The sequence below is a fragment of the Algoriphagus mannitolivorans DSM 15301 genome, from assembly GCF_000429425.1.
Classification (GTDB): Bacteria; Bacteroidota; Bacteroidia; order Cytophagales; family Cyclobacteriaceae; genus Algoriphagus; species Algoriphagus mannitolivorans.
In genome coordinates, this window is the sequence record NZ_AUBV01000005.1 from 114,052 (window position 1) to 229,394 (window position 115,343).

A 115,343-nucleotide genomic window follows, 5' to 3' on the forward strand; every position below is an offset into this window, starting at 1 on the left:
CTCGAGTTTGAAATCGACCGCAGGGAGATTCGCGAGGGGCTGTGCGGTATGGCAGTGGGTACGAGCAATCCCTTCCTCTCTGCATAAAAAGCCAACTTTAGCAATAAGGTTGGCTTTTTCATTATGGTTTGAATTTTAAAATAGCATGAAGGGGTGAGAACCCTCGGGTTTGAAATCGACCGCAGGGAGATTCCCGAGGGGCTGCGTGGCATGCAAGTCGGTACGAGCCATTGGCTCAGGATAAAACCTGAATTGCCAACAAGGCCGGACCTTTAGTTTTTAAATCGAAAAGCACCATCAGGAATAAAGGAGCTCCCTTTTTACCGATTAGTTTGATAGGTGAGTGCCTTCTCATAAGGAGGCTGAGATATTTTTATATGTATATCCGCTTTCTAACCAGTAAGCCATACACTATGAATAAAATCCCGGTTGAAGTTCAGTTTTAGCCAGCTTCGGACTTCGGTCTTCCGATCGGCCAACCAAAGGAATTTTGGATTGTGGTGCAAATGCGGATAATCATAAATTTTTAAAATTTAAAGCTGTTCTTCTATGCTTCCTTCAAGAAGAAAAAACTGAAATATCAAATAAGACTATATATATTATATCGTGTGAAAGGGATCGGAGTAGTTGGGATTGGAGGAATTCAGAAGATTTATCGATCTGGTAAAAAAAATATTTTCAGGCCATGGTTTAGCTTCAAAATTTTCTTTTTTGCACCCAAGGATGGAAGTAAGCTGATTAAAGCCTGAAATTAAATTCTAAATACTGTTGATTTTCAAGTAGTTTAAGAAGTAAAGCGCCAAGAAAGGCCTAAAAAGCGGGGTATTAGGTTAAAATCAGCGGATTTTAAATTCGGCCGAACTTCAATCCATTCATGTAAAAATTGCCTTAATTTGGGTTTAAACAGGGGATTCTTTCAAAAAAGTTAAAAGGACCCATTGTTTTTTGAAATTAAAAAATGATAACTTTAAAACTCGATTTTAGTCTAGAAACCATTTAACCTTTATCAAAAGTCTATTTAAAAAACACATTATGAGAAAGTTAATCGCTTTGTTCATGCTTGCAGGTATCCTATTCGTTCCTGTTTTCGCTAACGCACAAGATGCTTCTGCAGACACCGCTGCCACTGAAGCAACCCAAGCAGTAGAAACACCTGCTGCATCTCCTACAGTAGTTGACGATGAGATCGTTGCTGAGGAGCAAAGCTTTCACCAGGTAATCAAGGAGAAGTTTATCGAAGGTGATCCAGTGTACATGACTCCAGTATTGATCTGTTTGATCTTGGGTCTTGCTATCGCTTTGGAAAGAATCATCACTTTGAACCTTTCCACTACCAACACCAAGAAACTTATCAACAAAGTAGAAGAGGCATTGGCTTCTGGAGGTATTGAAGCTGCTAAGGAAGTTACCAAAAGCACTAAAGGCCCAGTTGCTTCTATCTTCACTCAAGGTTTGATGAGATATTCTGAAGGTATCGAGATGGTTGAAAAATCCATCATCGCTTACGGTTCCGTTGAAATGGGTAGATTGGAAAAAGGTCTAGTTTGGATCTCTCTTTTCATCTCTCTTGCTCCAATGTTGGGTTTCATGGGTACTGTAATCGGTATGATCTTCGCATTCGATACGATCGAAGCTGCTGGTGACATCTCTCCATCCATCGTAGCAGGTGGTATTAAAATCGCCCTTTTGACTACTGTTGCTGGTTTGATCGTTGCGATCATCCTTCAGTTGTTCTACAACTACTTGGTAGCGAAAATTGACTCTTTGGTTAACGACATGGAAGACGCTTCTATCTCTTTGGTAGACGTGTTGGTTAAGCACAAATTGACTGGTAAGTAATTCTTGCTTCCCATTTTAATTTGTTCCAATCAATTTCCAAATTCCTAAAGATTCAATACTATGGATACTTATGATATCATGCTCTATGTGAGCTACGCATTGGTAGGATTAGGAGCAGTAGTTTCTATTCTTCTACCTTTGATTAAATCTCTTGACGATCCAAAGGCCCTGCTTAAGACAGGTCTTGGTATCGTGGCAATTTTGGTTTTGTTCTTCATTAGCTACTCAATCTCTACTAACGAAGTACTTCCAAAATTCGAAGGAGAGCCATTTAACCTTACTCCGGGAATGTCCCAGATGGTAGGTGGCTTCCTGATTACCACTTATATCTTGACTATCATTACGGTAGCAGGAATCGTAATCACAGAACTTAATAAAGCAATTAAGTAATTATGGCTAGGAAAAAAGGACGAATGAGTCAGGAAGTTAACTCAGGATCCATGGCGGATATCGCCTTCCTGCTGTTGATTTTCTTTCTCGTGACCACAACGATCGCTTCTGACAAGGGTATCTTGAATATCCTTCCTCCGAAGTTGGATCCAAACGTCCCGCCACCAGATATTAAGAAAAACGAACGTAACATCTTTAATATCCTGATCAACGCCAATGATGACCTTCTTGTAGAAGGTGATTATAGAAGAAATTCTAAAGGCCTTGATATAGAGATCAAAGAGTTCGTCTTGAACTTTGGTGCGCCAGACGAAAATGCAACTGCTTTGTTCAATTCATTGCCAGCATCCCTTCAAGCACAAGCTTTAAGAAGACCTGAATCTTCAGATCATCCAGGTGAGGCAGTAGTGTCTATCAAGACAAACAGGGGTACTAGCTATGAAGTGTTTCTAGAGGTATTCGATTTGGCTAAAAAAGCCTATTTCGATATCTACGGAGAAAGAGTTGGTCTTACAGCGGATGAATATCGTGCCCTTACCGGTGACGATGAAGCTTCTAAGGCTCTTCAAGACAAAGGAAAAGAGGGAATCCCAATGGCGATTTCTATTGCTGAACCAGATAAGATAGGAGGGAACTGATATGTCAAAGTTTAAGAAAAAAACCAGTACTCAGACCAATATTCCTACCTCAGCTTTGCCTGATATCATCTTCATGTTGTTGTTCTTCTTCATGGTGACAACGGTATTGAGAGAGCAGACAATCTTGGTTGAGCAGAAAATTCCTCAGGCAACTCAGCTTCAAAAGCTTCAAAAGAAAACCCTGATCTCCTACATGTACATTGGTAAGCCAAAGAATCCAGGACTATATGGTTCTGAGCCTAGAGTGCAAGCTAATGACGTATTGATCAGCACTCCAGATATCGTTCAGTGGGTTAACCAAGAGCGAGATCTTCTTCCAGAAGCCGACAGAGGTTTGATTACCATCTCTTTGAAAGTAGATAAAGACGTGAAAATGGGTCCTATCTCTGACGTTCAGACTGAACTTAGAAATGCGGATGCCCGACGTGTGCTTTACGCTTCCACTGGAAAGATCTATGAAGATTAATTTGATCTAATGCTTATATTGAAAGCCATCCTGAAGACAGGATGGCTTTTTTGTTGATCATCCGATGAGAATTCATTTAAGTAATAAAGCAAAAGTCCAGAATGCCTGGGCAATGTATGATTGGGCCAATTCTGTCTATAGTTTGGTCATTACATCTACCATTTTCCCTGTTTATTATAATAGCGTTACCAAAGGCTTGGATGGGTCTGATGTCGTTAAATTTTTTGGTTTTGAGATTGTCAATACAGTTCTGTATTCCTATTCGATCTCTTTCTCATTCTTGGTAATTGCTTTGATTTCTCCTTTACTCTCTGGGATAGCAGACGCCTCCGGAAAGAAACTGACCTTCATGAAGCTCTTTGCTTATTTGGGATCAGCCTCTTGTTTTGGCTTATTCTTTTTTGACGGGTCAAATCTTGAATATGGAATTCTATGCAGCATAATGGCGAGTATTGGGTATGCCGGAAGTATAGTCTTTTATAATGCGTATTTGCCGGAAATAGCCAGTGAAAAAGAATATGATTTCCTAAGCGCTAGAGGATTTGCCCTCGGATATATTGGAAGTGTGATTCTATTAGTATTTAACCTTCTGACCATCCAATATCCAGCTTGGTTTGGACTGGAGGAGGGAAGTATGCCTGCTAGGCTTTCATTTCTGATTACCGGTTTATGGTGGGCAGGCTTTTCCCAGATTCCTTTTTATCATTTGCCGAAAAATCCTTTCCAGAAGAAAATTCAAAGTCAGTTTCTATGGAAGGGCTATTTGGAAATCAAAACAGTCTATCAGCAGATTCAATTATTCCCCGTAATAAAGAGATTTCTAGCAGCCTTTTTCTTTTACTCCATGGGGGTCCAGACGGTCATGTATCTTGCCGCCTCCTTTGGAGACAAAGAGCTGGGGCTGCCAGGAGATCAATTGATTCTCACGGTTCTTATTATTCAGTTTGTTGCCATTCTCGGCAGTTATCTGTTTGCATTCATTTCCAAAAAGTTTGGCAACAGAATCAGTTTGATCATCATGGTATTGATTTGGATTGGGATCTGCATCGCGGCATATTTTGTTTACTCTGTTTTGGAATTTTATGCCTTAGCCTTTACGGTGGGGATGGTGATGGGAGGAATTCAATCTCTTTCCAGATCGACCTATTCCAAGCTTATTCCTGAGGAAAGCACCCAACACGCCTCGTTTTTCAGTTTCTTTGATGTGACCGAAAAAGTAGCCATTGTCTTGGGGACTTTCTCGTACGGCGCCATCGAGCAATTGACAGGGAGTATGCGGAATTCTGCGGTCTCCTTAGGTTTGTTTTTCCTAATCGGTCTCGGGTTTTTGATTATTCTAAGAATCTCCAAAAAGACGGTCTCTATTGAACAAGAATAATAGCCATGATAAAAATCCTCCAAGGAAATGAAGTCAGGAATTTGGATAGTACACATATTCTAAATACCGGTATTTCCAGCTTGAGCTTGATGGAAAATGCCGCTCAAGGTTTTGTGAATTGGTGGGAGTCTAAGTCATTTTCTAAATCTCTTCGTGTAGCAGTCTTTTGCGGAGCTGGAAACAATGGAGGAGATGGATTGGCCATTGCTCGTCTTTTGAATCAATTAGGATTCAATCCGGAGGTGTTTTTTTGTTTTGATTTGGGTGCCAAATTAAGTCCGGATGCCCAAGCGAATTTAGAATCCTTGCCTTCTTCCGTAGCTCAAAAACATTGGAAAGGTTTCGATGGAGCCAAGTTTGATTGCTTGATAGATGCTTTTTTGGGAGTGGGGCTAAAAGGTGATTTGAGACCGGATGCAATAGAAATCATTCAGGTTATCAATTCATTTTCAAAGAGCATTTATTCTATTGATGTTCCCAGCGGACTTCCTTCTGAAGGAATGGCGTCCAAAAATTGTGTCAAAGCTGAGGTGACAATCACTTTTGCTTTTCCTAAGCTTTCACTTCTTCTCCCTGAAAATGCCTCGATTTCGGGAGAATTAATTGTAGTGGATATCGGGATCGGGGATGAAGAATATGAAGCCTTTGATTCCCAGTTTTACTACTTGCAGGAAAAAGACATCCCTGAATATCATCGAAAGTTTTCCAGATTTTCTCACAAGGGAGATTTTGGAAAAATACTCCTGGTGGCAGGAAGTAAGGGAACGATGGGTGCAGCGATATTAAGTTCGAAAAGTGCATTGCGGACTGGTTCCGGGCTTGTTACTTGTTATGTTCCCATCGAAGAAAGATCCATTATCCAATCCGCGGTGCCGGAGGCTATGGTCTATACAGATCAGGAGCTTAGAATGGAAAAATTTGATGCCATTGGAGTGGGGCCGGGAATGGGAGTTGACCAGCATGGCTTGCTGAAAAAGATTTTGGAAGGCTATAAAGCTCCCTTGGTTTTGGATGCGGACGCCTTAACGATTCTATCGAGGGATAAAGACTTGATTCCTTTAATTCCCAAAGGAAGTATTCTGACACCTCATTTAGGGGAATTTGAAAGGCTTTTTGGAAAAATTTCGGATCCGCTGCTTCGTCTTAAGGCAGCTCGTGAATTCTGCATTAATTTCCAGTTGAACTTGTTGATCAAGGGGGCCAATTCGGTGATTTGTCTGGCTGATGGTAGGCAAATATTTAATTCCTCCGGGACGAACTATATGGCAACTGGTGGTTCGGGTGATGTGTTGACTGGGATGCTTACTTCATTTCTTGGCCAGGGATATTCTCCTGAGCAGGCCTTGGTTTGTGGAGTTTTCCAACATGGGTTGGCGGGAGAAATTGCGGGAAGCAAGAAGTTTCGCTCCACCATTGCCTCGGATATTCTTGAGGCTATTCCAATGACATTCCAAAAACTTTCAATTCTGTGAAGAATTTTGGACTGAGGTAAACTTAAATTTTTTAATGCGGGTTAAGAGTCCATAGATTTTATATGAAACCAGAAAAAGCACTTCTTTGGACTTTAGCCGCCATTAATTTTATCCATATCGTTGATTTCATGATTCTGATGCCGCTGGGGCCTCAGTTGATGAGATTGTTTGAAATTAGTCCCAGTGAATTCAGTCTATTAGTCTCCTCCTATACCTTCAGCGCAGGGATTTCCAGTTTTTTTGGAGCCTTTTTTCTGGATCGGTTTGACCGGAAAAAAATATTGCTTTGGGTTTACGTAGGCTTTACCATAGGAACTTTAGGTTGTGCTTTATCTCCCAATTATCCTATTCTCCTGGCGGCAAGAGTGATCTCGGGAGTGTTTGGAGGATTGACTTCAGCCTTGATTCTTGCCATTATCGGAGATGTGATTCCCTATGAAAAAAGAGGAAGTGCGATGGGCTTGGTGATGTCAGCTTTTTCCTTTGCCTCAGTTATGGGAGTGCCTTTGGGACTTTTTCTGGCGAGTTTATCGGACTGGCATACCCCGTTTTATATTTTGGGGGGCTTGTCTATCCTAGCTCTGGGGATGATTGTGAAGTTTATCCCCAATATTGCCGGGCATCTAAATCAGGAGATTCAGCGCCCAAGTCCCATTCAGGTAATTTCCAGAGTGACTGGCAACAGCAATCAGATGAGGGCAATCACGCTGTCCATCATGATGATGTTTGGTCAGTTTATGATCATTCCTTTTCTGAGTCCCTTCAATGTGGCTAATGTAGGTTTTTCCGAAATGCAGCTGACCTATATCTACATTGCCGGTGGAGGATTTACGATTTTCACTTCCCCTTGGGTAGGAAAGCTTTCCGATAAATATGGGAAGCTTAAAGTCTTTACCATTTTTATGGTTTTGAATCTGGTGCCTATAGGAATTATTACCCACCTGGGAGTTACGCCAATTCCTTTCGTGCTGATGATCACCACGATGTTTTTTGTGACCTCTAATGGGCGCTATGTGCCTGCTGCGGCGATTATCACCGGTACGGCAAAGCCGGAGAACAGAGGTAGTTTTCTGAGCTTCAATTCAGCTGTTCAGCAAATAGCTGCTGGCTTCGCTTCGTTAATTGCCGGATTGATAATCGGCGAGAACGAGCTCGGCCAATTGACCAATTTTAATATTGTAGGATACTTGGCCATATTTTTCAGCATCCTCTGTATTCCTTTGGCTAGAAGGGTGAAGGTGATTAGCTAAAAAAAATCCCCGTCAGAAGTGACGGGGACATTGAATATTAGAATTCTGCGTTTCCTGGAGTTCTCGGGAAGGCGATTACATCACGGATATTTCCCATTCCGGTAACGAATTGGACCATCCGCTCAAAGCCAAGTCCAAATCCGGCATGTGGGGTAGCTCCGAATCTACGGGTATCCAAATACCACCAAAGTTCATCCTCCGGGATATGCATTTCCTGCATCCTTTGGGTCAGCTTGTCCATTCTTTCCTCTCGCTGGGATCCACCGACAATTTCCCCGATTCCCGGGAAGAGGATATCCATCGCTGCTACAGTTTTTCCATCCTCATTTTGGCGCATGTAGAAGGCTTTGATGTCTTTTGGATAGTCTGTCAGGATTACCGGTTTCTTGAAATGCTTCTCTACTAGATATCTTTCGTGCTCGGACTGTAGATCAGCTCCCCAAGATTCGATCAGATATTGGAATTTCTTCTTTTTATTAGGGTTGCTGTTTCGCAGAATGTCAATGGCCTCAGTATAAGTCAGACGAACGAAGTCATTTTCTACTACGAATCTCAACTTTTCGATCAGCCCCAACTCAGATCGCTGGTCTGCCGGCTTGGTGTTTTCTTCTTCCTGAGCTCGTTGTGCTAAGAATTTAAGGTCTTCCTCGCAGTTTTCAAGCGCATAATTGATTATGTATTTCAGGAAGTCTTCTGCCAAGTTTTGGTTGTCTTCCGCATCGTAGAAGGCCATTTCAGGCTCGATCATCCAGAATTCCGCCAAGTGTCTGGTGGTATTGGAGTTTTCAGCCCGGAAAGTCGGCCCAAAGGTGTAAATCTCTGCCAAAGCCATCGCAGCCAATTCCCCTTCCAACTGTCCGGAAACAGTCAGGTTAGTCTCTCTCTCAAAGAAGTCCTGCTTGAAATCAATTTTCCCTTCCTCATTTTTAGGAGGGTTCATCAGGTCAAAGGTGGTGACTTTGAAGGTTTCTCCAGCACCTTCCGCATCAGAAGCGGTGATGATCGGGGTGTGGATATAGAAAAAGCCTTTATCGTTGAAGTATTTATGTACGGCAAAAGCTAAGGCATGCCTTACTCTGAAAACGGCTCCAAAGGTATTGGTCCGCATTCTCAGATGGGCGATTTCCCGCAAAAACTCCAAGGAGTGTTTTTTGGGTTGGAGAGGATATTTTTCCGGATCTGCTTCGCCTAAAACCTCGATGCCGACTGCATGCAATTCAGCGGTTTGGCCTGCACCTTGGGATTCTACCAAGGGCCCCCAGACTTTGATGCAGGCTCCTGTGCTGCATTTTTTCAGGATATCCTCGCTGATGACATTTGGGTCAGCAACTACCTGAAAATTGGTGATAATGGATCCGTCATTGAGGGCAATGAAGGAAACATTTTTATTGCTGCGCTTTGTACGAACCCAACCCATAAGGGTGATTTCCTGTCCGATCAATTTTTGATCTAGGATGGTCTTGATTTTGACCCGTTTGTTAAATGCCATGCTTGTTTTTTTATCGGAAAAATCTTTTTCCTGTAGAAATAAAATGGAATGCAAAAAAACGATTAAATCACCTTTTTATCAAAAAATTGGTCCTTTTTCCTAACTTTGATCAGCTGGCTTTTTCAGAAGAAAAAGCTTTTTTTAAACCCAAAAAGCAGGTTTATATTAGTACATGCAGAAGCTTAATCTTTCTCAATCTCTTTCACAAAAGCTGTCTCCACAGCAAATTCAATTCATTAAATTGCTGCAGGTGCCTACTGCTGAGCTGGATGCACGAATTGAAGAGGAGCTTGAAATCAACCCTGCCTTAGAGGAAGGAAGGGAAGAGGAGTCCGAAAAATCCCAAGATGAGGAATATGAAGATACCTACGAGGATGATTTGGGTCGGGAAGACGGCGACATCAATCTGGACGATTATCTGGATGATGAGTATAGCGGATATAAAATGCAAGGTGACGGAAACTATAATCCTGATGAAGAAGATAGAGAGATTCCGATTTCCTCCCAATCCTCGCTTCATGAGCAGCTGATTTCTCAGCTGAGTTTTTTGAAGCTCGATGATCGGCAAAAAATTATCGGGCAGCAGCTGATCGGAAGTATAGAAAACGACGGATATATCCGCCGGGATTTAGAAGCCATCATCAATGATCTGGCCTTTTCCCAGAATATCGAGACTGATATTGACGAAATGGAGGAAATCCTCCGTAAAATCCAAACCTTTGATCCGGCAGGAATTGCCGCAAGAAACCTTCAGGAATGTCTCCTAATTCAGCTGGAGCGCAAAGAGCACCCAGACGATCCTGTCGTGAAGCATGCCTTGGCCATTATTTATGAGTGCTTTGAGGAATTTACGAAGAAGCATTATTCTAAAATTCAAAAAAGACTGGATCTCTCTGAGGACGAAATCAAAGATGCTGTCAATCTGATTACAAGGCTCAATCCAAAGCCAGGAGGGATTTCTGATGGATTGGTTCGTACTCAGTACATTATTCCTGACTTTATTCTGACCAATAACAGCGGGAAGCTCGAAGTAACCCTTAATTCACGAAATGCTCCGGAATTGAGAATTTCAAGATCTTACGCGGAGATGTTTGATGCGTATGATAAAAGTGACAAGAAAGATAAAAAGCTGAAGGAGACAGTCACCTTTGTCAAGCAGAAACTAGACTCGGCTAAGTGGTTTATAGATGCCATCAAGCAGCGTCAAAATACGCTTTTGAGAACCATGGAAGCCATTTTGATGTATCAAAAAGAATTCTTTTTGGACGGAGATGAGACCAATCTGAGGCCGATGATCCTGAAAGATATCGCCGAAAAAATTGACATGGATATCTCTACAGTTTCCCGTGTAGCCAATAGCAAGGCTATTCAGACGGAATTTGGGGTTTATCCTTTGAAATACTTTTTCTCCGAAGGAATTTCTACCGATAGTGGAGAGGATGTGAGTAACCGAGAGGTGAAGTCTGTACTTCAGGCAATGGTCGACGAGGAGGATAAGAAAAGACCTCTTTCTGACGACAAGCTTGTCAAAATGCTGAATAAAAGGGGGTACAATATTGCGAGAAGAACGGTGGCGAAATACCGTGAGCAATTGCAAATCCCTGTGGCCAGATTAAGAAAGGAACTGTAGTGCTGAGAGCTTTTGCCCTAGTTTTCACGATTGTGTTTCAGCCGCTGTTGATGCCGGCTTTGGTATTTGGACTGTTGCTTTTTGCAGTTCCGGAATCCACTAGCCTTCCGGAGGAGTTCAAAACACAGATTTTCTACCTTATCGTTTTGTCCACGCTACTGATTCCTATGATTACCATCATCGGGCTCAGATTGAGTGGGATGGTGAAAAGTCTTCATCTTCCCCAAAAGCAGGACAGGTTAGTTCCTTTTATCATTACCAACATTTATTTCATCTTGACCACTTACTTTCTCTATCAAAAAAGTGAGTTGGATCCGATTCTTTGGAAAGGAATGGCGGTGATTAGCTTTTCAGTATTGGCATTGACCATCGTTACTCTTTTTTGGAAAATGTCAGCCCACATGACTGGCTTGGGAGGATTGTTAGGCGTGATTTTGATCATGAGTAAGCTGTTTCCCACTTTTAATGAGCTTTACCCCCTTTTACTTACCATTGTCCTCAGTGGGGCTGTAGCCTCTTCCCGATTGTACCTAGACGCTCATAAACCCTTGGAAGTGTATGCCGGATTCCTCTCAGGATTTTTGATCTGTTGGTTTGGGTTCTCCTGGATTTGGGCCTAAAAAAAATCCGGCTTTTGGCCGGATTCAAATCTTAAAAGACGGTGAGTGCAATTCCAAAATTAACTTGGCTGGCCTGAGTGGCGAACGGGCCTCGTCCTTTTTCCCACATGTCGTTGAGATAGAAGTTTGACCAAACATAGAATCCTGGACTTCCGGCTTTAAAGGTCAAAGCATATCTGAATTTTTCAAGGCCGTACTCCTGAGAGTGTTTCATCTTTTGGCTGCCCTTGCTGGCAGATTCGTATTTGATTTTGGTATGGGCCTCGTAGAGCATTCCAAATTTTCCACCGATACTTACTCTGAAGCTCTTGTTATAATTGTCTTTATTGAAGTGGTATCTGACTTCAAGAGGGATTTCAAAATAATTCGCCGTAAAATTATTTTTCTTCAAATCTATCGCTGTACCGTACACATCAGTCACTTTGAGGAGTTCGGCAGAATTAGCTCCGAGATCTGGATCTAGGAAAAGATTCTTGGAATCAGCAAACAGAATTTTGTCCGACCCAATCCCAAATCCTGGATTCAAAGTAAAACCAGAGTGATCACCAGCCAGAAGAATAGGGAATTGATAAGAGATATTGAAAGTTCTGGAGCCGAAGAAGTTCATGCCCAGGTCAGCAGGTCTATTGGTAAGTTGGTTAAAACCAAACTCAAAGTTTAAGTCGCTTGGGATGCTTGGGCGTCCACCAATCGGGGTCTTTGGGGCTGATTTGGTTTCCTGTGCGAGGGTTTGGTTCAAAGTGACTATGGAGAGAACCAATACGAGTAGTTTTTTCATCAAAAGAGTCTAATTACTTAGCGTGTGGGCAAAAATAAAAAAAGCAACAGGATAAACCCCTTAAATGCTCTTAATTATTCTTAAGGTATGAAAAGGGATTACGTTCATTTTTCAAAAAACTTCTGAAATGCTGTTTGGAGAAAAAATATTATTCGGTACTTTTGCAGACCCAATTGGCCTCGTAGCTCAACTGAATAGAGCACCTGATTACGGCTCAGGAGGTTTCAGGTTTGAATCCTGACGAGGTCACAAAGCTCGGTAGTCCACTACCGAGCTTTTTTATTTTCCCGCAATGGCTTTTGGAAAAGATTTCTGATGCTTTAAAAAAAGAAGAGTTGTGGGGGATTTGAATTTTTCAAGAAATGCCCCAAACTCATTGATTGTGCATTTTTGTTTTATAAAAGCGAGTTTTTGATCATATTCGAAAAATTAATATTCCTTATGCGAAAGCTGTTTTTTTTGTTTTTGATTCTCTCAGCAAGTTGTGACGAACTGATCGATATTGAGGAAATTGAGGGCCCTTGCACCATTATTTTGAAAGATGGGACGAATATCCTGACCAATGGAAATATCGAAATTCTGAAGAGTACTGGGGTGATGACCTATAGAGATGAAAAAGATAAACTTTGGTCATTAACACCGGAGGAGTACGAAAGCTATGATTGTAGTCCCAATTAACAGCTCTTATTCAGAAGTCACCTTGATATACTCATAAAAAAAGCAGCCCGAAGGCTGCTTTTCATGTTTTTAGTGTGCTGCGGCTGTTGCAGCGGGTTTGGAACCTTTTTGCCAGATAAAGAAGATGATGAACAAAACGATCAAAATTCCTGGGAAGGTGACCATTTTCATTAAAGTCTCCTGACCGGCGGCTAGTTCTAGCGCATCTCCTGAAAGGCCTGCGGCACTTTGAGAAGCTCTTGCGCTGTCAATCCATCCGCCGATGATAGGCTGGAAAATAGCGGTAGAAAACATTCCAATTCCACCGATAATTGACATTCCCAGCGCTCCGGAAAGAGGGACTCTTTGAGCTACTGATCCCACCATTACCGGCCAGAAATAGCAAACTCCGATTGCGAAGATCAATGCGGCCACATAAGCCATTGGGCCTGTTACTGTGCTGAATAGGAAGATTCCGATGGCGGCAAAGATTGAACCTCCCAGAAGAACTCCTGTTTGTCCCAAAGCTTTTACCACAGGTCCAGCGAAGAAGCGTCCAATTGCCATCACACCAGTCGTCAAGGCCAAAATCAACATTGGGCTAGCACCACTGGAAGACATGATCAGACCTACCCATTGCTGAGGTCCGAATTCGGAGATGGCAGTAAGTGCCATGCAGAAAAACAAGAAGATAAATACAGGGCTAAACATAGCCTTGATGTTGGAGCCCACTGAAGTCACTCCTTCTACGCTTGGTTTAGGGAAGGCTTTTCCAAAGAAAAGAACTGCGTATGCAATTGTAGGAATCATCATCACCCATACTTGAGCTTGCCAGGTCATTCCACCATCAGTCATGAATTTTGAAACCAAACTTCCGATCACGATGCCGCCAGGGAACCACATGTGGAAACGGTTTAACATCTTGTTCAAGGTAGTTCCACTGTACATATCTGCAATCATAGGATTACAAGCGGCTTCGGTACATCCGTTACCAAATCCAATAAACAAAGTGGAAATCAAGAGCGTGGTGTACCCACCTGCAAATATGGTCATCAGAATGCCTAGGGTATGGGTGATAAAGGCAATCCTCATGATGTTTGCAGGGCCTACTTTGTGGTAGAACAAGCCTCCAAGAATCATGGAAATTGGGAATCCAAAGAACCACATGGAGTTAATAAAGCCTAGCTGTTCTGCTGAAAGCCCGAATGAATCTCCCAGTTGGGGAAGAATCCCCGCACGGATAGAAAAGGAGAAGGCGGTGGTGATTAGCGCCAGGCAGCTTGCATTGAAGAGGGCGCCGCGGTTGATGGTTTGAGTCATAGATGAGTGCTTTTGGTTTTTGGGTTGTTTGAGATGATTTTTGAGTGGGCTCAAAATAGAAAAAAAAGTCCATTTAGCTTTCCCGTGTATAGAAAATAGTACTTCTTCTACATGATCTATTGGATGACCAAAAGTGAGGAAGTTATTTTTTCACGGTACTGGTAATCGGAATTTTGGATATAAAGCACTACTGCGTAGGTTCCTAATGGGATAAATTTCCCCCGAAATCTCCCTTCCCACTGTAGAAAAGGGATTTCGATTGGGATTTCTTCAGATTTTTCGTGGTGGATAAGTTCCCCCTGTCTGTTATAGATAAAAAGTTCGACATCGGTTATCCCCTTACTTAAAGTGACCTCAAAATTCCTGCTTGGATCTCCCAAAACCATCGCATTTGGCATGATATATCTAAATGAGCATGCATCATAGGTACTGAAAGCTTTGTAAAACTCGCAGCCGTCTTTGGTAATGACCCTCAATTGGTACTCTCCTATTTCCTTGGGATTGAATACAGGATCTTCTGACACCAGTACATCATCCAAGTACCAGAAATACTGATCAAAATCTCCAGGGTCTAAACTTGGACCGGATTTTCCTTTTGAACAAACTCCGTATTCATCCTCTAAAACAGGTAAGGTTAATAACTGGCTTTTTTCGACTTTGATAAAGTTTCTCCCGATCTCACAGCCGATTCTATTGTAAACTACAATCTCATAATTCCCTTCTTTCTCGACTGTGATTTCAAGCTGATTGTTGAATTCAGGCAGTGCTTTTCTTTCCCCTGAATCATTGAAAAAAATCCATTCAGAGGTTTTTACTTCTTCTAGGTTGGTAGAAGCCGTGATTAGTGAGGTTCCTGGTTCAGGACAAATCTTATTGGCCTCCATGTTTACATTCACTTGGAGGACTGGAGCTTTTACTGTGAAAAATATGGGTGTCTTTGGGCAAAATCCGCTTTGTAAAGGTTGTACGATCAAGGAGTAATCTCCTATCGCAGTTGAAAAGAAGAACTCATTTCTGCCTACAATTTCTCCATCAGAATTTATCCAACGGATCGAAGTTTGCTCAGGAAGGAGACCTTCTATTACAGCTTGGTAAACCTGATTGCCAAAGCAATCCTCCTCAAATAGGGAAAGATCAAAAGAAAAGTCGCTGGCTAGTTTTGCAGTAAAGGTTTGAGATTTTGGACATAATCCGGAAGAGGGATTGCTTGGGCTGGCGATGAGCTCGTAAACACCTTCTTGAGTAAGTGTAAAATAATCCCCTGAATTACTGCTTTGTTCACTTCCATCCGGAAGTTTCAACCTAAAACTCAGGTCTTGGGAAGTTTCTGGCTTTAGATTGAAAGTTTGGCAAATGGTAATTTCTTTTGGGACACTAAAACTAGCCTCTTGGATTTTGGGAATAGAAAACTCTTTGATTGGGTAGGTGCATCCGTCTATTTTTAATTCAAAAATGTAATTCCCAGCCATTAAAGGAACTGTCAATTGGTTTTCATTGGTAATCTGTCCGGTGATTACTTCCCCAATTCCCAGTGAAAGAATCCTAAACTCGGCATTCACCTTGCCTTGTTTGAAATCTAACTTTACCAAACCTGGCTCTACCCCGGATTGAGAGCACTTCTCTGGTTCGAATGTATAGTCAGGCAAGACAATATCCGGGGTGCCAGCATTTACAACAGGGGGATCCTTGGTTTCTAGATTGAACAAGGTGATAAATTCACAACCATTGGAATAGGCAGCAATGGAATAGATTTGTGGTGTTAGTGTGGTAAGGGTTTGGGTTTGTCCGGAGGAAATATTGGAGAACAATTGTCCAGTTTCAAAAACCCGTATGGAATCCAATTTGGAGAGAGCTTTGATGGAAAAAGAACCATTGTCTTCAATGCAGTTATCGGGTTTTTGAAGGAGAGAGATTTCAATTTTTGGGCTTTCTCTCACTTTAAAGGATATTTTCCTTTCCGACCTACAATCCGGGTAAGCAGGGTCAATCGCACTAAACTTCACCGTATAGTCCCCGATTTTAGAGAGATTTTCCGGCTTTAATTCCAAGGAAAATGAACTTTCGAATTTTTGGTATTGAGTTTCGCCAGGGGAAAGGAGAAACCATTCACCAGCCAAGGGAGTATCTATTCCCACCACCACTGAACTTCCCTGACAAACAGAGTTAGAAAATAGGGTCATTTTATAATCGAGGGAAGGCCCCACGTAGGTGGAGCCAAGGATGGTGCAAAACTGCTGCCCGCTGGCACCTCGTTTGAATAACTCGATTTTGTAAAACCCTTCTTTAGTGACTTCCAGTTCGTTCGACCTCCCTACGATATTGTTCCCAATATCTCTCCAAATAAATTCAAATTGATTGAATTCCGGAGTGGCTGGATCAATGGCTTGAATGAGTGTGGGCTCTTCTCCACAAAGCAAATAATCTGGAAGCAATGCCAGTTCAGGCCCTTTTTGGACAGTAATATTCTTTTTTTCCGTATAGATGATTGAGGCATTTCTCCTTACACTCAAGGAAAGACTGTAGGTGCCAATTTCATTGAAAGAAACCTTGATGGTCTCAAATTGACTTCCTCCTGTCCGGTTAAAAACTTCCTCCCCTTGTGGCCCTGTTACTTTCCAATTATACACATCCGAACTTGGGTCACCTCCTGCGCTATAGGTTCCGACTACGCCTCCAAACACAATACACAGATTCTCCGGTCCGGTCAAACTGGGATTGGCCATAGCTAAAATGGCAGGATTTGGATTAATTACTTCCCCCTTTTTCTCTCCTTGAAGAAGAAATAGTGGAAAAAGAAAAAAAATCCAAGCCAGCAACATTTCGTGTTTTCCGGATGGAAATTGACTTTTGAGCAATTGAAAGGCGGAAATTTGGGTGAAGAGGCTAGAAATAGGCCTCCTGATTCAATTCATGTTTTCCAGTTTCAAAAAATGTTCCAATAAGGGATTCCAGAATGTTTTTAGTCGTTTAATCAATCACCAGAATTGCTCCAAATCTTTCCTCCTGGATGTTTTTTTCTAGATTTCGGTAGGAGATTTTAACGGCATACGTGCCGGTAATTACTTTTTCTCCTCTATAGAATCCATCCCAATTACAAGTTGCTTCTCCTTCTTTTAAGTCAAAGTTTTTGCACCGGAAGACTTCATTCCCCCATTTGTTGAGAATCCAAACTTCCAGCTCGTCAATTAGGTAATTGGAATAAATCAGAAAGCCTTTGTCCGGATTGCCAGGCTGAATAGCATTGGGGAAAGAAACCCTCAGCTCACATTCTTCCAAGGTCTCAAAACTGGTCTCGTAAGCGCACCCTTCATTGCTATAGACGACCAGATAATAAATTCCAATCTGGTCAGGTTTGTAGATTGGGCTATTCGATACCAAGCGGTCTCCAAAATACCATTCATAGGAGGCGAAAGTTCCTGGGTTTAAGCTTGGGCCGATTCCCAGATTTGGGCAGATCTGATAGCTTTCTTCCAGAATTGGCCGAGTTTGATCTGTGCTTCGGATCACTAATGCTTCATCTCTTCCCAGTAGGCAATCAAACTCATTAAAAACCCTGACTTCATAGGTGCCTTCCTCGATTGCCAAGATTTCGACCTTATTTCTATTGCTGATCATTTCAGACTGATTATTGCTCAGGTCTGTAAACCACCATTCAATTCGCTCGACTATGTTCATGTTCGAGACAAGGCTCAAGGCGGTATTTGGCTGGTCGGGACAAAAGGTTTCGGCTTCAATGTCCACCTGAAGAGTTAATATTGGTGCCTCAATTTCAAACATTTTGGGAACTTGGTCACAGGGAAGACTATTGGCAGGATGTACATCCAGGAAATAAATTCCAGGGGTGCCGGAGCTAAAATCTATGGCAGTACCCAGCGTATCTCCAGCAGAGTTTGTCCAGAATATTTCTACATCTTCGGATAAAAGAGAGCCGATGTTTGCAGAATAATAAGATATCCCTTGACAATCTTGGGAAATGAATTCTGGATTGAATTCAATTTTTTCTGTTCGTGTTGCCTGAATGATTTTTTGTTCCGGGCATAAGACTGGGTTCGGGGATGAATCAAAGCCATAAACGACATATTCGCCATTGCTGGAAAGTTTAAAACTTTCACCTGAATTGATTGACTGAATACTTCCATCTGGATTTGTAATCTCAAATTTAAGTGGTTGACTGGATTGAGGGAAAATCAGGGTTTCCTCACAGAAGGTCACTTGGTCGGGGACTTCAAAAGAAACTCTGTCCAGATTCAAATCAATTTGTATGCTCTTTCTTCCAAGTTCACAATTTTTGTTGATCTCTGGGATAATGCTAAAAACTGCCAATTCATATACTCCTGGCTCGTCCACTTCAATCTCCAGTTGATTCTTAAATTCCGGAAGTTCTATAATCCCACCACTGGAATCAAATCTTCTCCAATTCCATGCTGTAGCTTCTTCTGGAAATTCCAAATCGGCTGTGATTATGGCCTTTGGGCCCAATTCACAAAGTTGAGTCGCGGAAAGGACAACTTCCATGGTCAAAATGGGATCCCTGACCAAAAATGGTTTTGGAGGAATGGGGCAAGCTGAACTATTGGCAGGTTGAACATCCAGTTTAAATTCACCCGTAGAAATCGGATTTAAGAATTGCCCATTACCCACTATTTCTTCTTTTTCATTGTACCAAGTGAAAATAACCGAGTTTGGATCCCTTCCCTGGATATCGGCTTGGAAGGTTCGGTTTCCTTGGCAGTCCTCTTCAATTAGAACTACTTCAAAGTCCACAGGATCCACCAGATTGACGGTGAAAAATTTTGAGACTGGACAGAATAAATCATCAGTGGGATCGCGTCCGATTATTTTGTGTTCCCCGGCTTCGGTTAGGGTGAAAGGTTCGTTGCTTGGGTTTAATTGGGATATGCCAGATGGGGAGATGACTTCATATTCCAGATTTCGATTGAGAGAGGTGGGGGTCAATTCTCCTGATTGACAGATAAAAATTTCCTCAGGGACAAAATAATCGACCAGAAGTTTACCTGGGATTTCGATTTTTTCCTCCTTAGCAAAGGAACAACTATCCTGATTAGAAAGCTCAAACACGTAGTTCCCCCCAGGCAGTGTAATCAGAAGTTCTTTTTTGTTGGAAAATGACTCTAGCGCAACTAAATCGCCCTTGTCAGTCAAAATGTTGTAATACCCATCCGATGGTCCGTTCTTTATATTAACAAGAAAACTGCCGTCAAGCCTACCATCTGTTGTACAGGTTTCACCAATTATTTCTTCAATATCATAATCCAATTCAGGAGGCAAATTTCCCAAAGGCACTACAGATGCATACGAATTGTCACAGTTTCCTAAAATTGAGATTAGGTTATAAGCTCCAGACTCTATTCCAGGGATAGTGTAAGTGTCGCCTGCTTTAAGCGGCGGGGTGGAGATATTGGTATTTTCAATGATCAAATAATCGATATCTGTCAATGCTCGTATGACAATTCCCCCATCTGCGATCTCACAACCACTCGATGGAATTGGATCCAAAAGTTCAAAATCAGGCTGAGGATTGTAGGAAATGGTTTTAGTTTTTCGAATCAGGCAATTGACCGCATCAGGATTTATCACTTCAAAAATCACCTCATAATCCCCAAAGCCTTCAATCATGTCGATAGGGTTTAGAATGATTGAACTGGCATTTGAGTTTAACAGATATTCAGTAGCACCGCCCGATTTTTTCAAAAACCATTTGCCTCGGGCAGAAGGATTGGTCGTAAAAGTCAACCCCTGATTTGAGCAGAAAGAATCAGCCAAGGACTCGATTTCAGTATTGTTTGAATCATTTACCTGAGTGGTAAAAACCGAAGAGCATTCCTTGTCTCCACTGCTATTTGGAATGAAAACGGACACCGAGTAAACTCCTGGCTGGGTAACGGTTAGCGTGTTTGAAGTCGATAAAACTGTGCCGGCAGAACTGGTCCACTCGAATTCATAATCTCCGAAAAAAGGGGCTGTAGGGGATATGGCTTGAAGGTTTAAAGGATCCGTTCCGCACAGAGAATAAGATGGGTTAAGCGTAGGCGTAGGCCTATCTTGGATTCTAACGTTAAGGGTTTGGGCAGGAAATACAATCACGCCACGCTTTACCTGCAATTCTACACGGTGTACACCCGGGTTTGAGAAAGTAAAATTTATAGATTGTAAGAGTTCTCCGCCGGTTAGTGTTTGGGAGATTTGATCTCCGGAGGGGCCGAATATTTTCCAGGTATAAACATCCGTTTCGGGAATCCCTCCTCCGGAAAATGTTCCCAATACACTCTTGCCGCCAAAGGCAAAGCATAGATTTTCCGAACCGGTTAGTTTAGGTAAATTAAAACTCCTGGGTTCGTTCAATTGCATCTTATTCCCCGCCAAATAAAACGCACTAGACCCCATTGCCAAGAATAGCAATCCTATTAATCCTAGTATAGCAGTTCGTTTTTTCACAAGATGTTAGCTCGGGAGACTCGGAAAGGGTCTGGGAATAAGGCTTCTAAGCTACCAAATTTTGCCTTCCCTAAAAAATTAAAAAGGGCTGAATTCAAGTACTCAGCCCTTTTCTATTTATCTAACGAACACCCATTCCTCTGAATTGCTCTGAGGCTCTGAAAATTCATATCCCTCATCGTGAAAGGCTTTCAGTGCCTCAGGATCGGTAATTTTGTTTTTTATAGCAAAGTTGGTCATCATGCCTCGAGCCTGCTTTGCAAAAAATCCCACAATCTGATATTTCCCGTTTTTGAACTCCTTGAAATGGATAGTAATGACTTTTGACTTGAGTGCCTTCAAGTCCACCGCCTTGAAATACTCTTGGGAGGCCAAGTTGATGATAGGCTCGCCTTCAGCAGCTAGGTTGATGGCTTTTGCGATTTTGGTTCCCCAATACTCGTAAAGATTTTTTCCCTTTTTGGTTTCAAGTCTTGTCCCCATCTCCAACCGATAAGGTTGGATTAAATCCAAGGGTTTCAGAAGTCCATACAGTCCTGAAAGAATTCTCAAATGGTTCTGGGCAAACTCAAAATCCTGGAATGAGTAATTGTCCACATCGATTTTGGTATATACATCCCCTTTGAAAGCCAAAAGAGCTTGCTTCGAGTTTTCAAAGGAAAATTCTTTTTGAAAATTCTTATAGCGTTGTTCGTTGAGCTGGGCAAGGTTTTCACTAATGTCCATCAGTTCGGCGATTTCACGGGCTGACTTTTTTTTCATCGCCTGTACCAAGGTCTTGACATCGCTGCCGAAATCCGGTTGGGTAAATTTCTGAATATGAGGGTCTGAATAATCTAAGGTTTTCGCGGGGGAAATTAGGATAAGCATACTATTGGATAATCGTAATGGCTTTGGTCTCTTTTAAGGTAATATTTTGGTCTTTGGAAGTAAACCTCACGACTACAGCATATGTTCCGTTTGGAACAAATTTTCCATTATAGGTTCCGTCCCAAGGGCAGAATGGCTGTCTAGGCTCAACGTTTTGGTGTTCACAATAGAAAATCAATTCTCCCCAGCGGTTGATAATGAAGACCTCAATGTCGTCGATATATTCATTTGCATAGAGAATGAAATTCCTGTTTGGGTCGCCCAGCACTACACCATTTGGATAAATTATCCTGAGTTGGCAATCTTCTACCACGGTGAAGGTGGCCGAATATTCACAACCTAGATTATCTGAAACGATCAATTCATATTCTCCCGGGAGGGTAGGGGTAAAGATGCCTTCAGTAGATACTTCCTCTCCGTTGAGAATCCAGGAGTAATTCGGATAATTTCCGGGATTAATGCTTCTGGTCACTCCCTCGATGGCGCAAATGGTGAAGGGCTCCAGGGGAACCACCGGAGGTATTATGGTGGATTTGAGTACGCTTCCACTGGCTCTTCCCAACTCGCAGCCAAATGCGCTTCGGAGAAGAACCTCATAAGTGCCTTCCGAACTGACTTCGACGATTGGTAGTCCGTCAAATGCCGGAATTCGGGTTTTGGTACCTCCATTCACCGCAAACCATTCTATATCCGCCACATTGGTTAAATCAGCATTGACCACCAATGTTGTGCTCGTTTGATCCACGCAGAATGGCGTCACTTCCAAATTTACCAAGACTGATTCTGCCAATATTTCAGCAGTGAAAGGAATGGCCGAACCAGGACAAAGACCTCCGGATGCGGGCTGAACTTCCAAGGTGTAGTTGCCGTCACGGCTTGGAACAAAAGTTTGCCTTCTGCCGACTATCACACCCAATTCATCTTTCCATAGAAAAATCACATCCGCAGGCGAGGCGTTGTTCAAAACGGCTTCATACCTCACTCCTGTTTGACAGTCTACAATAGGACCTGAAAGGGAGAAATTTACCGGTTGGGTAAGAGTCACCTGCATGGAGATTTCTTTGGGGCAATCGACTCCTGATGGATCAACACCTCGCATGGTATAGGTTCCACTTTGGGTTAATGTGAAGTTGCCACTTGCATCAGGATTGATAGCTGTGCCGGTGGAATTGGTGAGCGTGTAGGTTAAAGGTTTGGGTCCGGTAGGCGCAAAAGTAAAGCTCTCACAAGCGGTGACATTGGTGGGTACCGAGAACACCACCTCCAGTTTTTGGGCAATGGAGTAAACCTGAGGATCTGGAATTGAGCATCCAAACTGGTCTTGGACTTCCACCACATAATCTCCATAAGGAACTTCGACGCTAAAAGGCAATTGGTTAGGAAGTGGGCCGGTAAATACTTGTCCGTCACCTTGTCTGACAATCCGGTACTCCCCAATTTGAACCACTCCAGAAGTAAATTCAATGGTAATCAGTCCGGGACTAACTCCAGTGGCTGCACAGACCTCATCCGTGGTAGCTACAGTAAAGGTCATCAAGGATGGAGGGTTCTGATTTTCTACAGTCACTGAAAGAGTATAAAAACAACCAAAGGAATTTTCGGCCTCCACTGTATAGACGCCTGGCAAGACATTGGTCACGGGAATTACATCACCGGCAGACACATTGGAAAATACAAGGTTTAGCTCTGGCACTCTTACCTCCGCTGCGTTGGCCTGCATCTCGATATCGAAAGATCCGTCGGCTGTATTACAGTCTGTAGCTGGATTGGTCTGAGTCAATACAAATGTAGGTAGCTCATGCACGAGCAGGTCTAATTTTTTCTCCACCACACAGCCGGCCAAAATGGGGTCTTCAGTCACAAAAATAATTTCGTAAAGTCCAGGGCCAGGAAGTGTATTGACAAACAATTCTAATTCAAAGAATTCACCTAAAGAAACGCGATTTCCATCTTGATCACGCTCGAAAAACCATTCTCCGGTAATCGGTGTGTCCGGGGCAAAAGTCACAGTGACCTCTTCATAACAGACTTCGTTGGCGCTTTGATTGATTTCAAATTCAAATGCAGGCCCAACAAAAACCTCAGCAGTGGAAGGGCAGGTTTCAAAAAGTGAAGCCTCGTCCTCAGAAAGCCCTCCAGGAATTCTGTAGCTTACTTGAACTGTATAAATACTTTCCTCATCTACCTTAATTGAGTTGGAGTTTTCGTCTCCAAAAATCTGTCCCGCGGCATTGGTCCAAAGGAAATCATATAGTCCCTCAGCAGGATCATACCCATCAATGGCAGTCAGGGTTACCGGAGTGCCTGCGCAAAGCGTAACGTCTGATTCTAGGGTCAATGCTGGAGGAGCTACGACCTCTATCTCTCCCTCAAATTCTGCATAGGCAATATCAGCACATCGATCCACACGAAGTTTCACGGTATAAATTCCCGGCTCATTGAATATTTGCTCCAAGGTCTGGAATTCATCCCCAGGACCTCCGAATTCATTGAGGATGACTGTTCCGTCGTCCTTGATGATAGTCCAGAAATAGCTGTCGATATCCGGTTCTCCTCCACCTTCCAAGATAGCTTCTGCTCCTAAAACGGGGTCCAGGCAAAGCCTTGGCGGGAGTACCAATTCCGGTTCAGTGATGGAGCTGCCCGAGTTTTGGACAAAATTCGGTAATCCTAGATTTGCGGTACCTGGCATAGGTTCCACAGCATCTTGAGTAAAGGTGCTGGTGCCGGAACATCCGCTGCCTACCTGAATCTGTCCGATCCGATTATCTCCAACGACGGCAACGTAGATTTGTCCGTCTGAGGCGATTTGCAATGCTCCCAAATTCAAGTTTGCAGTACCGCTTACTTGCTTTTTGGTAGAAATGATACAAGCTTCCCGCTGCGCTCTGGTGCTTGCATTGGTAAAACAGGATGGGCAAGCCGCTGCATTAGGGTCATTTTGATCTACAGGTTTGATGATAAATTCCTCAACCCCTGGCCCACCATTCCTGTAGGAAACCAGAATTCTGTCAGATTCAGTGTTGAACTCTAGGCCGTACACATTGCCGTTGCAGCCAAGATTAAGCCGGGCATACTCGGTCATTTTTCCGGTTCTCTGGTCAAAATCGAAGATCTCTGCCTTGTTACAGCCTCCTTCTGAAATGGTAACGGCTACCTTGGTGCCATCTGGGCTGAACTTCATAGCACCTACTCCTGAGTTGAAACCGTGATTACTTCCTACTGAACTGAGGACAGGCTGCCCAATTCCATTGGCAGTGACTGGATAGGATCTGAAGGTATTATTACCCAATTCATGGAAAAGAACCCAAGTGGTGTCTCCTGAAGTTAAAGCTGCCGATTGCTCGGTAGAAGGACTGAAAAGGAAATTATTTTTAGTGACCACATTCCCCACTCCGGTTTGGTTTTCGGACTTGATGTCAACTAGTGAATAGCTCACCGTATTTGTGCCACTGGCAGAGGCTTGGGTAGTAAATAAGTAATATAGAGTGGGTTGGGAGGGTACTCCTACAGCCACTACAGATTGGCTTGCGGTATTATCTCCACCGATATCCTGCCCGTTTTGCATCAGGTCACCATTCAGATCCCAGACAGAAGAGCCATCCGTAAAGAACAACACTTGGCCTGCCTGATCCGAAATGGTAGTCGTCCCCGCAGGAATATTTTGTGGGTGTCGCTGGGCAATCGGTCTCGGTACTGGGGCATTTTCATCGTCAGGGTCTGGGTTAAAGTCCAGACCTGCACCATCACCAAAGTACCAGATATTATTAGTTTGGTCGGGGACGTCCCACATTTTTATGCGGATTTCCGCGTAGGCATAACATTGAGAACCTTGCTCACGAACAAGTACCCAATATAATCCAGGCTTACAGACTTCATTGGGCTCTTTGTTGATCCAACCTCGATCCCGTTTGTTTGACCAGAAGTATTCGTAATTGCTACCACTTCCACCAGGAGCTTCTCCACCCTGCTCACCTTCTGCTGATTGGGCCTGAAGAAAAGCCTCAATGTCAATACAGGACTCACAAATAGTGGTGTCAGAAGGAGTGAAATTTGCCTCTAGATTATTTTCGGTAAGAGGTATGGTTTTGGTGACGTTTTTAGTAGTACCGTCAGCAAATTCTACGGTCAGTTTTACAGAAATACTTGAACCCGTGGTGGCATCCTGAGGCACCAAAAAATGTTCTTGTTTGAAATCGGCAGGCAATGGGTTGCCATCAGAATCGGTCAAAGGAGGGTTAAATTCCCAATTAAACGATACTGGCTGGTAATTTTCGGGAGTAATCTCACTGGTCAACTGCACCGGGTTATTCGCGCAGGGTTCTAAAGGATCCCAAGTGAAATCTACCGTTGGCTCGATATCGGCATTTGGGGCAAAAGTGGGGAATACCTTTCCGCAAAAGTCTATTCCGCCAAAGGGATCTTCTTCAACCGTCAATGCAGTCAAATCAGGTTCATTGGGATTGGTGACTCTACCAATCAACTGTGGACCCCCTGCTACTTCTTCATAGATGTAATAAAGTTGGCCATCTGGGCCACTTTTTATATCAAAAATCTGGCTTGGAGTATTGGCTAAAGGAATCTGCTCGGGAGTACCTCCCAAATTGTTTGTTGGAATTCTGAAAAGTTGATTTCCCCTGGAATAATAAATGAAATTTCCGTCTGGGGAGAAATCTGCACCTCCAAAATCTCCTGTACCACTGGAATTGCTGATTGGGGATGGACTTCCAAAATTGCCGTTGCTGGAGTTGAAAGGCACCACCAAAATATCATCTCCTGAGTTTTGGGGGATAATTAGCAATTGACTGCTGGCTTCATCAAAAACAATTGCTTTTGGAGTAAATGGAATACCCTGAGTATCTCTTTGATTAAATGATCCTTGAGTAGCACCTAGCTCTCGGGATATCAGATTACCACCTGCAAAACTGATCAGAAAAGAAAGGGAAGCGGAGGTTTTGACAACCAAAAGGGCGCCTTGTCCGGGTCCGATTACCTGATCTTTGGTAATGACCTCTCCTAGTGGACGTTCGTTTCCAGTCGCCTGCCCAGGGGCATTCATATCCACCACAGCATACTGAAGTTGACCGCCGGGGGATAAATAAAAAATATAAAACAGCTTATTGCCATTCGGATTGTATTCCAAAAACCCGACACTGACCTGCTGATGACCTTGAAAATTTCCGTTTAGTCCAGAGCCTACGCCCTGGATTTGTTTTTGGCTATTATCGTAGACTAATTCTCCGTTGGTTTGGAATAAAGGCTGCCCAGTAATAGGGTCTATGGCAATCGCGGAGTTGTTTTGGCCCAGAATTATGCTGGATGGCAAAGTCTGGACATTGGCACTCGAACCTTTTCCAAAAGATAGGTAATTGCTGGGGCCAGTGGCACAACTTCCAAAAATCCACTCGTTCTCATTGAAACCCTGCGCATTCAGTATTCCACTACTCCCCAGGAAGAATAGTAGCAATGATTTTGTAAAAATTAAAATGATCCTTATGGAAATAGGAATGCTTTTCATAATTTTCGAACTGCTTCTAAAACAACCATTCGTTTAGAATCGTTTTAAAAGCTGACTGAATATTCAAATAAACGAACATTTCCTTGTTACGGTCTCTGCTTTGCTTGGTTTTTTTTGTGAGTGTCTGGGTTGGTATTTCTCCTGAAGTACTGGCGCAGGATCCACAGTACAGCCAATATTATGCAGCCCCACTTTATTTGAATCCCGCCATGGCTGGTGGAGAGTTGACAGGTCGGGTTGGGTTTAATTACCGAAACCAATGGCCTTCTATAGACGCTCAGTTCACAACTTTCTCTGCTTATTATGATACCTATCTCCCGGATTACAATAGCGGGATAGGCTTTCATATCATGCAGGATACTGAGGGAGCTGCCAAATTAAGATCGACTTCTATTTCAGCTATGTATTCCTACGAGTTGAAATTGGGTCAAAACTCCTATTTCCGCCCTGGGTTTCAAGCTTCCTACATCCGCAGACAAATTGGATTTTACGAAAATCTTGTTTTTGCCAATCAGATCAATCCTTCTAATCCTTGGGGAGACCTTTTGCCGGGCAATGATATCCCTGGTCTAGGCGATCCTGTAGGTCTATTGTCTCTGTCAGTGGGCGGATTGTTTTTTACTGAAAATCTCTGGGCTGGTGTAGCGGCACATCATGTCAATGAACCTAATCAGTCCTTTATCGAGGGAATTAGCCCTTTGCCGATGAAATTGTCTTTTCACGCAGGATACCGAATCGATTTGGGAGAGGGATCCATGCGAAGTGACTTTACCCACATGAGGAGACAGAGATCACTTACACCTACAATCAATTACAAGTCTCAAGGTCCTTTTGAGCAACTAGACTTAGGGGCTTACCTTTACTTAGAGCCTATTGTTTTTGGACTTTGGTATCGTGGCCTACCTTATAAGCCAGTTGAAAACCAAAGCAATCGGGACGCAATTGTCATGATGGTGGGGGTAAATCTGCTTTCCGGCTTGAACATTGGGTATAGCTTTGATTACACCGTTTCCCAATTGGGAATTCAGTCTGGTGGGGCACATGAGATTAGCCTTTCTTGGACCCTGCCTAATAGCTATCAGGGCAAACCTTTGAGAAGGGATACGATTCTCCCTTGTCCAAAATTCTAATCATCCTTTATGAGCGTTGAGAGTCTGAAATACCTTTTGGTAGGGGTGTTAGTGTTTGGGTTTTTGATCCGAAAAACTCTGAATTACCTCAATGTAAAAAATCCCTCATCCAAAATTCCTAAGACGCTTTCTGAATACCTGAGTGATGAAAAAGTTCAGGAGTCTAGGGCCTATCAAGTTGAAAATTTTCGCTTTGGATTAGTTGCAGGTACATTTTCATTTGTTCTGACCTTACTTTTTATTTCCATGGGTTGGTTTGGGGCGATCGATAATTGGCTCGAAGGATTTGATCTTGCTCCCCTAGCCCAGTCTCTGGTGTTTTTTGCCTTGATCTTCGTGGGTTCGGATGTCCTGAGTCTTCCCTTTGATTATTATTCCACTTTCGTGATCGAGGAGAAATTCGGCTTTAACAAGTCAACTGTCTCAGTTTTTTTTGGAGATAAAATCAAGGGATACTTGCTCTCTATCATCGTTGGTGGAGGTCTATTGCTGGTTTTTCTTTGGCTGATTCACCAGATGGGAAAGGACTTCTGGTGGATTTTCTGGATCGTTGCAAGCTGTTTTATGGTTTTGATCAACTTGTTTTACACGGCTTGGATTCTTCCGATATTCAACAAGCTTACTCCGCTGGAAAATGGTGAGCTAAAAGAAAAAATCTTACACTATGCCAAGTCTGTAGATTTTTCACTTGACAATATCTTTGTCATGGATGGCAGTAAACGATCGTCGAAAGCAAATGCTTTTTTCTCTGGATTGGGCAAGAGGAAAAAAGTGGTCTTGTATGACACCCTACTTGAGCAGCATCCCCCAGATGAATTGGTGGCAGTACTGGCCCATGAAATTGGCCATTATAAAAAGAGGCATATTCCTATCAGCATGTTGCTTTCTGTGTTGCAAGTAGGATTGTTGCTGTATTTATTGGCCCAAGTGATTTTCTCGGAAAATATGAGCTTGGCTTTAGGAGGTAATTCCTGGTCTGCTGAACTTAATATTATCGGATTCACCATGTTGTTTACTCCTATTTCGATGATTTTAGGGGTTGGGATGAATTGGTTTAGCCGAAAAAATGAGTTTGAAGCGGATGCTTTTGCTAAGGAAACCTTTGCGGGCAAACCGCTCGCTGAGGCTTTGAAAACGCTTTCGGTGAAGACTCTCAGCAATCTCAACCCCCATCCCTGGTATGTTTTTGTGAATTATTCGCATCCTCCCTTGATGGAAAGATTGGAGAAATTAGAGAATTGAAAGATTGTAAGATTAAAAAATCAGTAGTCTTATTCAGCCCATTTTTGATCCTAAAAAACAAGGTTTAAGTTTCAGAGGTACTAAAAATCAAAAAACCGCTGGGTACCCCAGCGGTTTTTGATTTTTTATGTCTAGCGTCTTAAATCTATTTTCTTAAGTCTAAACTCTATAAAACTCTTCCCATCCTTTACGAGGAGGCATTCCTGCTAAAAGCTGGTTGGCAAGCGGGTTGTTGGTGATTTGGCGGCTTTCTCGATCAAATTCCAGTTTGGTGCCTATCTGCTGCGCCATGACTCCTAGACAGAACACTTGGCTCAACGGGCCTGCAATCTCAAATGGACTTCGGGTTTTTTCTTCTCCCTTACAAGCCTTTAGGAAGTTGGCAAAGTGATTGGAAGGGCTTTCTGGGACTTGAGGAAGTTTGGATTCCCATTCCTTGGCTTTATCGGAAGGGATAATGGAAAGAGTACTTCCATGCGAACCACCTTTGAAAGTCAAATCCTTGCCATAAATTATTTTTCCCGGATTCAATTTGGCAGGCTGAATCTGACCGTTGCTTGGTGGCGGGATATTCGGATCTAGCTCAGATACTCCATAGCCATCCGGCACTGCAGGGATATTATCCATCCCATCGTACCAAGTGATGGTCAAAGGAGGCATTGTTCCTCTTGCCGGGAATTTAAACTCTAAGGTGGTGGACATCGGGAAGAAGAACATGTTATGTCCACTCAGTTTGGTCGGGTTGATTTCGTAAGGCAATCCCAAGTCCAAAAATTCATGGGCTGTATCGATGATATGCGCTCCCCAGTCTCCCAAAGCTCCCATTCCGAAATCATACCAGCACCTCCACTGCCCATTATGGTAATCCTTGTTGAAGCCATGAGGGCGAGCCTGACTGGTCCAGACATCCCAGTCCAAAGTAGATGGAATAGGTTCAGCGGCTGGATAGCTCTGAATCTTTGGATCCCAATCATGCCAACGTCTGCGGCTGTTCATGTGGGCGGTGATGGCCGTCACATCTTTGATGATTCCTGCCTCTTTCCAAGCTTTGAATTGGAAATAATTCCCCTCGGAATGCCCCTGATTTCCCATTTGGGTTGCAAGCTTTGGATATTTTTTAGCCGCTGCAATCATCAGGTCCACTTCTTGGAAAGTTCGTGCCATGGGCTTTTCCACATAGACATGCTTTCCTTCTTTCAAGGCCATCATGGTCACCGGAAAGTGTGAAAAATCCGGAGTGGCAATACTTACAGCTTCAAACTCACCTCCGATTTCATCAAACATCTTTCTGAAATCCTGATATTTTTTCGCTTGAGGAAACTTATTCATGACCTCTAAAGTCTGCTTGGCTCCCATATCCACATCACAAAGTGCGACGATATTACATAGCCCTGTAGCATATAGAGATTTGATTATTTCCGCTCCGCGATTCCCGATACCAATGCAGGCTAGGTTGACTTTGTCAGAGGGAGCTACGTAGCCCATGGGTTTTCCCAGAACTTCTGGGGATATCAGTGTAAAACCAGAAAGACCAAGAGCTGCAGTTGCTCCGGTTTTCAGGAAATTTCTTCGGTTAGACTTCATGTTAGGGTCTTTTGGATGTTCGTAAAGATTTTGCTTTTCGCAATTTGTCATCTCCAATCTACCCAGTAATCTTCAGTTTTTTGGATTAAAATTTTGAAAATCACGGAAACGATGCCGAAAGGCTTTTTGGAGATAAAGGACACGTGGGCAAGCAAAAATCCTTATCTTTTTCCCACCTAAATAACCTACTGTGCATGAAAGATCTCGCTGATTTTCACCGTCCGATTACCGAGCTGTTTCCCCAGCCAAAAACCGCCTCAGACTGGGATCAATACAGACTCAATCAGGAACAAATCGACTTTTTTCAGGAAAATGGCTATTTAGCCGGAATCAAATTGCTGAACGAAAAGCAAATTGAGGCGCTTAAGTCTGCACTGGATGAGGTCATGGATCCCGCACATCCTTTGCATCATCTTTTTCATGAATTTCACAGCAATGAATCCGGGGATCCGAACAAGGTTTTGTTTCATTCCCTCGGACATTGGAGAATTGCAGAGGCATTTCACGACGTAATTTGGAACCCGGCTTTTCGAATGGTGGCCTCTCAGCTGCTGGGAGATAAGGCGGTTCGATTTTGGCATGATCAGCTTTTTTGCAAGCCGGCCTATCATGGGGGAAATGTGGCCTGGCATCAAGACTACAGCTATTGGACCCGAACGGTGGAAATGCAACATTTGACCTGCTGGTGTGGGCTGGATGATGCCAACGAGGAAAACGGATGCCTACAATATGTGCCTGGTTCCCATCGCTGGGGCCTTTTGGAAAAGCCTGCCCTTGCCGGAGAAATGGATGGGCTCATGACCATGATGACCGAAGAGCAGAAAGCGAATTTCAAGCCGGTGGCTATCCCGCTAAAGGCTGGACATGCGGCATTTCACCATCCTTTGTTGGTACATGGGAGCTTTGCCAATTTTTCCCCTCGATCCCGAAAAGCTTTTGTGCTCAATGTCTTTGCCGATGGAACGGTATCAGATTCCAATGAGCCTCTTTTGGAAGGTGTGCCGGTGATTCCAAAAGGGGAAAAAATGGGAGGCAAGTTTTTCCCTCTGATATTTGATCCAGCCCAACTGGGCTCTTAACATTTTCTCCTTGTCCCTGAGTTGTAAAAAACTATTTTCAGCAAATAATCCAACCCTAATCCGATTGAAGAAATGAAATCACACCTATTGTCTTTTTTTCTTTTGCTCTGGACAATTCCTGCATTTTCCCAAGAAGGAATCACTTTTCTTCAATTTGAAGGCAAAGACGGCCCCGGAATTGGAAAGCATATTGTTCTCGTGTCAGGAGATGATGAATACCGCTCCGAAGAATCCATGCCCATGCTGGCCAAAATCCTATCCATGCGATATGGTTTCAAGACTACTGTTCTTTTCCCCATAGAACCTGCCACTGGAAACATTGTGCCTAATTATCAGAACAACATTCCCGGCTTGGAACATTTGGCTACTGCGGACTTGATGATCATGCTGATCCGTTTCCGAGAGCTTCCCGACGAGCAATCACAGCATATTGAAAATTTCCTCAAAGCGGGAAAGCCAATCATCGGTCTCCGGACTTCTACTCATGCTTTTGCCTACCAGAAAAATCCTGACTCTCCTTTTGCAAAATGGCATTGGATGAGTAAAGTGGAGAATTGGGAAAGGGGCTTCGGACAGCGAATTTTTGGAGAAACTTGGGTCAATCACCATGGTGTTCACGGCAAAGAAGGAACCCGGGCAATTCCGGATGGTTTGGATCAAATCTTGGATCACCCGGTCCTAAGAGGAGTGAAGGATGTCTGGGGCCCTTCGGATGTGTATGGAATCAAACATCTTCCCGCCGAGGCCAATGTGTTGCTCTATGGGCTAAGCACAGCCGCATTGAGTTCAGAATCTCCAATCGTGTATGAGAAATCATTAATGCCCGTAGCCTGGACCAAACCATATCAGATTGAGGGAGGAAAAGCGGGGATAGCATTTGCTTCTACGATGGGAGCTTCATTGGACTTTCAAAATGAAGACCTTCGACGGCTAGTGATCAATGCATCGTTTTGGCTTTTGGGAATGCCGGATGCCATCTCTCCGGACATGTCGATGGATATTGTAGGTGAGTACAAGCCTACCATGTTTGGGTTTGATACTTTTCGGAAGGGGATGAGGGTTTCTGATTTTAAATAAATGGTCCACTGTCCACCGTCAACAGTCGACAGAAATCTGGCAGTTGACCGTGGTCAGTGGACCGTTGACTAACAATAAACTATGAACAAAATAGGATTTAATGTGCTGGCTTGGTCAGCTGTAGTTTCAGAAGGCCTGTTCCCGATCTTGGATCGACTTAAAGAAATTGGCTACGACGGAGCGGAGTTTTTTGTCGGGCCTTGGGAGGAAAAAGCTTTTAGAGCTGTTGGAAAGCATTGCAAGGATATCGGATTGGAAGTTACTACGGTGACGGTGATGGGAGCCGATGAAAATCCTATTTCTCCGGATGTTAAAGTCCGAGAAAAGGCAAAAGAAAAACTTCGATGGGTGATTGACAGAGCTGCGGATCTTAACTCCCAAGTGCTTTGCGGGCCATTCCATTCTGCTTTTGCGACGTTCGCCTCCAGGGCACCGAAGGAGGAAGAGTACCAATGGTCTGCTGAGGTTTTGCATAGTGTGGCGGATTACGCTCAAGAGAGAGGGATTCTTTTGACTCCGGAAGCCTTGAATAGATTTGAATGCTATCTGGCCAATACCATGGAGCAGTTGGATTACCTGCTGGCCAAGGTCAATCATCCCAATGTCCAAGCCATGTTTGATACCCACCACGCCAATATGGAGGAGAAAAAATTGGGTGCTGCGATCGAAAAAATTGCTCCTAGGTTGGGGCATTTCCATATTTCTGAAAATGACCGAGGTACTCCGGGTTCGGGTCATGTGCCTTGGGATGAAACATTCTCAACCCTCAAGAAAGTAGGGTATTCCGGCTGGTTGACTATTGAAGGATTTACAAGAAATGACCCGGACTTCGCCAATTCCATCGGGGTATGGAGGAATTTCTCCGAACCTTGGGATATGGCAGAGAATGGATATAAGCTGATCGAAAGTATGGGTGAAAAATACGGGATGTAAGTTCCGTTTAAACAAAAAAGAACACCCCCGTTAATCTGATGATTAACGGGGGTGTTCTTTTTGTAAGAATTATTCTTTTGCCCCTGGACCTTTTACCACTCTTCCTGGAAGAGCTCCTGTATGTTCCCCGTCTTTGAGTACTTGGGTTCCGTTGACAAAGACATGAACCATTCCTGTGGCGTATTGCATGGGATTTTCGAAGGTGGCGTTGTCCTGAATTTTGTTAGGGTCAAAAATCGCCAAGTCCCCAAAATATCCTTCTTTCAAAGCTCCCCGCTTTTTGATTTTCAGATTGGTGGCAGGTAAGGTGGTGAGTTTGTAAATCGCTTCCTCCAAAGAAATGACTTGCTCATCCCGAACGTATTTTCCTAACAGCCTTGAAAAGTTTCCGAAAGCCCGGGGGTGTGTGCTTGACTTTAAAAACACTCCCTCATTTGCCAAGGAGCCTCCATCCGAACCAAAACTCATATAGGGTAAGGCAATCTGCTTTTTCACATTTTCCTCAGACATCAAGAAATAAACTGTCCCAACCCGGCTCCCATCCTGCACAACCAAATCCATGGCTGTTTCTTCAGGAGAAGTCTTCCTCATAGCCGCCACTTCTGCCAAGGTTTTTCCCGTCAAATATTTTAAACTGTCATTTTTGAACCCTACCAATATGATCTTGTCAAATCCTTCCACAGCCTGCATCAGGCTTTCCCATTCTGTAGTAGGAGTTCTCATTTCCTGTAAAACCTTTTTCCGAATTGCAGGGTCCTGAAGTCGTTCGGCCCATTTATCATAGCCGCCTTCTTGTACCCAAGGAGGCATGGAAGCATCCAGGCCTGTTGCACCAGCTACGTAGTTGTACATGTCTGTCGTGATCTCTAAGCCTGCGGCTCTTGCAGAGTCTATTTTGGCAACCACTTGATCATATTTCCCCCAATTGTCTCTTCCGCTCATTTTGAGGTGATAGACTTCAGCTCGGATCTTGGCTTCAGAAGCGATTCGGATCAGTTCGTCCAAACTTTCCAACAGGCGTACCCCTTCACTTCTCATGTGAGAGATGTACATTCCATCGTATTCAGCAGCTACTTTGCACAGCTCAATCAATTCCTCGGTACTTGCATAAAAAGCAGGAGCATAAATTAGGGAGGAGCCAACGCCCAATGCTCCTTCTTCCATTGCTTGGCGAACGAGGGCTTTCATCCTTTCCAATTCCTCTGGAGTAGGAGCCCTATTTGCATAGCCCAGTTCATGGATGCGAACCGTCGTGGCGCCAATAAAGGAAGCGACATTGGTTGATACCCCTTTTTGGGTTAGAAATTCCAAATACTCATTTAAAGTGGTCCAGGAAATCGGGTATTTAATATCGCCTTGGGATTTAAGCTCATCGGCTTTCATAACTTCCGTAAGAGGCCCCATGGAGTTGCCTTCCCCGAATACCTCCAGAGTCACCCCCTGGCGGATATCACTTTGTGATTTTCCATCTTCGATCAGGGATTCCACTGCCCAGCTGAGCATATTGATGAAGCCCGGAGCCACCACCAATCCAGTGGCATCGATTTCCAGGTCTCCGACTGCATTTTCCAAATTTCCAATCGCAGCAATAGTATCTGCATTGATTCCGACATCACCGATGAAAGCGGGATTCCCGGAACCATCCATGATCTGTCCATTTTTAATCAGGACATCGAATCTCTGTGGGGAAGAACAGGAGAAGATTAACAGTAAAGAAGAAAGCAAGTAGGCAAATGATTTCATAGAAATGGGGTTGTTTAAAAGACCGGGTAACTATTTTACAAATAGAGTTTGAGACTGGGATTCATTTAGAAAAACTGTTCAAGTTTCATCCTAAAACAGTCAGGGATTCGAACCCTTAAATCTTCAATTTGGGCATGATTAAATTTTACTTTTTCTCCTCTACCATCTTCCCAAAAATCGGCGCCACGCTTCCTCTCCAGCCTCCTGAATAATTGGCTGCCATGTACAGATCAAGTTCTGGAATATAAATCACTTGAGTGCCCCAGAAGCCGGAATGGCAATAGGCATCCATTCCATTGACCTTGATTCTATACATTCCCATTTGATAATCCATCCTGGCTTTTTCGGTATAGCTGACAGGTTCTAGCATTTGCTCCAAAGTTTCTGGCTGTTCAAAGATTTTTCCCTGAAAAAGAGCCTGAAAGAAATCCACCAATTCCTGAGTATTCGAGACAATCCCTCCTCCTCCAAAATAATCCATGGTAGGGCTGAAATTGTAGGTGTCCCGTCCCTGGAAATACTGATGGATTCTTAATTTATCGGTTTGAGGATCTATCCGCTCAAAGTCTGTTCGTTCCAATCCAAGTTTTTCCAATCCAAGCAATTCTTTGATTCCTCCATCCAGACTTTTCCCGGTATACTTCTCTATCAATTCTCCCAAAATCACATATCCCGTGTCCGAATAACTAAACTGCTTTCCCGGAGGGCCAATGGGTTCGCCTTTTTCTGCACACAAGCGTAGCTGTTCCGTTCGGGTCCATTCATATTCTGGGGTTTGAAGCACGATCTCAAAGAATTCAGGAGCATTGGTATGGTCAAATATCCCGGCAGAATGCCTCAGAATTTGTCTGATTGTAATTTGGTCTAAGTCATAATCCTGAGAAAGAATTTCAGCGTGCGTAGGGGAAAGATGCTTGGAAATCGGATCGTCTAGCTTTAAAACCCCCATTTCCATCAATCTGAGAATACTTGCCGCTACATAGGTTTTGGTGACGCTTGCAATTCGGAATGTCTGATTGGACTTCAAAGAGTCGCCGATTGCCAAGTTATTCAAACCCGATGCTCCAGACCATGAAAAGGATTCATCTCCCGATTGAATGGTAAATAAAATTCCCGGATTCGACTCACTTATTTCAGAGTTGAGGATGCCTTGGAAGTTTTGGGCCTCAGCTTTTTCAAAGAAAAAAATGAAAAAGACAAGACAGAGAAAAGTGGATATGGTTTTCATTGGGACAGGATCAGCTTTGGTGAATCGTTTTTTAAGGAATCAAAATACGGTCATTTTATTTCCTCTTCAGGTATCGCCATGGTATGATTTCCCAGGAGGCGGTAGCCGGAACTTGTTTTCACATAAGTCCTCATGAAATGGTAAAGGGTTGGGCTGGGGCCTCTATCCACCAAAGTATAGCCGGTAACTATGGCAGTATTTTCTAAGATCACCACTTTATGATCTCGGGAAGTTCTTCCTCTGGTAGTACTGGCCTGCCCTGATTGAATGCGTTTAGCACTGGCAACTACCTCAGGCTTGCCATTGATTAAACCCGCATGATTATGCACCCAAACGAAGTCATCTGATAATAGATTTTCCAGAAATTCCACATCGGAATCCAATAGAGCTTTTTCCCATCCTAAGTCAAGCTTTATCAAAAGCTCCTTTTCAGAAGTCTGAGCAAAACTTAAAGTGTTTATAAAAAAGACCAGTAAAATTGTACTTGTTAAGATTTTCATAGGAGGAAGGTTTTGGCCTAATAGAAAAGTAACTTTTTTCTCTGATTTTCAGAAAATAAAAGTCTGATCATGCAGGATAAAGCAGGTTGGGAAAAGTGAAGAATTAGATTAAAATTGACTTATGAAAAAGCTCTTCATCCTAACACTTTTCTTTTTGGTTCTCGGAAAAGGATATGGCCAAAATTCCCGCCCCAATATCATTTTTATCCTGACAGACGATCAGCGTTGGGATGCTCTGGGTTTTGCGGGCAATCCAATAATTCAAACGCCGGAAATGGATAGGTTGGCAAGTGAAGGCACTTATTTTGAAAATGCCTTTGTGACAACCCCGATTTGTGCGGCTAGCCGGGCAAGTATTCTGACGGGTTTGTACGAGCGGACACATGGCTATACTTTCGGACAAGGTGATATCAAGCAGCCTTACATGGATCAGTCTTACCCAGTCAAACTTCGGGAAAGTGGCTATTACACCGGTTTCTTTGGAAAGTTTGGAGTGAATTATTCTGGTTTTCAAGGCCTCTTTGATGAAGGGGATGACTATGATCGAAATGGAAATTTTAAAGACCGGCGAGGATATTTCTTTAAAACTCTGGGAAAAGATACCGTGCATCTTACACGCTATACATCTCAGCAAGCCATTGATTTTATTGAAAATGCTCCAGAAAATAAGCCCTTCATGCTTTCCTTAAGCTTCAGTGCACCTCATGCCCATGATCCGGCTGAGTTGCAATATTTCTGGTCCCCGGAATATGATCAGCTTTATGAGGATGTCACCATTCCCGAACCATTAATGAACGAGGATCGATATTTTCTTGAACAGCCGGAATACGTAAGGACAGGAGAAAACCGCACCCGGTGGCATTGGAGATATGATAATCCGGAGAAATATCAACACAGCGTTAAAGGCTATTACCGGATGATTACTGAGATTGATACCGAAATTGGGAAAATCCGAAAAACCCTGGAAGCCAAAGGACTGGCAGAAAACACCGTCATCATTCTCATGGGTGACAATGGTTATTTCCTTGGAGAGCGGCAGTTAGCCGGTAAATGGTTGATGTATGATAATTCTTTGCGAGTTCCCTTGATCGTTTTTGATCCAAGGGAAAAAGGGGGAAAGCGTAATCAATCTTTTGCATTAAATATTGATATTCCAGCGACACTTTTGGATTTGGCGGGAGTCTCTGCGCCTAGCTCCTGGCAAGGCCTGAGTTTGAATTCTAAAGATCTGGAGAAAAGAAAAGAGTTTCTCACCGAGCATCTTTGGCAAACTCCCATAATTGCCCCGAGCGAAGCTATCCGAACTGAGCGTTGGAAGTATTTCCGGTACGTCAATGATCCCGGTAGAGAGGAGTTATACGATTTGAAATCAGATCCCTTGGAAAAGAACAACCTGGCAGGTAATCCAGAGTATAGAAAAAAATTGGATGAGCTTAGGGCTAAACTAAAGGACTTGGCTTTCCAATATCAAAAAGGGAAAGTTGAGAGCAAATAAAGGCAACCCTAATTATTAGCTACATATACAAAGCCTTCAATGGGTTCAGGATTTCCTTTCAAAAAAATTGGTACCAATACCCGTGAATAGTGTTCCGTATCCTCAAATTCATCCAGCTCATTCCATAATTCTGAAAGTTGAGGAGATGAAAATACCATTCCATGTACCAGATTGGTAGGATTATCCAGTTTCAATCCCGGATAGCCCCCAGCTGTTTTCCATTCGGCATTGATCAAAGAACCAAAAATACTTGCTTCTTGCCAAGTGCCTTCAATTCTTTTCAGGAATCGTTCATTGGGCTCGCCAGGAGCAAGTGAACCATACACAAATAAGCGTTCTACAGAGGAAGAATTTTCCTGAGTCATTTTTCTATTCTTTCACAAGAAATTTGAGATTCATCCCTTCAAACCAGCGGGACACGAAATTAAACAGAAAAGCTTCAACCCAGCCCAACAAAAAGCCTAGTACAGAAAAAATCAAGGGCATGCCCAATAAGGCACCAAAAGCCAAGATCGTCCCAATGCTTAGGCCTGGAGTCTCCGTAGATTGGATCCACCCCAAAGACACCAAAGTATCCAAGATTAATCCTCCAAAAGAATAAAGAATTCCCAATAGAAGGCCTATAAAGAGGCCCATCACGCCTTGAAATTTGGCGAAAGTCAGGATGCCAAGAGATTTAATTCGGTAGGTTTTCATGCTAAAAATTGTAAGTTTCTTTAGCTGTAGTGTACTCATTCCCAAGGAAAAGGATTTGTTTTGAGAAAAAAAATCATTTGAATTTTAATATGATTCAATCTGAGTAAGACGATTTGGAGTCAATACTCTATGCTAAAGTGTTAGGGCTAGGAATTTCATTTTTTTAAATTCTTTTGTTCCGACTTTTTGATTTACCATGTCGGGCAATTAAAACCTCACTGCTGAAATGAAGAAACTGGAAATTCTATATTTTGAAGATGTATTCCAGGATAGCAATTATCTCCGTGACCTAGGAACAACATTTGCCTTCCTGCTGGATCGGAGGGCATTTGAAATCTCCATAACTGCAAAACACACAGCAATCACCTGGAAGGGGTTTGAGAATTTTTTTACAGTTTTCACATTCATAAAAAAATTGGCAGGAGTCTGTGTGCATGGTTTCAGTTTTTTGAAAACCACAGGAAGGACAGGTTAGCGTTGATTGTAATTGAACTTGCATTTTATTTGGCTTGAGAGATGGTGTATCCTGTTTTTTCCAGATTGGATTGAATTTCTGGAAGGCTGGTTTTATGGGGATCAAATTCTATGACCGTATTTCCTTTTTGGTAAGAAGTGGTGGATTTGATAATGCCCTGATTTTTGCTCAATTCATGTTCCACCAGAGCCTCACATCCTGAACAAGTCATTCCCTGAATAGAAAATTCAACCTGATTTACTTGGAAAGGATTTTCCGAAAGGGATTCATTTTTGGGATTGGCCACCAGGTTGGATGCATAAAAAGGGAAAGTCAACATCAAACCGGCAAAAACAGTTATGAGTCCTAAAAATAATCCTGAGTTTAGAAAACTGGATTTCTTTTCAGGTTCACAGTCACAGTCTAATTCAGGTTTCGGCTTTAGTTTTTGAAACCAAGCAAAGCCTAGTAGACCAAAGGTCAATAGGATTAAATAAGGCCGAAGTGGTTCTGTCCAGGAAAAAGTAGAGATAAAACTTCCAGATCCTGCAAAAATCGCCAGGATAGGGGTAATGCAACAAAGCGAGCTCACTAGAGCTGTGACTATGCTGAGAAAGATGTTTTTCATGGTCGATATAGGTTAAGGAAAAGATAACTTTTCTTCCATTCCACTTTAGGCAAAGGTACTTGGATGGGGTTAATCTTGAAATTAAGATGACTTTTTCCAGACTTTAATAGGGATAATAGCCACAGGGAAGTGCAATTTATCGGTATTTATCATTCAGTCCGATCCCTTCCAAGATCATCGGGATGATCTTCTCCAGTCTTGATACCTTAGTTGCTTCACGCTTGGCCTCCTGAATATATTCTGCAAATTCCTTCTGCTTAAAAGGGGTGAATTCTTCGAATGCTTTTTTGAGCTGAGGATCTGATTTCAGCTTCGCTTCTAAGATATCCGGTAGGCTTAGCTTCTCAGATTTATCAGGTTTCCAAACAAGGCCTTTTTTTTCATTTTCAATGGCCTCCTTTACAAAAGCCAAAAATTTCTCATCATCCAAATCTTCCAATCCAAGCATTCTCCATTGCCTCATGGCTTTAGTCTTTCCTTCCTGAGCATTGATCAAAATCTCCTCGGTATCGGTCAAAAATACTCCATTGTAAAACCAAACGGCAAAATGATTCTTCATGCCAGCAAATCCCAACACGTTTTTCCCTTCAAAAGTGAATACCGGCATACCCCATTTAATCTCCTCTGTGAGTGGAGTAGTGGAGACCAGCTGTCGAAGATGATTTTCCAATTCGTTCCATTGGGTGTTTTTGGGCATGGGTTTGGGATTTTATGTGGTTTTTAAAGCTACCTACTCAAAAATGAAATACAAAATGAGAATGAGTACAATAAATCCCAATCTTTCAACCCTGTCCATCTTTTGGTATTAGGAGGTCTTTACCTTCTGAAATTAGAAAATACAACTATTTTGCTTTCCTGGGATAGAAAATTTAGGATCTAAAAATCAGCTAGTTAAATACAATTTTGAAAATATTTTTTATAAACCCTACAAAAAAGATAGGGTAAATAGGAAAATAAATACCTTTGCTGAAATTTCAATCAAGATGAAGAAGTTTACGCTTAGTTTTTTCCTCCTTATTTTCTTTTTGGGCTTTGGTGCAAATGCCCAAAAAAATGTAGAAAAGCAAAGGCTCCTTTGGACCCGTTACTTGCTTAAAGTCAAGGTTTCTGATCAATTACAGATCCGACAGGAAGTCGAGGAGCGAACCTATTGGTTTCCCTGGAGACAGCATCAGTTGGTGATGCGGACTCTCGTGGAGCGAAAACTCGGAAAAGGTTGGGAGGTGGGTGGAGGGTTTACCTATTTCCAGCATTCCCTTCCCAATACTCCCGATGCTGAGGTGATCCAGAAAAAGCTCGAATTGCGCCCCCAATTACAAGTGATTTACCAACAAACCTTGGCTCCCAAATTCAATCTCCAGCATCGATATTGGTATGAATGGAGGTTTTACCAAAAAGAACCTCAGGGATTTGAACATCTGTCCAATCGAATCCGGTACCGAATGGAGCTCAGCTATACTCCTCATCCCAAAATAACCCTTAAGGCCTTTGATGAAATCCACCTTCATCTGGCCAGTAAAGTTACCTCCAATGTTTTTGATCAAAACCGGTTAGGAGGAAGCGTCATCTTCATGCCTCAACCCAATTTTGGTTTGGAATTAGGCTACCTGAATTGGTTCCAACAAAAGCCAGCCGGAAAGGACTTTTTCAGCCGGGATATCACCCGAATCACCCTTCATCATACCCTAAACTTTGCTAAAAAGTAATTTCCTATGTCTGAATTACTCAACCACCTGACCATCCCTTTCCTTTTGGCTATGTTTCTGGCGATCACCATGGGTGGTAGCGGAACAGCCCCTTCTTTTTCTGCCGCTTACGGTGCATCAGTGATCAAAAGAACTCTAATCCCAGGACTTTTTGGAGTCATGGTACTGTTGGGTGCATTGATCGCCGGAAAGAAAGTGTCCCTGACCCTTGGTGTAGGATTATTAGAGCAATCTTTTTTTACTCCCATAACCACCTCCATCATTTTGCTGTCTGTGGCCTTGTCCCTGTTAGTAGCCAACCTCCTCGGGGTGCCACAAAGTACCAGTCAATCCACTGTTCTGTCTATTTCAGGGGCTGCTTTGGCCTTAGATGGTCTGAATACGGATAAGTTATTCTATGAAATCATTCCGACATGGTTTATCCTTCCGGTGATTGCCTTTGGATTGATGTGGACATTGGTACAGGGAGTTTTTCCTCTTATCAAATCCAAGCTTTTGACGGAAGATTACAGTCACCTACAAGAACATAAAGGTTTGAAATTTGTCCTGATCGCGTCTTCACTCTATGTGGCTTTTTCCATTGGTTCCAATAACGTGGCTAATGCAGCGGCACCAATCGCCTCTTTGACCTCCAACGAGCTAGGACCCGAGGGGGCACAAAATTTCCTGCCTATTATCATCTTGTCCGTATTAATTGTGGCACCGTGTTTTGCAATCGGCAGTTCACTTTTGGGGCATCAGGTGACCGAGACAACAGGCAAAGAAATCGTAGAAGTGACACCGTTTTATGCCACAATCATTGCTTTGATTGTAGCGAGTTTGTTGCTCTTGGCTTCTCTGGTCAAAGGAATTCCTACTTCCTTGGTCCAATTGAACGGGGCTGCATTTATTGCCTTGAGTATTCGGAAAAACGGATTTAAATCCACCTTTCAAAACAAGACAGTCAGACGATTCTTCGCTGTCTGGGCAGTAGCTCCCCTCGCCGCCTTTTTGATGACATATGGGTTGATTTGCTTAGCTGAATGGATGGGATATGTGTGAAAAATTCATTCCTACTTCGAATAAGGTGGAGTTGGTGAATGAGCCACAACCACTAGATAGCCTCCTTTTCCAATTCCCGAATCATCCCTTTCAACATGGTCGGAACAATAAGATGGTGAAAAGGTCTGACGGGTAAGAAATACAGCTTCCCCATCCAATTATTGAAAACCACCGCGGTGGAAATGGCAAGTTCTTTTTTCATGGGATCATTTCCGTCAGTATGAATCAGCAGCGAAACCCTGAAATTAAGATGCTTGTCATCTTCGCCGAGTATCACCTCATGCTCGGTTTTTTCAAAAACCTTGAAAAGCCCTATCCGATCTCCTGGTTCACAGTTGAATTTTTCCAGTTGGCTTTGTTTGTCCTGAACTCCCTTTGGAATTTTAAGGCCTATGAGCTTTACCACTTTATTTCGGAAGGAAAATAACTTTTCCACCCAATCCGGCCCGCTTCTGAAAAAAGCCTTTCCAATTTCAGTTGCGCTGATAGTATCCTTGCTGGTCCGAACAAATCCTTCATAGCTGTCTATGTAGTCATATTTGATGCCCTTTTGAAGGAGAATGGAGTTTTCGGGAAGCTTAGTTTTTTTGATTTTCATTTTTTATAATCCAAAATGTGTTCTTTCAATTCCTCCCACTCAGCATCCAAAATGCTATAGCACACGGTGTTTCTTCTGAACCCATCTGGTAAAAGGGTATGACTTCGCAGGGTTCCTTCATATTTTCCGCCTATTTTCTCAACCGCAATTCTGGATGGACCATTCCTTTCATCAATTCGAAACTCAACCCTTGAGGCTCCCAAAAAATCAAAAACATATTCCAGCAAAAGGTATTTGCAATGCCGGTTGAGCCCTGTCCGCTGAAATTCTTTTCCATACCAGGTCCCTCCTATTTCCAGCCGATCATCCTGGTTGGAAATATTCAGGAAACTCGTGCTGCCGGCATACTCCTGAGCTTTTTTGTCAAAAACCACAAAAGTATAGCGGATTTTATCTCTTCTGTTTTCTATTGCTCTTTCGATATAGGTTTGGAGTAAATCTTCGGTGAAAATTGGAAAAGGAGAGTATTGGAGCAAGTCGGTGTCCTTGGTAGCCACAGGCAGGAGATTTTCCAAGTCGTCCTCTCGAATGGGCCTGAGGAGGGCGACTTCATTTTCAAAAACCAGATCTTGTTCGAAGGAAAAATTCATAGTAAGCAGGGAATAAATGGATGATTTTCTGAAGACTTATCTTATTCAAAGCCGGATATCACCAGTGGGTTAAAGCCCCCATAAACCATCCTTTCTGCATCGAAAATCAATCTGGAAGGATCCAACAGGGGAGCGATTAGATTCTTCATTCTTGGGTCAGAAGACACTCGCTTTATCGCTAAGTCCCGGATCTGCCGTGATTCAAAAACCGTCCAACCAAAGACAACTACCTCATCTTTTTCGGCTTTGACCATCTCCGCAAAAGATCTGGTTCCCTCCAGCTTGGCATTTTCCCCTGCATATTCGTAATAGGCCAAGGCACCGTGTTCTTTCCAGATTTTTGCTACTTTCTCGGCTACCTGCTTGTATTCTCCTAAATGCTTTTTAGGGATCGGAAATACAAAACCGTCGATAAACTCACTCATAGTGTTTTAGGATTTTTTTACCAGTCATAATATACTCATGGATTCTGTTGAAAATGACAAGGGAAAGGTTGAAAAAGAGGAGGAAAGCCTAGTATACCTCAAGTTTGAGTTTGGAGTACGATCTGAAAATTGGCTGGATTTCGGAAAAAAATATAGTTGGTGAACTGGCTGTTTTGCACAAGGGATGGAGATTTTCCAATCCCAAGGTAACGGAATTAGAGGGGGACTGAATGCAATCAATCACTTCGATTGGATAGATTCTATTCAGGCAATGGTGAGATGGATTTTTTACTTCCTGCTCATTGGATTGTTTTTCTTGCTCCTTTTACTATTTTAATTTTCTCAAACCCAAAAACCTATGAAATTCCTATTGCCTATTTTCCTTTTGGCTGTTTTAATTGCCTGCCGGCCAAAGACAGATACTCCTACCGAGTCTTCTTCCCAATCTATTAAGCCAAGAACCATCGTCACTACAGACGGGGAAATTGATGATGTGGATTCCTTTATCCGCATGCTTCTGTATGCGAATGAGTTCCGCATCGAGGGCTTAATCTACTCCTCTTCCATGTGGCATTACTCCGGAGATGGAAAGGGGACAGAGTTTGTCTCAGAGATGGAAATGACCCAAAAGATGTATGGAGCAAAGACGGATCTGCGTTGGCCGGGCACGGAGTGGATGAACCCGCTTTTGGATGCCTATGAATCTGTATATCCTAAATTGAGCCAGCATGCAGAGGGTTTTCCCACGGCTGATTACCTGAGAAGTCTAGTACGGGTGGGGAATATCGAGTTTGAAGGAGAGATGGAAAAGGATACTCCAGGTTCGGATTTTATTAAAGAAAAACTTCTGGACGAGGATATGGAGCCGATTTACCTGCAAGTCTGGGGAGGAACAAATACCATTGCCCGGGCGCTCAAGTCCATCGAGGATCAGTACAAAGGCACTCCGGAATGGGAAGCGGTGTACCAAAAAGTCTCGGACAAGGCGATTCTGTATGCCATCCTTGATCAAGACGCTACCTACCGGAAATACATCTCTCCCAATTGGCCGGATTTAAGGATTTTCTACAATTCGAATCAGTTTTGGTGTTTTGCCTACTCTTGGAAAAATGCCGTTCCAGAATCTCAACATTACCTTTTCGAAGGAAAATTTATGGGAGAGGAAATCATTGACAACCATGGACCCTTGCTCAAGCAATACTACAGCTATGGAGATGGACAAAAGCAGGAAGGTGATGATGAACATATCCATGGGGATCCCACTAAGTTGGAAAATGCCCAGTGGGGAACTTTTGGAATCTATGACTTTATATCAGAAGGGGATTCCCCGGCTTTTTTACATTTAATCGATGTCGGCCTGAATAATCTCAATCACCCGGAATGGGGAGGCTGGGGAGGACGTCTTGTTCAGAGTGCTGAGCAGCCCAACCGCTGGGAAGATGGTAAGGAGGTTTTGGATTTCAGTCCCTATAAAAATGGCTTGGATGCAACCTATCCTCAAGTCCGATGGTTAGAGGCTATTCAGCAGGATTTTGCTGCCCGGGCGGATTGGTGTGTGAAGGACTATGCCGAGGCAAATCATGCTCCGGTGGTGAAGGCAAAGGGCCAGGCGACACGTTCTGCCAAAGCGGGAGAAAGTATCGCCCTGGAGGTGGAGGCTTCTGATCCTGACGGAAATGAGTTGGAAACCAAGTTTTGGATCTACCGAGAGGTCGGAAGCTACCAAGGCGAGGCCGGCTTATCCGCCGCCGGAAACCAAGTGACTGTGCAGCTTCCTGCCAATGCCACCGGTCAGCTCCACGTAATTGCCGAAGTCAAAGACAAAACTGAACATCCCATGACAAGGTATGTGCGGTTTGTGGTGGAAGTAAAGTAGAGTTTAAAGTTTAAAATGTAGAGTTTAAAGTTGGGGTTCAGGGGACAATTGACGGAAGAAACCAGTAATCATTCTAGACCTTTAGTCATTAGAACACATTCAAAATTGGGGTGGAGATCTGGTTTTGACTTTGCGACTCCCACCTCTCAAGTGCACTTGTTGTTAACCTAAAGCTTATCACCTTTTATCCCAACTTTAAACTTTAAACTTTACCCTTTAACCTCAGTCCTCCAGTCCCCGAATCATCTCCTCAGAGTCCTTGATGACTTTTTGGTACTTTTTGATTCCCCATCTTCCGAAGAAATAGATAAAAAGTAGTCCGGCGGGCACATAAGCTAGCCAGAAATAGGGCTGCTGGATGATATCCGCTTTTCCGGCGATTTCAGCCAAAGGCGGCAGGGCGCTGATCAGAAAGAGTCCCGAGAAGATGAGTCCAAACTGCTGTACTTTCAGAAATTGGATTTTCCGTTTGGCAAACTTTTCCAAAATCTTTGCAGGTGTATTTTTGACGATATTCAATTGGTTTAAATTTCGGATGGCCAAAAGACTGGCGATTGGAAGTCCAATCAGAAACAGGATGTCAAAGGCCGCAAAGATCTGGTTGATCGTGACGGTCAACTTGGAGAAGTTGAGGATAAAGTAGGCTGCATAGCCTAGGCAGACGACGCTCCCCAGTAATTCCGGGATTCGGATGGAGTTGAGGCGCTTTCTATAATTGTTTTGTGTGAGTTCCATAAGTACTTTTTTTTGAATTTTTTCCTGTTGTTCGACTTTGAGGCTGAGTTCTTCCCAAAGCGATTTCATTTCTTCGAGTTCCATGGTTTTTTGCTTTAGTTAGTGTGGATGCCTTTTCTTAATTTTTCTTTGATCCGCGCCAAGCGCGTACCCACGTTGCTGATACTGATTCCGAGGATTTCCGAGATTTCATCATGGGACTTTGCTTCGAGGTAAAGCAGGACAATGCCTTTATCCAATAGGTTCAGCTTTTTGATTTCAGCATAAAGCTGTGCAAGCTTTTCCTCCTTATCCGAGTCCGTGTCCTCGGCCCATTGCACCTGAATTCCGTCCAAAGGCACTGCAGTTACCTTTCTTTTGGACTTGTTGAGCTGCGTGATAGCCGTATTCATTCCAATCCGGTAGAGCCAGGTACTGGGTTTGGAATTGTTTTGAAAGAGATCAAAAGACTTCCAGACCTGAAAGATGATTTCCTGACTTAGGTCCTCCTTTTCCTCTTGGGAAGAGGTGTAAAAGGAGGCGATTTTGAAAATCAGTCCTTGGTGAGATTGAATTAATTCTACGAATTGTTCTTCTTTCCTCATCTACCGGTGTTTACAGGATTAGTCTCCCAGAATTTAAAAAAATCACAGTAGAGGAAAGATTTTTTTGAAAAAAGGACGGGGAGTAAAAAGTTTAAAGGGTAAAGTTTAAAGTTCGCAAAGGCCTGTTTTTAAAATCAGTTCCAGTATTCAGCCTTCAGGGAGCGGACTTCAGATCAGATAGAAATCCGAAATCTGCAATCCCAAATCCGAAATCAGGTAAATTCTGACAACCCTCAACCCACAAACGACAACCTACACCCCTTTCTCCTTCAAAGCTTCTCCATCAAACTGGATTCCATCCCAACCTTGAATCATAAAGTTTCGGATATTTTGATGGTCTGTTCCTTCAGGGTTTTCTAAGACATCTATTCGGAAAAAGTCTCCAAAAATGGCCAATGTCTCGTCCTTGGAAAGTTTATTCAGCCTCGCAAAGGAAAAAATCTTGCAGCTACCGTTATTTTGCCCTGCCTCATTTACTGCATTTCCATTTGTGAATCGGGTAGGTGTGAAATCGAATTTCTCATCGATGTAGGAAATGACTTCTGAAAATTGAATGCCCTGTGGGTCTGATTTGAGTTTTGCTAAAATATCCATCACAGGCAAAGATAAGCCCGACCGAATTCAAATTTCAAATCTCAAATTTCAAATCTCTAATCCATCATCCCTTTGCCTTCAAAAATTTTGGGAATACATTTTTCAATTCGGGAGCTACGGGTAGCGGATTGCTTTGCACCTGTAAAATGGATCAGGTACCCTCTCTGTCTTCCCGGAGTGAGTCGGTAAAAAGCCTCTTCCAACCCTGGGTTTTCTTCAAATTTTTCCTCCAGTTCTTCGGGGATTTCCATTCCGCCTCGGGGAGGAACTGTAACTTTTGCACCGGACTTTTCGAGGTCGATCGCTTCCTGGATATAGCTTTTGATGGTGGAGGTAAGCTTTTCCACGTCCACTTCCTTCGTAAACCTGAGAAATCGGGCAACATGAGAATTTGGTCCCGGTTTTTCTAAAATCCCTGATGGATCCTTCATCAAAGAACCTTTCATGAAGCTTACATTGCAAGAATCCTTAAATGCATAAAGCATAATCACGTTTTTGTCCTCCAGAGTGTAAGTAGGGACGCCCCATTTCCGGTCTTCCACCAATTCAGTTTCCAAAAGAAACTGCCGAAGCTTTTCCAAAATTGGCGTCCAAAGGTGGACTTTGCAGGCAGGGGTTCCTCCTTTCTCGCAGCGCATACAGCCTTCTTTTAAAAAGAGATCGACTTGGGGATTGGGAGATCGATTCATCAGAATTTGGGTTTATTTTTTGCCTAAAAGCATAATGTCTTTGACTTCTAGGACCTGTTTTTCATATCCCCGCGTGGAGGTATAAATCATCGCTTTTCCGACTTCCTGCATGGTTAATGTTTGCTTTGGAAGAATAACTCGCATCACAGCCAACAAGGCTTTTACGATAGGGTTGAAATTCTTTTGTCCCGGAAAAGGCTTCATCATTCCAGGCCGGAAATTGTATTGCCCTTTAAAATGTAATTTCATCAAATCATTTTCGGTTTTTCCCTTTACTCTTGCCCACATAGATCGTCCTTTTTCGGAACTGTCAGTCAAGGCCCCAGAAACGTAATTAAAGACCATTTCTGGATTTAGATTGGCTAAAACTTTTGCAAAGTGGAGGGTCAGCGAATAAGTGAGTTGGGTGTATTCCTCCTCGTTTTTGCCAATGGAGCTTACCCCTGCACAGAAAAAGCATGCGTCATATCCTTGAAGTTGGTCCTGAAATTCATGGATTTTCATAAAATCAGGAATCAACAACTCTTTTAATTTGGGGTGTTGAAGTCCGTAAGGTTTGCGGCTGATGCTGAGAATTTCTGATACTTCATCATTTTGAAGGCATTCTAGTAATACACCTTCGCCCACCATTCCGGTGGTGCCGGTTAGGATGACTTTAATAGGCATTGGTATTTGAGGTTTGGGAAGAGACAAGGTAATCAAAAGATTTCTGGTCTAACGGTCCCTTTTCCTCAAGGTTGGAATAAATTCAGTGGAGATGTGCTATGGAATTTTTCTGAAAACAAGGCTTCAGCCAACTCCAACGTATGGCCCAGTCCCCTAAAACCGCATTTCTCCCATTCAAAATGGTCTTGCCTCCTTGGAGTTTATTATCGTAATGATTAGCATCTGGGGAATCTCATTCACGCTTTCTTTTTATTGGATGGTCCCTGGCCTTTAATTATCCATTTTTCTTAGGAGATACTAGAGTTCCATTATCTGGCTTTCCATTTGTCCAAGAGTTTAATTATCTGTCTGATTCTCTTAATCTTTCATGGATTTTTCTATTTTTATTTATTGCTGCAAAAGATGAGTTTTCGATTGAGTCGTATTTATCCGCTCAAATAGGTGCCATAAAAGGCCCCCATATTTTCGATTCAGTTTAGTCTATTTCCAACCTTAACCATAAATCCATGGAAGATTTTAGCCTTTCCATTAACGGAAAATCAATTCAGGTCAATGTCCCAAGTGACATGCCTTTGCTCTGGGTCTTGCGAGATGTTTTAGCCATGAAAGGAACCAAATACGGCTGCGGGCAAGGGCTTTGTGGCTCCTGTACCGTGCTTTTGGATGGAAACCCCATTCGTACTTGTGCTTTTCCGGTAGGAGAAGTAAAAGGGGCAAAAATTGTCACGATTGAAGGCATCTCTGAAGCCGGAGATCATCCGGTTCAAAAAGCTTGGGTGGAGCATGTTGTTCCACAATGCGGCTATTGTCAATCCGGTCAAATCATGAGTGCTGTGGCACTATTGGATCGAAATCCCAATCCATCAGATCAAGACATTGAATCCGCGATGTCCGGGAATATCTGCCGTTGCGGAACCTATAACAGAATTAAAGAAGCTATTCAAACTGCTTCCAAAAACCTTTAAAACCTGAAACCCATGAAATCAAACTTTCCATTTTCAAAAAATCAAGATCCTAAAGACGAGAGCAAGGTGTTTGTTCCTTCCCGTCGGGATTTCTTGAAACTCGGGTCTTTAGTCACCGGTGGGTTTTTGCTGGGTGTGAATTTTCAATGTGCGGGACCAAAAGGGGAGACCATCACCTTTGCTCCTAATGTGTATATCATCCTGGATTCAGACAATCAGGTCACTTTGGTAGCTCATCGCTCTGAGATGGGAACAGGGATTAGAACTTCTCTACCCATGATTATGGCGGATGAATTGGGTGCTGATTGGAGCAAAATCAAAATCATTCAAGCTGAAGCGGACCAGAAATTCGGAGATCAAAATACTGATGGGTCCTACTCGGTTCGGATGTTTTATGAACCCATGCGAATGGCAGGAGCGACCGTTCGGCATATGTTGACTCAAGCAGCAGCCAAAAAATGGAGCATTGAGGCTTCAGAATGTCATACCGAAAATGGACAGGTAGTTTCCTCCAGCGGAAAAACCATAGATTTTGGCGATTTGGTAGCTGATCTCCAGACTATGGAAATGCCCAAGCCTGAGGAGGTTAAATTGAAGGAAAAATCTTCCTACAAATTGATCGGAACGGATGTGGCAATTTACGATGCCAAGGATATCGCCACAGGAAAGGCCGTGTTCGGTGCGGATGTAGATTTGCCGGGGATGAAAGTAGCCGTGGTTCAACGCAGTCCGGTGGTAGGAGGAAAGGCTCTTTCCTACGATGACAGCACAGCTTTGCAAATTCCTGGAGTCCTCCAGACCGTAAAGATTGAAGGACAGGGAGTCCCAGCAGGCTTGGATAAACCCTTGGAAGGTGTGGCAGTAGTAGCCGATAATACCTGGGCAGCCATGCAGGGCCAAAAGGCATTGAAGATAAAATGGGATCTTGGCCCTAATCAATCCTATCAATCCTTACAGCAAATTCAAGAAATGTTGCAATCGGTAAAATCCAATGGCAAGGTTCGCCGGGAGCGGGGGAATTTCTCCAGTGCTTCTGGAAGTGCTTCCAAGGTTTTAGATAGAACGTATGTGGTGCCTTTTTATGCGCATGCCACCATGGAACCTCCCGTGGCGATTGCTGACTGGAAGGAAGGTTTTTGTGAGGTTTGGGCTCCAACTCAGCACCCCCAGTGGGCCAGAACGGCAGTGGCTACGGCTTTGGGAATGCCGGAAGAACAGGTGAAAGTTAATGTTACTTTACTAGGTGGAGGATTTGGACGAAAATCCAAACCAGACTATGTCGTGGAAGCGGCTTTGGTTTCCAAGGCTGTTCAGGCTCCTGTTCGAGTTCAATGGACCCGTGAGGATGATATCCACCATGACTTTTACCATGCCCAGAGTGTTCAAAGAATTCGAGTGGCATTAGATGGGCAACAAAATGTGAGTGGGTGGAATCACCATACCGTTTTCCCTTCTATCGGAGCTACCAGCAACCCGGACGAACTCCATCCCTCTGACGGGGAGTTGGGCTTGGGCTGTATTGACTTTCCATTTGAGGTTCCTAACATCCGGATTGAAACCCACGAGTCCAAAGCACATACCCGAATCGGTTGGCTTAGGTCTGTGAGTAATATTCACCATTCCTTTGCGATTAACTGTATGCTGGATGAAGTGGCCGAAGCCAAAGGAATGGACCCGGTGGATATGCTAATCGGCATGTTGGGTGAGGATAGAGACTTGGACTTCCAATCAGAGATTAAAGGTGATTTTGGAAACTATGGAGAGCCCTTGGATAAATTTCCGTGGAACACGGGGAGGCTCAAAAGTGTCATTCAAAGAGTAGCTCAGGAATCGAATTGGAAGGCTGGAATTGCCAGTGGAAAAGCGATGGGCTTTGCGGTGCAAAAGAGCTTTTTGACGTATGTAGCCTGTGTGGTAGAAGTGGCCAAGGATGGCAATGGAGCTTTACAAGTACCAGTCGTGCATTATGCAGTGGATTGCGGAGTTCCGGTCAATACAGACCGGATTCGATCTCAGTTTGAAGGTGGGGCACAGTTTGCCTTAAGTTTGGCTTTGACCGGAATAAATTTTGAAAATGGGCAAGTAAAGGAAAACAATTTCGATGGCTACTCGGTCATTCGGATGCCTCAGTCTCCCAAAAACATCCATGTGCATATACTCGATAGCCAAGAGAAACCTACTGGAGTCGGTGAGCCTCCTGTGCCTCCGTTTATACCGGCGCTATGCAATGCGGTGTATAAGTTGACTGGAAATAGAATTTACGAGCTTCCGCTTAAAGTCTAAACAGAAAGGCTGTTCTCACTGAAAGAACAGCCTTTTTTGATTTCCATTTTTCACCACAGAGAACACGGAGATAATTATCCTTTAAGAATCTGTGAAAATCTGTGCCTTTCTTTGGGAAACACATTTTACTCCATAAAGCACAGAGTTGATCTTTGAAAAATTGATTCACTTTCTGCGAAAATCTCCGTCTTTTTCTGCGATAATCAGCGGGAACTATTTTTTTCCACATAGGAACATAGAACACCTCGAGATTTCAAGCTTTTCGACTAACCATCAGCGGGAATCAGCGGATTTTTCTGCGAAAATCAGCGGGAAATAAAACTTACTCTTTCCCAAACAAGATTCTAACCTCAAATAATCCGTAAGCATCTGTAATTTTATCCGTGTAGATCTTTGGGAATTTTTTTACCACAACTGACCATCAGCGGGAACTAGTACAGGATTAGCTCTTTTTCAACTTCAAGTTTACCGGGTCCCAGTGGATGATTTTCTGGTCAAAATAACTTTGGTTACACGCCAAAGCCGGAGCCGCTGCACGGAATCCAAACTCAGCATCTTCCACTACTTTTCCATTGGTCCGGATCGCATCAAAGAAATTGGTAAAGTGATCCAAATGGTCGCTATAGCCATCCGGAGCACGGAAAACAATGTCCTCTTTGGTAGGTCTGCTGCGTTGTTGAGGAGTCCATTTGGACTCGTATTCTGCCCGCATTTCATCCTGCATCTTTTTCGAAAAAGTGAACAATGAATCATATCCTCCAAATCCAGGAGCTTCCGGTAAAATGCTATGGGTAACAGACAGTCCATTACCTCTCAGGGTCATCACCCCTTCAGAACCTACCAGCTGTATGATTTCCTGTCCCCCTGTCCCGCTGATGAAGTTTACCTGCAAGGTCATCAGATAGGCCGGATGCTCTGGGCTTTCAGGATATTGCATGACTCCTGACATCACATCAGGAAGGTTTCTTCCATCGTTCCAATAGCTAAATTGACCGGTGCTGAAAATGGACTCAGGACCTTTAGAGCCAGTGATGACATGAGTTCCGCTTAGCAAATGGATAAATAAATCCCCGGCAACTCCAGTTCCTACTTCCTTAAAAGCTCTCCACCAAAAGAATTTTTTGGCATCAAAATCCATCTTTTCGGTGATTTCGATGTATTTCTCCCAGCTGGTGGTTTCGGGATTGGCGTCTTTCGGGATGGTGTATTGCCAGGCTCCGATGGAGCTTTGCCGGTCATACACGGCATTGACCATGTTGAGCTCTCCGATTTCACCAGAAGCCAGTAGTTCCTTGGCTTTTTGGTATCCAATGCTGCTTACTCTCTGGCTGCCTACCTGCACGATTTTACCTGATTTTTTGGCGGCTTCCATGACCGGATACCCTTCAGATATTTGATAAATCATCGGCTTTTCACAGTAAACATGTTTGCCTTTTGCCAGAGCATCCAGGGTCATCTGCGCATGCCAGACATCCACCGAACAGATCAGGACCGCATCAATATCCGGGCGATCCAACAAATCCTTATAATTCTTGGTTACAAATAAATCCTTTCCAAATTGCTCCTGAGCATTCTCTAATCTCCCAGAATACAAGTCACAAATCCCGGCCAGTTCCACTCCGGGAACCTTCAAGGCAGTGGTCAAGTCAAAATGTCCCTGCACACCATACCCGATGACTCCGATTCGAATGGTGTCGTTGGAGCTGATTTTTCGCTCGTAATGGAGAATTCTTTCTTCTGCTTTTTCCTGAGCTCCCAAGGAAACAAAGGGAGCTGAAGCAGTCACCAGACTCGTAGCTCCAAGTTGTTGGAGGAATTTTCTTCGGGAAGAATGACTGTTGTTTTTCATCGGTTAATGGGTTTTAGAGATTGGAATTTAAAAAAAGGAATGGGGAATCCTGCCGTTTTTTTGATTATCGGCCGAAAGGGCCAGATTTGTAAAAGGGATATGTGAAAAAAGCCTCAATTTCTTACGGAATTGAGGCTTTTTAGACACTTTATCAGGCAGTGGGGGCTGTGAACTTCTTGATGTCAAGGATCCAAGTCAGGCAGGTAATCTGTTCACGGTTCTTTACTTGGGAGAAGTTTCAGGGCATTCTACCGATTATTTAGTGGCTGTCATCGAATCCGCAACCACGATCGTATAGTTTGCAATTTCGGCTTTCTCTTGGGTGCTCATCTTACTCCATTCAGACTCGGTGACTGTAGTGATCGATTTGATGGTGAGACCGGGTTTGATTTTGTGGATCCACCAAATGATTCCCTGATTGTAATTGGAGTGGTAAGAGCCCTGAAAATGAAGTAATAAATCGCCTTTTTTAAAGTTTTGAAGGGAAAAGTGGGCCATTGTCGCATCTTTGGAGGCTTGGGCCGTCTGGATATTCAGCATGTTCGGTGGCACGTGTCCACCCATTTTGTCAGCCATTTCAGCATAGGCTTTGACCGTCGGGTCAAAGTACTTCTCCAAATCGGGACTGATTAGCTTTTTTGCCTCAGGGCTTAGTTTTTTCAAAGCATCCATTCCAAGGCTGTTGATCATGGAGGCATATCTTCTCGGGATATTAGTTGCAATGAATCTCAGGTTCTTTGCTTTCGCAAATTCCAAAAGTGGCTTGTAATCCGTCTTGTAATTGCTCCAAAGCTGGGTGATTTCTGGGAGCATTTTGTCCTCAGCATAGAAGCCCGCCAGGTATTCATTCAGGACCAGTTGGTTGCCTGCCTCAAACATTTCAGCGCCGAAAAACAGCTTGTCTCCTTTGACCTCATAGAGGCTTTTGCTCACTTCTAATTGAAGCCAATGGGAAATTGGATTGTTATGATATTCCCCGAAAAACACCATGTCGCTTTCGGCAAGATCTTTGATCATTTGATCGTACTCGGCGAGTTGCCCGTCGTTGCCAAATAATTGGTAGGCGGTTTTAGTTTGGGCTTGGGAAAACCATGTGCTGCAAAAAAAGCACAGGCAAAGAAGCAGTACATTTCTCATAAGTTTGGGTTGGTATTTTGGGTGATTTTATGTTCTCAACTATATCCCGAATATGGATATTTTCCTCAATTGGGTAATCTAAATAAATGAATTACTTATTTCTGCCAGAAAACCACTAGCCCATCTTTTCCGGCTACAGCAATATCTGGTTTGCTGTCCTTATTGAGATCTGCTACTGAAAAATAAATTCCAGATCCTTTTCCTTCGCCCAAAGGCCCATAGCTGATTACGTTTTTTACGAAATTCTTCCCGTCCCACTTGAAGTAATAAAGCCCTATTTCATCCTTTCCTCCGGGATCTTTCCCATTATGGGCACGGTGCCTCTTGCCCGTGATCAATTCATTTTTTCCATCTCCGTCCAAGTCCACCCATTCCATGGTGTGGTATTGAGAATGGTAGGGATCAATACTATGTCTTAGGAAATCGATCCGGCCGTCTCTTTCGATTTGTTCCATCCAGTACAAGCCATAGTCGTGGCCATTGCCGAGGATCAGGTCATTTTTTCCATCGCCCGTCAGATCTGTCAAAATAATCGGGATGCTCAAATCCTTGAATCCATCCATGGGGTGGAAAGTCCATTCTCCGTGCCTTAAATCTGCAGGCGCCTCGTACCAGCCCATGGAGCTGATCAGGTCACCCCATCCATCCCCATTGATATCCCCAAAACCAAGACCATGGCCTTGAGTTTCAAAGACCTCATATTTTTCAAATTGATTGGGGCCGACCCATTTGTAAAAAGCCAAGGGTTTTCTGGGAGTATTAGGCACAATTTCCAAAGTCCCATCCCCATCAATATCCCATGCCCGGATGGTTTCAATATTCCCGGTTTCGGCGATGAGATGTTCTTTCCATTCTCCCGAATTGCCAGGGTTTTCCTTCCATATAAGTTTCCCCTCAAACCAGCCCCCGGTAATGAAGTCCATCTTTCCGTCACCGTTGACATCCATGGGAATGGTGGCAAAGTCCTCGTAATATTCGCTGTATCGCTTCACCTGACCGATTAGATTTCGGTCAATAAATTCTGGCCCTTTGTACCAAAAACTACCCGAAACCAAATCCAAATGACCATCTCCATCCACATCCAAAGTGCCGACGGATTCATAGCTTTCAAAAGCGATCACTTGTTTCTCAAAACGAAGATTCTTCGTCTGGGAAAAGGTGCAGGCACAGATCGAAAGAAAAGGAATCAGAAATAAGCGAGTTTTCATGAAGTGCGATTTACGATTTTTGATTTACGACCTAGTAGATAACGTGTGGACTCCTTCGAAGATCGTTCCCAATTTTCCAATCTTTCAATTTTTAAATTTTCCAATCCCCTCACTTCTCCATCGGATGCATTTTCAGCAATTCAGATGGGTTCCAGAATCCCTCTTTGTTTTTGGTTTCTTCCCGGATTTGTTTGACCAGTTCAGGAGAAATCGGGGAAGCTTTATTGCCAAAAGAGTTCCTTACATAAGTCAAAACTGCAGCGACCTCCGTATCATTAAGCATCCCTTGAAATGGCGTCATGGGCACTTGGCCTGGATATTCCTGACCGTTAACTGTAATTGGACCCAACAGACCATTCAATACTAGCTTCACCAATCGTTCTGGACTCCCTGTGACCCAAGGGGTGTTGCGAAGCGGAGGAAATCCAGAAGCAACCAGTCCCCCCCCGTTTTCTTGATGGCAAGTTCCACAGAAACCTTCTTTGGCGTAGATTTCTTTTCCAAGAACAAAGAGCTCCCGATCCGAACCCGTTAAGGAGGACTTGATGTCCTCTTCTTTTTTCTGAGCCACTGAAAGCCCATTGAGGTGAGCTACGGCAGTTTCCAAGGTTCTTGGAATCCAGGTATTATCATTTTTCTGCTTTTCTGCTTCCGCCAAAATCGGAAGGCCAATTTCTCTCGGCAACCAAGACGCGGCTGCAATGGCTTCCATACGAACTCTTCCATTGGAATCTTTTACCGCTTCCATCAAAAGGGAGGCTTGTTCCTTGACCTGATGACCTGTATATCTCAGTACTCGGACTGCGGCTGCTCTGGCCCGATAATCTGAGGACTTCAAGACTTCTCTCAAAAGGTCCTGATTGACCCGATTGATACCCCAAGTCACCCAAAGTGCTTCCAGACGATTGTGTTCATAATTGGGGTCGTTTTTATCAAGATTGGCTACCCAATTGCTGACGGCCTCAGAAACTTCCTGAGGATTTCTTCCCCGGAGTTCCCGCCGAGTTCGGTATCTGGTCCGGTATTCTGGAAGCTTAAGGTTTTCCAATAATTCAGAGATGCTTGCTCCATCGATTTTGGCAGGAGTCACCAATGGCCTGGAAGGATAAGTGAGACGGTAGATTCTGCCATGCACATGGTCCCGAAGAGGGTCTCTGGCATTGTGCTGCATGTGCCCGATCAGGATGTTGTGCCAATCCACTATGTAAAGGGAGCCATCAGGAGCAATTTCCATGTCTACAGGGCGGAAATTTCGGTCAGTGGAGACCATCAAGTCCTGTCTCCATTTTGTAGTGAACCCTACCGTATCTTCCAAAACCTGATGCTGTTTGGTCCCTAAAAATCCAATGGTATTGTTAATTATCAAATCGCCCTGAATGTCTTCCGGAAAATGCCTGCTGGAAATAAATTCCAAGCCTGAGGTCGGTCGTACCATGTGGGCTTGCTCGATCAAATTGGGCCCCTTGAAATTTGCATTTCCATATCGGGGTAAGGTCGATCCCGGAAGCATCCAGTTGACATTGGGGCCGGAGGTTTCGGCATAAAAGTTTTGCCCCCAGTCATTAAAGGCTATTCCCCAAGGGTTGGGAATGGAGACTTGATTGACCCGCTCCAGCTTGTGTCGCTTGGGTTCATAGCGGTAGAAGCCCCCATTGGTAGCTCGGACAGGGCCATAGGAAGTTTCTACATTGGTATGCAAAAAGACTCCCTCGGCCATATAGATCGCCCCGCTCTCATCAGTAGTAAAAGCTGAAATCGCATGATGAGTGTCATGATCATCAAATCCGCTGAGCAAAATGGTTCTTTTGTCGGCTTTGTCATCCCCATTGGTGTCTTCCAACAAAATCAGATTGGGACTTTGAGAGACATAGACCCCTTCTGCAGCAATTTCAAATCCCACAGGAATATGCAGGTCCTCGGCAAAAGTGGTTTGTTTGTCTGCTTTGCCATCTCCGTCTGTATCCTCCAGAATAATCAGTTTGTCTTTGGGCCTAGGGTCTCCGGGTTTGTAATGAGGATAGCTGGGCATAGTAGCCACCCAAAGTCTTCCTTTGTTGTCAAAAGTAAGCTGAACGGGATTGGCCAGATCTGGAAACTCCTGCTCGGAGGCAAAAAGCTCCAGCTTATAGCCTTGAGGTACTTTGATAGTGCTCAGGGCCTCTTCTCCATACTTGTATTCCAGACTCCCGTTCGCCTGAGGATTAAAATTGGTCTCCACTTCAGGAAGGGGGCGGGTTTTGGCATCGGCGGCAGCAAGGTCTTTCTTCCTGCCCAAATTGGCTTCCCAGATGGCGGTATCCCGTATCGCAGTCATTTGCCGGATTTTTTCAAGTTCGAAGGGGTAATTGTCCGGTCCAAAAGGATCATAGCGTCGGCCAAAGACATGGACTCCGTTCGGGATTTTGTAGTCATTGTGCCAAAGCCAGTTTTTCTCCCTTACTGCTTGGTGGATGAGTTCAAGATTAGCCTCAGCTTTCCGGCTTTCCTTGCCAAAAAGTTTGTCTGAAAGTAACAGGGCTAGTTTTCGGTAGCCTTCTTCATTGAGCTGGGATCCATCGATAGTCAAAGGTTCCTCTGAGGATTCGTACCACTTTTTACTCGCGCTAAAGGCATCCACAAAGACCAAGTCATGCTTTTTGGCTATTTCCTGCATGGCCTCGGTGTAGAGTTTTAGGTTTTCATTTTCCTTTTTTCCATCGGGTACATCTTTAGAAGCAGAAAGATCTTCGAAGGCAATCGGGGAAACCAAGGCAAGTTGGGGCGCACTTTTCCCATTATACTGCTGGGATTTGGAGTGAAGAATCCAAGCCTCGAGTTCGTCTTTATAGTTTTGCAGTTTTTCTATGCCTTGAAAGGATTCATTAAAGCCAAAAAAGCCGATCACGATATCTGCCTGTAATCGGGTAAGCCATTGGTCAGGTTTTTCCAAAAACCCTTCGCTGTTGGATTTGGTGGCATATTCTTCCTGAAAATCCTCCGCACCTGGAAAAGCCCAAGGATCATTGGTTCCAGATCGGGGACGAAACCCAGGAGTATCCCCCGGATCGCAAAGATTTCGGATGAAAAGAGTGCTGTCAGGATAGCGCAGATGCATTTCAGTCTCAAACCAGCCAAATTCCATCATTCTTGATCCAAGGTTATTACCCACTAGGGTAATTCTTGAATTTTTCCGGAGTTCCAAAGTTTTTTCAGGAGTGCAACGGATGAAAAAGAAAGTCAGCAGGATAATCCCAGCAAGTGGTAAAAACTTAAAGGAGGTCTTCATTCGATAGTAGATTGGATACTAAGTATAGGGAGATTGGTATGATTTACCAATAGAAATTCTGGCAACGGAGAAATTAGACTGTCGGATTATTCATTTGCCTAGAGTTTGCCAAATAATAATAAAACAGTGTCCTGAGCTGTCCCGATTTTAACATCTTTTTTATCAACAGGAGCAAAAGAAAAGTTAAGCGGAGGGAATCCAATTTGATCGGGGTGTCCTGTGGTGTCCTGTGTTTTAGATGCTGATTTTCTGGGTTTTATGCAGGATTCAACAGGATAGGATTTGGGATATATCTATGAATCTTGGAATTGTATTTCTTATCAAACATTAAACCCGTGTATATGAATAACCACTATCTATCTAAGATAAAAGCCCGCTTTTTAGGGTTTTTATTTCTAATGCTGAGCGTCAGCATGGTGAGTTACGGGCAGTCACAAACCGTCAGAGGAGTTGTGAGATCTGCACCGGACAACGAGCCCGTCCCAGGGGCATTGGTACTTGTAAAAGGCACTCAAAAAGGATCAGTCACAGACATTGATGGTTCTTTTACCATAGATGCTAATCCAGGCCAGATTTTGGTCATCAGCTTTGTAGGATATACTTCTAAGGAGGTGCCTGTAGTTGCCGGACAAACCAACATCAATGTAAATCTTGACCTTTCTATGTCTGACCTTTCAGAGGTTGTGGTTGTTGGGTATGGTAGCCAAATTAAGAAAGAGGTGACGGGTGCTATCCAAACGGTGAACGAAGCTGAATTAAAAGACCTTCCAGTTTCTTCAGTAGCTCAAAAGCTTCAAGGACGATTGGCTGGAGTTCAGATCAACCAAACGACTGGTAAGCCTGGTCAAGGTATGAACGTGAGAATACGCGGCCAGCTATCTGTTACCGGTGGAAGTGATCCATTGTATGTAGTGGATGGGTTTCCGATTACCGGAGATATCAATCAAATCAACCCAGACGAAATTTCGGATATATCTGTATTAAAGGACGCTGCCTCTACCTCACTTTACGGGTCAAGAGCTGCCAATGGAGTGGTTTTGATTACCACTAAAAAAGGTAAGGCAGGACAAACCAATGTGAATTTGAATGTATGGACAGGGTTCCAAACTGTGCCTGATAAAGGGAGATTGGAAATGATGAATGCGGAGGAATTCGCACAGTTTAAAAAAGAATATTATGAGGATGCAGGTCAGGCTGTACCTGAGGTTTTTCAAAACCCTTCCCAATATCGGGACAAAAACAACGATTGGTATGATGCCATGCTCCAAACAGCTCCAATTACCTCGTATAATTTGACCGTGACCTCAAATAAAGAAAGGGTAAATACGGCAATCATTGCGGGTGTATTTGATCAGAAAGGAGTGGTTGTAAATACCGACTACCAAAGATATTCCCTGCGAATGAATACAGATTATCAGGTTTCTGATAAGGTAAATATTGGGGTGAATGTTGCGCCAAATTACGTTTATGACAATACTCCTAGAACTGATGGTACAAGAGGAACAGGTATTTTATTTAATGCCCTTCATACTTGGCCCGTCATGCCGATTTTTGATGAGCAAGGTGAATTGACGTTTTTTAATCGATTCCCATCCAATACCGGCAATATTTTCGCTTATCCCAACTGGGTAAGATCTGCACAGGAGATCATCAATGAGACCAAACAAACAAATGTTTTAGCGAATACCTATGCAGAATGGAGACCTATTCCTGGATTATCCATTAAATCTACATTCAATGCAGAAATCGGAAATTCCAGGTTTTTCTCCTTCAACCCATCCACTGCTACTTCTGCTATCAATGTAGCAATACCTACAGTGGCCGTATCGGTGAGAGATGACATTGAAACATTTTCTTGGCTAAACGAAAACATTGTCACTTACAGAAAATCTATCCAAGATCATTCGTTTGAATTACTAGGTGGTTTGTCAAATCAGCAGTTTAGAAGTGACAGAACAAGAATACAGGCGGATACTTACGCAGATGATAGACTCCCTACAATCCAAGGCGCAATAAACGTCAACAGGGGTGGAACTCTTTCGGATGTCGCTGAGTGGTCACTCACTTCAATTTTTTCAAGATTAACTTATAATTATAAGGGTAAATACTTGCTTACTGCATCAGTAAGAGGTGATGGTTCATCAAGATTTGGATCTCAAAATAGATGGGGTGTTTTCCCTTCCACTTCGGTGGGTTGGGTTTTGTCTGATGAAGGTTTTCTACAAAACAACAAGACTGTTTCTTTTGCAAAGATTCGGGCAAGCTTTGGGGTAACGGGAAACAATAACATCGGTAACTACACGCAGTATGCCTTGGTAAATAATACTATCAATGCCGCTTTTGGTAATAATGTGGTTTCTGGTGCAGCCGTAACTTCTTTGGATAATCCCAACTTAGGATGGGAGACTACATCCCAATTTGATTTGGGATTTGACCTAGGGTTTTTGGATGACAGAATTCAGTTCACTTATGATTTTTACACCAAAAACACAACTAATCTCTTGTTTGCTGTCCAAATTCCCCAAGAATCTGGCTTCACAAACTTCAATGATAACATTGGGGAGATTAAATTCTGGGGGCATGAATTTGCAATCAATGCAACACCTGTGACCGGCTCCTTTACTTGGTCAATTAATGCGAACCTATCGATTAACCGAAATGAGGTAATTTCTCTTGCAGATGGAATTGACCGTGTGTATGGTTCATGGCATATCACTCAGGTAGGAAAGCCATTTGGTCAATTTTATGGATTACAGAAGCTCGGTAATTATGCGAATGCCGAAGACTTGGCAAATTCTCCAAAAATCCCCGGTAGATCTACTGTAGGTAGTATCAAACTTAAGGATGTCAATGGCGATGGAGTGATCACCTTCGGTGGAGATAATGATGATAGAACCATTATAGGGAATCCATTCCCGGATTTTATCTATGGACTCGTCAACAATTTCAGGTATAAAAAATTTGATGCCAGCATCACTGCCTCAGGATCTCAGGGAAATGAAGTTTATATGAGACACTTATTTTCCACTGCGAATTTAGATGGGGTATTTAATATGGTTAGGAGAGCTAAAGACAGATTTCGCTCGCCTGAAAATCCGGGTGAGGGAATATTCGGTACCACTGTCGGTGGAGGAAATGTCACAGGGGTAGAAAGGGATTGGCCTAACAGTAATTTTGTTTGGGATGCGTCCTATTTTACCATAAGAAACATTACAGTTGGATATACCTTCACTAATCTTTCTAAAACTGTAAAATCTGCGAGACTATACTTTTCCGGCCAAAACATGTGGGTGTTTACACCTTATTGGGGAGGGTCCAATCCTGAAGTGAGCAATCAGAATAATGGTCAGGGAGATGGTGGAAACTTAAGTCCAGGAGTTGATTTGGCTCCTTATCCAGTGCCAAGATCGATCACCTTTGGTGCCAATATCACCTTCTAATTGGCTGAAATCTGATCAATTCTAATCAACCTAAACATGACTAAAATGAAAAAATATATTCCAGTCCTTCTCGCGGCCAGTTTGTTTTTTACCAGCTGTGAAGATTTTCTGACAGTAGTACCCGAGACCCAGTTGAGTTCGGCTACTTTCTTTAAGAATCAAAAAGACTTTGAGCAAGCCGTAAATGCAGCCTATGTTCCCTTGAGAACCATCTTCAACGATCGATCTTGGCTATTGGCCGAAATGCATTCGGACAATACTTATTATGCCCGAAATGTGCTCTTCGGTGCGGTGGATAACCAAGAAGACTTGGCAGATTTCTCTGTTCCTGTTTCTAACGGAACCACCGCCAATGTCCACGTCCTCAACCAGTGGAGACAAGATTATTTGATAATTGCCCGTACGAATCAAATCCTTGCCTTGATTGATGATGTGAATTTTGATGCAGCAGCAAAAGCCAATGTTAAAGGACAGGCACTCTTTTTAAGAGCTTTCGCCTACTTTGAATTGGCGAGATATTTTGGAAAAGTTCCTCTGCATTTGACTCCGGTTGCCTCTAGGGAAGAAGCTGCTTTGCCTTTAGCTGAGGAAGCTGAAGTTTATGCCCAAATTATTTCTGATTTAACTGCGGCTATTCCGCTTTTACCTGATAAATCAAAGCAAGAACCGGGTAGAGCTACCGAGGGATCCGCTAGGACCTTGTTAGGAAATGTATATATCAACCTGAAGAGATGGGCGGATGCTGAACAGGTGTTGACACCGGTGGTGACCTCAGGTAGATATTCACTGATGTCAACCTACGATATGGCATTTTCCAAAAACACTTCTAATAAAAACAATGCAGAGTCAGTATTTGAGGTGCAGTACTTGGAAGGTGCAGCTGGGCTACAGGGAAATTTTATGTACCAGTTTATGCCTAGACCAATTTCCGCTGCAGAATTGCAGCCCATTATGGGAACCAGCAATCCTCAAAATATAGACGGAGAGGGTAACAATATTCCTACGCCGGATATCATTGCGGCCTATGAGCCTGGCGATAAGCGAAAAGATATTTCCATTGGATACGTAACCCTATCAGGTAGTTTCAGAACCAACAAGGTTTATCCTTACATAAAAAAATACCAGAGCAATCATTCCCAACATAATAACCACGGAATGAACTGGCCTGTATATCGTTATGCTGAGGTTTTATTATTCCTTGCAGAAGCATCTAATGAACAAGGTAAAACAGGTGCAGCAGTTGGCTTTCTGAATCAAATTAGAACACGTGCCGGATTGCCTGCTACCACTGCTACCAGTCAAACAGCTTTGAGAGAAGCCATTTTCAAAGAAAGAAGAGTAGAATTGGCCTTCGAAAACAAAAGATGGTTTGATATCCAAAGAACTGACAGAATCCAAGAGATCATCATTCCTTATGGACAACGAATTGTAGCTAATCCATTGGATTATTACTATCCACCCCTAGCTGGAGCAGTTCCGAGAAGCAATGTCTTTACCAATCTCAGTAAATTCTATGCCTATCCAGCCGCTGAATCTGATTTGAGTCCTTATTTCTAAGTTGGTTTTCTTCAATGGAATAGCCCGGTGTCCAGTAGGTTTTTCGAAATGTTACTGATGACACTGGGTTATTTTTTTGGCAGATATAGCAGGACAGTGGACAAATTGATAAATAGTAAATAGCCTTTGTGAATGGCTACTTTGACCAGAAAATAAATAGCAATTTGGAAATCAAAGACTTCTCCATTTGAAAGCAATAAATCCGATACCTATGTTTCTTAAAAAAATCTCTCAACCCTTTATCTTCCTTTTGGGCTTGCTCGTGTTGGCAGCCTCTTGTGGCCAAAAGGAAGAGTCCGGTAGAAAACTCACCGGAAACCCCAAAATTGATAAGCTAAAACTTCCCGATGGATTTGAGGCTGAGCTGCTCTACAGCCCGGGTGTAAATGACCAGGGATCTTGGGTAGCCATGACCTTTGATGACAAAGGAAGAATGATTACCTCTGATCAATATGGTTTCTTGTATCGACTGGAGCTTCCTCCTATCGGTTCTGACTCTACCGTCAAGCCAAAAGTTGAAAAGCTGATCGTCGGCAATGTGGCCGAGCCTCAGGTAGGAATGGGCTATGCCCAAGGCCTTCTGTATGCTTTCAATTCCCTGTATGTGATGGTGAATCACAATCCGAATGAGACTTTTAGCCAGCCTACCGGCTTGTATAGAATTCAGGATTTGGATGGAGATGACCAGTTTGAAACGGTTACTCAAATCCGGGAACTGAAAGGACAGCAAGGGGAGCATGGCCCTCACTCCATGAAAGTGACACCGGATGGAAAAGGTATTTACCTCATTGCCGGAAATCATGTGGACGTACCGGAAATGAATTCCTACCGACTTCCTCCAGTATGGCAGGAAGACAACCTTTTTCCCTTGATCAAAGACCCTCGCGGACATGCCAACAGCCGAATGGCACCTGGGGGATGGATCGCCAGAATTAATCCAGAAGGAACTGACTGGGAATTGATTGGGGCCGGATTTAGAAACGCTTTTGATTTCGATTACAATGAGGTAGGGGATATTTTCGCTTACGATGCCGATATGGAATGGGACTTTGGAATGCCTTGGTACCGTCCTACCCGAATCAACCACGTGACCAGTGGTTCTGAATTCGGATGGAGAACCGGAAACTCTAAGTGGTCTCCAAACTATCCGGACAATCTACCTGCTATTTTGAATATTGGCCAAGGTTCACCAACTAATGCTATGTTTGGCTATGGGGCAAATTTCCCAAGCAAGTACAAAAAGGCATTGTATGCATTTGACTGGAGTTTCGGGATTATTTATGCCATTCACCTGACTCCAAACGGAGCTACCTATGACGCCACAGCAGAAGAGTTTATTTCTGGTTCACCTCTTCCTTTGACAGATGGGATCATCGGACCTGATGGCGCATTTTACTTTGCCACAGGTGGAAGAAGACTGGAGTCCGATCTTTACCGTGTGACCTACAAAGGAGATTTGGACACTTATACTCCGATGACTGAAGCGGATCTTCCTCAGGAAGCAAAGACCAGGAGAGAATTGGAGCAATATCACAAGGCTGGCGCTCCAGCTGAAGGAATTGAAAAAGCTTGGGCTCAATTGGGCCATGCCGATCGCTATGTACAGTATGCCGCCAGAATCGTCCTAGAGCATCAACCGATCGCTTCTTGGAAAGAACGGGCACTCGCAGAAACTGATCCCGCCAAAAAAATCCACGCCAACTTGGCCTTAGCACATCATGCTTCTGATGCCGATGCAGCAGCCATGCTCAATAGTTTGATGCAGATTGATTACAAATCTTTGAATGCAAAAGACAAGCAGGATTTGTTGAGAACGATCGAAGTAATCTTGTACCGTTACGATAAAGGTGCAGCACCAGTAAAACAACAATTAGTCGCTTATCTGGATCCAAACTTCCCAGCCAACGACAATATGCTGGATCGTTCCTTGAGCATTTTGTTGACGCATTTGGATGCACCATCTGCAGTGGAGAAGACTTTGGCACTTTTGAAAAATGCCAAGGATGATCCAAACTACCAGAAGACCTTCACCGCTTCTTCTGACCTGATTTTCAGAAATCCTCAATACGGAATGGACATAGCCAATATGCTGGCCAATGTGCCACCGGCTCAGGCTACCTTCTATGCCACCGTGCTTGGAGGAGCAGATAAGGGCTGGACTCCTGCCATGAGAGAGGAATATTTTAAATGGATCAACAATGCCTTGACTGCATACAAAGGTGGACGAAGCTATGTCGGATTCTTGGATCGTGCACGAAAAATGGCCCTTGCAAGTGTGGATAAAGCAGATTTTGAAAAATACGATGAAATGTCCGGAGGAAAGCTTTTGACCTCCAGTGGAAATGACATTGTCAACTCAGGTGTGCAGCCTGAAGGTCCGGGAAGAAGATGGACCGTGGAGGAAGCTGCTCCTTTGGTAGAAAATCTTCAAGGACGAGATTTGGTCAAAGGAAAAGCGATGTACGCAGCAGTTCTTTGCCAGTCTTGTCATACTATGCAGGGTGAAGGTGGAATCATCGGTCCTGATTTGACCCAGTTGGGTACTCGATTCTCTCCCAAAGATATTCTGGTAGCCACGATCAACCCAAGTGAAACTATCTCCGATCAGTACCATGCAACAGTTCTGGAACTGAAAGCCGGCGGATCTATAGTGGGTAAACTCAACGATGAGGACGCTCAGAATTACTACATTTCCCAGAATCCATTTGCTCCAAATGATATCAAGTCCGTTCCAAAAAATACGGTAGTTCTTAAGAAAAATGCTGAAGTGTCTATCATGATGCCAGGCTTGATCAACCGTCTTAACGAAGAGGAATTGAAGGATTTGATGGCTTATTTGATCAGTGGCGGGAATCCTGAGCATGCCGTTTACAAATCCCAAACCGTAGCACAGCAATGATCTGGTCCTTCTCTTCAAAATCCCTGCTAACTGTAGCCTCTTTGGCTACAGTAGCTTTAGTGAATTGGAACTGCCAAAATCCAAATTCTAGTGAAGAAGTAGCAGTATCCGAGGAAATTCAAGCTGACTTTATTTCCATTTTTGACGGGAAAAGTCTGGAAGGATGGGAATATGACCCAGCTTATTGGAAAGTGAGCGAAGGGGTTATCCATGGTGAAACCAATTCCGAGAATCCCTTAAAAGCCAATACCTTCATCATTTGGAAAGGCGGGGAGCTGGGAGATTTCGAGCTGAAAATGGATTACTGGATCTCTGAAACAGGAAACTCCGGCGTGCAATACCGAAGCGATCGCTTTACCGAAGTTCCTTATGCGCTGAGAGGTTATCAGGCGGATATTGATGGTGGAAACCGCTACACTGGTCAAAATTACGAAGAGCGAAAAAGAACTACTTTGGCTTACCGGGGACAGAAGACGAGAATTACCACTCAACCGGATGATGTCACCAATCTCAGAGATTATGTGGAAAGGAATGCCTGGAAAGGTCTGAATCTCGTAGAGGATTTGGGTGACCGGGCAGAGTTGGGTGCGCTCATCAAATCCGGAGACTGGAATAACATTCATATCGTGGCCAAAGGAAATGTCCTGAAGCACTACGTCAACGGAACCCTGATGAGTGAGGTGCATGACGAGGATCAAAAAAACCGGATGCTGAAGGGCTTGATGGGCATGCAGATGCATGTCGGACCTCCCATGACGGTGAAGTTTAAAAATATTCAGCTAAAGAAATTGTAATAAAGAACGGCTGACCAGTTTTTGGTCAGCCGTTCCTTTGAACTCGATTGGCAAATTTTGTTATTTTGACCAAACCCCTTCAAACTTTGCCTGATTGACTTGGCTATACCCTGCAATTACTCTTGTCAAAAAACCATTCCCTAAGAAGTTATTGTATTCACTTTGAAACTGGGATCCAGAAAGGTTAAACTTTTCAAACCAAGTGGAATAATTAGGGGCGTTTTTATACCAAATTCCACTCAATAGCGGTAGTGGGCCATTTTGATAGGCATCCAGATAAACCAATTTGAATTTTTCCTTACCTGTAAATTGTCCAAAAGCTTCTTTGAACTCAAGCAGTGTCATCGCAGGTTTGGCATAAAATCCACCTGGGTTGGTTTTTTCCCAAAGGGCTGTTACCAAAGTGGAGTTGTTTGATTTCACACAGGACACATTGGTCGGAACCCACCCTTGCTGACAATGATTTTTGAAATTGTCCTCATGCCATTTTAAGGATTTACCATGATAAGCCAGAAAATCCATGGATTTCCCATGGACCCATACCGCAGCATAGAGGGTTTTCCCTCCACTCAAATAGGAATTTACGTGAGTAAGAGCATACCCTTGGCCAGTCCATTTTTCAAATTCTTTTTGATAGACCGCCCCTGTCATGTGATGCCTTGATACCCAACTCAGTTCACCACTAGGTCGGAAAATGACATTGAAGTAAGTTTTTCCATTCACCTCAAATCCATCAATCCAAATAGGATAGTATCCACATGGCCAAATCTTATCAAATTCTTTCTGATAATTTTCAGATGGGATCCCATGTCTGCACACCTCTCCCCAATTGGTTGGCATCTTGCAAAGAGGATGCGTGGAGGAAGGGTGAATTAGGCACCATTTGTCCTTTTGTCCTGGGATTCCCTGATTTTTTAACTTCGACCAATAGATATTGGATCCCGGGCTTGGGTATTCGGCCGCTCCGATTACAAACCCTGTGTTGAACAGAAGAGGTCTGAAATCACCTGATTCCGGGTTGTTATTGTTTTTGAAGGTTTTTAAATGGACATGAAGATGGGGTGCACTGGAACTGCCGGAATTCCCTCCTTTGCCAAGAATCTGGCCTTTTTTTACGATTGCCCCAGCCTTCATAAGCTCCGGCGTTAAGCTTCCTTTCTGCATATGGGCATATAAGGCGACTAAATCACCATGCCTGATATAGAAGTGATTTCCGCTTCCCCCATAGGGAAAGGATCCCCATAATTCGTTCTTTTGCTTTTCTCCAAGTTGATCATAAAACTCTTCGGTTTTATTCGGAGGAAAAGGAGCCCAGTTATTGGGGATGTTATTTTCAAATCTCAAAACTACTCCATCAGCCATGGCCCGGATTGGCTTTCCCCAAATTAAGTTATGGCTATTTTCATTTCCTTTTTTCCCCTTCTCGATTCCATTCCAGGAGGACTGATATCCCACCACTCCAAAATCATAGGCAAACACTTGATCACCTCCTCCATGCATAGAATATCCAGAGACATATTCTCCTTCATTCAAATCAGAACTATCCATTGGGAATCCAAAAGAAACAGGATAGGGAGCTAGCTTTTTGGTATAGCTTACCGGAACCTCAAATCCTTTAAATTTAAATGAGATTTTTAGTGAGGTCGGAAAAGGATATTCAAGAAATATAACATCACCATTTTCATGATATTCCCTGCTATTCTGCCAAAATGCCAATTCATTGGGGCCTATTTGTAGCTGATCGCTGGGAAGAAAAGCTGTTTTTTTCAGGAGTTCATTTCCTGAATGATACTCGAACAAAACAGAGTCCAAATCCAAGGTGCTGGATTCCAGATTGAGGATGTAGGCTCTCACGGATACTTGAGCTAAGGACGGATGTTGGCTGGTAAATCCAGGAGTAGGATGAAATAGAATCTTATCCCCTTCCATAGGTTCAAAGCTTAGGGATACTTTTGGCATGGAAAGCATTTTTATAGGTGCTTTCTCAAATTTGAGATCTGAAATAGTTATTGTTCTGGTTTTTGCCTCTTGCACAGGGTCATGCCAGATCGACACTACGGTCCCGGGCTTAAATTTGGGAGATATAGAGAGCTTCGGAATTTCCGAAACCTGTTTGCGTGAAATCAAATCGGAAGATTCTTTTTCAGGAGTTGATTTCAAATCCGCCTTGGCTCCAGCCAAACGGATTGATGGAGATGTTTTCTTGGACATTTTGTTAAAAGTTTGTGAATTGAAAAATTGAAATGCCCTATTTGACCAAATGCAAGCAAATTCTTGGGATTTGGAAAATGAGGAGAATGAATTTCGGTAAAAATCTGATTATAAGAGTATTAAAGCTTATTATTATTTATAATAATCAGAATAATAGTCGGTATAGATCTTTTAATTCGGATTCTTTTTTTGAGGTTTAAAGTTAGGGGAGTAGTTTTTTTTAGATTATATGACAAATGGCGAAATATTCTATTTACTAGTATTTATCTTGATTTATCAGAAGCTTCTATCCTGATAGGGCAGGATAGTCCCTGAAGGCCTTTTTTATAGGTTACCTATTCATTCAAGATCCCAAAATGAACCTAGGAAATTCCCGAAGCTGGAAATACAAACTATCCAATACCCATCAAATCGGTGGAATAGAAACCTCTATTCTGGATAATGGGGCCGGAAAAGGAGTACGGATTGCCTGGGTCAATACCGGAACAGGGCTAAGGTATAAATTGGTCCTGGATCGGGGGATTGACATTTTGGATGCCTTTTTCAATGAAAATAGCCTAGCCTGGATTTCCCATGCTGGCATAACAGCCCCACAGCCTTTTTCCAATCAGGGAATCGATTGGCTCCGAACTTTTGGGGGAGGCTTGTTGACGACCTGTGGTCTTTCCAATGCCGGGCCACCTAATGTGGACGAAGGAGGTTCCAGAGGCCTACATGGCAATTATTCCAATACCCCTGCAGAATTGGTGTCCATCAAGCAGCCGGATATTTTCTCGGGTGACCTGAGCTTTGAAATTGTAGCTAAAGTGCGCGAGACCGCTACTTTCGGTCCTAGCTTGGAAATGCTGCGAAAAATCTCCGGTGTCTTGGGTGTTCCTGAAATAAGAATTCAAGATAAAGTCACCAATCTGGGAAATTCTCCCGCTCCTCATATGCTGCTCTATCATATTAATTGTGGCTGGCCGCTCATCGATGAAGGAACAAGAATTGTTTGGATGGGGGAAAAGAAACCGAAAGCTACCGACGCCAATAACACCGAGTTTAATAGAAAACATGAGTTTACCCGATGCGCTGCTCCTATGGATGAGCACTCGGGGTTTGGGGAAGATGTGGCTTTTATTGATCCAAAAGCAGATTCTACCGGAAAAGTCGTCTGTGGGTATGCCAATGATGAATTGGGATTGGCCTTAAGAATCTCCTTTTCCAAAAATCAGATGCCTTGGTTGATCAATTGGCAGCATTGGGGTAAAAATGAGTATGTGACTGCACTTGAGCCAGCGACTCATCCTCCCATCGGTCAGGCTCAGGCTAGGGAAAACGGAACTCTGATTCTTTTAAAACCGGGAGAAAGCCGAACTTATGACTTGAGGATGGAAGTATTGACGGGACAAAATGTAAGAGAGTTTAAAGTTTGAAGTTTAAAGTTTAAAATAAAGAATTCAGAGAGCTTGGTGAATTTTCCAATCTTTCAATTTTCCAATAGTAAATAACTCAATAACCTAATAACCAATATCATGAGTTTAGCCAAAAAGGCCCTAGAGCAGGGCGAAGGAATTTTAAGATTGACCCCAACCTGGGTGCCGAGATCCTTTTGTGTGCCTGGAAGAAGGATCAAACTTCATCCGGATGATTATTACGCTTTGGGAGGTGCCAGAGGAGGAATAGATGAGCGTTGGTTTGCCTCTACCACTGCTGCGCAAAATGGCCCATTGACCTCCAAAAATGAAGGTCTAAGCCATGTCGCCTTTGAAGAAGGGGGAAAAACAGAACTTTTCCTTTTGAAGGATGCCATTGATGAGTTGGGCGCCCAGATTATCGGTTCCAGACTTTGGGATAAATACAAATCCTGGCCGATGTACTCCAAGTTTTTTGACAATATGGGGCCTTTGCCTCACCATATTCATCCCAGTGATGAATTTGGCAAATTGACTGGGCAAAACGGAAAGCCGGAAGCGTATTATTTTCCTCCACAAGTCAATAATCATGGGGGTGATTTTCCCTATACCTTCTTCGGAATTGCTCCGGGGACGAGTAAGGATACTATCCTGGATTGTCTAAAAAACTTCACCAAAGGAGACAACAAAATCACCAATTACTCCCAGGCATTTCGATTACAGCCAGGAACAGGCTGGGATGTACCTCCGGGAATGCTTCATGCTCCGGGATCGCTTTGCACCTATGAGCCTCAGAAGGCCTCCGATATCTTCGCGATGTACCAATCCTTGGTGAACGAGGCAATTATCCCTGAGGAATTGCTTTGGAATGCCACACCGAAAAACCGGTGGGGAGATTATGAGCTCCTGGTGGAAATGATCGACTGGGATCTGAATGTGAATCCAAATCTGATGGACAATCATTACATGGAGCCTCGTCCTGTTCATGGAGTGGAAGAAATGCATGCTGCAGGATATCATGAAACCTGGATTTGCTACCGTTCCAGAGACTATAGCGCCAAAGAGCTAACTGTGTATCCAGGTCAGACAGTAATGATTAAAGACAATGCCGCCTACGGATTTATTATGATGCAAGGCTATGGGAAAATGGGTGCTTGGGATATCGAGACTCCAGCCATGATCCGATTTGGCCAACTGACTCATGATGAATATTTCGTGTCTGAGGATGCCGCAAAAGCAGGCGTGAAAATCACGAATCTTTCCAAAACAGATCCAATCGTGATGCTAAAGCACTTCGGTCCGGATAATCCTGATTTGGTAATTAAATAATTATCAACAGACCACGGACCACAGTCCACAGAACTTAAATACGGTTGACTGTCGACTGTGGACCGTTGACCTATCGAATAAACAAAATAACCTAATAACCAATACCATGAACAATTTCCCTAAACTCCATAATGCCACCTGGCCTGGATTAGTGGGCAAAGGCCCAGATTCCGAGCCGGTAATTCCCTTTGACACTTTGCTCCAAATGACCGCAGCAGCGGAAGTGAATGGGGTGAAATTCGATGGAATCGACGTGGGTCTGCTAGAGCCTCATTTTGATTTGAATAATCCTGACGAACCAAAAAAACTTGCCGATAAAGTTGCCAAATACAACCTGAATGTAGGTTCTCTGGTGGCTCCGATTTGGGCAGGATCTGCGATGGGAAGTATGGACCAGCGCAAAACCTTTGTGGATATGGTCCGCAAATCCTGTGAATTTGGCCAAAAGTTGAAAGATCTGGGAGTGAGACATTACGGAGTGGTCAGGATTGATTCAGCGGCAGGGGTCTCTGATTGGGCAAAAGACCCCATTGGGAATACCAAGCTGATAGCAGAGACCTTTCAGGAAGCCTGTGATGTTGCTGCTGGATTTGGAGAAAAGCTTGCGGCAGAAGGCGAAATCTGCTGGGGAGCTATGCATAGCTGGAAGCATATGGTGGAATTGCTGGAAATGGTCAATCGCCCCAACATAGGATTCCAGGCGGATATGTCCCATACTTTCCTTTACACGATGGGATACAATGCTCCTGACCATAGAATTCTTCCTTTGGATGCCGAATTGAAAGACAGAGAGGCAGTAAAAGCAGCTTTGAAAATTGTCACAGATGCCCTTCGTCCTTGGACGATTGATTTCCATGTTGCCCAAAATGACGGATCAGTCTTTGGATCAGGCTCTCACGATAAAACTGGCCGTCACTGCCAAGCAACAGACCCTAACGGGGTGTTGGATATTGCCCATGATGCCGGTTACTGGCTGAGAGATGAAAAAGGAGAGTTGACCAAGGCATTTCAGCATATCTGCTGGGATGGTTGCATGTTCCCCAATGCCGTGATGGAAAACCAGCAAACCTGGAATGATATCCTCGCAGCAATGATCAAAGTGAGGGAAGCACACGGGTGGAACGGTTGATTTGAAGTTTGATATTCGAGATTTGAAATTCTCGTTTGTCAATTTCAATTCATCTCAAATTTCAAATGACATAAATTTCAAATTCTAAAGACATGAGTAATAAAAAACTAATTCGAGTAGGTCTGATCGGCACTGGGCTGATGGGCCGAATCCATACCAATGGCTACAAGCGTTTGGCTGATTTTTTTCCAGAATACGAATATAATCCCGTGCTCCAAGCTTGCTGCTCTAGACGGGAGGCAAATGCCAAGGCATTTGCAGATCGCTGGGGATATGCTTCCTATGAAACAGACTGGAGAAAAATCATTGAGCGGGACGATATCGACGCTGTGGATATCTGTACCCCAAACGATACTCACGCAGAAATAGCGATAGCAGCAGCTAAAGCTGGTAAAATGATTCTATGTGAAAAACCATTGGCAAGAACGGTCGCTGAGGCTGAAGGAATGGTCAAAGCCGTGGAAGAGGCAGGAGTGCAAAACACCGTTTGGTATAATTACCGAAGAATTCCTGCGGTCACATTGGCCAAAAACATTGTAGCTTCTGGAAAGCTGGGTAAGATTTTCCATTACCGAGCCAACTTCCTTCAGGACTGGACTATCAATCCGGATTTGCCTCAGGGCGGGGATGCGCTGTGGAGACTGGATGTAGAGGCTGCGGGTTCTGGTGTGACAGGAGATTTGTTGGCACATTGTATTGATACCGCCATGTGGATCAATGGTGGAATCAAAGATGTATCTGCCGTGACCGAGACCTTCATCAAAGAGCGGGTTCATCAAGGCACCGGTCAGGTGCAAAAAGTAGGCATTGACGATGCCTGTATATTTCATTGTCATTTTGACAATGGCTCCTTGGGGCTCTTTGAGGCCACTCGCTATGCAAGAGGTCACAAAGCTCTATACACCTTGGAAATCAATGGAGAGCATGCTTCTATCCGTTGGGATTTGCATGACATGAACCGACTGGAATATTTTGACCATAGCGACGAAGGAAAAGTAAGGGGCTGGAGATCCATTCACATCACTGATGGAGATCATCCCTACATGAATCGCTGGTGGATTCCGGGAACTTCCATCGGATATGAGCATTCATTTATCCACCAAGTTGCGGATTTCTTCTACAGCCTTCAATCGGGCGAACCTTGCCACCCCACCTTCCGGGATGCTTTCGAAACGCAGAAAGTTTGTGAAGCAGTCATCAACTCAGCCAATGAAAGGGCTTGGAAAGACACAGGGGTGGATTGGGTAGAGAAAGTATAAAAGGCTGAAGTCTAAATTTTGAAATATGAAAAGGCTCAAATCGAATGGTTTGGGCCATTTTTCTGAATAGCTATTGGCTTTAATTTTAAGCGAGGGACTTAGCTTACTAGTTGGGGTTAATTGAACCATTCCCAGAATTTGAATCGTTGAGGAATTAAATTGTAACTTTATGCTATGAAACAACTATTTGAAATAGAGACGGATAGACCAGAGGTGCTGGATGAGTTTAGAAAGCTTGCCCGCAAGTATAAGTTGAGCTTTAGAGAATGGAAATTGGCAAAAAGTGAAAATCCATCTCCTAGTGGTGATCCATTTTTTGACAACCCTGAAGTTGTTAAGGAGATTCTTAGAAGAAAAAAAGAAATGGAATCTGGAGATATTGAATCAGTAAAATTATCTGAAGAGGCAATTAAAAAGCTTTTTGATGTGATATGAAGTTCAATATTGTTTATCGTCCAGATGCGATTAAAGATATCGAGAAGATCGTTGAATCTGGAAATAAACCCTTATTGAGGAAGTTGAAAAAACTTCTCAAAGAACTTGAAGAACATCCAGAGACAGGTACAGGTAAGCCAGAGCGTTTGAAAAATAACCTTTCAGGATTATGGTCAAGAAGGATAAATCAAGAACATCGCCTTGTTTATTTTATTGACGGCGATAGAGTTGTAGTCACAGTGGTGTCAGCTTTTGGTCATTATTAGGCATTTTATTTATGATATTGGACACTCCCTTAGAATTGAGCGAATTTATTTTTAGTTAGCGTTAAGGATTCAATTTTCCACTCTTGAAACACTCAAATCGAAAGGTTTGAGTTTTCTTTTTTCAAGAATCTAGGGCTGAGGTGGGAAATTTGAATTCCAACTTCCTTTCGGTTAACTTGGAAAGAACCAAACTAACTTTTGAATATGAGAAAAAGTGTTTTCCTGTGCCTAGTCTTAGTGGTTGTCTTATTCTCCTGCCAATCCAAAACCCAAAGCGAGGATGTTCAGGCTGATACAACGGAAGTCACTGAAGAAGGCGTGCGGATGATCCCAATCCAAACTCCTAAAGGAAAATTCAAGGTGTTTACCAAGCGGGTAGGTGACAATCCGACTATGAAAGTCTTGCTCCTGCATGGCGGTCCTGGGATGTCCCATTTACAGTATGCAAATTTTAAAGATTATTTTCCTCAGGAAGGCATTGAATTTATCTGGTATGATCAGTTGGGATCGGCCCATTCAGACCAGCCGGAGGATTCGTCGCTATGGACTATCGAGCGCTTTGTAGATGAAGTGGAGCAAGTCAGAAAGGCATTGGGACTCAATAAGGATAATTTTTTCCTCCTTGGCCAGTCTTGGGGTGGAATGCTTTCCATGGAATATGCTTTCAGGCATCAGGAAAATCTAAAAGGCTTGATCATTTGCAATATGATGTCCAGCTTGGACGAATATGAGCAATACGCCAAGCAAGTTTTGGGTCCTCAAATGCCAAAAGAGGTATTTGCTGAGATTATGGAAATCGAGCGAAAAGGAGATTTCGAAAATCCCAGATACATGGAGCTTCTGATGGAGCATCATTATCCCTTGCATGTCCTTCGCAAACCCTTGGATCAGTGGCCCGCCGAAATCAATCAGACCATGGAGCAGGTTAATCCCAACGTCTATGTGTTTATGCAAGGGCATAGTGAATTCGGCATCACGGCAGGAGCAAGTTTGGAAGGTTGGGATGTCCGTGATCAGTTGAAATCCATCACCGTTCCGACCTTAGTGGTGGGAGCCACGCACGACACCATGGATCCCAAACACATGGAATGGATGTCCAAAGAGGTGAAAAATGGGCGCTTTTTACTTTGCCCCAATGGTAGCCATTTGAGCCAATATGACGATCCGGAGCATTTCTTTCCTGGGGTGATCCAATTTATCAAGGATGTAGATTCTGGCTCATTTTGATCTAAAAGCAAGTCAATAATCCAAAGGAGTCCAATTCGGAAGGGTTGGGCTCTTTTTTCGATTTCAGAATGAGCATGGAAAATTTAAATAATATGTATATCCGCTTTCTTACCAGTAGGCCTTACAATGTGAATAAAATCCCGATTGAAGTTCAGTTTTAGTCAGCTTCGGTCTTCGGACTTCCGACCGCCAAACCAAAGGAATTTTGGATTGTGGTGCAATTGCGGATTATCATATTAAATAATTTGTAATTGGTACACGGCTACAAAGTGAGCCGCAGTACCACCTAAAACAAATAAATGCCATAAGGTATGAAAGTACGGCCGGTTGCTTTGCACATAAAAAATAACTCCCAAGGTATAGCTCAATCCTCCAAGACCTATCCAAACCAATATTTCAAGAGATAGCCGGTCAACCAAATCTTTGAGAAAGAAAACAGCCAACCAGCCCATAGTTAGATAAATCACTACGGAAAGAGTCTTGAATTTTCCAGTAAAGAAAAGTTTGAAAAAAGTGCCGATCAGGACAGAAGCCCAAATGATGGACAGAAATAAAATTGCTTTGTCAGTCTTCAGTATGGCCAAAACCATGGGCGTATAGGAACCTGCGATCAGAAAATAAATCGAGACATGGTCCATGATCTGAAGTTTGGCCTTTTTCTTAGGGTTCTTTGCCGCATGATAGGCAGTTGAAAACCCATAAACCATCAAGATTCCGAGACTGAAGGTGGAGGCGCCTAAGAGATACTTAAAGTCTTCCGGTTGCCATGCTTTTGAAATCAAAAATGGAATGCCAATGATTCCCAGTAGCAATCCAAAACCATGCGTCCAGGCATTGAGATTTTCCTCCTTGTCCGTTTGGGCTCTTTTTACAGATTTTTGCATGGGCTTGGTAGATACTTAAAATCTTTTAATCCTTTCCAGTTTTACTACTTTAAATTAAAAAAGTCCTGCCAAGAATGGTCAGGACTTTAAAGCTTTATAAAATTTAGTGATGCTTAAAACTGAGTTTTAAACTGCTCCATTTTCTGATCTACTTGAGTGTCCACCGGGAAGGTAACTTTTACCCCTTCAAAAGCCATCGTGATATGAGCCACTTTGTTGTCATTGGCAGAGATATGGTACTGAAGTCTTTCGGTATTTCCACCTCTCTCGGTAGTAGCTTTGAAGGATACAGCATCATCTTTAGCTACTGCTTCTTCATCGATTTTGCCATCTTTCATGTAAGCAAAAACAGAAGCTGCTTTGCTGTTTAGGTGCACAGTCCAGTCTCCGGATTCAGTTGGAGTCATGAAGATGGAGTATCTTCCAGCTCTGAGATTTTTGCCTCCCACACTTACTCCTGTGCTGAATTCGATGATCGTTTGGGCATTTGCTCCAGCTCTCCAGGTCACCCCGTATTTTTCGATTTCTCCGAAAATTTTTCTCCCTTTCACAGCAGGTGAAGAATAATCAATGCTGATTTTGGTAAAACCAACCACTTGACTTACAGTAGCCGCCGGGCTAAGGGCAGGCTGCTGAAGCTGCGCCATGGCCGCAAAAGAGGAAGTGATAAAAAGCGCAAAGGCAAGTAGAATTAATTTGTGTTGTCTCATTTGAGTTTGGGTTATGTTTTTTTGGTAACCTTTAAAATTAAGGGATGTTTTGAAATAGTCGGTGGTCTTTCCCTTAAGGAAATTTATATGTATAGATATACGGGACTCTGCCAGTAGCTGTATTCTATGGTTAAATGATCCAGTAATAGCCAATTCTTTGATTTATTCGGTCTTCCAACCCAAAATCATGGGGAATATTCAACTACTGGCAGAAAAGCGTATAATCAGATTTATTTATACGGCTTTTCAAACTTTTGAATGAGTGCTCTTTCTACAGAATAGATCATTCCTCCACAAGCGGCAAAGACCCAAATCAATCCCAGTAAAAGATCCAATTTTCCCGAAAGAGGGATAAAAAGGCCTAGCAGTCCCAAAAGCAAACCAATTTTCCCCGCCAGAATCATTTGATTGGCCCCTTTGGTCTGGGCAAAGTCCCAAGCTTCTTGGCTTTGCATGGATCTACGCGTCCTGAATCCATAAAGCCCATTGATTTCCTCAGGAGGGTATTTTTTCATCATTCCTTCTACCAACAGAAAAATCAAACCCGTGGTCATAGGAATCCAAAATAAGCTACTTGCAAAATGAAGGGACATTGCGATTTAGGGAAATGATTTCTGGTTTATTTTCTCAATACCATGACTACTCTTCGGTTTTTAGCTTTTCCCTCTTCGGTCAAATTATTGGCTAGTGGGCTTAGATCTCCGACGCCTTCGGGTTGAATTTGAGCTTGAGGAATTTGGAAATTTTGGACTAGGTATTGAGCTACAGCTTCAGCCCTTTGCCGGGATAGCTAGAGGTTGTGTTCAGGGCTGCCGGTGTTATCGGTATGTCCTACTAGGTAAACTTTAGTAGTGGGGGAGGACTTGAGGTAATTTGCCATTTCCTGCAAAGTCTCCTGGGATTCAGGTTTGATTATGGCTTGGTCCGTATCAAATTGGATTCCATAGAAAGCGACTTGGCCTTCTTCAGTCATCTGTTTTTGGATGTCTTTGGCAGTCAGCGTCACGTACTGGTTCATAGGTTCCTCCCGGATCACAGTGACCTGATAATATCCACTTCCATCGGTATTGACTTCCATCCAGTGCTTCTCCCCGGATTTCTCAAAATAGAAATAGGCAGCACTACCGGAGTAGAGTAATTTGCCCCCGATTTTCTCGACTGCATTTTGGTAATTTCGATAAATAAGGGCTTGAGAAGGTCTGGAATCCCACTCACCCATCCAGCGATAATTTGTCACGGACTTTTCACCTTCCTTGGATTCGGAAATTCTGTTTCCACTGGGATCTTGGGAATAAATTGAGAAAGTGTCAAACTCCCTGAATTCACAAGTGGTCAATTCATGATTCGGAAGAGAAGAAAACAGCTCTCGTTCTTGACATTTAGTGGAGTTTTGAGCGAAGGAGATTTCTGTCAGTGAAATCAAAAACAAGCAAGAAATGATTTGAAATTTCATTTAAAAAGGAATTATGGAAAGTGGAAGAGTGGATAAATTCAAAAGCTGACCTAAAAAAAACTTATTACAGATCTGCCTATAAAACTAACCAAGAAATTGAATCTTTCCCTCAGTCTTGACTGAGAATAGTTCGAATAAATGCTACACTTTGCGGGATTTGCTGTACAGATCTGGAGCTTTCGTCTTCGATGACCAGGAAGGTGGTTCCCTGCTTTTTCGCCTCGCGAATGAGACCTGCTATATCAATGTCCCCAGTACCCAAGACTACATTTGTTTCTACGTCTCCGTGACCGTCAGTGGACCCGGGAGTACCTTTTTTGCGGTCTTTAAGGTGGAGCTGAGGGAATTTACCCGGATAAGCCTGCATGATTGCCAAAGGATCCCCTCCTCCCATTTTCACCCAATACACATCCATATTGAACTGGTAATGCTTTGCATTTTCTAGTAGGTAATCCATAGGCACTCCCTCTCCGGCATCCATAAATTCATAGCCGTGAGGATGGTATGTCAAAGTGACTCCCTCTTTAGCAAACATCTCTCCTGCTTTGTTAAACAAATCCACGGCCTCTTTGGTCATTTCCATACTTATTGGGCCATCAGGATGGGGAATCCAATAGCAAGTGGCAAACTTTGCCCCATATTTCTTGGCCTCTGAAAGAATGGCTTGAGGGTCGGTTTTGAGCTTGTTGTAATCCGCCCCGACTCCAACTACCCGTAGATTATTGTCTGCAAGTAATTTTTTGTACTCGGTATCCGACATTCCGTATCCTCCTCCGCCTTCCACGGCATAAATCCCCCATTCCGCAATCATTTTATGATATTTTGCCGGATCAGAAGGGATTTGATTTCTTAGAGAATACAACTGAAGAGCTATTTCTTGGGCTTTGAGCCCCATCGAACTGATCATTAGTAAGAAAAGGAATAAGAACTTGAATTTCATAGGTTTTGGATTTAAGTCACTCTAATCTAGGAAAAACCATTTTATCCTGCAGGATTCCTTTCCCATTTCAATCAATTTTTCCCTAAATTCAAAGAATTACCTACACTTATGAATTCCCGAAGAAGATTTATCCAAAATACCTCCCTCGCAGGACTTGCTATGACTATTCAACCCAATTTCTCACTTTTTGCAGCCCAAGATCAAATACTTGGTCACGGCGATTTCAAATACAAAATCGACCCATCTTGGGGAAATCTGGACCCGGACAAGTATCCTGTGGTCAACTGCCATGAAATGGTTATGGATCGAAAAGGCCGGATGATTCTCTTGACTGACGAAGTCAAAAACAATGTCCTGATTTATGACCAAGGCGGCAAGCTTTTGGACTCCTGGACCTTGGGCCTGGATCGTGCTCACGGGCTCTCTTTGGTGGATGAAGGGGATGCAGAATACCTATGGATCGTGGATAATGGAGGCCGTGTGGTCAAAACTACCCTTGGTGGCCAGGTAGTATCAGAAGTGGTTTCACCGATTCAGGAGGGTGTTTATGAAGAGAAAATGCGCTGGGTACCTACTGAAACGGCCATTGGACCCAATGGGGATCTTTACATCGCTGATGGGTATGGCTCACAGTACTTTTTGCAGTATGATAAAAACGGGAAGTTCATTCGGAAATTCGGTGGACCGGGACAGGGTGATGCACAGTTCAGTACGGCTCATGGAATTGCCGTTGATGCCAGAGGAGGAAAGGAACCCACCTTGCTGTGTACTTCCCGAGGTCACAACTCTTTCAAGCGATTTACTCTGGATGGGCAATATATCGAGACGATTTTCCTTCCCGGTGCATTTGTATGCCGCCCTGTTATCCATGGCGAAAATCTCTATGCAGGAGTTTGCTGGTCGAGATTAAAGTATTTGGAGCAGACTGATAATTCTGGCTTTGTGACTATTCTTGACCAAAACAATCTGGTAGTCTCCAATCCCGGGGGGACTGCTCCGGAATATCGAGATGGACAATTGCAGCTGATGGTACAAAAGGAGCCTGTTTTCAAGCATTGCCACGATGTATGCATCGATCAGGATGAGAATATCTACGTCTGCCAATGGAATGCCGGGAAGACTTATCCCATCAAATTGACAAGGGTTTAGGATGATGGGAGGAGGGTGAAAGAAGGGGGACGGAAGACCGAAGAGGGGAGACCGAAGACCGAGGGGGGAAGACCGAAGACAGAAGAGGGAAGACCGAAGCGATGGGGTTAAGTGTAATCCCCATTCACGCCACCAATAACTCAATAACCAATAACCAATAACTAATAACCAAAATCGCCTCACTATGAAATCAGTAACTGTAGGATGGTTTGAAATACCTGTTCAAGATATGGACAGGGCCATCAAATTTTATGAAGAAGTATTTGAATGCTCACTAGACAAACAGATTATGGGTGATTTCCAGATGGCCTGGTTTCCTTGGAATGAAGAAGGAAAAGGTGCCGGAGGAAGTTTGGTCTATCATAAAGAGTTTTACAAGCCCAGTGGAGAATATGGAGCCTTGGTTTATTTTTCTTCCGAAGATTGTTCGGTAGAACTGGCCAGAGTAGAAAAAGCAGGAGGCAAAGTTCAGATACCCAAAAGGATGATCGCCCCTGATATCGGATATATGGGCGTGTTGATTGATACTGAAGGAAATCGAGTAGCGGTACATTCGAGAGCTTAAACCATTTGCTATTTTTTTTGGGACTCCCTAATAGTCTTGGAAATAACTTTAGTAGTTTTGAAATTCCGGACTTGAATTTTTATCCATGTTGAAAAGGCTTTTTAAAATGCAGGAAAATCCTGCCAATCTTGAGCAGTTGCAGCACAGGATTGCAGTCATATTCGTCTTATTGACATTTTCAGCAATTATCCTTTTTGGATTTACGGATTATATTCTGGGATTAAATCCGATTTTGGGAAAAATCCGGGTCGTCTACGCCTTACTTTTTATGGGCTGCTTTGTCCTGATGGTTCGATACAACAGGTTCTTCCTGTCTATCAACCTGATGCTCGGGTTAATTTTGATATTTTCTCTGGTCAATTACTATTTCAATGACGGTTTCCAGGGCCCTACAATTTTCAACTTATTTGTTTTCATAGTTGCGGTCGCCATTTTTTTTAAAAACCCATTTAATCTGATCTGGTGGCTCGCCTGCATTGGAAGTTACTTGCTCCTTTTTTATTTGGAAATTGAGGGATTGGTTTTGGTTTCAAAGAACTATAAAAACCTCCAAGACCTTTTTTGGGACAATGCAATTTCCATAGCCTTGTGTGCGGTTTTTATTTTTATAGGGATTTATTTACTCATCATCAACTACCGGAGGCAACAAGAAAATCTCCTAGAACTCCAAAAAGTAAATGAAAGGCAATTGGCAGAATTGACCTCTCTCAATCAGAAGAAAAATGAACTTATCGCGTTGCTTTCGCATGATTTGAGAGGGCCGATCGGCACCTTAAGTGCTACTTTGGGGCTTGTGGACCAAGGAGTTTTGGAAGAGGAAGATTTAGCTCAGATTTTGGCGAAACTCAAGTCTCAGAGTTTTCAACTGAATCAAGTTTTGGAAAATACCTTGGCTTGGGTCACTTCTGAAATGGATACCAAAGCTCCCGAGAAGAAAGAGACTGACCTTCTTCAGCTTGGGGAATTGATGCGGGACACCATGCAAATAGAAGCGATTAACAAAAGCCAAAATTTGGAATTTGAGCTGATAGGTGAAAACCAGCACATGTTGCTCGAGATCAAGGAAGTGAAAATCATACTCAAGAATCTTTTGGATAATGCAGTCAAGTTTACCAAAGCCGGGGAGACTATAGGGCTTAGACTGATTGTGAAGCCAGATTTGATTCGATGGGAAGTGAGAAACCCCGGAGAAACCATCACTGAAAATCAACAACTGTTTTTGTTTGAGTTTAAGGGTAAGAGCTCCTTGGGAACCCAAAAAGAAAAAGGAGCAGGGCTTGGTCTGTCGCTTTGTAAGAAGATTGCGGATAGTCTTGGAATGCGATTGGGATATCAGATTGAAAGGGAAAATGAAAACCTTTTTTATCTCGAAATTGCCCGAAACTCAAATCAAAACCACCCTTAAACTCTTGGCTCCATGGGCTCCAATTACTAAAGACTGCTCGATATCAGCAGTTTTGGAAGGTCCAGCCACAAACAATCCAAAGCCGGAGAATTCATTACCGATTTTTTGATAGGCCTGGTGAAGGGTAGGATACAGGTTTTTCTTTTCTAAAATCAAAACCAAATGCTCTGTAATAAAGGGTAATACACGATGCTTCAGCTGGCTGTCATCTAGCCAGATTGCTCCGTTTTCTGCTACTCCAAACTGGCCTTCCAGAATGGCAAGGTTTAAATCGTCCAATTCATGTGGGTCTGAGGGAGTTTCAAAATTGGAATATTGCTCAAAACCAGCAGCCAAAGCAATCACTTTTTCAAACCTCTGCTCTTTTATCCAAGCTTCCAGTTCTAGGGTTGTTAGGATTTCCCCTTTATTGCCTAATATGGATTGGGAAAAAGCTTCCTCCAAATTTCCCGATACTCCATAATCCGGAAGGGAGGGGAGAGGTTTTTCTTCTCTCGAAATTCCACGGATTGCATTTAAGATTTTTTTCCGACTACTCATGATCGATTCTTTTGGTACCATGCTTTAAAAGACTCCGAAGGTGTCTCTGGAAGGTTTCGGCCTTTTCCCCAACTGTTGATTGGATGATAGATTAGGGATTTGGGAAGGTTTTTAAGAGCAGATCTCATCACATTGCCGGAGATCTTGTAGGCCAAAGGACTTTTGAAAAGTGCGCTGGCCAATTTCATGGACAGGCTTTTGCCTAATTCTCCATGGGTTTTGGTGATTTCCTGCCTCCATTCATAGAGCTGCTCATGGATATTGATCTTAACCGGACACACATCCGTGCAGCTGCCGCAAAGAGTTGAAGCAAATGGCAAAGTGCTGTGTTTCTTCATGTCCAACCCAGGTGAAAGAATAGAACCAATCGGGCCAGGCACAGTGCTTCCGTAACTGTATCCTCCGCTTCTTCGGTAGATAGGGCAAGTGTTCATACAGGCACCACAGCGTATGCATTTCAGTGAATTTCTGAATTTTTCTCTGGCCAGTTGAGCTGTTCGGCCATTGTCCAAGAGGACGATGTGGATTTCCTTTCCGGGTGAAGGACTTCGGAAGTGGGAATTGTAATTGGTAACTGGCTGACCGGTGGCAGATCGGGCTAACAGTCTCAAAAACACCCCCAAATCCGCTCGTCTGGGTATGAGCTTTTCGATTCCCATGCAGGCGATGTGTACGTCTGCCAGATGTACGCCCATGTCTGCATTTCCTTCATTAGTACAAACCACAAATTCACCCGTCTCTGCTACCCCAAAATTTACCCCAGTGATGGCTACTTTGGCCCCCAAAAATTTCTCCCGAAGGTGAAGCCGGGCAGCATTTGTCAGATAGGCTGGGTCCTCGTTTCCTTTTTCAGTAGCGAGCTTTTCATGAAAAAGCTCTGAGATTTCTCCCTTTTTGAGGTGGATGGCGGGCAGAACGATGTGACTTGGAGGCTGATTGAGGAATTGGACAATCCGCTCACCCAGATCCGTATCTACGACCTCAATTCCGTTTTTTTCCAGATACGGATTAAGATGGCACTCCTCTGTCAAGATGGATTTGCTTTTGACAATGGCAGTGCATTTTTGCTTTTGAAGAATCCCGAGAACGATTTGATTATGCTCTTCGGCATCTTTCGCCCAGTGGATGTGGATTCCATTTTTCAAGGCATTTTTTTCAAACTCCACCAGATAGTTCTCCAAATTCGATAGAACATTGTCCTTGATTTCAGAGGCAAGGTTGCGAAGGTCTTCCCACTCAGGAATGCTCTTGCTGATCCGGTCGCGTTTATCCCGCACAAACCACAGCGTTTCATCATGCCACTTGGCTTTGGCTTGGTCTTTTAAAAACTCGCTTGCAGCTTGTGGGTGGCTCATTTCATCGCTTGGTTAAGAATTTCTGCCAAATGCATGAATTGGATTTTTCTTCCTTCACGGCTGGCTATTCCCTGCAAATGCATGATGCAGGACATGTCTCCTCCAGTAAGAATTTCTACTTCATGGGCTAGATGATCTTCCAATCGGTCTTTTCCCATTCTCAGAGAGAGGGCCTCCTCGGTGACGGCAAAGGTTCCTCCAAATCCACAGCATTCATCTTTCCGGGAAAGTTCAACCCATTCCAGACCTTCTAGGTTTTCCAGAAGCATTTTGGCTTTGTTAAAAGGGGAAATATTCATTTCTGAACTGGAGGCAAGCCTCAGGCCTCTTTGTCCATGACAGGACGCGTGATATCCAACCCGATGGGGGAATTTTCCTGTTGGCTTGTCGATTTTCAGGACATCGGTCAGAAACTCCGTCAATTCAAAAATTTTGTGATGGAGTTGATGCTGGGCTTCCTCTTTTCCCTGGATTTTTGGGAAATGCTCTTTGACATGAAGAACGCAGCTCCCAGAGGGGGCGACCACGTAATCGTATTCGCCAAAAATGTCGATAAATCGCTCTGAAGTCCCTATTGTATCTCGCTCATATCCCGCATTGGCCATAGGCTGTCCACAGCAGGTTTGATCCATGGGATAGGATACCCTGCAGCCCAAGTTCTCCAAAAGCTCGAGTGTTGCAACCCCGACTTTGGGATAAAACTGATCCACATAGCAAGGAATGAAAAGGCCGATATGAGGGGAATGAATATTCATTTGGGGAATATAAGATCAAGGATTCATATTCACGAGCATGGCAGCACCCAGGGCAGACCCATTCGGAAAATCACTCGGAATGATCTCCTTGCCGGGAAGTTTGATACGAAGCATTTCCAGGAAGATGTCGTTGGCATTAAATCCGCCGTCCACATAAATCCTGTCCACTTCGGCACCCTTCAGTACCAGCTTTAGGGAAGCTACTTGGATATCTGTCAGCTCATGAATAAAGGTATAATAGGCTTCTGTAAATTCGGGGAACGAACCCCAATCTGATTTTTCTGCTTTTTTAAGACCGTAATCCTGTGGCTTCAGATACTGAAACCCGATTCGCTTGTCAGGATATTGGGCTACTTTTTTAAAAAGAGTCTTTTCAAATCGTAACCTTTTATAGGTGCCTAAGGGAAGGCTCCAGTAGTTATACATTTGTTCGACCTGGTATTTATGCTCCTCTCCGATAAAGAGCCGTGAAATCTTGATGGGATCTCCGGAAATGCTCAAAAACTGCAGACAATCCTGATTCAATTCTGCCTCAGTAAGCGGGGTTTTGTTGAAAGGATTGATGCTGATCGCCCAGGTGCCGGTGGAAAGTAGGACAAAAGGGTTTTTCTCCTGCTTTAAATAGGGCAACAAAGCCCCGGATGAGTCATGAACCCCAATTCCACAAGGAATACTGCCCAATTCAGGCTTGGTTTGAAGCAAAGAGCCTCCAGGCAAAATAGGAGACAGTAATGGTTCGATACCTTCCCTTCTGACCCAATCGTGGTAATCCATTTTGCCAAAATCCCACAAGCCGGTATGGCAGCCTATGCTGGTGTAGTCAGAAATCATCTGGCCTGTGAATATCAGGCTGAGAAACTGAGGGAGATGCAAGCAATGCTTTACTTTTTCAAATTTCTCCGGCTTGGCATGTTTCAGGAAATAGATCTGAAGTCCGGAATTCAGCATGGCCAAGGGAGGGGAGGAGGTTTGCTGGCAAAAAGCCATTTTACCCCCGTTCTCTGAGTAAAATTTTTCGAGCAATTCCTCCGGAAAGGGCTTTAGGTAATCGTACAGGGGAGTGACCGGTTCTCCTGATTCGTCCGTATGCACGAAGGAGGCTCCATGACCGGAAAAATTCAGTTTTTGGATTTCAAATTCAGGAAATTCCAAGGCTTTCTTGAAGGTTTCCAGCATCCATTCCCGCATGGGGAGAACGGGTTCGCTGGGAAAACCATCCTCATCAGGGATGGCTTCCAAGCGGGTATAGGTATGGTAAACTTCCTTGAGGTCTTGATCAAAAAGGAAGAATTTCTTGTTCGTCTTCCCGATATCAAAGACAGCGGTAACGGGAGTTCTGGACATTTAGAGGTACGAGTTACGAGTTGTGATTTAGGAGGTTTGAGAGGGTTATTGAAGCCAATCTTTCAATCTTCCAATACTTCAATTTTCCAATCTCAAAGTGACTTCCTCATTGTCATTCGGAAAGGATTTTTAATCGGAATACGGTCTTCTGTTCCCATGATTTGCTCTGCGATGGTTTTTCCCATACTGTGAAAATCTGTTGAAATGGTCGTGATTCCTTCTGCCAAAATCTCCTTCAGTGGGGTGTCGTTGTAGGAAATAATTCCAACATCTCTTCCGAGTTTGAGCAGTTGCTCTCTGGATTTCTTGACGATATTGACCAAGTCAGATTCCGCCAAGACGATGTGGCAATCTCCTGGATCCAATGGTTCGTCATCATCCACCCCATCCACGATGAGATTTTTGAAGTCATGGAAAAAGCAAAAACGCTTAAACCCATCCATGATTTCAAAAGGATACAGATCACCTTTTGGGAATACCAGGATCAAGCGTTGATATTTCCTTAAATGGGAAATTCCGGATTCCAGCACTTCAAAGATGTCTTTGGCAAAATCCTGATACACCCCCGGGAATTCATTTTCGTGATCCTTGACCGATCTGTCCAAGATCAGCAGCTTTTCCTTTGGAATCCGCTTGATCAATTCATAGGCGCTTTCGGGATGCCCGTTTTGGTCAAAGAAATGAGGGGCTAATACATAATAATTGTACTTACCAAGGTTTTGCTCCAATAGATCCTCAAACAGGTTTTTGTTGTAATGATGGATGTATAAGTCCACCGAGGCATTGGAGCCCAAAGTTTCAATAATGGAGTAATAAATGATCTTTTTGTAGGAGCTCAGCTTGTTGAAAAGCAAAAGGACCTTGGGTTTATTCCCCATGTTTGTAGAAGAGATGTAAAATCCCTTACCTCGGACAGAGGTGATGATGCCTCTGTCTCTGAGCTCATTGTACGCCTTCTCCACAGTGTCGCGGGAAAGCAGAAAATCAAAACTTGTTTCATTGATGGAAGGAATTCGATCACCAATCTTCAATTTTCCTTTTTCGATATCCTCCATGATCAAGTTGACGACTTGAAGGTACTTCGGCGTGCGTGAATCCACGGCGATTTTTTCAGACTTATCAAAAATCATAGGTATTTTGGGTTAACAGGGTAAGGTACTAGGGTAATAGCAGTGCAATCGGATTTTACCGAGGGAAGGCAGCCGCAAGGCCTCCGTCCACGTTGAGCATATTTCCAGTGGTTTTGCTGAGCATTCCACTGACGAAAGCAAAGGCAGCGTCCGCAATATCACTTACTTTGACACTTTCTTTGAGTAGGGTTCTGTTGGCATAGTATTGGGGAAGATCTTTCACATCAATGCCGTAAGCTTTGGCGCGATTCTCAGCCCAGCCACCTTCCCAGATGTTGGAATTTTCGATGACTGCGTCTGGATTGACCACGTTCACTCGGATTTTGTCCTCGGCAAGTTCCGCTGCCATTAATCTGGACATGTGGAGCTGGGCCGCTTTTGCGGTCCCGTAGGCAACGTTTTTTGGTCCTGCTACCAAAGCATTTTTGCTGACTACATTGATAATGTCGCCTCCTAAGCCTTGCTGCTTCATCAATTCCACTCCCGTCTTGGATACATGGTATTGGCCCATTACCAAGATGTCATTCAGTCGATCCCAGTCCTGTTGAGTGTGATCTTCAAAGGTCTTGGAAATGGAGATTCCGGCATTGTTGACCACAATGTCAATTCCTCCAAACTTTAGGCAGGTGGCTTTGATGGCATCTGCTAAACTGGAGGTGTCCGTCACGTCGAGTTTCACTCCGAGGACCACATCCTTGCCGAATTTCTTTTCAAATTCCGCTACAGCTCCATTCAGTCTTTCCTGATCAATGTCAGTCAAAACCACACAGGCACCTTCCTGAGCATACTTTTCCGCAATTCCTTTTCCGATCCCACCAGCACTTCCAGTAATTAGAGCGATTTTTCTGGAAAGCGGTTTTTCTTTTGGCATTCGCTGAAGTTTTGCTTCTTCCAGCAACCAGTATTCGATGTCAAAGGCTTCCTGCAAAGGCAAGGATACATATTCCGATACAGCCTCTGCCCCACGCATGACATTGATTGCATTGATGTAGAATTCAGAAGCTACCCGGCTAGTTTGCTTGTCTTTGGAATAGCTGAAAAGTCCGACACCAGGCCAAAGAATAATGACCGGATTAGGGTCTCTCATGCCCGGGCTATTGGGATGCTTGTGTTTTTTATAATAATCAGCATACATCTCCCGGTAAGCTTGAAACGCGACGCCGATTTTTTCTTTCAGCGCCATGCTGTCAGATAGGTCCACATCTGGAGCCAAGTCCAATACCAAAGGAGATATTTTGGTTCTGAGAAAATGATCTGGACAGGAGGTTCCCATAGGTGCCAACTTCTCCAGGTCGTGGCTATTGATAAATTGGAGAACTGTATCACTGTCGTTGAAGGTGCCCACCATTCGTTTTTCGGAGGATGCAAGACCTCTCAAAATAGGAGCTAATTTTGCTGCCTGTGATTTTCTTTGGCCAGGAGAAAGAGGACTTATTTTTTCTCCTCCAAAAACTGGGCGTTTTTTACCATAATTGCTCTCAAGGTAGGCGGACGCCATTTCGATCACCTCGAGGCTGTTCATGTAGCACTCGTATGCGGTGTCAGCCCAAGTGAAAAGTCCGTGGCCTCCTAACATAATTCCCCTTATTCCGGGATTTTGATCTAAGGCCTCTTTTAGCTGTAGTCCAAGGTCGAAGCCAGGTCTCTGCCAAGGAACCCATGCAATCGCACCTTTCCAGAGTTCCTGGGTGATTTTTTCACCGTCTTTGGAAGCGGCAATAGCGATTGCTGCATCCGGATGGAGGTGGTCAATATGTTTGAAGGGTAAAAATCCATGTAAGGGCGTATCGATGGATGGCGCTTTGGAGGCAAGATCATAAATGCAATGATTGAACAATTCCACCATTTCGTCTTCGAACTCAATACCTCGGTAAATTCCTTCCAAAGATCTGAGTTTGTCCACATACAGCCCTGCCAAGCCTGCCCTGGTCATAGTACCGATATCTCCTCCAGACCCTTTGATCCACATCACCTCAACCGGCTCTTTGGTCAATGGATCCAATTCGGTGGTTTTGCAGGAAGTATTTCCGCCTCCATAGTTGGTGATTCTCAGGTCGGCACCCAAGCAGTTGGATCTATAGATTAATAGGTCTACTTCATTCCCTTCTAGCTGGGACGCCTTCTTTTCATCCCATAGATAGCTTACATGTTTAAAACTCATAATCGGTGTATTCATTAGTCGACAGGTCTACTGGTTATAACATGAATTTCAGGGAAATCAAGTCTTGAAGTATCCTGTAGTGTCTTGAGTCAGTTTATTTTTATTTTTTATTATGCCTTAAAATCAGATTTGGCATTTTGGTGGAAATATTCTTAAAATCTACCTCGAAACTAGGGTTTAGCAAAATAATAAAGCGATAAATGGGTAAAATACTGTTCGGACAGGGCAGGATAGGAGCTTTTCGTTTTTTGTTTTTATTCCCTGAAAAATAATTCCATGAAAATTCGACTCTTCAATAAAATTGTAGCCGACAGCAACGAATTTGAGCGGACGCCTATTCCTGATTCTCAACTCAAAGGGTCAAAAAGCTTTTTGGGAATGTACGCAGGAGAGCATACTGCGGGGACAGAGTTTGTCATCGGGCCATTGTTTGTCGCTCATGGAGTTAGTGCCGGAGACTTAGTATTGGGGCTTTTGATCGGAAATCTTTTGGCAGTGTTGAGTTGGGCTTTGATTACCGCACCCATTGCTACCACCAAAAGGCTCACCTTATATTATCAATTGGAAAAAATCGCCGGGAAAAATTTGGTCAGATGGTACAATCTGGTCAATGCACTCATGTTCTGTTTTCTGGCCGGCTCGATGATCGCAGTTTCTGCCACTGCCGTGGGGATACCTTTTGATCTGGAAATGCCAACCTTGTCGGATTGGTTGCCAAGGACTCCAGGGTGGATTTTGACAGTTCTGCTCATGGGAGCAGTAATTACCTTGGTGGCAATTCAAGGTTATAATCAAGTGTCCAAGTTTGCCAATGTCATGTCCCCTTGGATGATTTTGATTTTTATATCCGCTGCAATTGTGGGTTTGGCCCAACTGGATGTAAAATCCGGAGAAAGCCTAATTCAAGTGGCTCAAGAAGTAATCTGGAATGGCGTGCCGATGGCGGGTATGAGTAAGTTTACTTTATGGCATATTGTCTTTTTTGCCTGGTTCTGCAATATGGCCATGCACATTGGGATGTCGGATTTGACCATTTTAAGATATGCTAAGTCCTGGACCTCGGGATTTTCTGTATTTGCTGGGGTGTATTTGGGGCATTTTGTAGCATGGATTGCTTCGGGCATTCTCTATGCCGTATTCCTTCAGGCCAATACCGGTTCTCAGGAATTTGCCCCCGGACAGATTGCCTATCAAACCTTGGGAATTGCAGGGGCAGTATGTGTAATCATTGCTGGCTGGACCACCGCCAATCCGACGATCTATCGGGCGGGTTTGGCCTTGCAGGGGATTTTTCCCAAAGTTCCCACTTGGAAAATTACCGCTGTGGTAGGAGGAATTACCAGCTTGGCGGCCTGTTTTCCTGCCTTGGTGATGAAGTTGCTTGACTTTGTGGCGCTCTATGGATTACTCTTGATGCCGATGGGCGCAGTGATCTTTGCTGATTTTTACTTTTCGGAGAAAATGGGATTTCGTTCTGAAGGAGCTTTGAATACCAAATCAGATTTCAGTTGGCCTGCTTTGCTGAGTTGGGTTTTGACCTTGGTGTTTTGCTTGGGTCTAAACTTCTTTTACGGCATCGAAATCTTCTTCTTGGGCCTTCCGGGCTGGTTTGTAGCAGTGGCCATTTTCGTTATTGCTTCTAAAGTGAAATATCCCATAACTAAAACCCTTGCCGCATGAAAAGTGTCTTGAAATTCATCTCTTTGTTGGGGTTGATCTTTACTATTTATCCTCCTATTCTTTATTTCATGGGAGATGCTACCTTGGACAGGATGAAAATTTCCATGGGAATCGGGATGGTGCTTTGGTTAGTCAGCGCTCCTTTTTGGATTAATAGAAAGACCGAAGACGGAAGACCGGAGCGAGAAGGAGAGAAATATCAGTGAGCAAATGGCAATAGGCAATAGGCAATGAGCAATGAGCAAACGGCAATAGGCAATTAGCAAATGGCAATAACCAATAACTCAATAACCAATATCTCAATAACCAACAACCCATGCCAACAGACTTTCACAACCGGACTATCAGCCTTCTTGCCGAACAATTGGCTGAAAAGGGAATGGACATATCCCAATTAATTTCCCGGATTTCCGAATTCCAAATTGCTGTTCCCAGTTGGGCGCTTGGAGCTGGAGGAACTCGATTTGGACGATTTTCTATTGGTGGGGAGCCTAGAAATTTGGAGGAAAAACTGGAGGATATCGGCCTATTGGCCAAAATCACCAAGCGGACCAACGCTGTTTCACTACATATCCCTTGGGATATACCTCAGGATGCGGAAGCGGTCAAACAAAAGGCAGCAAGTCTTGGAATTGGTTTTGATGCGATGAACAGCAATACCTTTCAGGATTACGGGCAGCCGCTTTCTTATAAAATGGGTTCGCTAAGTAATGCTGATGCTGTGGTTCGTGCCCAAGCAATAGGACATAACCTACAAGTAATCGAAATTGGAAAAAGTCTCGGAAGCAAAGGCCTGACGGTGTGGCTGGCAGATGGAAGTAACTTTCCCGGACAGGCAAACTTTAGAAATAGCTTGCAATGGACTACAGATTCGCTCAAAGAGATCTATGCTGGAATGCCTGCTGACTGGAAATTGCTATTGGAGTACAAACCCTATGAACCCAATTTTTACCATACAGTCATTCCTGATTGGGGGACATCGGCTATGATTTGTAGGCAACTGGGAGATCGGGCAAAAGTATTGGTCGACTTGGGGCATCATCTGCCGAATACAAACATCGAGCAGATTGTGGCTACCCTGATGCATCAAAATCTATTGGCAGGATTTCATTTCAATGACAGCAAATACGGAGACGACGATCTGAGTACGGGAAGCATCAAGCCCTACCAGCTTTTTCTGATCTTTTGCGAACTGATCGGTGGAGCTGCTGAAGGAGTGCAAGCGTGGGATTCAATTTCCTGGATGATCGATGCGAGTCACAATGTTAAAGATCCCATTGAAGACTTGATTCAGGCACTAGAAGCCATTTCTCAGGCTTTTGCTAAAGCCCTTTTGGTCGATCGTGAAAAATTGACTCAATGCCAAAATGAAGGAGATGTGGTGGGTGCTCAGGAAGTACTTCAAGAAGCGTTTTTGACTGATGTCAGAGCCTTGGTCCGAGAGGCCAGAATCCAAAGTGGAGGAGAAGCCGATCCTTTGGTATTTTATCGAAGAGAAAAAATCAGGGAGAAGTTGATAAACAAAAGAGGAATGAATGCTCAGGCGAGTGGGCTTTAAGCCTAAATTGGAAACTTCAAAAGCTTATTGACGTAATATTTCTCAGTAATAAGCTTACAATTGATTTTTTTCCAAACCCAAGATAATCTAATGCGAATTTGCCTATCGATTTTTTTCCTACTCATTTCGGGAGCTCTTTATTCCCAAACCATCACAGGTACAGTGAAGGAAAAAGGCTCGGGATTGCCGCTCCCTTTTGCCAATGTGTTTGTCAGCAATACTACCTTGGGCAAAGCTACAGATCGGGAGGGCCGATTTCAGATTTCCGGTGACTTGCCCCAGGAAATAGAAGTGGTGGCCTCCTTTGTCGGATACATCACTGAGGTGAAGAAGATATCCACTCGTGGGAAATCCGAAATCCAGGTTGACTTTGAGTTGGCTATCAATGAATCCAATCTGACCGAAGTACAGCTCAAAGCCAAAAGAGACAAAAATTGGGAAAGGGAATTCCGTCGGTTTGAGGAAGTGTTTTTGGCCCTGCCGGATGATCCTTTCAAACCCAAAATCGAGATTACAAATCCTTGGGTAGTGGACTTTGAAAAAGTAAAAGTTCAAGGCGCTCCAAATTATGTCAAGGCAAGCGCCCAAGAACCGCTGAAAATCATCAATCAGGCTTTAGGATATGAAATTGATTATTATTTGCAGGACTTTAGGGTCAGTCGGGCAGGGTCGAGATTTTACGGACAGGTATTTTATGAAAGCATAGGCAATGACTCTTTAGCCCAAACCTGGGAGGAGGTTCGGGATGAAAACTATTATCAATCCATCCGATTTTTGAATCAGGCCATTTTGCTCAACAGTCCCGATACCGCACACTTTCGGGTGTATCATGCGCTACCGGAGCGATTGGATCGCATTCGAACCAACGATCTGACTCGGGAAATCGGGGAGACAATCATCCCAATTCCCACGGATTCTATTCTTAGGCGACCTAATGGGGACGGGACATTTCGAATTTTTCTGCCCGGAAGGATGGAGATTCATCACGTGGATAAGCCCTGGAGAAATGACTATTACACCAATGTGTATCATGCCATCAGTTGGATGATCGCCCCTAAGGGATACTACGATGTGGACCGAAAGGGAATCTTGATCAATCCTACTCAATTGGTGCTATCGGGGTATATGGGAAGACAACGGATGGCCAGAATTCTTCCCTTGGATTTTGAGCCTAAATCTTCCTATATGGTCACGGCCATGGAGGCAGAAATTGAGCAAAACCCGATTGAAAAATGGGATAGACTTCGGGAAAAGGCTTGGTTTACCACCAACAAACCGTATTTCTATCCGGGTGAAACGGCCTGGATAGGAGGGCAGATGCTCTTCCAGGAACCTGCCTGGTCTGACACCCTTAGCCGGGTACTTTATGTGGATTTGTTGGATCAGGATTCGGTATATCAGTCTTTTACCTTCCCTTTAGTGGAAGGTAGGATTTCCGGGGGCTTGGAAATTCCGGGTTCTTTGCCTGGGGGCGTATATGCACTTCGGGCCTACACGAATTGGAGCCGGAATTTCCCTGAATCCGATCAGTTTCTGCTGGCGCTGCCGGTTTTGGATCCCAGTCTCAAGCCCAAATCAGAAAGATTTGCGGAAGAAGAAATTTTCGGTGGAGTCACGGTCCAACCCTCCTTTTCCATTGCTGATTCTCTTTCTTATCGGGTGATGGATTTGGACCTGAGTTTTTTGGATGAGTTCCAAAATCCCATCGATGCAAGGTTTGTTCTTTCCTTGACCGACGGGGAAGAAGTGTCCTTTATAGATCAAAACAATGACTTGGAAAAAGCCCTTGACTGGTTGGATCAGGAGCTTCGGGATGATTTTATGTCGGACTTCAACTTCCCTATAGAGTATGGAATCTCAGTTAAGGGAAATTTTATCCCCGATAACCGACGAAGGCCTCTGGTACAACCCATTACCATTGTTCGTGGAGATCTGGAGGATTACGGACAAGTTCAGTCCGATAGTATGGGCTGGTTTTGGGCCACAGGACTTTATTTCAAGGACACGGCACAAATTGCCATTGCGGCCGTCAATGAGCGCTTGAGGCCCTTTGGTTCGATTGAACTGAGTCCTTTCCCTCAACTTGGACTCCCGGCCACACTTCCAAAACTGAATTTTGAAACCGAAGCGCGGAGTCAGGAAATTCAGCTATTGGACACTTCGGGAGATTATATTTTACTGGAAGAGTTTGTCAAGGAGGAAGTTAAGGAGCGAGAGACCATGGCAGACCGGAATTATGGATATGGCATTCCCAATAGGGAATTAGGAGAAGAAGAATTAGCCAAATTGGATACTTGGGAAATGGTTTTTGGGAAACTGGCTCTATTTAACAATTATAACTATGGAGAGAAAACAGGGCCTCCAATGGTGATCCTCAATGGTCAGAAGTATCCATTTATAGATCCTGCTGAAATTTTGTCAAACCTGATTCCAGCTGAAGTGGAGTCGATAAAAGTGTACAATGACAATATCAGCAAATCGATATTTGGGATGTTGGGCTATGGGGGTGTTTACATGATTGAGACCAAAAAAGGGTTTAGATCAAGGCCTGATTCCGATCGGAAATTCAATTCCGAAGGATTTACAATTTTTGAAATTCCAGGCTTTACCGATTTCCCTGAATTCCCCAATCAACCTCCTGCTGAGCAATTCCTGAAAAGAAAACCTACCCTGTATTGGGAGCCGTTTGCCGAAACAAAAGCAGGGTCCTTTAAAACCCAAGTCAAGGTTCCTTATGGTGTGAAGGGAGTTCGGGTCAAAGTAGAGGGCAGGACCACAGATGGGGAAGTAATATCCAAGATTTTGGAGTTGAAGTTTTGATCTAAAGAGTTCTCTTTCAAAATCTTAGATTGATAAAGTTTGTCCACTATTCAATTAATCTCGATACAAGTCATAGAAATTACCCGGCGTAATCACCTTAAAGCTTGAATTCGGATACGTCTCGGAAAATTCTGCCGGAAACTTTCCAGTAGCTCCGTCTGCATACTTGAATTCAAAGCAGGTCAAGTGCCCGTCTTTTTCTTCGATATAGTCGATTTCTTTTTGGTCGTAGGTTCTCCAGAAGTAGATATTAACAAATCTTCTGTGGTTTTGGTGGAATTTGATCCGTTCGGTGATGCAGAAGTTTTCCCAAAGTCCGCCGACGTCAGTTCGGAGGTTCATTTCGTTGAAGTTGCGGATCACCGCATTGCGTATTCCTACATCGTAGAAGTAAATTTTTTGGCTTTTGGCCAATTCCTTCCGAAGGTTTCTGCTGAATGAGTTCAGTCGGAAAATCACAAAGGATTTTTCCAGCAGCTCCAAGTATCGCTTCACCGTATGCACATTCGTTCCGGTGATTTGCGCCAGCTCGTTCAGGGAAGACTCGCTTCCGGTCTGCAGGGCAATTGCTGCCAAAAGCTTGAAAAGCAAGTCCGGCTTTTTGATTTGCTCAAACTGGAACAGGTCTTTGTACAGGTAGTTGGATGAGATTTCGGCGAGTTCCTCAATTTTTTCATCTCCAATACTGTTGTACACCTGAGGATAGAGTCCAAACCTCAGGAAGTTGGGCAGATTGGCTTTGATCTGAATGGGATTGAGCGATTGTCCGATTTCTTCCAGGGAAAAAGGCAGAAGCAAAAATTGACGCGATCTGCCGGTTAGTGGCTCGGAGACCATTCCTGAAAGTTCAAAGCTGGAAGATCCTGTGGCTATAAATTGAACATGAGGGAAGGTGTCCACCAGTACTTTCAATACCAAACCGATGTTTGCTATATGCTGTGCCTCATCAAAAATAATAAGCTCGCGATTTCCGATAAACTCGGCAAAAAGCCCTGAGTTAGTCGTGGAAAGGGCGTCTTTGTATTCTTGAAGTTCACAATTTATATAGGCCGATTTTTCAGAAAACTTCTCAAGCAGGTGTTTCACCAAAGTGGTTTTCCCGGTCCTTCTTGCACCATAAAGGATCAGGACTTTTCCTTTGAAAAGCTGATCCTCGAGTTGGGTGATAATGGTTCGGGATACTTGCACGAGTTCGTTTAATCTAAATTCATGAATCTAACTTCACAAAGTTAGCTTAATTTATATATCCAACTTCACAAATTTAGCTAAATTTATGAAGTCAACTTCACAAATTTCATTGAATTTGTGAAGTTTGAGCTTTTTAAACCTTGCGAAAGAGTGAATTCGGACTTTTGAGCAGATTGGGTTAACTTCCTCTTTCCCAAAATCAACCCACTATGAAAAACTCCTTTTGGTTAATCCTTTTTGCACTTGCGGCATGTTCCGCGCCACAATCTCAGGTATTCCTTGTGCAGGAAGTCATGACTATTGGCTCGGTCGAACGGCTCGATTCTGCAATCAATACCTTGATCTCAGCCGATGCTAAGATTGAAGTCTTGGCTTCGGGTTTCGAATGGGCGGAGGGACCGCTTTGGCTGGAAGGGCAGCAAGCCTTGATTTTTACCGACGTACCCACCAATAAAATCTGGAAATGGACCGAGAAGGATAGCTTATCTCTTTTTTTGACACCTTCGGGTTATCTAGGGGATCGAACAGACAAGCGAGAGCCTGGAGCCAATGGTTTGACTTTGGATGCTGACGGAAATTTGATTTTGTGCCAACACGGAGAGCGACAAGTTGGGAAGATGCTTGCGAATCTTGATGAACCCAAACCTGAATTTGAAGCCTTAGCTACTGGATATGAAGGCAAGCGATTCAACAGCCCGAATGACTTGGCGTTTAACTCAAAAGGCCAGCTTTTTTTTACCGATCCTCCCTATGGCATGGACCCTTGGGATGAGAAAGAATTGGATTTTCAGGGAGTTTATAGATTGGATTCGGATGGAAAAGTGAATCTATTGGTGGATTCCCTTTCCAGACCTAATGGTATAGGCTTGAGCCCAGATCAAAAGACCTTATATATTGCGCAGTCCGATCCTGAGAAGGCGAGATACTATGCTTTCGATTTGGATGAAAATGGAAATGTGGTCTCAGGAAAAGTCCTTTTCGACGCCACTTCCCTCCAAAGTGAAATCCGAAAAGGGCTTCCAGATGGATTAAAAGTACACTCTAGCGGGATTCTATTTGCTACCGGCCCAGGAGGAGTATTGGTGTTGAGTCCGGAGGGAAAGCATTTGGGTACGATTATGACAGAAAACGGCACCGCAAATTGTGGGTTTGACTCGAATGAGAAATTCCTCTATCTAACTGCAGATGCCTTCTTGATGAGGGTAAGATTGAATTGAATAGGCGGGATTGTGGATAACTCTAAAAATTCTGTGAATATCCTGTTTGTTTAATAAATATTCTGTGGGGAAAAATTGTGGGAAAATAAGCTTTGGATAATTTGCGATTGGATAAAATAGAGTGCAATTTTAGAAAACCAAGTAAGAGATAAAAGGCCGGGAATACGATCCCGGATTCTAGTTTGAAAGTTTGAGATCAGGCGCAAAGGGGAATAATTCTTCGGAAGAGTTTCTGAGACGGATCACCGCAGAAGTGCCAACAACGATTAGATTGAGTTTGATTGTCTTCGGACAATTCAAATAACTTGGCGTGAAAGGCCAGTCGTGCAAACGGAAGGTTGAAAGAGGTAACTCCAAAAACGCAAAACAAGCGAGTCAGTCAGCTGAGTTTCTTCGGAGACAAAACGCAAATCGGGCACAAAGGAATCGAGGCTTAGACGCATCGATTTGAAACGGGTCACCGCAGAAGTGCTACAACAGATCGGCCCTGAAAATGCTCCTAGAGCAGATTCGGGATACCTGACAGGAAGGAGCTTTTGGTGACAAAAGTTTGAGACGGGCAACCGCAGAACTGTGACACTGGTGTCTAAAAAGGGACAATCCTTTCGAGGAGGCTTCGAACATCAGAATTTTGACCTGGGCAACTGGGAAAAGTCTTTGAACAGTAGCTTGGAGTGATTTGAGGACTATGGTTTTCAAGTCATTAGACGGGAAGATTTCGCAAGAAACTCTTCCCGTTTTTGTTTTTTAGGCGAATAGCCTAAATTCCATTATGAAGCATTTTATAATTCTCTTTTTGAGTTTGATTTTATTTTCCTGTCAAGGAAAAAATCAAAGCGAAGCTCTTACAAAATCTCCTCCCAATGTGATTTTTATTCTAGCCGATGACCTGGGCTATGGAGATTTAGGTTTTTTAGGCCAGCAATACATTGAAACCCCCAATATTGACCGCTTGGCTGCCGAAGGGATGGTTTTTACCAACCATTATTCTGGAGCAACAGTTTGTGCTCCTTCCAGATCAGCCTTTATGACGGGATTGCATACCGGGCATACCCCAATTCGGGGAAATTCAGAAGTGCAGCCAGAGGGCCAGTATCCTATGCCGGATACCTTGATGACCATTTCCAAGATTTTTCAAAAGGCCGGATATGTAACCGGAGCTTTTGGCAAATGGGGATTGGGGATGAACGAAACTACCGGTGACCCCCTAAATCAAGGCTTTGGAGAATTTTACGGCTACCTCTGCCAGCGCTATGCGCACCGCTATTACCCTGAATATTTATGGCAAAATGGACAAAAGGTAAACCTTCCAGGAAACGACTGGACCCAGAAAGTCACTTATGCGCCTGATTTGATTCAGGAAATGACGCTGAATTTTATCAACAAGAATAAAGAAAAACCTTTTTTTCTCTTTATGCCGATCGTGATGCCCCACGCAGAGTTGGCGGCACCGGAGGATGAAATTTTCCAAAAGTACAGGGCTAAGTTTGGGGACGAAAAACCTCACGTGGCTCCTCCAGGAGGTGATTATGGGCTTGAAATGAAAATTCCAGGATACCAATCTACGGATTATCCTAGAGCAACATTTGCTGCGATGGTGGAGCGGATCGACCGATATGTAGGAGAGGTAGTTACGAAATTGGAGGAATTGGGATTAAGTGAAAAAACACTCATTGTATTTACTTCCGACAATGGTGCACATTTCGAAGGGGGTGCGGATTATGATTTTTTTGACAGCAATGGGCCTTTTCGTGGCTTAAAGCGAGATCTATACGAAGGAGGGATTCATGTGCCCTTGATAGTCAAATGGTCGGGAAAGGTGAAAGCAGGAAGCCAGTCGGATCATGTGTCTGCCTATTGGGATTGGTTGCCCACCTTTGCGGAGCTATTGGGGCAAAAATCTCCTGAAGGGATTGACGGAATTTCTTTTTTACCCGCTCTTTTGGCAAAAGGAACTCAAGCCCAGCATGAGACACTTTATTGGGAATTTCATGAATTGGGAGGAAGGCAAGCTTTGAGAAAGGGAGATTGGAAATTGGTGAAGTATCAGGTGAAAGATTCTACCAAAACCACTATCGAGCTTTTTGACCTTAAATCAGATCCCGGAGAACGGCAAGACTTAGCTACTCAAAACTCGGAAAAAGTAAGAGAATTAGAGGAAATCCTGAAGCAATCCAGAATTTCAAATCCTATCTTTAAAATGTATGCTGATGAAGAATACTAGGAAGGGGATTTCTTGTTTTATTCTTTAATAATCGACTCTATCTGAATTTCAAAATCAGGCAGGATTTGTTCAACTACAGCCCAAACAGCCCAAAGATCTACTCCTATATAATCGTGGATTAGCTTGTCTCTCATTCCAGCAATTTTCTTCCATTCATTTTGGGGATAGTTTTCCCGAAATTCAGATGATAGCTTTTTGGTAGCTTCTCCAATTACTTCGAGGTTCCGAATGACTGCGTCCTGTATTAGAGGGGAATTTAAAAAATCAGATTCTGAGAAGCCTTGGGAATATGAATTGATTCTTTGAATACTGGATAAAATATGTTCCAGATAAATTCGAGGATCTTTTTTCATTATAAGATCCGAATTAAGTCCTTTTCAATCAGGGGTTTGAGAGGAGGGTGAAGTGATTTTTGTGTAATAAGATCGACTTTTATCTCCAATAACTCTGAAAGTTCTTGCTCAAGACCAATAAGTTCAAGAAGGTTTATTTTTTCTTTAAAATCGATAAGGATGTCCAAGTCAGAATCCTTGTTTTGATCCCCACGGGCATAAGAGCCAAAAACTCCAATAAGTTTGGGTTGGAATTTTTGTGTAACATTTTTGATGATTGTCTTCTGTTTCTCCGTGATTGCCATTTTCATCATTTAAGTAAATGAAGTAATAAAAGTTAGAGATTTATTTCTAGAAAATAAAAACGGGAGCCATTCGGCTCCCGTTCCCTTACCCAATCATTTACTTATTACCCTATAAGTAGAATGAAAATAGGTGTCAAATTGGCCTTCACTATCCTTCTCTGACCTGCCCGCCGTAATTCTTCCAGTTCCAGAGAACGATCGCCCATTCCTGAGTTTCATCTTCAAACTCATGGATGACTTCAAAGCCTACACGTTTGTGAGCAGATAAAGACCGGAAATTACTCTTGGCTATCTCGGTGATGGCGAAATCATAGGTGGAAGAAAATGTCTCTCGATAGGCCTCATACATCCGGTCAAAAAGGCCCTGGCCACGATGGGATTTCCCGACGCAGATCTGTCCAATGACCATGTAGTCGCAGGAAGAGACCTTTTTGTCCTGATAGTTCAACCGATCAAACTGCTGAAACATCGGAACCAAAACCGGTACCAAGTCCTTGGAAGCTTTGGTCATTGCCAAAATATATCCAACCACAAGCTCATCTTCTTTTGCAATGATATGGGGAGCTATGGAATTCATGAGTTGCAGTTGCTCCATGGAATGTCTGACTGTTACAAAACCCTGTTCGGTTTTTTCTGAGTCAGAAATAGAGTGGAGGTGGTTTTCCCATTGCAGGTCTAAAATCCCCTGCAATTCAGAATTGCTTTCAGCAGATTTGATTTCAATCATTTTCAAAAAAAACTAGAGATTGGATGCCCAAAATACCTCAAAAATTCCTGTTAAAAATCTGATGCTACCAAATATCCCAAGCAGGATGGATTGATTTTGAAATTGCTTAGTTTTATTCCAGTCATCTCAATTTCATCTCTATGAATTTCAATAAATATTTCTTCGGAACCTGGTTTTTCTTATTTGCTCTCTTCGCTTATTGGCAGTTTAATGACCCTGATCCTGAAGTTTGGGTGAGTATTTACGGTGCAGCCATGATCTTCTGTCTATTGGGTGTGCGAGGGATTTTCCCCAAAATTCCTCTGACATTGGTGGTTGTTCTGGCTGTATTAGGAGCTATTTATTTCTTTCCTGGTGGCATTGGAGATTGGATCTCTGCAGAATGGGCCCAAAAAGATTTGACCATGAAAACTCCGGAAATGGAAGAAAACCGGGAGACTTTCGGCTTGGCAATCATCGCTCTCGTCCTTAGCCCAGCTTTATATAAAGCTTGGAAAAAGTAAACGGGTATTTCAATCACCTATTTCAACCTCCGAAGGAGGTATTATTTCAACAATATTTCAATTGTATATCATTAAGCAAACCCATTAACCTGATGAAAAAACTCTTGCTATCTGCGCTGGCACTCTTGCTTGCCTTCGGGGCTTTCGCGCAGCTCCCCAAAACTTCCAAATCCAAGTATTTCGAAATACGGAAATACTATGCTCATCCCGGCAAACTACCGGATTTACTCAAGCGATTTGAGAATCATACCATGAAGCTTTTCGAAAAAGCGGGAATGGAAAACATCATCTATTTTCTTCCCGAAGAAAATACGGACAATTCCATGACCTATATCTTGGGATATCCGGACGAGGCTTCCCGGGAGAAGAGTTGGGAATCTTTTCTAAATGATCCTGAATGGAAAAAAGTTTATGAAGAATCCCATGTCAACGGGCCACTGGTTGCAAAAATTGACCAAACTTTTATGGTCCTTGCCCCCGAACTGAATGATACCCCGATCCCAACTGGAAGTGGAATCTTCCAAATGCGGACGTATCATTGTTTTCCTGACAAGATAGAAAATATCCAAGCCAGATTCAGAGATCACACCAGAGCCTTATTTGAAAAGCAGGGGCTGAAAAATTATCCCTATTGGTTGACAGTGGAAAAGGATGGTAGCCAGCCCAAATTGGTTTATCTACTGGGACATGATTCCAAAGATGCTTTTAATGCCGCTTTTGATCGCTTTAGAACTGATCCGGAATGGATCAAAGCCAGAGATGCATCTGAGGAGTCCGGAAAGATCGTAGAGAAAGTCGATGCGGTTTTCTTCAAGACTTTGCCTTTTTCTCCCATGAAGTGAGGAAGGATTAGAAATTTGAAATTTGAGATTTGAAATTAAAAATTAAAAAAGCCGTTCTGGGAATCCAGAACGGCTTTTTGCTTTGTGGGCCTAAAGGGTGATTACTTTGCGTTGAAGGTAATTCCTGTGATAATGGCAGTCCCTAAATCCGCTCCTTTCGGATCGCTTAGGAAATACAGTTTATGTTTTTTTCCATCCTGCCCACCTGTAATTTGAAGGGTTCCCATATGGAAAGGAATCGGCATTCCTGGCACTTGCATTCCCGGACCTGGATTCACGGATCCTTGACCGACTACGGGTCCGGTTGGGCTGTCTTGACGGATTTCGAATGTCAATGGCTTCGTCACCTCAGACTGAATAGCGATGTTTAAAGTGACTGAGCCAATTCCTGTCAAATCCATGGCCGGCAATGCAAAAGATGCTGCCTGACCTGGAATAGTCAGTAAGGTTTGACCATTGAAAACCATCTTATTAAATCCTACAAATTCGCCGGCCAATGAAAGACTCGGAGAATTGGAAGTCAAAACCAAGGAATTGGCTCCAGTCAAAGGCTTGATATTTTCTCCTCCTTTATCGGTATAGGTGGCGGAAATGACCAAGGCTCCGGTAGGCGAGGGCTGCTTGCCCAAGGTCGGGTCCACAGTGCCTTTTGGAGCAAGGCTAGGCTTGCTTTCATTTTTCAGAGAAAGGATATAGGTCACCAATGCATTTGCATCGGCAGATTTCAAATCCGGGTTGGCTGGCATGGCAGTCTCTCCCCATACGCCTCCGCCACCGTTTTTGATTTTGTTGAGCAGGTAATTTCTATCCCGCTCACGGTATTTTTTAGCGACCTCTGTATAAGCTGGGCCAATAGAGGCCTCGCTTTCTTTATGACAGGTTTTACAGGTCAGAGATTGTACCAGTGACTTTCCGGTCATGGCTTCACTCATCACTTTGTGCCCCATGTCTGCCTCGGCCAAGTCAATACCCGACACATAATCCGCAGACACGTACAAGGAACTCATGTCCAAACTTGCATTAGGCTCGTCGGGATCAGAAGCAGTCACAGTGTAGGAGACTTTCTTTCCAGGGAAATAAAAAGACTGATTGCCATCAATGGCGATCTGAATCACAGGAGCTGTATTTCCGGAGTACACGTTTACCGGTACGCTGCTTCCTTCCAAACCAGCAGGATCTTTAGCAATTACTTTTACTTCAAAATCCCCTACAGAATTGAAAGTATGTGTCAGGGTAGGTTCGGAAGTGGTTTTGGTTTCTCCATTTCCAAGGTCCCAAGTATAAGTGATAGGATCTTTTTCCGGATCACTTGCGCTCGCAGTGAAAGTGACTGTCAGTGGGTTTTTACCCGAAGTTTTATCCACACTTAGGCTAGTCACAGTGGGAGCCCTATTGCCTCCATTGTAATCAATTCTGAATAGACCTGCGTCAGGGTTTTTGGTAAACCATCCATTTCCATACTCGAGGATGTAGATTTTTCCATCAGGCCCCATTTCCATATCCATCAGGGCGTTGAATTTCGTGCCTGGCATGAAAGGCTCCATTTTATCAAAATCCCCATTTTCAGTCATCGTTACGACTTTGATCCATCCTCTGATCCATTCGTAGATAAATAGTTTTCCATCAAAGTAATCTGGATATCGGGTCTCTGCCGGATACATGTCGGAATAGTAAACGGGACCTGCCATGGCATTTCTTCCTCCTGTTCCGACAGAAGGGAAATCAGGGGAAGCTGCATAAGGATACCAAATGAATGCCGGCTGAACTGGTGGAAGCTTTTGCAAGCCAGTATTATGAGGAGAATTGTTTACCGGGCCGGCAGGATCAAAGGCTGGTCCAGGTTGGCCGGTTTCATAATTAAATTCTCGGTAAGGATAGTTGTTTCCGATAATATAAGGCCAACCATAATGTCCGGCCTTTTTCGCCTGATTAACTTCATCATATCCTCTAGGACCTTTCACGTCCAAAGAATCATTGTTGGCATCAGGACCGACTTCTCCCCAATAAAGGAATCCGGTTTTTTGATCCACGGAGATTCTGTAAGGATTTCTGAGTCCTTGGACAAAAATTTCAGGGCGCGTTCCTTCAGTGCCTTGAGGGTAGAGGTTGCCTTCAGGAATGGAATAGCTTCCGTCTTCATTGACTTTAATTTTGATGATTTTTCCTCTCAAGTCATTGGAGTTACCAGAGCTTCTTCGGGCATCGTATTGCTTATTCCCCTCGCGACCGTCCAGCGGGGCATACCCGTTGAGGGTGTAAGGAGTGTTGGGCTGATTGAATGGAGTAGAATTATCACCCGTAGAAAGGAAAAGGTTTCCCTGAGCGTCAAAGGCGATTGAGCCTCCGGTATGGCAGCAAATATTTCTTTGTGAGTAAAGCTCCAGGATCACTTGCTCAGAGCTCATGTCCCAGACTCCGTTTGCAAATTTAAATCTAGAGAGTCGGTTGATTTCCTGATCTCCTGTCGGAGAATAGAAAGCGTAGACCCAGTTGTTTTTGGCATAATCAGGGTCTTTTTGCAAGCCCATCACCCCTTCTTCAGCATTGACTCCCTGAACTTCAGCTTTCCAGTAAACATCAAGTTTTGCCACTTCTTTCAGTTCACCTGTCGCATTGTTATAATGTAGGATCTCACCCCTTCTTTGAGCCACCAAAATGTCCAGATTTGGTAGTACGGTCATTTCTGTAGGTTCAGTAAACTCACCAATAGAAAGTGTAGTCTTGGTAAATCTGTTTTCCTCTGGGGTTCTTTTGGATTTGGCTTTAGCGTAGTCCAATTCCTCATTTTCTCCGATAGCATACTGGATACCAGCCAGCAAATGCTTTAGAAAATTATCTTCTGAAAATGATTCATGCGTATGACCCCCTCCGGTGTACCAAGCACGGCCGCCGTCAAAATCATGATACCAAGCAATCGGATGTTCTCCCATGTCCAAACCTCCTTCATAGGAAGCTTCATCCAGCATTAAGAGCTTTTTGGTGTTGGGATTGACGTTTTTGTAGCTGTACCACTCGTCTGTTCTTTCCCAAGTATTGGGAAGAAAATCTACAGAAGGGTGTTTCTCCCCTGTTTTGGAGATTTTTCCCGGCTGTACGTTGGGGTGTGGGTCGTTTATTCCGGGGTGATCGGCAAAATACCCCCCTACAAGACGGCCATACCAGCCCCACTCGTATTCGGTATCTGCCGCCGCATGGATTCCGACAAAGCCACCTCCGGATTGGATGTAGCGTTCGAAGTCAGCTTCCTGATAATGATCCAGTACGTTTGCTGTAGTGCTCAGAAATATCACCGCGGCATATTGGGCGAGATTCTCCTCATTGATGTTTGCGGCATTTTTGGTGGTGTCCACTTCAAAGCCGTTTTCTGCTCCCAACTTTTGGATAGCAGCAATCCCGGAAGGGATGGATTCATGATAAAATCCTGCAGTTTTGCTGAAGATCAAGACTTTTGGCTTTCCTTCTCTCTTTTTGGAGCAAGAAGCCAGTCCTATCCCCAAAACAAGCAGCAGGACCAATAGGCTACGTAGGTTTTTTGGGTAATTCATGGAAATTATAATTTTTTAGAAAAATAGGGAAAAAGTGCTAAAGCAACGGTTTAAAGTGCTGGAAATGGAAATATTATAGCTCAACCCCCGGATTTTATCGATGAAAATTTTTCAAAGAAGCGCTGCTCCTCGACTTAATTTTACGGGAATGAAATCAGGACTTTTTTGGAAAGTCTTTTCATAACCTTCACTGAGGATAGTTTTAAAAGATTCCAATTCGGAGGTTTTGACTAGATTGATGGTGCATCCTCCGAATCCTCCTCCCATCATCCGGCTGCCTAAGACAAAATCCAAACACTGGGCCTTTTCAGCCAAAAAATCCAATTCTGCACAGCTGACTTCGTAGTCTTTGCTGAGGCTTTGATGGGAATCGTTCAGCAATTTTCCGAAAGTTGCCAAATCTCCAATGCTCAAGGCATGGGCAGCTTCAAGCACTCGCTTGCATTCGGTAATGACGTGCTTGGCTTTTGGGAAAAGATAGTTTGGAATTAAAGATTCAACCTTTACTAAGTCGGATTCAGGGATATCTCTGAGCGTTTTTATTCCCGGAAAATGAGCTTGAAGGATTCTCACACTTTCCTCGCAGGCTTCTCTCCGTTTATTGTATGCCGAATCAGCCAGAGAATGCTTGACCTTGGAATTAGCCAAAATCAGGGAAAATTCCTGGAGATCCACAGAGACTTCTTGATGAGTGTTGGTTCGGCAGTCCAGCAAAAGTGCCTTGCCTTCGGCTCCAAACGAAGAGGTATAAGGGTCCATAATCCCGCAGTTTACTCCGGCGAATAGATGCTCCGCTTTTTGTGCATAAAGTGCGATGTTTTTTTTGGGGATACCCAATTCAAAAAGCCCGGATATCGCAGTGCCGATAGCCACCGAAAGTGCAGCTGAAGAGGATAATCCTGAACCTACCGGGATATTTCCTCCTATCAAAAGATCAAATCCTTCCAATTTGTACCCGGACTGCTGGAGTAGGGCACACATGCCCATGACGTAAGTAGCCCAATGTCCTTTTTTCGGGGATATGTAATCCAGTTCAAAACTGTATTCCTGATCAAAATCCATGGAATAAAGCCTGCAGAGCTTTTGGCTGTTTTTCTGGATTCCAATGTAAATCCCAAAATCCACCGCTGCCGGAAAAACAAATCCTTCTTGGTAATCGGTATGCTCTCCGATCAAATTAATTCTTCCGGGAGCAAAAGCGATAAGGGGAGTGGCCGAAAAAAGGGATTGAAAGGTTTGGGCTAATTGAGGGTTCATGAAGTTAGGATTAGGTTATTGGAAAATAGTTATTGAGGTAAGGTGAACCAGAACCTCAGAAAAATCTAATATGATTTTCCGCAATTGCACCACAATCCAAAATTACTTTGGTTTGGCGGTCGGAAGTCCGAAGACTGAAGCCGACTAAAACTGAACTTCAATCGGGATTTTATTCATATTGTAAGTCCTACTGTTAAGAAAGCGGATATACATAAAATCTAATAACCAATAACTTATTAACTCTTTGCCTCAAAATGTTGGGATGATTTCCTCGGTACCAAGGTGGTCTCCAACACGATAGAGATTGGATCTTCGGAGGCAATTCCGTCCAACTGATCCAATAAGTGGCTGACTGCGAGTTTTCCCATTTCGTAACCCGGTTGTGCTACTGTGGTAAGGGGTGGTTCTACCACAGCGGAAGTGGGATTGTTGGTGAATCCAGCTAAGGCAATGTCCTCCGGGATTTTGATTTCTTGGGACTTCCATTCCGTCATGACATCCACGGCTACCGGATCAATCATGCAAAAAACAGCATCAGGCCTTGGTCTCATGGTCAAGATTTCCTGTGCCACTTTGATGTTGCCCGGCTCTGTCAAATCGGTGATTTTGATCAAAGAATTGTCTTGGTTGACTCCAAATTCAGCCAAAGCCCGTAGATAGCCTTCTTTTCTCTTTTTGGAAATATATAGGTCTTCGGGACCTGAGACATAGACGATTCTTCGAGATCCATTTTCCAGAAGATGTTTGACGACTTGATAAGCTCCGCCTGCATCATTGAAAGTCACCTTGGAGACGGGAATGTCTTCTTGAACACGGTCAAAAAGCACAAAGTTGATTTCCCGCTCGTACAGGTCATACAAATGGTCAAACTGGTTGGTTTCTCGGCTCAAGGAGATCAACAGCCCGTCAACTTGACTGGAAACCAAAGTCCGGATGTTGGCTTTTTCCTGTTCCAATGATTCATTGGATTGGCAAATCATGACATTGTAGCCTCGTTTGTTGGCCATATCCTGAATTCCACTGATGCAGGAAGCAAAGAAATGAGAAGTGATTTCGGGGACGATTACTCCCAGAGTTTTGGATCGGCTGATTCGGAGACTTTGTGCCAATAGGTTTGGCTGGTAATTCATTTCCTTGGCAGCCTCTACAATTTTTCGCTTGGTTTCGGGATGAAGTTCCGGAGAATCTTTGAGCGCTCTGGAAATGGTGGAAACCGACACGCCGAGCTTTTTGGCGATTTCCTTCATCGTAACCTGATGCCCCTTTTTCATGAATGTGCTTTAGTTTTTCTTTCCAATGCAATCGTCTGCAATTACGAATAAAGCAAAGATTTTTAGAATAACACCTATTCTTGATAAACTGTAAAAAGAACAGTCTCTCCCACGGCTTTCAAAGTGCGGGGATCTATGAGGTCCATATTGTCCTGGTGGGTGTGGTGGTAATGGCCAAATCCGAAGTCCGGAGAAAACTCGATGATATCGATCATTGGGATTTTTGCCCATTCATTCACAAAGGCATGGTCATCTAGGATTTCAGGTGCGTCCTGCTGGATAAAAAACCCAGAGTGTCCCAATTGGGCTGCATTTCCCCAGACTTTGGAAACTATTCCTGAGGCATATTGTCTAGAATAGCCTTCCCGATAGAATCTGGCATTTTTCCCGCCGACCAAATCCACCAAGATTCCATAATAGGCAGAATAATTCGGGACATGCTTGTTTTTGGACCAATATTGAGAGCCGTGACACCACCAGATTTGGGAATTATTTCTTCCGGAGGCATTTTCAGGTTCTCCGTCATCTTCTCCGTCAAAGAAAATAAAGTCAATGCCTACCTCTGGCTTAAGGCCTTGCGCAGAAATTGTTCTGGCGATTTCCAGCAAAACACCCACGCCGGAAGCCCCGTCATTTGCACCGTCGATAGGCTCATTGATTCGATCAGTGTCCTTGTCAGCGATTCTTCTGGAGTCCCAGTGTGCCGCCAATAGAATACGCTTGGTAGCATTCGGATTATAAGAGGCAATGATGTTGGTAAGATTCCAGTTTAGCCCATCGTAAGTTTTGGCTTGGAAGTCTTGGGTCTGAACAGACATGCCAAAGGATTCCATTCTGCTGATGATCCAGGATTTTGTGGCGGAATGCCCGGGCGTTCCGGGTATTCTTGGGCCAAAATCCACTTGCTTTTGGACGAAAGCGTAGGCCGAATCAGCATTGAAAATTGGGTAGGGCTTGACGACTACTTCTGGAACTTGGGTGTCGGAAGTTTTTTCTCCGGTACAAGCCCAAGTGAAAATCAAGAGGGCAAAAAGCCAAATGGTATTATTCTTCATACGCCCAATCGATTTTTTCCTTCATGTCTTTAACCACAAAGCCCATGGCTTTCAATCCAGCGCGTATTTCATCCACTTTCGCGTAGTCTCTGGCAGTTTTCGCTTCTGAATAGAGCTTCAGTAACAGCTCAATCATGGCATCCTGCACATCACTTTTTTCCTCAATCAATCCAAGAATGTCCACGACAAAGGTGATAAAGGTGTCCTTCAGTTTGTGGAATACTTCTTCTCCCAAAGCTGCAGAAGAAAGTTGTCCTGTGAATATCGAATTGATTTTTTTCAACATGTTAAACAGGTGTCCAATCGCTTGGGCGGTATTGAAATCATCGTCCATGGCTCGGTAAGCAGCAGCAATACTGCTTTCGATCTGCTTGATCTGGTTTTCATCCAAAGCAAGCTCAGTGGACGGGGAATATTCCAGGGTCCGGGCAATTCGCAATCCATTGATAATCTTTTTGTAGCCTTTTTGAGCAGCTTTTAGCGCTTCATTGGAAAAGTCCAAAGTAGATCGATAATGAGCCGTCAACATGAAGTATCGAATAGTCATCGGGCTGTAAGCTTGCTCTAGAAGCTTATGGTTACCGGTGAACAATTCCTGAAGGGTGATAAAATTCCCCAAGGACTTGCCCATCTTCTGCCCATTGATGGTAATCATGTTGTTGTGCATCCAGTACTTGGCTGGATCCTTATGATTGCAGGCGTTTCCTTGGGCAATTTCGCACTCGTGGTGAGGAAACATCAGGTCCATCCCGCCTCCATGGATATCAAACTGGGTTCCGAGATACTTCGAACTCATCGCAGTACACTCCAAATGCCAACCCGGAAAACCTACTCCCCAAGGCGAATCCCATTTCATCAAATGCTCAGGAGCTGCCTTTTTCCAAAGTGCAAAATCCACAGAATTTCGTTTTTCACCTTGTCCATCCAAATCTCTGGTTCCGCTGACCAATTCGTCAAGGACTCGTCCAGAAAGCTTTCCGTATTTGTAGGAATTATTGTATTTGAGCACATCAAAGTAAACCGAGCCATTGACTTCATAGGCTAAGCCTTCTTTCAGGATAGCCTCTACCAGGGCAATCTGTTCGGGAATATGTCCAGTTGCTCTAGGCTCGATGCTTGGCTTCCAGGTATTCAGCAAAGCCATGTCCCGATGATAGGTGTCCGTATATTGCTGCGCTACTTCCATAGGCTCAAGCTGTTCGAGCTTGGCTTTTTTGGCAATTTTATCTTCCCCTTCATCCGCATCTCCGGTCAAGTGACCCACGTCAGTGATGTTGCGGACATAGCGCACCCGATAGCCCAGGTGTGTCAGATACCTGTTGACTGTGTCAAAAGTGACCGCAGGCCGTCCGTGACCCAAATGTGCGTCACCATAGACAGTCGGTCCACAGACATACATCCCTACAAAGGGTGGGTTGATGGGTGAAAACTCTTCTTTTTCCCGGGAAAGGGTGTTGTATAGCTTGAGTTGGTGCTGTTTCATAGAAAGATGCAAGAAGCAAGAATCAAGAACCAAGAACTGCAAAATCAGCTTAAGGGTTCGGCTTGCAAAATAGGGGATTTGGCTTGGGAAATGAAAGGAATTGAATTCTTGGGGCAGTTAACTTTTCAAAAGTTCAAAACTTTGGAAAAGTTTAAGGACAAACATCCTAAGAATCTTCAAGACTGATTTACCTTTTTTAAATCAAGCCTACTTTTTGTAAAAAATCGATAAAAG

At 43.6% G+C, this 115,343-nt stretch carries 91 protein-coding genes, 1 tRNA gene and 1 pseudogene; 44 read left to right on the forward strand and 49 right to left on the reverse strand.

What is annotated here, in order from left to right; translation table 11 throughout:
• Positions 1 to 1,032: 1,032 nt before the first annotated feature.
• The 7 genes from G458_RS0105275 (at position 1,033) to G458_RS0105305 (ending at position 7,433) form a co-directional block, all read left to right on the forward strand.
• Complete coding sequence (locus tag G458_RS0105275; RefSeq protein WP_026950978.1) at positions 1,033 to 1,839, forward strand: MotA/TolQ/ExbB proton channel family protein; 807 nt, start codon at positions 1,033 to 1,035, stop codon at positions 1,837 to 1,839.
• Positions 1,840 to 1,899: 60 nt separating this feature from the next.
• Complete coding sequence (locus G458_RS0105280) at positions 1,900 to 2,229, forward strand: hypothetical protein (protein ID WP_026950979.1); 330 nt, start codon at positions 1,900 to 1,902, stop codon at positions 2,227 to 2,229.
• Between the two features lie 2 nt (positions 2,230 to 2,231).
• Positions 2,232 to 2,867, forward strand: coding sequence for an ExbD/TolR family protein (locus tag G458_RS0105285; protein ID WP_026950980.1), 636 nt, complete (start codon positions 2,232 to 2,234; stop codon positions 2,865 to 2,867).
• A gap of 1 nt (position 2,868) precedes the next feature.
• Positions 2,869 to 3,333: an ExbD/TolR family protein gene (locus tag G458_RS0105290; RefSeq protein ID WP_026950981.1), complete on the forward strand. Its 465-nt coding sequence runs from the start codon at positions 2,869 to 2,871 to the stop codon at positions 3,331 to 3,333.
• A 64-nt stretch (positions 3,334 to 3,397) separates the two neighbouring features.
• Complete coding sequence (locus G458_RS0105295) at positions 3,398 to 4,711, forward strand: MFS transporter (protein ID WP_026950982.1); 1,314 nt, start codon at positions 3,398 to 3,400, stop codon at positions 4,709 to 4,711.
• A gap of 5 nt (positions 4,712 to 4,716) precedes the next feature.
• Positions 4,717 to 6,183: a bifunctional ADP-dependent NAD(P)H-hydrate dehydratase/NAD(P)H-hydrate epimerase gene (locus G458_RS0105300; protein WP_026950983.1), complete on the forward strand. Its 1,467-nt coding sequence runs from the start codon at positions 4,717 to 4,719 to the stop codon at positions 6,181 to 6,183.
• Between the two features lie 62 nt (positions 6,184 to 6,245).
• Positions 6,246 to 7,433, forward strand: a complete 1,188-nt coding sequence (locus tag G458_RS0105305; protein ID WP_026950984.1) for an MFS transporter — start codon at positions 6,246 to 6,248, stop codon at positions 7,431 to 7,433.
• 37 nt (positions 7,434 to 7,470) lie between these two features.
• On the opposite strand, the gene asnS is transcribed toward G458_RS0105305, so the two are convergent.
• Complete coding sequence (asnS, locus tag G458_RS0105310) at positions 7,471 to 8,922, reverse strand: asparagine--tRNA ligase (protein WP_026950985.1); 1,452 nt, start codon at positions 8,920 to 8,922, stop codon at positions 7,471 to 7,473.
• 172 nt (positions 8,923 to 9,094) lie between these two features.
• Here asnS and rpoN point away from each other — a divergent pair, with 172 nt between their 5' ends.
• Both rpoN and G458_RS0105325 read left to right on the forward strand, forming a co-directional pair.
• Positions 9,095 to 10,552 carry an RNA polymerase factor sigma-54 gene (gene rpoN / locus G458_RS0105320; RefSeq protein ID WP_026950986.1) on the forward strand — a complete coding sequence of 486 codons (1,458 nt, stop codon included), beginning with the start codon at positions 9,095 to 9,097 and terminating at the stop codon, positions 10,550 to 10,552.
• Positions 10,553 to 10,584: 32 nt separating this feature from the next.
• Positions 10,585 to 11,172 carry a PA-phosphatase gene (locus G458_RS0105325; RefSeq protein WP_245579232.1) on the forward strand — a complete coding sequence of 196 codons (588 nt, stop codon included), beginning with the start codon at positions 10,585 to 10,587 and terminating at the stop codon, positions 11,170 to 11,172.
• A 31-nt stretch (positions 11,173 to 11,203) separates the two neighbouring features.
• On the opposite strand, the gene G458_RS0105330 is transcribed toward G458_RS0105325, so the two are convergent.
• On the reverse strand, positions 11,204 to 11,950 hold the full coding sequence (locus G458_RS0105330) for an outer membrane beta-barrel protein (protein ID WP_026950988.1): 747 nt from the start codon (positions 11,948 to 11,950) through the stop codon (positions 11,204 to 11,206).
• Between the two features lie 175 nt (positions 11,951 to 12,125).
• On the opposite strand from G458_RS0105330, the gene G458_RS0105335 reads away from it, so the two are divergent.
• Both G458_RS0105335 and G458_RS0105340 read left to right on the forward strand, forming a co-directional pair.
• Positions 12,126 to 12,199 (forward strand) — tRNA-Arg (locus G458_RS0105335).
• 192 nt (positions 12,200 to 12,391) lie between these two features.
• Complete coding sequence (locus G458_RS0105340; RefSeq protein WP_026950989.1) at positions 12,392 to 12,628, forward strand: hypothetical protein; 237 nt, start codon at positions 12,392 to 12,394, stop codon at positions 12,626 to 12,628.
• Positions 12,629 to 12,697: 69 nt separating this feature from the next.
• Here G458_RS0105340 and G458_RS0105345 read toward each other — a convergent pair whose 3' ends face one another.
• The 5 genes from G458_RS0105345 to G458_RS0105370 all read right to left on the reverse strand — a co-directional run bounded on the left by G458_RS0105345 (position 12,698) and on the right by G458_RS0105370 (position 26,720).
• Positions 12,698 to 13,927 (reverse strand): MFS transporter, encoded by a 1,230-nt coding sequence (locus G458_RS0105345; RefSeq protein ID WP_026950990.1) that lies wholly within the window; start codon positions 13,925 to 13,927, stop codon positions 12,698 to 12,700.
• 116 nt (positions 13,928 to 14,043) lie between these two features.
• Positions 14,044 to 16,650 carry a hypothetical protein gene (locus G458_RS0105350; RefSeq protein WP_157359707.1) on the reverse strand — a complete coding sequence of 869 codons (2,607 nt, stop codon included), beginning with the start codon at positions 16,648 to 16,650 and terminating at the stop codon, positions 14,044 to 14,046.
• Between the two features lie 244 nt (positions 16,651 to 16,894).
• Positions 16,895 to 20,383 carry a hypothetical protein gene (locus G458_RS0105360; RefSeq protein ID WP_157359708.1) on the reverse strand — a complete coding sequence of 1,163 codons (3,489 nt, stop codon included), beginning with the start codon at positions 20,381 to 20,383 and terminating at the stop codon, positions 16,895 to 16,897.
• 117 nt (positions 20,384 to 20,500) lie between these two features.
• Positions 20,501 to 21,253: a peroxide stress protein YaaA gene (gene yaaA / locus G458_RS0105365; protein ID WP_026950993.1), complete on the reverse strand. Its 753-nt coding sequence runs from the start codon at positions 21,251 to 21,253 to the stop codon at positions 20,501 to 20,503.
• A gap of 1 nt (position 21,254) precedes the next feature.
• A complete protein-coding gene (locus G458_RS0105370; RefSeq protein ID WP_245579233.1) occupies positions 21,255 to 26,720 on the reverse strand; it encodes a gliding motility-associated C-terminal domain-containing protein in 5,466 nt (1,821 codons plus the stop codon).
• Between the two features lie 134 nt (positions 26,721 to 26,854).
• On the opposite strand from G458_RS0105370, the gene G458_RS0105375 reads away from it, so the two are divergent.
• Positions 26,855 to 27,901: a PorP/SprF family type IX secretion system membrane protein gene (locus G458_RS0105375; RefSeq protein WP_026950995.1), complete on the forward strand. Its 1,047-nt coding sequence runs from the start codon at positions 26,855 to 26,857 to the stop codon at positions 27,899 to 27,901.
• A gap of 9 nt (positions 27,902 to 27,910) precedes the next feature.
• Entirely contained in the window at positions 27,911 to 29,143 is a 1,233-nt protein-coding gene (locus G458_RS0105380; RefSeq protein WP_026950996.1) for a M48 family metallopeptidase, read from the forward strand.
• 159 nt (positions 29,144 to 29,302) lie between these two features.
• Here G458_RS0105380 and G458_RS0105385 read toward each other — a convergent pair whose 3' ends face one another.
• Positions 29,303 to 30,727: a Gfo/Idh/MocA family oxidoreductase gene (locus G458_RS0105385; protein WP_026950997.1), complete on the reverse strand. Its 1,425-nt coding sequence runs from the start codon at positions 30,725 to 30,727 to the stop codon at positions 29,303 to 29,305.
• A gap of 194 nt (positions 30,728 to 30,921) precedes the next feature.
• On the opposite strand from G458_RS0105385, the gene G458_RS0105395 reads away from it, so the two are divergent.
• The 3 genes from G458_RS0105395 to G458_RS0105405 all read left to right on the forward strand — a co-directional run bounded on the left by G458_RS0105395 (position 30,922) and on the right by G458_RS0105405 (position 33,816).
• Positions 30,922 to 31,806, forward strand: coding sequence for a phytanoyl-CoA dioxygenase family protein (locus tag G458_RS0105395; protein ID WP_026950998.1), 885 nt, complete (start codon positions 30,922 to 30,924; stop codon positions 31,804 to 31,806).
• 72 nt (positions 31,807 to 31,878) lie between these two features.
• Positions 31,879 to 32,883: a ThuA domain-containing protein gene (locus G458_RS0105400; protein WP_051287043.1), complete on the forward strand. Its 1,005-nt coding sequence runs from the start codon at positions 31,879 to 31,881 to the stop codon at positions 32,881 to 32,883.
• Positions 32,884 to 32,964: 81 nt separating this feature from the next.
• Entirely contained in the window at positions 32,965 to 33,816 is an 852-nt protein-coding gene (locus G458_RS0105405) for a sugar phosphate isomerase/epimerase family protein (RefSeq protein ID WP_026951000.1), read from the forward strand.
• Between the two features lie 69 nt (positions 33,817 to 33,885).
• Here the strand turns inward: G458_RS0105405 and G458_RS0105410 are convergent, their stop codons facing one another.
• The 3 genes from G458_RS0105410 to G458_RS0105420 form a co-directional block, all read right to left on the reverse strand.
• On the reverse strand, positions 33,886 to 35,559 hold the full coding sequence (locus G458_RS0105410) for an N-acyl-D-amino-acid deacylase family protein (protein ID WP_026951001.1): 1,674 nt from the start codon (positions 35,557 to 35,559) through the stop codon (positions 33,886 to 33,888).
• A 145-nt stretch (positions 35,560 to 35,704) separates the two neighbouring features.
• Positions 35,705 to 36,787 (reverse strand): serine hydrolase domain-containing protein, encoded by a 1,083-nt coding sequence (locus G458_RS20235; RefSeq protein ID WP_051287045.1) that lies wholly within the window; start codon positions 36,785 to 36,787, stop codon positions 35,705 to 35,707.
• 50 nt (positions 36,788 to 36,837) lie between these two features.
• Positions 36,838 to 37,287: a nuclear transport factor 2 family protein gene (locus G458_RS0105420; protein ID WP_026951002.1), complete on the reverse strand. Its 450-nt coding sequence runs from the start codon at positions 37,285 to 37,287 to the stop codon at positions 36,838 to 36,840.
• Positions 37,288 to 37,408: 121 nt separating this feature from the next.
• Here G458_RS0105420 and G458_RS20240 point away from each other — a divergent pair, with 121 nt between their 5' ends.
• Positions 37,409 to 38,782 carry a sulfatase family protein gene (locus G458_RS20240; protein ID WP_051287047.1) on the forward strand — a complete coding sequence of 458 codons (1,374 nt, stop codon included), beginning with the start codon at positions 37,409 to 37,411 and terminating at the stop codon, positions 38,780 to 38,782.
• Between the two features lie 8 nt (positions 38,783 to 38,790).
• Here the strand turns inward: G458_RS20240 and G458_RS0105430 are convergent, their stop codons facing one another.
• From G458_RS0105430 to G458_RS0105450, 5 genes are all read right to left on the reverse strand, one after another.
• Complete coding sequence (locus tag G458_RS0105430) at positions 38,791 to 39,147, reverse strand: gamma-glutamylcyclotransferase family protein (RefSeq protein WP_026951003.1); 357 nt, start codon at positions 39,145 to 39,147, stop codon at positions 38,791 to 38,793.
• 4 nt (positions 39,148 to 39,151) lie between these two features.
• On the reverse strand, positions 39,152 to 39,478 hold the full coding sequence (locus G458_RS20245; protein WP_035467815.1) for a hypothetical protein: 327 nt from the start codon (positions 39,476 to 39,478) through the stop codon (positions 39,152 to 39,154).
• Positions 39,479 to 39,767: 289 nt separating this feature from the next.
• Positions 39,768 to 39,977, reverse strand: a complete 210-nt coding sequence (locus G458_RS21955) for a GDCCVxC domain-containing (seleno)protein (RefSeq protein ID WP_084438827.1) — start codon at positions 39,975 to 39,977, stop codon at positions 39,768 to 39,770.
• Between the two features lies 1 nt (position 39,978).
• Entirely contained in the window at positions 39,979 to 40,560 is a 582-nt protein-coding gene (merTP, locus tag G458_RS0105445) for a mercuric transport protein MerTP (RefSeq protein WP_026951005.1), read from the reverse strand.
• Between the two features lie 136 nt (positions 40,561 to 40,696).
• On the reverse strand, positions 40,697 to 41,257 hold the full coding sequence (locus G458_RS0105450) for a YdeI/OmpD-associated family protein (RefSeq protein ID WP_026951006.1): 561 nt from the start codon (positions 41,255 to 41,257) through the stop codon (positions 40,697 to 40,699).
• Between the two features lie 286 nt (positions 41,258 to 41,543).
• On the opposite strand from G458_RS0105450, the gene G458_RS0105460 reads away from it, so the two are divergent.
• Both G458_RS0105460 and G458_RS0105465 read left to right on the forward strand, forming a co-directional pair.
• Positions 41,544 to 42,266 carry a DUF2490 domain-containing protein gene (locus G458_RS0105460; RefSeq protein ID WP_026951007.1) on the forward strand — a complete coding sequence of 241 codons (723 nt, stop codon included), beginning with the start codon at positions 41,544 to 41,546 and terminating at the stop codon, positions 42,264 to 42,266.
• Positions 42,267 to 42,272: 6 nt separating this feature from the next.
• Positions 42,273 to 43,307 carry an inorganic phosphate transporter gene (locus G458_RS0105465; RefSeq protein ID WP_026951008.1) on the forward strand — a complete coding sequence of 345 codons (1,035 nt, stop codon included), beginning with the start codon at positions 42,273 to 42,275 and terminating at the stop codon, positions 43,305 to 43,307.
• Positions 43,308 to 43,359: 52 nt separating this feature from the next.
• On the opposite strand, the gene G458_RS0105470 is transcribed toward G458_RS0105465, so the two are convergent.
• From G458_RS0105470 to G458_RS0105480, 3 genes are read right to left on the reverse strand one after another with little or no spacing between them, the layout of a single operon-like run.
• The gene (locus G458_RS0105470) at positions 43,360 to 43,905 is read right to left on the reverse strand and encodes a DUF2867 domain-containing protein (RefSeq protein ID WP_026951009.1); all 546 of its coding nucleotides are present in this window, start codon (positions 43,903 to 43,905) and stop codon (positions 43,360 to 43,362) included.
• The gene (locus tag G458_RS0105475; protein WP_026951010.1) at positions 43,902 to 44,495 is read right to left on the reverse strand and encodes a GNAT family N-acetyltransferase; all 594 of its coding nucleotides are present in this window, start codon (positions 44,493 to 44,495) and stop codon (positions 43,902 to 43,904) included. Before G458_RS0105475 ends, G458_RS0105470 begins: the two co-directional genes overlap by 4 nt.
• A 41-nt stretch (positions 44,496 to 44,536) precedes the next feature.
• Complete coding sequence (locus G458_RS0105480) at positions 44,537 to 44,920, reverse strand: DUF1428 domain-containing protein (protein ID WP_026951011.1); 384 nt, start codon at positions 44,918 to 44,920, stop codon at positions 44,537 to 44,539.
• A gap of 358 nt (positions 44,921 to 45,278) precedes the next feature.
• Here G458_RS0105480 and G458_RS0105495 point away from each other — a divergent pair, with 358 nt between their 5' ends.
• Positions 45,279 to 46,796 (forward strand): DUF1593 domain-containing protein, encoded by a 1,518-nt coding sequence (locus G458_RS0105495; RefSeq protein WP_035467816.1) that lies wholly within the window; start codon positions 45,279 to 45,281, stop codon positions 46,794 to 46,796.
• A gap of 222 nt (positions 46,797 to 47,018) precedes the next feature.
• Here G458_RS0105495 and G458_RS0105500 read toward each other — a convergent pair whose 3' ends face one another.
• From G458_RS0105500 to G458_RS0105520, 5 genes are all read right to left on the reverse strand, one after another.
• Positions 47,019 to 47,615 carry a hypothetical protein gene (locus G458_RS0105500; RefSeq protein WP_026951013.1) on the reverse strand — a complete coding sequence of 199 codons (597 nt, stop codon included), beginning with the start codon at positions 47,613 to 47,615 and terminating at the stop codon, positions 47,019 to 47,021.
• Positions 47,616 to 47,626: 11 nt separating this feature from the next.
• A complete protein-coding gene (locus tag G458_RS0105505; RefSeq protein ID WP_026951014.1) occupies positions 47,627 to 48,115 on the reverse strand; it encodes an RNA polymerase sigma factor in 489 nt (162 codons plus the stop codon).
• 252 nt (positions 48,116 to 48,367) lie between these two features.
• The gene (locus G458_RS0105510) at positions 48,368 to 48,709 is read right to left on the reverse strand and encodes a HopJ type III effector protein (protein ID WP_026951015.1); all 342 of its coding nucleotides are present in this window, start codon (positions 48,707 to 48,709) and stop codon (positions 48,368 to 48,370) included.
• 56 nt (positions 48,710 to 48,765) lie between these two features.
• On the reverse strand, positions 48,766 to 49,398 hold the full coding sequence (locus tag G458_RS0105515; protein WP_026951016.1) for a YdeI/OmpD-associated family protein: 633 nt from the start codon (positions 49,396 to 49,398) through the stop codon (positions 48,766 to 48,768).
• Positions 49,399 to 49,410: 12 nt separating this feature from the next.
• Positions 49,411 to 50,064, reverse strand: coding sequence for an NAD-dependent epimerase/dehydratase family protein (locus G458_RS0105520; protein ID WP_026951017.1), 654 nt, complete (start codon positions 50,062 to 50,064; stop codon positions 49,411 to 49,413).
• Between the two features lie 506 nt (positions 50,065 to 50,570).
• Here G458_RS0105520 and G458_RS0105525 point away from each other — a divergent pair.
• Together G458_RS0105525 and G458_RS0105530 are read left to right on the forward strand one after the other, a co-directional pair.
• The gene (locus G458_RS0105525; protein ID WP_026951018.1) at positions 50,571 to 51,029 is read left to right on the forward strand and encodes a (2Fe-2S)-binding protein; all 459 of its coding nucleotides are present in this window, start codon (positions 50,571 to 50,573) and stop codon (positions 51,027 to 51,029) included.
• Positions 51,030 to 51,041: 12 nt separating this feature from the next.
• Positions 51,042 to 53,312: a xanthine dehydrogenase family protein molybdopterin-binding subunit gene (locus tag G458_RS0105530; RefSeq protein WP_026951019.1), complete on the forward strand. Its 2,271-nt coding sequence runs from the start codon at positions 51,042 to 51,044 to the stop codon at positions 53,310 to 53,312.
• Between the two features lie 442 nt (positions 53,313 to 53,754).
• Here the strand turns inward: G458_RS0105530 and G458_RS0105540 are convergent, their stop codons facing one another.
• From G458_RS0105540 to G458_RS0105560, 4 genes are all read right to left on the reverse strand, one after another.
• Entirely contained in the window at positions 53,755 to 55,161 is a 1,407-nt protein-coding gene (locus tag G458_RS0105540; protein ID WP_026951021.1) for a Gfo/Idh/MocA family protein, read from the reverse strand.
• Between the two features lie 255 nt (positions 55,162 to 55,416).
• A complete protein-coding gene (locus G458_RS0105550) occupies positions 55,417 to 56,298 on the reverse strand; it encodes a ChaN family lipoprotein (RefSeq protein WP_051287049.1) in 882 nt (293 codons plus the stop codon).
• 95 nt (positions 56,299 to 56,393) lie between these two features.
• Positions 56,394 to 57,506 (reverse strand): FG-GAP repeat domain-containing protein, encoded by a 1,113-nt coding sequence (locus tag G458_RS0105555; RefSeq protein WP_035467817.1) that lies wholly within the window; start codon positions 57,504 to 57,506, stop codon positions 56,394 to 56,396.
• A 109-nt stretch (positions 57,507 to 57,615) separates the two neighbouring features.
• Positions 57,616 to 60,771, reverse strand: a complete 3,156-nt coding sequence (locus G458_RS0105560; protein WP_026951024.1) for a PVC-type heme-binding CxxCH protein — start codon at positions 60,769 to 60,771, stop codon at positions 57,616 to 57,618.
• 341 nt (positions 60,772 to 61,112) lie between these two features.
• Here G458_RS0105560 and G458_RS0105565 point away from each other — a divergent pair, with 341 nt between their 5' ends.
• The 4 genes from G458_RS0105565 to G458_RS0105585 all read left to right on the forward strand — a co-directional run bounded on the left by G458_RS0105565 (position 61,113) and on the right by G458_RS0105585 (position 69,461).
• On the forward strand, positions 61,113 to 64,211 hold the full coding sequence (locus G458_RS0105565; RefSeq protein WP_026951025.1) for a SusC/RagA family TonB-linked outer membrane protein: 3,099 nt from the start codon (positions 61,113 to 61,115) through the stop codon (positions 64,209 to 64,211).
• Positions 64,212 to 64,256: 45 nt separating this feature from the next.
• On the forward strand, positions 64,257 to 65,768 hold the full coding sequence (locus G458_RS0105570) for a RagB/SusD family nutrient uptake outer membrane protein (RefSeq protein ID WP_026951026.1): 1,512 nt from the start codon (positions 64,257 to 64,259) through the stop codon (positions 65,766 to 65,768).
• A 211-nt stretch (positions 65,769 to 65,979) separates the two neighbouring features.
• Positions 65,980 to 68,667 carry a c-type cytochrome gene (locus tag G458_RS0105580; RefSeq protein WP_026951027.1) on the forward strand — a complete coding sequence of 896 codons (2,688 nt, stop codon included), beginning with the start codon at positions 65,980 to 65,982 and terminating at the stop codon, positions 68,665 to 68,667.
• Positions 68,664 to 69,461, forward strand: coding sequence for a 3-keto-disaccharide hydrolase (locus tag G458_RS0105585; RefSeq protein ID WP_026951028.1), 798 nt, complete (start codon positions 68,664 to 68,666; stop codon positions 69,459 to 69,461). Before G458_RS0105580 ends, G458_RS0105585 begins: the two co-directional genes overlap by 4 nt.
• Before the next feature lie 60 nt (positions 69,462 to 69,521).
• Here G458_RS0105585 and G458_RS0105590 read toward each other — a convergent pair whose 3' ends face one another.
• Positions 69,522 to 71,672 carry a peptidoglycan DD-metalloendopeptidase family protein gene (locus G458_RS0105590; protein WP_084438828.1) on the reverse strand — a complete coding sequence of 717 codons (2,151 nt, stop codon included), beginning with the start codon at positions 71,670 to 71,672 and terminating at the stop codon, positions 69,522 to 69,524.
• Positions 71,673 to 72,028: 356 nt separating this feature from the next.
• On the opposite strand from G458_RS0105590, the gene G458_RS0105605 reads away from it, so the two are divergent.
• The 7 genes from G458_RS0105605 (at position 72,029) to G458_RS0105635 (ending at position 78,711) form a co-directional block, all read left to right on the forward strand.
• Complete coding sequence (locus G458_RS0105605) at positions 72,029 to 73,087, forward strand: aldose 1-epimerase family protein (RefSeq protein ID WP_026951031.1); 1,059 nt, start codon at positions 72,029 to 72,031, stop codon at positions 73,085 to 73,087.
• Between the two features lie 99 nt (positions 73,088 to 73,186).
• Complete coding sequence (locus G458_RS0105610) at positions 73,187 to 74,395, forward strand: cupin domain-containing protein (RefSeq protein ID WP_026951032.1); 1,209 nt, start codon at positions 73,187 to 73,189, stop codon at positions 74,393 to 74,395.
• Positions 74,396 to 74,501: 106 nt separating this feature from the next.
• A complete protein-coding gene (locus G458_RS0105615; RefSeq protein ID WP_026951033.1) occupies positions 74,502 to 75,524 on the forward strand; it encodes a sugar phosphate isomerase/epimerase family protein in 1,023 nt (340 codons plus the stop codon).
• 92 nt (positions 75,525 to 75,616) lie between these two features.
• Complete coding sequence (locus G458_RS0105620; RefSeq protein ID WP_026951034.1) at positions 75,617 to 76,783, forward strand: Gfo/Idh/MocA family protein; 1,167 nt, start codon at positions 75,617 to 75,619, stop codon at positions 76,781 to 76,783.
• Between the two features lie 174 nt (positions 76,784 to 76,957).
• A complete protein-coding gene (locus G458_RS0105625) occupies positions 76,958 to 77,218 on the forward strand; it encodes a hypothetical protein (protein ID WP_026951035.1) in 261 nt (86 codons plus the stop codon).
• On the forward strand, positions 77,215 to 77,484 hold the full coding sequence (locus tag G458_RS0105630) for a Txe/YoeB family addiction module toxin (protein ID WP_026951036.1): 270 nt from the start codon (positions 77,215 to 77,217) through the stop codon (positions 77,482 to 77,484). Before G458_RS0105625 ends, G458_RS0105630 begins: the two co-directional genes overlap by 4 nt.
• Positions 77,485 to 77,688: 204 nt before the next feature.
• A complete protein-coding gene (locus G458_RS0105635; protein ID WP_026951037.1) occupies positions 77,689 to 78,711 on the forward strand; it encodes a proline iminopeptidase-family hydrolase in 1,023 nt (340 codons plus the stop codon).
• Between the two features lie 236 nt (positions 78,712 to 78,947).
• Here G458_RS0105635 and trhA read toward each other — a convergent pair whose 3' ends face one another.
• From trhA to G458_RS0105660, 5 genes and pseudogenes are all read right to left on the reverse strand, one after another.
• The gene (gene trhA / locus G458_RS0105640; RefSeq protein WP_026951038.1) at positions 78,948 to 79,595 is read right to left on the reverse strand and encodes a PAQR family membrane homeostasis protein TrhA; all 648 of its coding nucleotides are present in this window, start codon (positions 79,593 to 79,595) and stop codon (positions 78,948 to 78,950) included.
• A gap of 113 nt (positions 79,596 to 79,708) precedes the next feature.
• The gene (locus G458_RS0105645) at positions 79,709 to 80,305 is read right to left on the reverse strand and encodes a DUF2911 domain-containing protein (RefSeq protein WP_026951039.1); all 597 of its coding nucleotides are present in this window, start codon (positions 80,303 to 80,305) and stop codon (positions 79,709 to 79,711) included.
• Between the two features lie 230 nt (positions 80,306 to 80,535).
• Positions 80,536 to 80,898, reverse strand: a complete 363-nt coding sequence (locus G458_RS20250) for an SdpI family protein (RefSeq protein ID WP_035467819.1) — start codon at positions 80,896 to 80,898, stop codon at positions 80,536 to 80,538.
• Positions 80,899 to 80,924: 26 nt separating this feature from the next.
• Positions 80,925 to 81,758: pseudogene (locus tag G458_RS22050) on the reverse strand (OmpA family protein).
• A gap of 109 nt (positions 81,759 to 81,867) precedes the next feature.
• Positions 81,868 to 82,698, reverse strand: coding sequence for a sugar phosphate isomerase/epimerase family protein (locus tag G458_RS0105660; protein ID WP_026951041.1), 831 nt, complete (start codon positions 82,696 to 82,698; stop codon positions 81,868 to 81,870).
• A 108-nt stretch (positions 82,699 to 82,806) separates the two neighbouring features.
• Between G458_RS0105660 and G458_RS0105665 the strand changes: the two genes are divergently transcribed.
• The 3 genes from G458_RS0105665 (at position 82,807) to G458_RS0105675 (ending at position 85,817) form a co-directional block, all read left to right on the forward strand.
• Entirely contained in the window at positions 82,807 to 83,847 is a 1,041-nt protein-coding gene (locus G458_RS0105665) for a 6-bladed beta-propeller (protein ID WP_026951042.1), read from the forward strand.
• 184 nt (positions 83,848 to 84,031) lie between these two features.
• On the forward strand, positions 84,032 to 84,412 hold the full coding sequence (locus G458_RS0105670; RefSeq protein WP_026951043.1) for a VOC family protein: 381 nt from the start codon (positions 84,032 to 84,034) through the stop codon (positions 84,410 to 84,412).
• 85 nt (positions 84,413 to 84,497) lie between these two features.
• Positions 84,498 to 85,817: a sensor histidine kinase gene (locus tag G458_RS0105675; RefSeq protein ID WP_026951044.1), complete on the forward strand. Its 1,320-nt coding sequence runs from the start codon at positions 84,498 to 84,500 to the stop codon at positions 85,815 to 85,817.
• Here G458_RS0105675 and G458_RS0105680 read toward each other — a convergent pair.
• The 6 genes from G458_RS0105680 to G458_RS0105705 all read right to left on the reverse strand — a co-directional run bounded on the left by G458_RS0105680 (position 85,797) and on the right by G458_RS0105705 (position 93,117).
• A complete protein-coding gene (locus G458_RS0105680) occupies positions 85,797 to 86,357 on the reverse strand; it encodes a LutC/YkgG family protein (RefSeq protein WP_026951045.1) in 561 nt (186 codons plus the stop codon). The genes G458_RS0105675 and G458_RS0105680 overlap by 21 nt on opposite strands.
• Entirely contained in the window at positions 86,354 to 87,712 is a 1,359-nt protein-coding gene (locus G458_RS0105685; RefSeq protein ID WP_026951046.1) for a lactate utilization protein B, read from the reverse strand. Before G458_RS0105685 ends, G458_RS0105680 begins: the two co-directional genes overlap by 4 nt.
• Positions 87,709 to 88,467 carry a (Fe-S)-binding protein gene (locus G458_RS0105690; protein WP_035467820.1) on the reverse strand — a complete coding sequence of 253 codons (759 nt, stop codon included), beginning with the start codon at positions 88,465 to 88,467 and terminating at the stop codon, positions 87,709 to 87,711. Before G458_RS0105690 ends, G458_RS0105685 begins: the two co-directional genes overlap by 4 nt.
• Before the next feature lie 15 nt (positions 88,468 to 88,482).
• Positions 88,483 to 89,811: an FGGY-family carbohydrate kinase gene (locus tag G458_RS0105695; protein WP_026951048.1), complete on the reverse strand. Its 1,329-nt coding sequence runs from the start codon at positions 89,809 to 89,811 to the stop codon at positions 88,483 to 88,485.
• Positions 89,812 to 89,903: 92 nt separating this feature from the next.
• Entirely contained in the window at positions 89,904 to 90,941 is a 1,038-nt protein-coding gene (locus G458_RS0105700) for a GntR family transcriptional regulator (protein ID WP_026951049.1), read from the reverse strand.
• 55 nt (positions 90,942 to 90,996) lie between these two features.
• Positions 90,997 to 93,117: a bifunctional rhamnulose-1-phosphate aldolase/short-chain dehydrogenase gene (locus G458_RS0105705; RefSeq protein ID WP_026951050.1), complete on the reverse strand. Its 2,121-nt coding sequence runs from the start codon at positions 93,115 to 93,117 to the stop codon at positions 90,997 to 90,999.
• Positions 93,118 to 93,378: 261 nt separating this feature from the next.
• Here G458_RS0105705 and G458_RS0105710 point away from each other — a divergent pair, with 261 nt between their 5' ends.
• The 4 genes from G458_RS0105710 to G458_RS0105725 all read left to right on the forward strand — a co-directional run bounded on the left by G458_RS0105710 (position 93,379) and on the right by G458_RS0105725 (position 99,160).
• Complete coding sequence (locus G458_RS0105710; protein WP_051287052.1) at positions 93,379 to 94,782, forward strand: purine-cytosine permease family protein; 1,404 nt, start codon at positions 93,379 to 93,381, stop codon at positions 94,780 to 94,782.
• A complete protein-coding gene (locus G458_RS0105715) occupies positions 94,779 to 94,988 on the forward strand; it encodes a hypothetical protein (RefSeq protein WP_026951052.1) in 210 nt (69 codons plus the stop codon). The genes G458_RS0105710 and G458_RS0105715 overlap by 4 nt, the downstream gene beginning before the upstream one ends.
• Before the next feature lie 110 nt (positions 94,989 to 95,098).
• Positions 95,099 to 96,340: a TIM barrel protein gene (locus tag G458_RS20260; RefSeq protein ID WP_051287054.1), complete on the forward strand. Its 1,242-nt coding sequence runs from the start codon at positions 95,099 to 95,101 to the stop codon at positions 96,338 to 96,340.
• Positions 96,341 to 96,430: 90 nt separating this feature from the next.
• A complete protein-coding gene (locus tag G458_RS0105725; protein ID WP_026951053.1) occupies positions 96,431 to 99,160 on the forward strand; it encodes a carboxypeptidase-like regulatory domain-containing protein in 2,730 nt (909 codons plus the stop codon).
• Between the two features lie 54 nt (positions 99,161 to 99,214).
• Here the strand turns inward: G458_RS0105725 and G458_RS0105730 are convergent, their stop codons facing one another.
• Positions 99,215 to 100,348 carry an ATP-binding protein gene (locus G458_RS0105730; protein ID WP_026951054.1) on the reverse strand — a complete coding sequence of 378 codons (1,134 nt, stop codon included), beginning with the start codon at positions 100,346 to 100,348 and terminating at the stop codon, positions 99,215 to 99,217.
• A 209-nt stretch (positions 100,349 to 100,557) separates the two neighbouring features.
• Here G458_RS0105730 and G458_RS0105735 point away from each other — a divergent pair, with 209 nt between their 5' ends.
• On the forward strand, positions 100,558 to 101,565 hold the full coding sequence (locus tag G458_RS0105735) for an SMP-30/gluconolactonase/LRE family protein (RefSeq protein WP_026951055.1): 1,008 nt from the start codon (positions 100,558 to 100,560) through the stop codon (positions 101,563 to 101,565).
• Between the two features lie 772 nt (positions 101,566 to 102,337).
• Complete coding sequence (locus G458_RS0105740) at positions 102,338 to 103,789, forward strand: arylsulfatase (RefSeq protein WP_026951056.1); 1,452 nt, start codon at positions 102,338 to 102,340, stop codon at positions 103,787 to 103,789.
• 17 nt (positions 103,790 to 103,806) lie between these two features.
• Here the strand turns inward: G458_RS0105740 and G458_RS0105745 are convergent, their stop codons facing one another.
• The 3 genes from G458_RS0105745 to G458_RS0105755 form a co-directional block, all read right to left on the reverse strand.
• On the reverse strand, positions 103,807 to 104,142 hold the full coding sequence (locus G458_RS0105745) for a HepT-like ribonuclease domain-containing protein (RefSeq protein ID WP_026951057.1): 336 nt from the start codon (positions 104,140 to 104,142) through the stop codon (positions 103,807 to 103,809).
• Positions 104,142 to 104,432 (reverse strand): nucleotidyltransferase family protein, encoded by a 291-nt coding sequence (locus G458_RS0105750; protein WP_026951058.1) that lies wholly within the window; start codon positions 104,430 to 104,432, stop codon positions 104,142 to 104,144. The genes G458_RS0105745 and G458_RS0105750 overlap by 1 nt, the downstream gene beginning before the upstream one ends.
• A 142-nt stretch (positions 104,433 to 104,574) precedes the next feature.
• The gene (locus tag G458_RS0105755) at positions 104,575 to 105,153 is read right to left on the reverse strand and encodes a GNAT family N-acetyltransferase (RefSeq protein WP_026951059.1); all 579 of its coding nucleotides are present in this window, start codon (positions 105,151 to 105,153) and stop codon (positions 104,575 to 104,577) included.
• Positions 105,154 to 105,293: 140 nt separating this feature from the next.
• On the opposite strand from G458_RS0105755, the gene G458_RS0105760 reads away from it, so the two are divergent.
• Positions 105,294 to 105,656 carry a transmembrane 220 family protein gene (locus tag G458_RS0105760; protein ID WP_026951060.1) on the forward strand — a complete coding sequence of 121 codons (363 nt, stop codon included), beginning with the start codon at positions 105,294 to 105,296 and terminating at the stop codon, positions 105,654 to 105,656.
• A gap of 92 nt (positions 105,657 to 105,748) precedes the next feature.
• Complete coding sequence (locus G458_RS0105765) at positions 105,749 to 106,498, forward strand: NIPSNAP family protein (protein ID WP_026951061.1); 750 nt, start codon at positions 105,749 to 105,751, stop codon at positions 106,496 to 106,498.
• Positions 106,499 to 106,599: 101 nt separating this feature from the next.
• Here G458_RS0105765 and G458_RS0105770 read toward each other — a convergent pair whose 3' ends face one another.
• From G458_RS0105770 to cysS, 5 genes are all read right to left on the reverse strand, one after another.
• On the reverse strand, positions 106,600 to 110,043 hold the full coding sequence (locus tag G458_RS0105770; RefSeq protein ID WP_026951062.1) for a ThuA domain-containing protein: 3,444 nt from the start codon (positions 110,041 to 110,043) through the stop codon (positions 106,600 to 106,602).
• Positions 110,044 to 110,154: 111 nt separating this feature from the next.
• On the reverse strand, positions 110,155 to 111,300 hold the full coding sequence (gene galK, locus G458_RS0105775; RefSeq protein ID WP_026951063.1) for a galactokinase: 1,146 nt from the start codon (positions 111,298 to 111,300) through the stop codon (positions 110,155 to 110,157).
• Positions 111,301 to 111,536: 236 nt separating this feature from the next.
• The gene (locus G458_RS0105780) at positions 111,537 to 112,571 is read right to left on the reverse strand and encodes a LacI family DNA-binding transcriptional regulator (RefSeq protein WP_026951064.1); all 1,035 of its coding nucleotides are present in this window, start codon (positions 112,569 to 112,571) and stop codon (positions 111,537 to 111,539) included.
• Positions 112,572 to 112,645: 74 nt separating this feature from the next.
• Entirely contained in the window at positions 112,646 to 113,626 is a 981-nt protein-coding gene (locus G458_RS0105785; RefSeq protein ID WP_026951065.1) for a M28 family peptidase, read from the reverse strand.
• Entirely contained in the window at positions 113,616 to 115,109 is a 1,494-nt protein-coding gene (gene cysS / locus G458_RS0105790; protein ID WP_026951066.1) for a cysteine--tRNA ligase, read from the reverse strand. Before cysS ends, G458_RS0105785 begins: the two co-directional genes overlap by 11 nt.
• Positions 115,110 to 115,343 lie beyond the last annotated feature (234 nt).

Excerpts from the sequence above, each read along its gene's own strand:
- G458_RS0105715 (WP_026951052.1), top strand. The coding sequence starts at position 94,779 with ATGAAAAGTGTCTTGAAATTCATCTCTTTGTTGGGGTTGATCTTTACT.
- G458_RS0105560 (WP_026951024.1), bottom strand. The coding sequence starts at position 60,771 with ATGAAGACCTCCTTTAAGTTTTTACCACTTGCTGGGATTATCCTGCTG.
- G458_RS20235 (WP_051287045.1), bottom strand. The coding sequence starts at position 36,787 with ATGAAAACCATATCCACTTTTCTCTGTCTTGTCTTTTTCATTTTTTTC.
- G458_RS0105510 (WP_026951015.1), bottom strand. The coding sequence starts at position 48,709 with ATGGATATTTTAGCAAAACTCAAATCAGACCCACAGGGCATTCAATTT.
- G458_RS0105710 (WP_051287052.1), top strand. The coding sequence starts at position 93,379 with ATGAAAATTCGACTCTTCAATAAAATTGTAGCCGACAGCAACGAATTT.
- G458_RS0105740 (WP_026951056.1), top strand. The coding sequence starts at position 102,338 with ATGAAGCATTTTATAATTCTCTTTTTGAGTTTGATTTTATTTTCCTGT.
- G458_RS0105555 (WP_035467817.1), bottom strand. The coding sequence starts at position 57,506 with ATGAAAACTCGCTTATTTCTGATTCCTTTTCTTTCGATCTGTGCCTGC.
- G458_RS0105685 (WP_026951046.1), bottom strand. The coding sequence starts at position 87,712 with ATGAGCCACCCACAAGCTGCAAGCGAGTTTTTAAAAGACCAAGCCAAA.
- G458_RS0105620 (WP_026951034.1), top strand. The coding sequence starts at position 75,617 with ATGAGTAATAAAAAACTAATTCGAGTAGGTCTGATCGGCACTGGGCTG.
- G458_RS0105750 (WP_026951058.1), bottom strand. The coding sequence starts at position 104,432 with ATGAAAATGGCAATCACGGAGAAACAGAAGACAATCATCAAAAATGTT.
- G458_RS0105495 (WP_035467816.1), top strand. The coding sequence starts at position 45,279 with ATGAAATTCCTATTGCCTATTTTCCTTTTGGCTGTTTTAATTGCCTGC.
- G458_RS0105690 (WP_035467820.1), bottom strand. The coding sequence starts at position 88,467 with ATGAATATTCATTCCCCTCATATCGGCCTTTTCATTCCTTGCTATGTG.
- G458_RS0105385 (WP_026950997.1), bottom strand. The coding sequence starts at position 30,727 with ATGAAGTCTAACCGAAGAAATTTCCTGAAAACCGGAGCAACTGCAGCT.
- galK (WP_026951063.1), bottom strand. The coding sequence starts at position 111,300 with ATGAACCCTCAATTAGCCCAAACCTTTCAATCCCTTTTTTCGGCCACT.
- G458_RS0105480 (WP_026951011.1), bottom strand. The coding sequence starts at position 44,920 with ATGAGTGAGTTTATCGACGGTTTTGTATTTCCGATCCCTAAAAAGCAT.
- G458_RS0105395 (WP_026950998.1), top strand. The coding sequence starts at position 30,922 with ATGAAAGATCTCGCTGATTTTCACCGTCCGATTACCGAGCTGTTTCCC.
- G458_RS0105345 (WP_026950990.1), bottom strand. The coding sequence starts at position 13,927 with ATGACTCAAACCATCAACCGCGGCGCCCTCTTCAATGCAAGCTGCCTG.
- G458_RS0105380 (WP_026950996.1), top strand. The coding sequence starts at position 27,911 with ATGAGCGTTGAGAGTCTGAAATACCTTTTGGTAGGGGTGTTAGTGTTT.
- G458_RS0105470 (WP_026951009.1), bottom strand. The coding sequence starts at position 43,905 with ATGAAAATCAAAAAAACTAAGCTTCCCGAAAACTCCATTCTCCTTCAA.
- cysS (WP_026951066.1), bottom strand. The coding sequence starts at position 115,109 with ATGAAACAGCACCAACTCAAGCTATACAACACCCTTTCCCGGGAAAAA.
- G458_RS0105770 (WP_026951062.1), bottom strand. The coding sequence starts at position 110,043 with ATGAATTACCCAAAAAACCTACGTAGCCTATTGGTCCTGCTGCTTGTT.
- G458_RS0105405 (WP_026951000.1), top strand. The coding sequence starts at position 32,965 with ATGAACAAAATAGGATTTAATGTGCTGGCTTGGTCAGCTGTAGTTTCA.
- G458_RS0105645 (WP_026951039.1), bottom strand. The coding sequence starts at position 80,305 with ATGAGACAACACAAATTAATTCTACTTGCCTTTGCGCTTTTTATCACT.
- G458_RS0105550 (WP_051287049.1), bottom strand. The coding sequence starts at position 56,298 with ATGAGAAATGTACTGCTTCTTTGCCTGTGCTTTTTTTGCAGCACATGG.
- G458_RS0105525 (WP_026951018.1), top strand. The coding sequence starts at position 50,571 with ATGGAAGATTTTAGCCTTTCCATTAACGGAAAATCAATTCAGGTCAAT.
- G458_RS0105350 (WP_157359707.1), bottom strand. The coding sequence starts at position 16,650 with ATGGCCAATCCCAGTTTGACCGGACCGGAGAATCTGTGTATTGTGTTT.
- G458_RS0105755 (WP_026951059.1), bottom strand. The coding sequence starts at position 105,153 with ATGATTGAAATCAAATCTGCTGAAAGCAATTCTGAATTGCAGGGGATT.
- G458_RS0105295 (WP_026950982.1), top strand. The coding sequence starts at position 3,398 with ATGAGAATTCATTTAAGTAATAAAGCAAAAGTCCAGAATGCCTGGGCA.
- G458_RS0105580 (WP_026951027.1), top strand. The coding sequence starts at position 65,980 with ATGTTTCTTAAAAAAATCTCTCAACCCTTTATCTTCCTTTTGGGCTTG.
- G458_RS0105460 (WP_026951007.1), top strand. The coding sequence starts at position 41,544 with ATGAAGAAGTTTACGCTTAGTTTTTTCCTCCTTATTTTCTTTTTGGGC.
- G458_RS0105635 (WP_026951037.1), top strand. The coding sequence starts at position 77,689 with ATGAGAAAAAGTGTTTTCCTGTGCCTAGTCTTAGTGGTTGTCTTATTC.
- G458_RS0105285 (WP_026950980.1), top strand. The coding sequence starts at position 2,232 with ATGGCTAGGAAAAAAGGACGAATGAGTCAGGAAGTTAACTCAGGATCC.
- G458_RS0105330 (WP_026950988.1), bottom strand. The coding sequence starts at position 11,950 with ATGAAAAAACTACTCGTATTGGTTCTCTCCATAGTCACTTTGAACCAA.
- rpoN (WP_026950986.1), top strand. The coding sequence starts at position 9,095 with ATGCAGAAGCTTAATCTTTCTCAATCTCTTTCACAAAAGCTGTCTCCA.
- G458_RS0105705 (WP_026951050.1), bottom strand. The coding sequence starts at position 93,117 with ATGAATACACCGATTATGAGTTTTAAACATGTAAGCTATCTATGGGAT.
- G458_RS20260 (WP_051287054.1), top strand. The coding sequence starts at position 95,099 with ATGCCAACAGACTTTCACAACCGGACTATCAGCCTTCTTGCCGAACAA.
- G458_RS20240 (WP_051287047.1), top strand. The coding sequence starts at position 37,409 with ATGAAAAAGCTCTTCATCCTAACACTTTTCTTTTTGGTTCTCGGAAAA.
- G458_RS0105500 (WP_026951013.1), bottom strand. The coding sequence starts at position 47,615 with ATGGAACTCGAAGAAATGAAATCGCTTTGGGAAGAACTCAGCCTCAAA.
- G458_RS0105780 (WP_026951064.1), bottom strand. The coding sequence starts at position 112,571 with ATGAAAAAGGGGCATCAGGTTACGATGAAGGAAATCGCCAAAAAGCTC.
- G458_RS0105700 (WP_026951049.1), bottom strand. The coding sequence starts at position 90,941 with ATGATTTTTGATAAGTCTGAAAAAATCGCCGTGGATTCACGCACGCCG.
- G458_RS0105670 (WP_026951043.1), top strand. The coding sequence starts at position 84,032 with ATGAAATCAGTAACTGTAGGATGGTTTGAAATACCTGTTCAAGATATG.
- merTP (WP_026951005.1), bottom strand. The coding sequence starts at position 40,560 with ATGAAAAACATCTTTCTCAGCATAGTCACAGCTCTAGTGAGCTCGCTT.
- G458_RS0105565 (WP_026951025.1), top strand. The coding sequence starts at position 61,113 with ATGAATAACCACTATCTATCTAAGATAAAAGCCCGCTTTTTAGGGTTT.
- G458_RS0105410 (WP_026951001.1), bottom strand. The coding sequence starts at position 35,559 with ATGAAATCATTTGCCTACTTGCTTTCTTCTTTACTGTTAATCTTCTCC.
- G458_RS0105400 (WP_051287043.1), top strand. The coding sequence starts at position 31,879 with ATGAAATCACACCTATTGTCTTTTTTTCTTTTGCTCTGGACAATTCCT.
- G458_RS0105585 (WP_026951028.1), top strand. The coding sequence starts at position 68,664 with ATGATCTGGTCCTTCTCTTCAAAATCCCTGCTAACTGTAGCCTCTTTG.
- G458_RS0105630 (WP_026951036.1), top strand. The coding sequence starts at position 77,215 with ATGAAGTTCAATATTGTTTATCGTCCAGATGCGATTAAAGATATCGAG.
- G458_RS0105675 (WP_026951044.1), top strand. The coding sequence starts at position 84,498 with ATGTTGAAAAGGCTTTTTAAAATGCAGGAAAATCCTGCCAATCTTGAG.
- G458_RS0105605 (WP_026951031.1), top strand. The coding sequence starts at position 72,029 with ATGAACCTAGGAAATTCCCGAAGCTGGAAATACAAACTATCCAATACC.
- G458_RS0105305 (WP_026950984.1), top strand. The coding sequence starts at position 6,246 with ATGAAACCAGAAAAAGCACTTCTTTGGACTTTAGCCGCCATTAATTTT.
- G458_RS0105290 (WP_026950981.1), top strand. The coding sequence starts at position 2,869 with ATGTCAAAGTTTAAGAAAAAAACCAGTACTCAGACCAATATTCCTACC.
- G458_RS0105725 (WP_026951053.1), top strand. The coding sequence starts at position 96,431 with ATGCGAATTTGCCTATCGATTTTTTTCCTACTCATTTCGGGAGCTCTT.
- G458_RS0105765 (WP_026951061.1), top strand. The coding sequence starts at position 105,749 with ATGAAAAAACTCTTGCTATCTGCGCTGGCACTCTTGCTTGCCTTCGGG.
- G458_RS0105465 (WP_026951008.1), top strand. The coding sequence starts at position 42,273 with ATGTCTGAATTACTCAACCACCTGACCATCCCTTTCCTTTTGGCTATG.
- yaaA (WP_026950993.1), bottom strand. The coding sequence starts at position 21,253 with ATGCTTATCCTAATTTCCCCCGCGAAAACCTTAGATTATTCAGACCCT.
- G458_RS0105735 (WP_026951055.1), top strand. The coding sequence starts at position 100,558 with ATGAAAAACTCCTTTTGGTTAATCCTTTTTGCACTTGCGGCATGTTCC.
- G458_RS21955 (WP_084438827.1), bottom strand. The coding sequence starts at position 39,977 with ATGCAAGTTCAATTACAATCAACGCTAACCTGTCCTTCCTGTGGTTTT.
- G458_RS0105570 (WP_026951026.1), top strand. The coding sequence starts at position 64,257 with ATGAAAAAATATATTCCAGTCCTTCTCGCGGCCAGTTTGTTTTTTACC.
- G458_RS0105745 (WP_026951057.1), bottom strand. The coding sequence starts at position 104,142 with ATGAAAAAAGATCCTCGAATTTATCTGGAACATATTTTATCCAGTATT.
- G458_RS0105430 (WP_026951003.1), bottom strand. The coding sequence starts at position 39,147 with ATGACTCAGGAAAATTCTTCCTCTGTAGAACGCTTATTTGTGTATGGT.
- G458_RS0105475 (WP_026951010.1), bottom strand. The coding sequence starts at position 44,495 with ATGAATTTTTCCTTCGAACAAGATCTGGTTTTTGAAAATGAAGTCGCC.
- G458_RS0105610 (WP_026951032.1), top strand. The coding sequence starts at position 73,187 with ATGAGTTTAGCCAAAAAGGCCCTAGAGCAGGGCGAAGGAATTTTAAGA.
- G458_RS0105760 (WP_026951060.1), top strand. The coding sequence starts at position 105,294 with ATGAATTTCAATAAATATTTCTTCGGAACCTGGTTTTTCTTATTTGCT.
- asnS (WP_026950985.1), bottom strand. The coding sequence starts at position 8,922 with ATGGCATTTAACAAACGGGTCAAAATCAAGACCATCCTAGATCAAAAA.
- G458_RS0105540 (WP_026951021.1), bottom strand. The coding sequence starts at position 55,161 with ATGAAAAACAACAGTCATTCTTCCCGAAGAAAATTCCTCCAACAACTT.
- G458_RS20250 (WP_035467819.1), bottom strand. The coding sequence starts at position 80,898 with ATGTCCCTTCATTTTGCAAGTAGCTTATTTTGGATTCCTATGACCACG.
- trhA (WP_026951038.1), bottom strand. The coding sequence starts at position 79,595 with ATGCAAAAATCTGTAAAAAGAGCCCAAACGGACAAGGAGGAAAATCTC.
- G458_RS0105340 (WP_026950989.1), top strand. The coding sequence starts at position 12,392 with ATGCGAAAGCTGTTTTTTTTGTTTTTGATTCTCTCAGCAAGTTGTGAC.
- G458_RS0105695 (WP_026951048.1), bottom strand. The coding sequence starts at position 89,811 with ATGTCCAGAACTCCCGTTACCGCTGTCTTTGATATCGGGAAGACGAAC.
- G458_RS0105450 (WP_026951006.1), bottom strand. The coding sequence starts at position 41,257 with ATGCCCAAAAACACCCAATGGAACGAATTGGAAAATCATCTTCGACAG.
- G458_RS0105300 (WP_026950983.1), top strand. The coding sequence starts at position 4,717 with ATGATAAAAATCCTCCAAGGAAATGAAGTCAGGAATTTGGATAGTACA.
- G458_RS0105530 (WP_026951019.1), top strand. The coding sequence starts at position 51,042 with ATGAAATCAAACTTTCCATTTTCAAAAAATCAAGATCCTAAAGACGAG.
- G458_RS0105625 (WP_026951035.1), top strand. The coding sequence starts at position 76,958 with ATGAAACAACTATTTGAAATAGAGACGGATAGACCAGAGGTGCTGGAT.
- G458_RS0105680 (WP_026951045.1), bottom strand. The coding sequence starts at position 86,357 with ATGAGTAGTCGGAAAAAAATCTTAAATGCAATCCGTGGAATTTCGAGA.
- G458_RS0105275 (WP_026950978.1), top strand. The coding sequence starts at position 1,033 with ATGAGAAAGTTAATCGCTTTGTTCATGCTTGCAGGTATCCTATTCGTT.
- G458_RS0105520 (WP_026951017.1), bottom strand. The coding sequence starts at position 50,064 with ATGCCTATTAAAGTCATCCTAACCGGCACCACCGGAATGGTGGGCGAA.
- G458_RS0105590 (WP_084438828.1), bottom strand. The coding sequence starts at position 71,672 with ATGTCCAAGAAAACATCTCCATCAATCCGTTTGGCTGGAGCCAAGGCG.
- G458_RS0105420 (WP_026951002.1), bottom strand. The coding sequence starts at position 37,287 with ATGAAAATCTTAACAAGTACAATTTTACTGGTCTTTTTTATAAACACT.
- G458_RS0105515 (WP_026951016.1), bottom strand. The coding sequence starts at position 49,398 with ATGAATCGATCTCCCAATCCCCAAGTCGATCTCTTTTTAAAAGAAGGC.
- G458_RS0105615 (WP_026951033.1), top strand. The coding sequence starts at position 74,502 with ATGAACAATTTCCCTAAACTCCATAATGCCACCTGGCCTGGATTAGTG.
- G458_RS20245 (WP_035467815.1), bottom strand. The coding sequence starts at position 39,478 with ATGAAAACCTACCGAATTAAATCTCTTGGCATCCTGACTTTCGCCAAA.
- G458_RS0105505 (WP_026951014.1), bottom strand. The coding sequence starts at position 48,115 with ATGAGGAAAGAAGAACAATTCGTAGAATTAATTCAATCTCACCAAGGA.
- G458_RS0105660 (WP_026951041.1), bottom strand. The coding sequence starts at position 82,698 with ATGAAATTCAAGTTCTTATTCCTTTTCTTACTAATGATCAGTTCGATG.
- G458_RS0105280 (WP_026950979.1), top strand. The coding sequence starts at position 1,900 with ATGGATACTTATGATATCATGCTCTATGTGAGCTACGCATTGGTAGGA.
- G458_RS0105785 (WP_026951065.1), bottom strand. The coding sequence starts at position 113,626 with ATGAAGAATAATACCATTTGGCTTTTTGCCCTCTTGATTTTCACTTGG.
- G458_RS0105665 (WP_026951042.1), top strand. The coding sequence starts at position 82,807 with ATGAATTCCCGAAGAAGATTTATCCAAAATACCTCCCTCGCAGGACTT.